General features: G+C 69.3%; 101 protein-coding genes (2 of these 101 running past the window's edge). 46 read left to right on the forward strand and 55 right to left on the reverse strand.

What is annotated here, in order from left to right:
• A protein-coding gene (locus ACWEOI_RS28710) for a transglycosylase family protein (RefSeq protein WP_452361591.1) crosses the window boundary here: on the forward strand, positions 1–223 show its 3' portion. Its footprint begins 44 nt before the window's first position; 223 of the gene's 267 nt are visible here — the last part of the coding sequence; its start codon lies beyond the left edge, outside the window; its stop codon occupies positions 221–223.
• A gap of 4 nt (positions 224–227) precedes the next feature.
• On the opposite strand, the gene ACWEOI_RS28715 is transcribed toward ACWEOI_RS28710, so the two are convergent.
• Positions 228–701: a GtrA family protein gene (locus ACWEOI_RS28715; protein WP_433673261.1), complete on the reverse strand. Its 474-nt coding sequence runs from the start codon at positions 699–701 to the stop codon at positions 228–230.
• 321 nt (positions 702–1022) lie between these two features.
• Here ACWEOI_RS28715 and ACWEOI_RS28720 point away from each other — a divergent pair, with 321 nt between their 5' ends.
• Both ACWEOI_RS28720 and ACWEOI_RS28725 read left to right on the forward strand, forming a co-directional pair.
• The gene (locus tag ACWEOI_RS28720) at positions 1023–3215 is read left to right on the forward strand and encodes a phosphocholine-specific phospholipase C (protein WP_433673260.1); all 2193 of its coding nucleotides are present in this window, start codon (positions 1023–1025) and stop codon (positions 3213–3215) included.
• Positions 3216–3281: 66 nt separating this feature from the next.
• The gene (locus ACWEOI_RS28725; RefSeq protein ID WP_452361592.1) at positions 3282–4172 is read left to right on the forward strand and encodes a hypothetical protein; all 891 of its coding nucleotides are present in this window, start codon (positions 3282–3284) and stop codon (positions 4170–4172) included.
• Here the strand turns inward: ACWEOI_RS28725 and ACWEOI_RS28730 are convergent.
• Positions 4093–5508, reverse strand: a complete 1416-nt coding sequence (locus ACWEOI_RS28730; RefSeq protein ID WP_452361593.1) for a lipase maturation factor family protein — start codon at positions 5506–5508, stop codon at positions 4093–4095. The two genes, ACWEOI_RS28725 and ACWEOI_RS28730, sit on opposite strands and share 80 nt — an antisense overlap.
• A 281-nt stretch (positions 5509–5789) precedes the next feature.
• Between ACWEOI_RS28730 and ACWEOI_RS28735 the strand changes: the two genes are divergently transcribed.
• The gene (locus tag ACWEOI_RS28735) at positions 5790–8063 is read left to right on the forward strand and encodes a sensor histidine kinase (protein WP_452361594.1); all 2274 of its coding nucleotides are present in this window, start codon (positions 5790–5792) and stop codon (positions 8061–8063) included.
• The gene (locus ACWEOI_RS28740; protein ID WP_357090636.1) at positions 8060–8707 is read left to right on the forward strand and encodes a response regulator transcription factor; all 648 of its coding nucleotides are present in this window, start codon (positions 8060–8062) and stop codon (positions 8705–8707) included. Before ACWEOI_RS28735 ends, ACWEOI_RS28740 begins: the two co-directional genes overlap by 4 nt.
• Here ACWEOI_RS28740 and ligD read toward each other — a convergent pair.
• Positions 8704–9669, reverse strand: a complete 966-nt coding sequence (gene ligD / locus ACWEOI_RS28745; RefSeq protein WP_452361595.1) for a non-homologous end-joining DNA ligase — start codon at positions 9667–9669, stop codon at positions 8704–8706. The two genes, ACWEOI_RS28740 and ligD, sit on opposite strands and share 4 nt — an antisense overlap.
• A 112-nt stretch (positions 9670–9781) precedes the next feature.
• On the opposite strand from ligD, the gene ACWEOI_RS28750 reads away from it, so the two are divergent.
• Positions 9782–11398, forward strand: a complete 1617-nt coding sequence (locus ACWEOI_RS28750; RefSeq protein ID WP_433671372.1) for an FAD-binding protein — start codon at positions 9782–9784, stop codon at positions 11396–11398.
• Between the two features lie 59 nt (positions 11399–11457).
• Here ACWEOI_RS28750 and xdhC read toward each other — a convergent pair whose 3' ends face one another.
• From xdhC to ACWEOI_RS28765, 3 genes are read right to left on the reverse strand one after another with little or no spacing between them, the layout of a single operon-like run.
• Positions 11458–12279, reverse strand: a complete 822-nt coding sequence (gene xdhC, locus ACWEOI_RS28755; protein WP_452361596.1) for a xanthine dehydrogenase accessory protein XdhC — start codon at positions 12277–12279, stop codon at positions 11458–11460.
• The gene (gene xdhB, locus ACWEOI_RS28760) at positions 12272–14662 is read right to left on the reverse strand and encodes a xanthine dehydrogenase molybdopterin binding subunit (protein WP_433671368.1); all 2391 of its coding nucleotides are present in this window, start codon (positions 14660–14662) and stop codon (positions 12272–12274) included. Before xdhB ends, xdhC begins: the two co-directional genes overlap by 8 nt.
• Complete coding sequence (locus tag ACWEOI_RS28765; RefSeq protein WP_452361597.1) at positions 14659–16089, reverse strand: xanthine dehydrogenase small subunit; 1431 nt, start codon at positions 16087–16089, stop codon at positions 14659–14661. Before ACWEOI_RS28765 ends, xdhB begins: the two co-directional genes overlap by 4 nt.
• A gap of 408 nt (positions 16090–16497) precedes the next feature.
• Here ACWEOI_RS28765 and ACWEOI_RS28770 point away from each other — a divergent pair, with 408 nt between their 5' ends.
• The 6 genes from ACWEOI_RS28770 to ACWEOI_RS28795 all read left to right on the forward strand — a co-directional run bounded on the left by ACWEOI_RS28770 (position 16498) and on the right by ACWEOI_RS28795 (position 23472).
• Positions 16498–17913, forward strand: coding sequence for a nucleobase:cation symporter-2 family protein (locus tag ACWEOI_RS28770; RefSeq protein WP_452361598.1), 1416 nt, complete (start codon positions 16498–16500; stop codon positions 17911–17913).
• Between the two features lie 126 nt (positions 17914–18039).
• Complete coding sequence (locus tag ACWEOI_RS28775) at positions 18040–19329, forward strand: glycosyltransferase 87 family protein (RefSeq protein WP_452361599.1); 1290 nt, start codon at positions 18040–18042, stop codon at positions 19327–19329.
• Between the two features lie 55 nt (positions 19330–19384).
• A complete protein-coding gene (locus ACWEOI_RS28780; RefSeq protein ID WP_357090651.1) occupies positions 19385–19561 on the forward strand; it encodes a hypothetical protein in 177 nt (58 codons plus the stop codon).
• A 174-nt stretch (positions 19562–19735) separates the two neighbouring features.
• Positions 19736–21226 carry an AIM24 family protein gene (locus ACWEOI_RS28785; protein WP_433673259.1) on the forward strand — a complete coding sequence of 497 codons (1491 nt, stop codon included), beginning with the start codon at positions 19736–19738 and terminating at the stop codon, positions 21224–21226.
• Positions 21227–21259: 33 nt separating this feature from the next.
• Positions 21260–22060, forward strand: coding sequence for a DUF1460 domain-containing protein (locus ACWEOI_RS28790; protein WP_452361600.1), 801 nt, complete (start codon positions 21260–21262; stop codon positions 22058–22060).
• Between the two features lie 230 nt (positions 22061–22290).
• A complete protein-coding gene (locus ACWEOI_RS28795) occupies positions 22291–23472 on the forward strand; it encodes an amidohydrolase family protein (protein WP_433671359.1) in 1182 nt (393 codons plus the stop codon).
• Positions 23473–23478: 6 nt separating this feature from the next.
• Here ACWEOI_RS28795 and ACWEOI_RS28800 read toward each other — a convergent pair whose 3' ends face one another.
• The 5 genes from ACWEOI_RS28800 to ACWEOI_RS28820 form a co-directional block, all read right to left on the reverse strand.
• On the reverse strand, positions 23479–24327 hold the full coding sequence (locus tag ACWEOI_RS28800) for an NAD(P)H-binding protein (protein ID WP_452361601.1): 849 nt from the start codon (positions 24325–24327) through the stop codon (positions 23479–23481).
• Between the two features lie 11 nt (positions 24328–24338).
• Complete coding sequence (locus tag ACWEOI_RS28805) at positions 24339–25343, reverse strand: saccharopine dehydrogenase NADP-binding domain-containing protein (protein WP_452361602.1); 1005 nt, start codon at positions 25341–25343, stop codon at positions 24339–24341.
• Positions 25344–25454: 111 nt separating this feature from the next.
• A complete protein-coding gene (locus tag ACWEOI_RS28810) occupies positions 25455–26648 on the reverse strand; it encodes a cytochrome P450 family protein (protein WP_452361603.1) in 1194 nt (397 codons plus the stop codon).
• Between the two features lie 20 nt (positions 26649–26668).
• Positions 26669–27400, reverse strand: coding sequence for a DJ-1/PfpI family protein (locus ACWEOI_RS28815; RefSeq protein WP_452361604.1), 732 nt, complete (start codon positions 27398–27400; stop codon positions 26669–26671).
• Complete coding sequence (locus tag ACWEOI_RS28820; protein ID WP_452361605.1) at positions 27397–28374, reverse strand: GlxA family transcriptional regulator; 978 nt, start codon at positions 28372–28374, stop codon at positions 27397–27399. The genes ACWEOI_RS28815 and ACWEOI_RS28820 overlap by 4 nt, the downstream gene beginning before the upstream one ends.
• Positions 28375–28488: 114 nt before the next feature.
• Between ACWEOI_RS28820 and ACWEOI_RS28825 the strand changes: the two genes are divergently transcribed.
• From ACWEOI_RS28825 to rplL, 3 genes are read left to right on the forward strand one after another with little or no spacing between them, the layout of a single operon-like run.
• The gene (locus ACWEOI_RS28825; protein WP_357287965.1) at positions 28489–28872 is read left to right on the forward strand and encodes an acyl-CoA thioesterase; all 384 of its coding nucleotides are present in this window, start codon (positions 28489–28491) and stop codon (positions 28870–28872) included.
• Positions 28872–29261, forward strand: coding sequence for a hotdog domain-containing protein (locus ACWEOI_RS28830; RefSeq protein ID WP_433671347.1), 390 nt, complete (start codon positions 28872–28874; stop codon positions 29259–29261). Before ACWEOI_RS28825 ends, ACWEOI_RS28830 begins: the two co-directional genes overlap by 1 nt.
• A 42-nt stretch (positions 29262–29303) precedes the next feature.
• The gene (gene rplL / locus ACWEOI_RS28835; RefSeq protein WP_357287961.1) at positions 29304–29687 is read left to right on the forward strand and encodes a 50S ribosomal protein L7/L12; all 384 of its coding nucleotides are present in this window, start codon (positions 29304–29306) and stop codon (positions 29685–29687) included.
• On the opposite strand, the gene ACWEOI_RS28840 is transcribed toward rplL, so the two are convergent.
• The 7 genes from ACWEOI_RS28840 to ACWEOI_RS28870 all read right to left on the reverse strand — a co-directional run bounded on the left by ACWEOI_RS28840 (position 29688) and on the right by ACWEOI_RS28870 (position 42036).
• Positions 29688–30452, reverse strand: a complete 765-nt coding sequence (locus tag ACWEOI_RS28840; protein ID WP_452361606.1) for a MerR family transcriptional regulator — start codon at positions 30450–30452, stop codon at positions 29688–29690.
• Positions 30453–30523: 71 nt separating this feature from the next.
• A complete protein-coding gene (locus tag ACWEOI_RS28845; protein WP_452361607.1) occupies positions 30524–31990 on the reverse strand; it encodes a flavin-containing monooxygenase in 1467 nt (488 codons plus the stop codon).
• A complete protein-coding gene (locus ACWEOI_RS28850; protein WP_433673258.1) occupies positions 31987–32907 on the reverse strand; it encodes a ferritin-like domain-containing protein in 921 nt (306 codons plus the stop codon). The genes ACWEOI_RS28845 and ACWEOI_RS28850 overlap by 4 nt, the downstream gene beginning before the upstream one ends.
• A gap of 16 nt (positions 32908–32923) precedes the next feature.
• Positions 32924–33823: an SDR family NAD(P)-dependent oxidoreductase gene (locus ACWEOI_RS28855; protein ID WP_433671341.1), complete on the reverse strand. Its 900-nt coding sequence runs from the start codon at positions 33821–33823 to the stop codon at positions 32924–32926.
• Between the two features lies 1 nt (position 33824).
• Entirely contained in the window at positions 33825–34823 is a 999-nt protein-coding gene (locus ACWEOI_RS28860; protein ID WP_452361608.1) for an alpha/beta hydrolase, read from the reverse strand.
• A gap of 155 nt (positions 34824–34978) precedes the next feature.
• Positions 34979–41026: an amino acid adenylation domain-containing protein gene (locus ACWEOI_RS28865; RefSeq protein ID WP_452361609.1), complete on the reverse strand. Its 6048-nt coding sequence runs from the start codon at positions 41024–41026 to the stop codon at positions 34979–34981.
• A 146-nt stretch (positions 41027–41172) separates the two neighbouring features.
• Positions 41173–42036, reverse strand: coding sequence for a class I SAM-dependent methyltransferase (locus ACWEOI_RS28870; protein WP_452361610.1), 864 nt, complete (start codon positions 42034–42036; stop codon positions 41173–41175).
• Between the two features lie 46 nt (positions 42037–42082).
• Between ACWEOI_RS28870 and ACWEOI_RS28875 the strand changes: the two genes are divergently transcribed.
• Positions 42083–42781, forward strand: a complete 699-nt coding sequence (locus ACWEOI_RS28875) for a haloacid dehalogenase type II (protein WP_452361611.1) — start codon at positions 42083–42085, stop codon at positions 42779–42781.
• A gap of 57 nt (positions 42782–42838) precedes the next feature.
• Positions 42839–44092 carry a TerD family protein gene (locus ACWEOI_RS28880; protein ID WP_452361612.1) on the forward strand — a complete coding sequence of 418 codons (1254 nt, stop codon included), beginning with the start codon at positions 42839–42841 and terminating at the stop codon, positions 44090–44092.
• Between the two features lie 6 nt (positions 44093–44098).
• Here ACWEOI_RS28880 and ACWEOI_RS28885 read toward each other — a convergent pair whose 3' ends face one another.
• Positions 44099–45190: a TerD family protein gene (locus tag ACWEOI_RS28885; protein WP_433671331.1), complete on the reverse strand. Its 1092-nt coding sequence runs from the start codon at positions 45188–45190 to the stop codon at positions 44099–44101.
• Positions 45191–45347: 157 nt separating this feature from the next.
• Positions 45348–46583, reverse strand: a complete 1236-nt coding sequence (locus ACWEOI_RS28890) for an MFS transporter (RefSeq protein WP_433671329.1) — start codon at positions 46581–46583, stop codon at positions 45348–45350.
• Between the two features lie 94 nt (positions 46584–46677).
• Between ACWEOI_RS28890 and ACWEOI_RS28895 the strand changes: the two genes are divergently transcribed.
• On the forward strand, positions 46678–47580 hold the full coding sequence (locus ACWEOI_RS28895; RefSeq protein ID WP_433671327.1) for a LysR substrate-binding domain-containing protein: 903 nt from the start codon (positions 46678–46680) through the stop codon (positions 47578–47580).
• Here ACWEOI_RS28895 and ACWEOI_RS28900 read toward each other — a convergent pair.
• Positions 47549–49837 (reverse strand): molybdopterin-dependent oxidoreductase, encoded by a 2289-nt coding sequence (locus tag ACWEOI_RS28900; protein WP_452361613.1) that lies wholly within the window; start codon positions 49835–49837, stop codon positions 47549–47551. The genes ACWEOI_RS28895 and ACWEOI_RS28900 overlap by 32 nt on opposite strands.
• A 109-nt stretch (positions 49838–49946) precedes the next feature.
• Between ACWEOI_RS28900 and ACWEOI_RS28905 the strand changes: the two genes are divergently transcribed.
• From ACWEOI_RS28905 to ACWEOI_RS28930, 6 genes are all read left to right on the forward strand, one after another.
• A complete protein-coding gene (locus ACWEOI_RS28905) occupies positions 49947–50594 on the forward strand; it encodes a TetR family transcriptional regulator (protein ID WP_433671323.1) in 648 nt (215 codons plus the stop codon).
• Positions 50595–50596: 2 nt separating this feature from the next.
• The gene (locus tag ACWEOI_RS28910) at positions 50597–51457 is read left to right on the forward strand and encodes a 3-hydroxyacyl-CoA dehydrogenase (RefSeq protein WP_452361614.1); all 861 of its coding nucleotides are present in this window, start codon (positions 50597–50599) and stop codon (positions 51455–51457) included.
• Positions 51458–51503: 46 nt separating this feature from the next.
• Positions 51504–53267 carry an oleate hydratase gene (locus ACWEOI_RS28915; protein WP_433671321.1) on the forward strand — a complete coding sequence of 588 codons (1764 nt, stop codon included), beginning with the start codon at positions 51504–51506 and terminating at the stop codon, positions 53265–53267.
• Positions 53268–53439: 172 nt separating this feature from the next.
• On the forward strand, positions 53440–53877 hold the full coding sequence (locus ACWEOI_RS28920) for a nuclear transport factor 2 family protein (RefSeq protein ID WP_452361615.1): 438 nt from the start codon (positions 53440–53442) through the stop codon (positions 53875–53877).
• 76 nt (positions 53878–53953) lie between these two features.
• Entirely contained in the window at positions 53954–54748 is a 795-nt protein-coding gene (locus ACWEOI_RS28925) for an SGNH/GDSL hydrolase family protein (RefSeq protein WP_379272376.1), read from the forward strand.
• Positions 54749–54873: 125 nt separating this feature from the next.
• Positions 54874–55695, forward strand: a complete 822-nt coding sequence (locus ACWEOI_RS28930) for a PLP-dependent cysteine synthase family protein (RefSeq protein ID WP_357090701.1) — start codon at positions 54874–54876, stop codon at positions 55693–55695.
• Here ACWEOI_RS28930 and ACWEOI_RS28935 read toward each other — a convergent pair.
• A complete protein-coding gene (locus ACWEOI_RS28935; protein ID WP_433673256.1) occupies positions 55677–56252 on the reverse strand; it encodes a TerD family protein in 576 nt (191 codons plus the stop codon). The two genes, ACWEOI_RS28930 and ACWEOI_RS28935, sit on opposite strands and share 19 nt — an antisense overlap.
• Before the next feature lie 556 nt (positions 56253–56808).
• On the opposite strand from ACWEOI_RS28935, the gene ACWEOI_RS28940 reads away from it, so the two are divergent.
• A complete protein-coding gene (locus tag ACWEOI_RS28940) occupies positions 56809–58023 on the forward strand; it encodes a lipase family protein (protein WP_452361616.1) in 1215 nt (404 codons plus the stop codon).
• 27 nt (positions 58024–58050) lie between these two features.
• On the opposite strand, the gene ACWEOI_RS28945 is transcribed toward ACWEOI_RS28940, so the two are convergent.
• Complete coding sequence (locus ACWEOI_RS28945) at positions 58051–58248, reverse strand: hypothetical protein (RefSeq protein ID WP_452361617.1); 198 nt, start codon at positions 58246–58248, stop codon at positions 58051–58053.
• Between the two features lie 66 nt (positions 58249–58314).
• Complete coding sequence (locus tag ACWEOI_RS28950) at positions 58315–58659, reverse strand: hypothetical protein (protein ID WP_452361618.1); 345 nt, start codon at positions 58657–58659, stop codon at positions 58315–58317.
• A 150-nt stretch (positions 58660–58809) separates the two neighbouring features.
• On the opposite strand from ACWEOI_RS28950, the gene ACWEOI_RS28955 reads away from it, so the two are divergent.
• Positions 58810–59259: a DUF4189 domain-containing protein gene (locus tag ACWEOI_RS28955; RefSeq protein WP_387307915.1), complete on the forward strand. Its 450-nt coding sequence runs from the start codon at positions 58810–58812 to the stop codon at positions 59257–59259.
• 76 nt (positions 59260–59335) lie between these two features.
• Here ACWEOI_RS28955 and ACWEOI_RS28960 read toward each other — a convergent pair whose 3' ends face one another.
• Complete coding sequence (locus ACWEOI_RS28960; protein ID WP_452361619.1) at positions 59336–59791, reverse strand: SRPBCC family protein; 456 nt, start codon at positions 59789–59791, stop codon at positions 59336–59338.
• Positions 59788–60093: a meromycolate extension acyl carrier protein AcpM gene (gene acpM, locus ACWEOI_RS28965; RefSeq protein WP_433671312.1), complete on the reverse strand. Its 306-nt coding sequence runs from the start codon at positions 60091–60093 to the stop codon at positions 59788–59790. The genes ACWEOI_RS28960 and acpM overlap by 4 nt, the downstream gene beginning before the upstream one ends.
• Positions 60094–60180: 87 nt before the next feature.
• Here acpM and ACWEOI_RS28970 point away from each other — a divergent pair, with 87 nt between their 5' ends.
• The gene (locus ACWEOI_RS28970; protein ID WP_452361620.1) at positions 60181–61113 is read left to right on the forward strand and encodes a MerR family transcriptional regulator; all 933 of its coding nucleotides are present in this window, start codon (positions 60181–60183) and stop codon (positions 61111–61113) included.
• 25 nt (positions 61114–61138) lie between these two features.
• Here ACWEOI_RS28970 and ACWEOI_RS28975 read toward each other — a convergent pair whose 3' ends face one another.
• Entirely contained in the window at positions 61139–62716 is a 1578-nt protein-coding gene (locus tag ACWEOI_RS28975; RefSeq protein ID WP_452361621.1) for a carboxylesterase/lipase family protein, read from the reverse strand.
• 209 nt (positions 62717–62925) lie between these two features.
• On the opposite strand from ACWEOI_RS28975, the gene ACWEOI_RS28980 reads away from it, so the two are divergent.
• Both ACWEOI_RS28980 and ACWEOI_RS28985 read left to right on the forward strand, forming a co-directional pair.
• Entirely contained in the window at positions 62926–64158 is a 1233-nt protein-coding gene (locus tag ACWEOI_RS28980) for a cytochrome P450 (RefSeq protein WP_452361622.1), read from the forward strand.
• 124 nt (positions 64159–64282) lie between these two features.
• Complete coding sequence (locus ACWEOI_RS28985; RefSeq protein WP_433671306.1) at positions 64283–64666, forward strand: hypothetical protein; 384 nt, start codon at positions 64283–64285, stop codon at positions 64664–64666.
• Between the two features lie 62 nt (positions 64667–64728).
• Here ACWEOI_RS28985 and ACWEOI_RS28990 read toward each other — a convergent pair whose 3' ends face one another.
• Positions 64729–65190 (reverse strand): PaaI family thioesterase, encoded by a 462-nt coding sequence (locus tag ACWEOI_RS28990; protein ID WP_379278953.1) that lies wholly within the window; start codon positions 65188–65190, stop codon positions 64729–64731.
• Positions 65191–65342: 152 nt separating this feature from the next.
• Between ACWEOI_RS28990 and ACWEOI_RS28995 the strand changes: the two genes are divergently transcribed.
• Positions 65343–65993 (forward strand): FCD domain-containing protein, encoded by a 651-nt coding sequence (locus ACWEOI_RS28995; protein WP_433671304.1) that lies wholly within the window; start codon positions 65343–65345, stop codon positions 65991–65993.
• The gene (locus ACWEOI_RS29000) at positions 65993–67219 is read left to right on the forward strand and encodes an MFS transporter (RefSeq protein WP_452361623.1); all 1227 of its coding nucleotides are present in this window, start codon (positions 65993–65995) and stop codon (positions 67217–67219) included. The genes ACWEOI_RS28995 and ACWEOI_RS29000 overlap by 1 nt, the downstream gene beginning before the upstream one ends.
• 50 nt (positions 67220–67269) lie before the next feature.
• Here the strand turns inward: ACWEOI_RS29000 and ACWEOI_RS29005 are convergent, their stop codons facing one another.
• Together ACWEOI_RS29005 and ACWEOI_RS29010 are read right to left on the reverse strand one after the other, a co-directional pair.
• The gene (locus ACWEOI_RS29005; protein ID WP_452361624.1) at positions 67270–68430 is read right to left on the reverse strand and encodes an acyl-CoA dehydrogenase family protein; all 1161 of its coding nucleotides are present in this window, start codon (positions 68428–68430) and stop codon (positions 67270–67272) included.
• 5 nt (positions 68431–68435) lie between these two features.
• On the reverse strand, positions 68436–69266 hold the full coding sequence (locus ACWEOI_RS29010; protein ID WP_452361703.1) for a CoA transferase: 831 nt from the start codon (positions 69264–69266) through the stop codon (positions 68436–68438).
• 100 nt (positions 69267–69366) lie between these two features.
• Here ACWEOI_RS29010 and ACWEOI_RS29015 point away from each other — a divergent pair, with 100 nt between their 5' ends.
• Entirely contained in the window at positions 69367–69951 is a 585-nt protein-coding gene (locus ACWEOI_RS29015; RefSeq protein WP_387307930.1) for a TetR/AcrR family transcriptional regulator, read from the forward strand.
• Positions 69952–69978: 27 nt separating this feature from the next.
• On the opposite strand, the gene ACWEOI_RS29020 is transcribed toward ACWEOI_RS29015, so the two are convergent.
• Positions 69979–70302, reverse strand: coding sequence for a rhodanese-like domain-containing protein (locus ACWEOI_RS29020; protein ID WP_433671298.1), 324 nt, complete (start codon positions 70300–70302; stop codon positions 69979–69981).
• A gap of 82 nt (positions 70303–70384) precedes the next feature.
• Here ACWEOI_RS29020 and ACWEOI_RS29025 point away from each other — a divergent pair, with 82 nt between their 5' ends.
• Entirely contained in the window at positions 70385–70849 is a 465-nt protein-coding gene (locus ACWEOI_RS29025) for a MarR family transcriptional regulator (RefSeq protein ID WP_433671297.1), read from the forward strand.
• Between the two features lie 104 nt (positions 70850–70953).
• Positions 70954–71946, forward strand: a complete 993-nt coding sequence (locus ACWEOI_RS29030) for an LLM class F420-dependent oxidoreductase (protein WP_452361625.1) — start codon at positions 70954–70956, stop codon at positions 71944–71946.
• A gap of 15 nt (positions 71947–71961) precedes the next feature.
• On the opposite strand, the gene ACWEOI_RS29035 is transcribed toward ACWEOI_RS29030, so the two are convergent.
• Positions 71962–73278 carry a family 1 glycosylhydrolase gene (locus ACWEOI_RS29035; protein ID WP_452361626.1) on the reverse strand — a complete coding sequence of 439 codons (1317 nt, stop codon included), beginning with the start codon at positions 73276–73278 and terminating at the stop codon, positions 71962–71964.
• 67 nt (positions 73279–73345) lie between these two features.
• On the opposite strand from ACWEOI_RS29035, the gene ACWEOI_RS29040 reads away from it, so the two are divergent.
• Positions 73346–73930, forward strand: coding sequence for a TetR family transcriptional regulator (locus tag ACWEOI_RS29040; protein ID WP_433671292.1), 585 nt, complete (start codon positions 73346–73348; stop codon positions 73928–73930).
• Here the strand turns inward: ACWEOI_RS29040 and ACWEOI_RS29045 are convergent.
• The 3 genes from ACWEOI_RS29045 to ACWEOI_RS29055 are packed head-to-tail and all read right to left on the reverse strand — an operon-like array spanning position 73927 to position 78125.
• A complete protein-coding gene (locus tag ACWEOI_RS29045; RefSeq protein ID WP_452361627.1) occupies positions 73927–75450 on the reverse strand; it encodes a YfcC family protein in 1524 nt (507 codons plus the stop codon). The two genes, ACWEOI_RS29040 and ACWEOI_RS29045, sit on opposite strands and share 4 nt — an antisense overlap.
• The gene (locus ACWEOI_RS29050; protein ID WP_452361628.1) at positions 75447–76796 is read right to left on the reverse strand and encodes a M20/M25/M40 family metallo-hydrolase; all 1350 of its coding nucleotides are present in this window, start codon (positions 76794–76796) and stop codon (positions 75447–75449) included. Before ACWEOI_RS29050 ends, ACWEOI_RS29045 begins: the two co-directional genes overlap by 4 nt.
• A 30-nt stretch (positions 76797–76826) precedes the next feature.
• Complete coding sequence (locus ACWEOI_RS29055) at positions 76827–78125, reverse strand: ROK family protein (RefSeq protein ID WP_452361629.1); 1299 nt, start codon at positions 78123–78125, stop codon at positions 76827–76829.
• 67 nt (positions 78126–78192) lie between these two features.
• Between ACWEOI_RS29055 and ACWEOI_RS29060 the strand changes: the two genes are divergently transcribed.
• Together ACWEOI_RS29060 and ACWEOI_RS29065 are read left to right on the forward strand one after the other, a co-directional pair.
• Positions 78193–79752, forward strand: a complete 1560-nt coding sequence (locus ACWEOI_RS29060; RefSeq protein ID WP_452361630.1) for a carboxylesterase/lipase family protein — start codon at positions 78193–78195, stop codon at positions 79750–79752.
• A 61-nt stretch (positions 79753–79813) separates the two neighbouring features.
• A complete protein-coding gene (locus tag ACWEOI_RS29065) occupies positions 79814–80521 on the forward strand; it encodes a hypothetical protein (RefSeq protein WP_433671283.1) in 708 nt (235 codons plus the stop codon).
• A gap of 75 nt (positions 80522–80596) precedes the next feature.
• On the opposite strand, the gene ACWEOI_RS29070 is transcribed toward ACWEOI_RS29065, so the two are convergent.
• The 7 genes from ACWEOI_RS29070 to ACWEOI_RS29100 form a co-directional block, all read right to left on the reverse strand.
• Entirely contained in the window at positions 80597–82099 is a 1503-nt protein-coding gene (locus ACWEOI_RS29070; protein ID WP_452361631.1) for a flavin-containing monooxygenase, read from the reverse strand.
• 91 nt (positions 82100–82190) lie between these two features.
• Positions 82191–83198, reverse strand: a complete 1008-nt coding sequence (locus ACWEOI_RS29075; protein ID WP_433671279.1) for a diiron oxygenase — start codon at positions 83196–83198, stop codon at positions 82191–82193.
• Between the two features lie 93 nt (positions 83199–83291).
• Positions 83292–84644 (reverse strand): hypothetical protein, encoded by a 1353-nt coding sequence (locus tag ACWEOI_RS29080; RefSeq protein WP_452361632.1) that lies wholly within the window; start codon positions 84642–84644, stop codon positions 83292–83294.
• A gap of 13 nt (positions 84645–84657) precedes the next feature.
• Positions 84658–85491: an ABC transporter permease gene (locus tag ACWEOI_RS29085; RefSeq protein WP_452361633.1), complete on the reverse strand. Its 834-nt coding sequence runs from the start codon at positions 85489–85491 to the stop codon at positions 84658–84660.
• The gene (locus tag ACWEOI_RS29090; RefSeq protein ID WP_452361634.1) at positions 85488–86462 is read right to left on the reverse strand and encodes an ATP-binding cassette domain-containing protein; all 975 of its coding nucleotides are present in this window, start codon (positions 86460–86462) and stop codon (positions 85488–85490) included. The genes ACWEOI_RS29085 and ACWEOI_RS29090 overlap by 4 nt, the downstream gene beginning before the upstream one ends.
• On the reverse strand, positions 86459–87802 hold the full coding sequence (locus ACWEOI_RS29095) for a glycosyltransferase (protein WP_452361635.1): 1344 nt from the start codon (positions 87800–87802) through the stop codon (positions 86459–86461). The genes ACWEOI_RS29090 and ACWEOI_RS29095 overlap by 4 nt, the downstream gene beginning before the upstream one ends.
• Before the next feature lie 50 nt (positions 87803–87852).
• Positions 87853–89376, reverse strand: a complete 1524-nt coding sequence (locus ACWEOI_RS29100) for a condensation domain-containing protein (RefSeq protein WP_452361636.1) — start codon at positions 89374–89376, stop codon at positions 87853–87855.
• On the opposite strand from ACWEOI_RS29100, the gene ACWEOI_RS29105 reads away from it, so the two are divergent.
• The 3 genes from ACWEOI_RS29105 (at position 89375) to ACWEOI_RS29115 (ending at position 91500) form a co-directional block, all read left to right on the forward strand.
• Positions 89375–89512, forward strand: a complete 138-nt coding sequence (locus tag ACWEOI_RS29105; protein WP_452361637.1) for a hypothetical protein — start codon at positions 89375–89377, stop codon at positions 89510–89512. The genes ACWEOI_RS29100 and ACWEOI_RS29105 overlap by 2 nt on opposite strands.
• A gap of 444 nt (positions 89513–89956) precedes the next feature.
• Complete coding sequence (locus tag ACWEOI_RS29110; RefSeq protein WP_433671265.1) at positions 89957–90667, forward strand: Mut7-C RNAse domain-containing protein; 711 nt, start codon at positions 89957–89959, stop codon at positions 90665–90667.
• A 101-nt stretch (positions 90668–90768) separates the two neighbouring features.
• On the forward strand, positions 90769–91500 hold the full coding sequence (locus ACWEOI_RS29115) for a hypothetical protein (RefSeq protein ID WP_452361638.1): 732 nt from the start codon (positions 90769–90771) through the stop codon (positions 91498–91500).
• Positions 91501–91506: 6 nt separating this feature from the next.
• Here the strand turns inward: ACWEOI_RS29115 and ACWEOI_RS29120 are convergent, their stop codons facing one another.
• The 6 genes from ACWEOI_RS29120 to ACWEOI_RS29145 all read right to left on the reverse strand — a co-directional run bounded on the left by ACWEOI_RS29120 (position 91507) and on the right by ACWEOI_RS29145 (position 97875).
• Complete coding sequence (locus ACWEOI_RS29120; protein ID WP_379278945.1) at positions 91507–92013, reverse strand: MarR family winged helix-turn-helix transcriptional regulator; 507 nt, start codon at positions 92011–92013, stop codon at positions 91507–91509.
• A complete protein-coding gene (locus ACWEOI_RS29125; protein ID WP_452361639.1) occupies positions 92013–93017 on the reverse strand; it encodes a pyridoxal phosphate-dependent aminotransferase in 1005 nt (334 codons plus the stop codon). The genes ACWEOI_RS29120 and ACWEOI_RS29125 overlap by 1 nt, the downstream gene beginning before the upstream one ends.
• A 12-nt stretch (positions 93018–93029) precedes the next feature.
• The gene (locus ACWEOI_RS29130) at positions 93030–94046 is read right to left on the reverse strand and encodes a 3-oxoacyl-ACP synthase III family protein (RefSeq protein WP_452361640.1); all 1017 of its coding nucleotides are present in this window, start codon (positions 94044–94046) and stop codon (positions 93030–93032) included.
• 2 nt (positions 94047–94048) lie between these two features.
• A complete protein-coding gene (locus ACWEOI_RS29135; protein WP_433671258.1) occupies positions 94049–94708 on the reverse strand; it encodes an SRPBCC family protein in 660 nt (219 codons plus the stop codon).
• Entirely contained in the window at positions 94705–96420 is a 1716-nt protein-coding gene (locus tag ACWEOI_RS29140) for a thiamine pyrophosphate-binding protein (RefSeq protein ID WP_452361641.1), read from the reverse strand. The genes ACWEOI_RS29135 and ACWEOI_RS29140 overlap by 4 nt, the downstream gene beginning before the upstream one ends.
• 234 nt (positions 96421–96654) lie before the next feature.
• Positions 96655–97875 carry a serine hydrolase domain-containing protein gene (locus tag ACWEOI_RS29145; RefSeq protein WP_452361642.1) on the reverse strand — a complete coding sequence of 407 codons (1221 nt, stop codon included), beginning with the start codon at positions 97873–97875 and terminating at the stop codon, positions 96655–96657.
• A gap of 169 nt (positions 97876–98044) precedes the next feature.
• Here ACWEOI_RS29145 and ACWEOI_RS29150 point away from each other — a divergent pair, with 169 nt between their 5' ends.
• Together ACWEOI_RS29150 and ACWEOI_RS29155 are read left to right on the forward strand one after the other, a co-directional pair.
• Entirely contained in the window at positions 98045–99283 is a 1239-nt protein-coding gene (locus tag ACWEOI_RS29150; RefSeq protein WP_452361643.1) for an MFS transporter, read from the forward strand.
• The gene (locus tag ACWEOI_RS29155) at positions 99280–100482 is read left to right on the forward strand and encodes an amidohydrolase (RefSeq protein ID WP_433671251.1); all 1203 of its coding nucleotides are present in this window, start codon (positions 99280–99282) and stop codon (positions 100480–100482) included. The genes ACWEOI_RS29150 and ACWEOI_RS29155 overlap by 4 nt, the downstream gene beginning before the upstream one ends.
• 17 nt (positions 100483–100499) lie before the next feature.
• Here ACWEOI_RS29155 and ACWEOI_RS29160 read toward each other — a convergent pair whose 3' ends face one another.
• From ACWEOI_RS29160 to ACWEOI_RS29185, 6 genes are all read right to left on the reverse strand, one after another.
• Positions 100500–101543, reverse strand: a complete 1044-nt coding sequence (locus tag ACWEOI_RS29160) for a 2Fe-2S iron-sulfur cluster-binding protein (RefSeq protein ID WP_452361644.1) — start codon at positions 101541–101543, stop codon at positions 100500–100502.
• Positions 101540–102430, reverse strand: coding sequence for an SDR family NAD(P)-dependent oxidoreductase (locus ACWEOI_RS29165; RefSeq protein ID WP_452361645.1), 891 nt, complete (start codon positions 102428–102430; stop codon positions 101540–101542). The genes ACWEOI_RS29160 and ACWEOI_RS29165 overlap by 4 nt, the downstream gene beginning before the upstream one ends.
• Positions 102427–103998 carry a flavin-containing monooxygenase gene (locus ACWEOI_RS29170; RefSeq protein ID WP_452361646.1) on the reverse strand — a complete coding sequence of 524 codons (1572 nt, stop codon included), beginning with the start codon at positions 103996–103998 and terminating at the stop codon, positions 102427–102429. The genes ACWEOI_RS29165 and ACWEOI_RS29170 overlap by 4 nt, the downstream gene beginning before the upstream one ends.
• A gap of 16 nt (positions 103999–104014) precedes the next feature.
• A complete protein-coding gene (locus ACWEOI_RS29175; RefSeq protein WP_452361647.1) occupies positions 104015–104896 on the reverse strand; it encodes a metal-dependent hydrolase in 882 nt (293 codons plus the stop codon).
• 31 nt (positions 104897–104927) lie between these two features.
• Positions 104928–105785, reverse strand: a complete 858-nt coding sequence (locus ACWEOI_RS29180) for a metal-dependent hydrolase (RefSeq protein WP_452361648.1) — start codon at positions 105783–105785, stop codon at positions 104928–104930.
• A 104-nt stretch (positions 105786–105889) separates the two neighbouring features.
• Entirely contained in the window at positions 105890–106432 is a 543-nt protein-coding gene (locus ACWEOI_RS29185; protein WP_433671240.1) for a TetR family transcriptional regulator, read from the reverse strand.
• A 219-nt stretch (positions 106433–106651) separates the two neighbouring features.
• Between ACWEOI_RS29185 and ACWEOI_RS29190 the strand changes: the two genes are divergently transcribed.
• Genes ACWEOI_RS29190 through ACWEOI_RS29200 form a run of 3 tightly spaced genes read left to right on the forward strand, consistent with a single transcriptional unit; the run spans position 106652 to position 110820 of the window.
• Positions 106652–108328: a SulP family inorganic anion transporter gene (locus ACWEOI_RS29190; protein WP_452361704.1), complete on the forward strand. Its 1677-nt coding sequence runs from the start codon at positions 106652–106654 to the stop codon at positions 108326–108328.
• A gap of 12 nt (positions 108329–108340) precedes the next feature.
• On the forward strand, positions 108341–110140 hold the full coding sequence (locus tag ACWEOI_RS29195; protein WP_452361649.1) for an alkyl/aryl-sulfatase: 1800 nt from the start codon (positions 108341–108343) through the stop codon (positions 110138–110140).
• On the forward strand, positions 110140–110820 hold the full coding sequence (locus ACWEOI_RS29200; RefSeq protein ID WP_452361650.1) for a hypothetical protein: 681 nt from the start codon (positions 110140–110142) through the stop codon (positions 110818–110820). Before ACWEOI_RS29195 ends, ACWEOI_RS29200 begins: the two co-directional genes overlap by 1 nt.
• A 58-nt stretch (positions 110821–110878) precedes the next feature.
• On the opposite strand, the gene ACWEOI_RS29205 is transcribed toward ACWEOI_RS29200, so the two are convergent.
• Complete coding sequence (locus ACWEOI_RS29205) at positions 110879–112168, reverse strand: cytochrome P450 (protein WP_452361651.1); 1290 nt, start codon at positions 112166–112168, stop codon at positions 110879–110881.
• 144 nt (positions 112169–112312) lie between these two features.
• On the opposite strand from ACWEOI_RS29205, the gene ACWEOI_RS29210 reads away from it, so the two are divergent.
• A protein-coding gene (locus ACWEOI_RS29210) for a GMC oxidoreductase (RefSeq protein ID WP_452361652.1) crosses the window boundary here: on the forward strand, positions 112313–113685 show its 5' portion. Its footprint extends 208 nt past the window's final position; the window shows 1373 of its 1581 coding nt (coding positions 1–1373); the start codon lies at positions 112313–112315; the stop codon falls past the right edge of the window.

The raw sequence follows: 113685 nt of genomic DNA on the forward strand, positions 1-113685 counted from the left end.
CGACTGGGACGCCGTGGTCGAGTGCGAGGCGGACGGAGACTGGACCGCCGACACCGGAAACGGATACTACGGCGGCTTGCAATTCAGCCCCAGCACATGGCGGGCATACGGCGGCAGGGGGAATCCGGCCGATGCCACCCGGGCGGAACAGATCCGCGTCGCCGAACGCGTCCTCGCCCGGCAGGGTCCGGGCGCCTGGCCCACCTGCGGCGCCTTCCTCTGAACCGCTACCCGGCGGCCTTGGTCCGGAAGACGATCCAGCGCATGGACGCGTACATGAACAATCCCTCGCCGAGACTGCCCACGATGCGGGCGATCCGGTAGTCGACGCCCAGCGCCGCGACGCCGCTCGTCACGCCGAGGATGAACGCCAGGTAGTTCACGACCACCACCACGATGTAGCGGGCCAGCTGGGGGCCCACCGCCGCGTGCGATTCGAAGTTCAGGACCCGGTTCAGCAGGTAGCTCAGGCCGAAGGCGGTGCAGTAGGCGACCGTCACCGCGACCGGGAGCGGCGCGACCGAGTGCAGCGCGGTGAGCAGCAGCAGGTCCACGCCGAAGGTGAAGGCGCTCACCAGTAGATAGCCGACGAAGGTGGGGGCCACGAAGCGGCGCAGCCGGGCCGGCAGTAGCGCGACTGCCCCGTCGCACAGCGCGTGGAACCAGCGCACCAGGCGCGCCGGTCGCGGCTGTGTCTGCATACCCACCCGGCCACCCTGACACCCCCGCATGTCCCGAAGATGATCAGTGGACCAACTTCCGCTGGCCGATTCGCCATCGACAACCTGTGCTTGTCAATCGCTCGGAAATCAGTGTTTCCGCGCGATCTCGCTGTGCCATAGCATCCTTCGGCGCGTCCCCGAGACCTCGACGGGACGTGAGTCGGAAGTGTCGACCGGCATGCTGAATGGAGATTCCTGATGGGGCGTGGATTCGGAACCGCGAATCGGCGGAAGGTGCTGGGCGGCATGCTCGCCGCCGGCGCGGCGGGTGCGGCGGGCGTGGCCGGGCTGCCCGAGGGCATGGCGGAGGCGCTGGCGGAACCGGGCCGCTCGGGCAGCCTCGATCAGGTGCAGCACGTGGTGATCCTGATGCAGGAGAACCGGTCCTTCGACCACTACTTCGGAACCATGAGCGGTGTCCGGGGTTTCGGCGACAAGCGCGCCGTGCGGCTGCCCGCGGGCGGCTACAACCCGGTGCTGCAGGCCGCCATGGACGCGGCGCTGGCCGGCGGGCTCGGCACCGACCTGGGCAGTGGGTCGGCGGGCACCGGCAGTGCGAGCGGTTCGGCCAGCGGGAGCGGCAGCGGATCCGGCACCGGGAGCAGCAGCGGGTCGGGCGGCGCCGCGGAACGGAACGCCTTCCAGCAGCCGGACGCGTTCAGCAGCACCGGGTTCCTGCTGCCCTGGCATGTGGACACCACCCGCGTGGACGGCCAGGACATGGGCGATCTCGCGCACGACTGGAACACCACCCATGTGGCGTGGGCCGACGGCGCGTACCACTCGTGGATCGCGGCCAAGTCCAAGATGACGATGGGCTACTTCACCGAGGCCGACATCCCGTTCCATCGCGCGCTGGCGTCCGCGTTCACCATCTGCGACCACTACTTCTGTTCGATCCAGGGCCCGACCACCCCGAACCGGCTCTACCACTGGACCGGCACCATCGACCCGGCCGGGCGCGCGGGCGGGCCCGCGGTGTCCAATCCGCCGGACTACCGGCCCGCCTTCCACTGGACCACCTACCCGGAACGCCTTCAGCAGGCGGGGATCTCGTGGCAGGTGTACGCCGACTCGCACAGCGGCGGCCCGTTCCTCGCGGACTACGGCGACAACCCGCTGTGGCTGTTCCAGAACTACCACAATGCCGCGAAATCCTCCGATCCCGCCGTCCGGCAGCTGGCCGACCGCGCCATGGTGACCGCGGGCGGCATGACGCCCCCGCCGTCCGGGGTCGACGGCAGCGATATCGATTACGTTCTGCAGCGGTTCATCTCGGACTGCGCCGCCGGAAATCTGCCCCAGGTGTCCTGGGTCGTCGCGCCCGCCGGCTACTCCGAGCACCCCGCGTACCGTCCCGCGGACGGCGCGGCCTACATCCAGCGCGTCCTGAAAGCGTTGTGGGACAACCCGAAACTGTGGGAGTCCACCGTCCTGCTCGTCAACTACGACGAGAACGATGGCTTCTTCGACCACATGGTGCCCCCGACCGCGCCGCCCGGCACCCCCGACGAGATCCTGCCCGCGGCGGGCGATATCGGCGGCGACCTGAGTTCCGGGTCGGCGACGCTGGGGTCGAGCTCGGGTTCGGCGAACATCGGCAATCTGATCACCAAGGCGGCCTCGGGGCTGAGCGGCAACGCCCCCATCGGCCTCGGCCCGCGCGTCCCCATGCTGGTCATCTCCCCGTGGAGCCGCGGCGGATACGTGAATTCCCAAGTGTTCGACCACACGTCGGTACTGCGCTTCCTCGAGGCCTGGACCGGTGTCGCCGAACCCAATATCTCGGCCTGGCGGCGCGCCGTCTGCGGCGACCTCACCAGCTGCTTCGATTTCAGCCGCCGCGACACCAGCATCCCCACGCTGCCCGACGCCAATGCCGAGCGCGCCCGGGCCGCCGGGCAGAAGAACCTGCCCAAGCCGGTCCCGCCGTCGCCGGGCGGTCAGCAGATGCCCGCCCAGGAGCCCGGCCGCGCCAAGGCCCGGCCCCTCCCCTATCAGCCGCTGGCCTCGATCGAGGTTTCCGGCTCCTCCGCGACCGTCCGCTTCGGCAATCAGGGCTCAGTTCCCATGCCCTTCCAAACCTATGCCTACCAAAGCAATTCGATCCGGCAGACGGTCGTCGCCCCCGGCGCGACCGCCGAGGAGCGTTTCCCGGTGAGCGGCGCCTACGACTTCGCCGTGCACGCGCCCAACGGCTTCCTCGCCGAGGCCTCGGGCGACGGTGACGCCGCGCTGACCGCCACCGCGGCCATCGGCGGCACGGCCTCGAGTCCCACTTTCGTTGTCACCGTGCGCAATTCCGGTTCCACCGCGGCGACGATCGACGCCGGCGGCTCCCGCACCACGGTCGACGCGGGAGCCACCCGTGACATCACCGCCCCGCTCGATCAGGGCTGGTACGACCTGACCCTGACCGCGTCCGGAAACGGCAACTGGCGCAGGCACTTCGCCGGTCACCTGGAGAACGGCAGCGCCGGCACCACCGCGTGATCGATAGGGGGCGGCTAGCCGAAATCCGGTTGATCCGGGCTCGACCGCTATGGCGTCATAGAACCGATGAAGCAACAGCGCACGGGTACCGCCCGATCCGTCACCGACGGCCTCAAACTGCACCGCCACGTGGTGCGGTCGCCCGGTCGTGCCCACACGGTGATCACCTTGCGACCCGGGACGCATGCGCGGTTCAGCACCAACCGGTTCCACGAGACCTGGCACGTGCTCTCGGACGATCACGGTTCCCGGCTGCTGGGGCGGTTGCTGTGGGGGCTGTCGTATCAGGCGCGTCCGGGGACCGTCGTGCTCATCGATCAGGCCTTCCTCACGCCGAATCCGTTCGATGCCGAACCGCCCGATCCGATCCTGCTGGTGCCGGGCTGGTGCACGCCGTTCGACGACCGGATCGCGGGACAGCTGAAGCGGCGGTTGCCGTTCGCGAAGCCGGAGGGCACCGTGCGCTGGCAGACCTTCGGGCTGGACCGGACCCTGGAACCGGCCGCCCTGGAGGACTGGTGGAACCGGTATCGCCACCGGGAGCATCGCGGCCGGGTCACCCGCAGTCACGGGCTGGTCGTGCTCACCCCGTCCACTCCCGACGAAGCCCGCGCGTGGGCGCTGAGCGCCACGGGTCTGGACGCGTCCGGCCCGTACGGCACCGACTACACCTACCTCGGCCCCTACGACCGGGGCTACGACGGTGAGATCCAGATCTTCCGCCGCTTCCGCCCGATGGTGAGCGTCGCCGGTCGGGCTCGCGCGCAAGTGCTTTCGCGTGCCGATGCGCCGGCGGACCCGGACACCCTGCGCCCGGCCATCTGGCGGGAGGCCGAAATCGTGCGGGGCTCAACCCATCTCAGGGAGCTGGGGGCGGTCACAGCGGCGGCACGTACGAGCCGACCACGTCGCGGACCCACCAGGCCCGGGTTTCGAGCAGTTCCCGTGGGCCGGTGAAGCGGTACTCGTAGAGCAGCGCCCGGACGTGCCGTGGCGGGTCGTCCGGGAACGGGTTGCGGCGCACCAGGCGCAGGGTGTCGCGGTCATTGCGCAGCAGGCGGCGCAGGAAGCCCTCGAACCAGGGTCGCGCGTACGCGGAGGAGTGGGCGGCGAACCACAGCAGCCAGTCCAGGCGCAGGTGGTATGGGGCGAACTGGCGCGGCATGCGGCGCGGATCGCCGGGCTGGCCCTTGAATTCGTATTCGCGCCACCGGGTGTGGCGGGTGAGGACCGCCTCGTCGGTGCCCTCGATGACCACCTCGTAGCGGATGCGGTCGATGACGCCGAACGCGCCGAAGGTATTGATCAGGTGGAAGGGGTTGTAGGACTCGTTCATTCGCTGCCGATGCGACAGCATATTGCGGACCGGCAGGTAGCTGAGCGTCAGCGTGACGCCGGTGAACGCGAACACCAGCACCGTGAACCAGAGCGGAGACTCCGGGAGATCACTCGGCGTCGACACCGGGAACACCCGTGCGGCGGCGGAATTCGAGATCGCCGCCCACGCCAGGATGATGGTCAGCCAGTTGAGCCACGCGAAGTTCCCGGACAGCACCAGCCAGGTCTGGGTGACGATGATGATCGTCGCCGCGATGCTCGCCACCGGCTGCGGAGCGAAGAGTCCGAACGGCACCACCAATTGGGCCACGTGATTGGCCGCCACCTCGACCCGGTGCAACGGCCGGGGCAGATTGTGGAAGAACCAGCTCAGCGGACCGGGCATCGGCTGGGTCTCGTGGTGGTAGTACAGGCAGGTCAGGTCACGCCAGCACCGATCGCCGCGCATCTTGATCAGCCCGGCCCCGAATTCCACCCGGAACACCAGCCAGCGCGCCAGCCACAGCACCAGCACCGGGGGCGCGACCCGGTCGTTGCCGAGGAACACGGCCAGGAATCCGGCCTCCAGCAGCAGTGACTCCCAGCCGAACGAGTACCAGACCTGCCCCACGTTCACGATCGACAGGTAGAGGACCCACAGCAGCAGCCACACCAGCATGGCCGCCCACAGCGGCAGCAGATCCGCGGCCCCGCACACCAGCGCCGCCGCCACCGCCGCGCCACCCCAGGCCACGGCCGCGAAGAACCGGTCGGAGTAATAGAGGTGGAAGATGCTCGGCGTCGCCCGGAACGACCGCCGCGCGACCCAGCGCGGGATCGGCAGCATGCCGTGTTCCCCGAGCAACGCCCGGAACTGCCGGGCCGCCGACACGAAGGCGATCACATAGACGAAGGCCACCCCGCGCGTCACCACCTGTCGCGCGAGCCAGTATTCCGGTGCGCTGAACCACTCCATCCCGCGCCTCCTGCGCCGGTGTGTCGCCTCAGCCGGGCTAGTCCGCTCCTACTCAGAAGCGTAGTCATCCCTCGCGCGCACCGGCCCGGGTGACCCGGCGGCCGTTGACTCCCCGCCCGCCAACGGCCGCGGCCACGGCAGCGGTACGGACCCTCGCACCCCTTGCCGCGCCCTCCACGATTCCGTAGTCGGACGGGTCTGTCTGTCGGGTGTTCGACGGACACCCGTGCCCCCGGAAGGGATGGGATGCTGGGCCGAATCCGGTTCGGTACCGTGACCGGGTGCTGCGCGAAGCCGACCCGACCCACGCCGCGGTCGCGCAGGAGGCGACGTGGCTGGCCGTCCGGTTCCGGCACGCCGCCTGCCTGCTGCTGACGGTGGTGCATCTGGCGAGTGGGGCGGTCGAGCCGGGGCTGGGGCAGGCGGTCACGCTGGGGCTGGCGGTGTGGTCCGCGAGCCGGCTGTGGGGTCGCCGGCTCGGGCCCGGGTGGACCGCGGCCGATGTCGCGGTGGTGGCCATCTACCTTCTGGGGACGACCAGTGTGGCCGCGTCCGGAATCGGGACCGGAGACCTCATCGACGTGAAGGTCGTGGCGGCAACGGTGATCTCGGTCGGAATCGCGGAGCGGGTGCGGGTGTCGGCGGCGGTGACCGGTCTGGTCCTGCTGCTGCTCTACTACGCCAATCGCGCCACGCCGGGGCTCACCCCGTGGAACTTCCTCTCCGATCTGACCGTCGGCTACCTGCTGGTGGAGTGGCTGCTGGCCGTGGGGGTGCGCCGGGTGGTGCTGGGCGCGGCCACCGTGCACGACCAGACCGTGACCGCCGCCGCCGACGCCCGGATCGCGAGCGAGGTGGCGGACGCGCGCCGCCGCTACGAACGCGAGCAGTGGGCCGTCATGCACGACACCGCCGCGGCCACCCTGCTGATGGTCGGGCAGGGCGCGGCCGGGGATCGGGACCGCATCGCCCGGCAGGCCGCCCGCGATCTCGCCGTGCTGGATTCGGGGATTCCGCTGCCCGGCGACGACACCCGGGCCGACCTGTCGGTCCTGCTGCGGGAGGTGAGCAACGGCTGCGCGACGCCGCTCACCCTGCGCACCCCGGGCCCGCTGCCCGTGCGCGGCACCCTCGCGTGGACGGTGACGGCCGCCGTCCGTGAGGCGCTCACCAATGTCGATCGCCACGCCCGCGCCGCGACCGTCGACATCGGCGCCGGGCCGGGCGCGCTGGTGATCACCGATGACGGCGTCGGCTTCGACGGCGTCCCCGGCGAGGACCGATACGGCATCCGCCATTCGATCATCGAGCGCATGCGGGCCGTCGGCGGCGACGCCGAGGTCACCAGCCGCCCCGGCCACGGGACGCGGGTGCGGCTGAGCTGGCCGACCACCGAACCCGGTGCCGCCGAGGAGCACTCGTTCGACGCCCCGGCCGCGGGCATCGAACGGCTGGGCCGCAGTTTCGGGTACGGCATCGTCGGCGTCGCGGTCGCCGACACCCTGTTGCAGTCCACCCTCACCGATGCGGCGGCGACACCCCCGGCGGCGGTCAACGCGGCGTTGGTGGTGGTGAACGTGGGATGCGCGCTGGCCGCGCTGATCCCGCGCCGCCGGGAATCGGTGACGCTCACGCTCATGGCGCTGGCGATCGCGGCCTCGCTGACCCTGATCGCCCTGCTGCCCGCGAATGCCGTACTGGCGGGCGCGAACTGGTCGATCGGCGCGTCCGGCTGGACGGTGGTGGCGCTCGGCTTCCGGCTGTCGCCGCGACTGTCGCTGACCGCGCTGACCGCCTGGTGGGTGCTGGTGTGCGCGCTGGTCCTGGTCCGGGCGCCGGGCCTGGACAGCCTGCGGGTGCTGGGCTATCACACCGCGGCCATCTTCTTCCTGCAGTTCCTCACCGCCCGCTTCGCCGCGACCCTCGACCGCGTGGCCCGCGACGCCGCCGCCCTGCACCGGGAACGCCTGCGCCACCGCACCGCCGACGCGGTCGGCCACATGACCGAGCAGGAATGCCTGCGCCGCTACCGCGAACTGCTGAGCGAATTCACGCCGCTGCTGCGGGGTTTGGCCGACGGCACCCTCGATCCCGCCGAGCCCGCGGTGCAGGTCGCCGCGCGCACCGAGTACGCGCGCCTGCGCCGCCTGTTCACCCAGCAGGACGGCCTGGGCCATCCGCTGCTGGCCGACCTGCGCGGCGGCATCGACGCGGCGGAGCGGCGCGGGGTCGCGGTCACCGTCGAAGCCGAGGCCGACGCCCGTCCCGAACCCGGCCGCGAACTCCCGGACCCGGTGCGCGGGCACCTGGTGGCCGCGACCCGGATCATGCTGGACGCCAGTCGTTCCCGGGCCCGGGTGGTGGTGACCACCGACGCGACCGGCTGCACGGTCAGCGCGCTCGGCGACTGCCCCGCCGACACCGTCGACCGCCTGTCCGCCCTGTCCACCGCGGCCGCCGACCCCACCGGCGCCGTGCACACCGAGGTCGTCACCGCCGGCGAATTGCTGTGGGCGCGACTGCATCACCGCTTCGAGCTGGAGAACGCCCGATGATCCGCATCGCCATCGTCGACGACCACCCGCTGATCCGCGACGGCGTGCGCGGCTGGTGCGCCGCCGCCGAACCCCGGCTCGAGGTGACCGCCGACCACGCCGACCCGGCGGCCTTCCTGGCCGCCACCGGCCCCGATCGCGGCGACTTGGACGCCATCGTCCTGGATCTCCAATTCGACCAGCGCGCACCGGATCTGAACGCGCTGGCCACCATCTGCGCGCGCGGCCACCGCGTGGTCGTCTACTCCCAGCACACCGAACCCCATCTGGTCCGCGACTGCCTGGACCTGGGGGCGGTCACCTATCTGTCGAAAACCGAAGGCCGCGAACACCTGATCGCCGCCCTGCACGCCGCCGCCGAGGTTCGGCCCTACCTCAGCCCGACCATGGCCCGGGCCATGAGCACCGACGGCGACGACCGCCCGAAACTGTCCCAGCGCGAACGCGAGGTCCTGCTCGCCTGGTTCCAGACCGAGTCCAAAGCCCTGGTGGCGCAACAGCTCTACATCACGCCGGGCACGGTCAACACCCACCTCGAACGCATCCGCGCCAAGTACGCCGCGGTGGGCCGCTCCGCCCCGACCAAGGCCGCCCTGGTCGCCCGGGCCATCCGCGACGGGCTGATCAGCACCGACGAGCTCTAGTCGCCGGTGTCCGCGTCGAGGTCGACGTCGATCTTGTCGCGGTCGGCCCGCTCCAGCAGGGGCGCGAGGTCGAAGACCGCCTCGTCGATGCCGGCGTGCAGGTCGCCGAGGTCGGCGTAGCGGGCGGGGACGGTCTTCATGGTGAAGTCGCCGGGGTGGATGTCGGGAATCTCGTTCCAGCGCACCGGAGTCGAGACCGTCGCCTCGGGGACGCCGCGCACCGAGTAGGCGGCGGCGATGGTGTGGTCGCGGGCGTTCTGGTTGTAGTCGACGAACAGGTGCGCGGGATCGCGGTCCTTGCGCCACCACGCGGTGGTGACGTCGGCGGGCGCGCGGCGCTCCACCTCGCGGGCGAAGGCCAGCGCGGCGCGGCGCACGTCCTGGAAGCCGTACTCCGGCGCGATCCGGACGTAGACGTGTAATCCCTTGCCGCCGGAGGTCTTCGGCCAGCCGACCGCGCCGAGCTCGTCGAGCACCTCGTGCACCACCCCGGCCACCCGCCGTACCCGCGACCACGGGCAGTCGGGCATAGGGTCCAGGTCGATGCGCCATTCGTCGGGGAGTTCGGTGTCGAAGCGCCGGGAGTTCCAGGGATGGAATTCGACGGTCGACATCTGCACCGCCCAGATCACGTCGGCGAGCTTCTCCACGCAGAGTTCGTCGGCCGTGCGCCCATAGCGGGGGAAGTAGAGCTGAACGGTGGGGATCCAGTCGGGCGCGCCGCCGGGCAGCCGCTTCTGGTGAACCTTGCCGCCGGGCAGGCCCTTGGGAAAGCGGTGCAGCATGCAGGGCCGGTCGCGCAGCGCGTTGACGATGCCGTCGCCGACGCTGAGGTAGTACCGGACCAGATCCAGTTTGGTGGCTCCGGTCTCGGGGAAGTAGACCCGATCCGGATTGGACACGCGCACCGTGTGTTCGCCGACCGGCAGCTCGATCGCCGGGGCGGCTGACTTGCCGGCCATCTGTCCGACGGTAACCGGCATTTCGGTCAGCCGCGACCGGCTCGCCGCGAACCACCCGCCGAACTAGAACAAGTTATAGTTCTCGGCGCTGGGTATTTCTTCGCTCGGGAAGGTGGTCGCAACGGTGCGGACCTGGGACTCTTCGGCCGATGTGGTGGTCGTCGGATACGGCGGCGCGGGTGTCGCGGCGGCACTGGCCGCGCGGGAGTCCGGAGCGGAGGTGCTCGCGCTGGACCGCTACCTGGGCGGCGGCGCGACCGCGCTCTCCGGCGGCATCGTGTACGCGGGCGGCGGGACCTGGGTGCAGCAGGCCGCGGGCGTCGAGGACGATGTCGAGAACATGCTCGCCTACCTGCGGGCCGAGGTCGGCGACACGGTGAGCGAGCAGACGCTGCGGCGGTTCTGCGAGGAATCGCCCGCGCTCATCGATTGGCTGACCGGACACGGGGTTCCGTTCGAGGCGTCGCTGTGCCCGTTCAAGACCTCCTACCCCACCGACGACTACTACCTGTACTACTCGGGCAGCGAGAACTCCGGCGGCTTCCGGGAATTGGCGAAGCCGCGGCAGCGCGGGCATCGCGCGCACGGGCGCGGGGTGTCGGGCAAGAAGCTGTTCGGACCGCTCGCCACATCGGCCGCGAAGCACGGGGTCCGGGTCCAGACCGGCACCAGGGCAACGAGTCTCGTGATCGAGGACGGCCGGGTGGTCGGCATCGAGGCCACCACGATCGCCGGCGCCCCGCCGGCCGTGCGACGCCGGTTCGCGGCGCTGGCCAAGATCTCGGCGAAACCCGGTGTGTACCACCAGGGTCTGCGCAAGGCGGTGCAGGCGCTGCTGGCCCGGATCGAGCGGCGTTACGGTGTGCCCGTGCGCATTCAGGCGCGCTCGGGTGTCATCCTCACCACCGGCGGCTTCATCGCCAATGGCGAGATGGTCGGGAAGCACGCCCCCGACTACCCCTGGGCCGAGGGCCTGCCGCTGGGCACAGCCGGAGACGACGGCAGCGGTATCGCCATGGCCCAGGCCGCGGGCGCGGCCACCGATCGCATGGACGTGCTGTCGACCTGGCGCTTCATCGCCCCGCCGAGCGCCTTCTTCGGTGCGATCGCCGTGGATGCCAACGGACAGCGCATGATCGACGAATCCCGCTACGGCGCGGCCCTGGGCGCGGCCATCGCGACCAGCCCCGGCAATCGGGCCTGGCTGCTGGCCGATGCCCGGCTGCTCACCGAGGCGCGCCGCCAGCTGCCCGAGCAGTCGGTGTGGTTCCAGCGCATGCAGGCCGAGCGGCTGCTGCGGGTCGGCAGCGTGAGCGGCCGGACCGTGGAGGAGGTCGCCGCCCGCGCCGGGATCGAACCGGCGGCGCTGCGCAAGACCGTGGACGCGCACAATCGCGCCATCGAGCAGTCGCTGCCCGATCCGATGGGCAAGCCCGACGATCTGCGCCGCCCGCTGCACTCGGGACCCTTCACGCTGCTGGACATCTCGTTCAAGGCGCGGCTCACCTACCCGATGCCGATGCTGACCCTCGGCGGCCTGGTGGTGGACGAGGAGACCGGCGCGGTCCGCACCGAATCCGGCGCGGCGATCCCGGGCCTGTTCGCGGCGGGACGGGCGGCGGTGGGCGTGTGCTCGAACTCGTACGTGAGCGGTCTGTCGCTGGCCGACTGTGTCTTCTCCGGCCGTCGCGCGGGCACCCACAGCGTGGAGCTCGCCGCCACGCACTGACGGGTGCGGGCAGGTCCCGGATTTTCGACGAGGCCGCCCGCCGGTGACCGTCTCCGGGCTCAGTCGGTCGTGTCGGATTCGAAGGCGCGCAACAGATCCGCCGCGACGCTGACGGCGATGACCGCGGGCTCCTTGCCGGTGATGTCGGCCAGCCCGATCGGCGTCTTGATGCGCGCCAACGCTTCCGGCGGGTGCCCGCCCTCGGCGGTGAGCCGCTTGGTGAAGCGCGCCCATTTGGCCGGGGACCCGATCAACCCGATGGTGCCCAGCCCGTCGGTGCGCAGGGCGGCGTCGCAGAGCGCGGCGTCCTCGGCGTGATCGTGGGTCATGATCAGGACGTGGGTGCCGGGCGGCAGGTGGCCCAGCACCTCCTCGGGCAGCAGCGCGACGCGGTGGGTGTGGATCACGGCGATGGCGTCGTCCAGGGCCGCGAGCCGATCGGCGGCGAGCATGTCCGGCCGGGTGTCGATCAGGTGCAGGTCCAGTTCGTGGCGGGCCAGGATGCGGGCCAGTTCCAGGCCCACGTGGCCGACCCCGAAGATCGCGACGGCCGGAGGTACCGGCAGCGGTTCCAGCAGGACGGTCACCGTGCCGCCGCAGCACTGCACGCCGTGCCGGTTGACGACCTTGTCGTTGAGGGCGAAATCCATCAGCTCGGGTTCGGCGGGCAGGTGGGCGATCAGTTCACGGGCGCGTTCGACGGCGACGGCCTCGACATTGCCGCCGCCGATCGAACCCCAGGTATCGCTCTGTCCCACCACCATTTTCGCGCCCGCGCGGCGGGGCGCGTGGCCGCGCACCGTCGCCACGGTGACCAGCACACCGGGTTCCCGGCGTTCGCGCAGTCGCGCGACGGCCGTCACCCAGGTCAGGTCAGGCACCGGCGGGCACGCTTTCCCCGGCGGCGAATTCGCCTGTCTCCATCGCGGATTCGCCGGTGCGTCGCGCCGCGTCGAGCGCCCAGTACACGGCCTCCGGGGTGGCGGGCGCGGCGAGTTCCACGCTCACGCCCTCCGGTCCGAAGGCGGCGGCCGCCTGCCGCAGCGCCTCCCGCACCGAGAACGCCAGCATGAGCGGCGGCTCCCCCACCGCCTTGGACCCGTACACCACGCCCTCCTCGTGCGCGTGCGCCAGCAGGCTGACATTGAACTCCTCGGGCATCTCCGAGAAGCTCGGCAGCTTGTAGGTGCTGGCGGCCTGGGTGAGCAGCCGGCCGCGCCCAGGTCCGTCGCCGGTGTCCCAGCGAATGTCCTCGAGGGTCAGCCAGCCCGCGCCCTGCACGAAACCGCCCTCGATCTGGCCGATGTCGACGAGCGGGGACAGGCTGTCGCCGACATCGTGGACGATGTCGACCCGGCGGATCCGGTACGCGCCGGTGAACCCGTCCACCTCCACCTCGGTGGCCGCGGCCCCGTAGGCGAAGTACTTGAACGGCGACCCGTGCATGGTCTCGGCGTCCCAGTGCAGGCCCTCGGTGCGATAGAAACCGGCCGCCGACAACTGGACCCGCTGCAGGTAGGCGGTGCGCACCAGGTCCTCCCACGCGACCCCGTCGGTACCGGCCCCGAGGGCGCGGGCGACGCCGTCGGCGATCCGGATATCGGAGGCGTTGACGCCCAGCCGCGTCGCCGCCACCCGGGTCAGCCGTTCCAGCAGCTGCTCGCAGGCGTTCTTCACCGCCGCGCCGTTGAGGTCGGCCCCGGAACTCGCGGCCGTCGCGGAGGTGTTGGGCACCTTGTCCGTTCGCGTCGGCGCCAGCCGCACCTTGTGCAGCGGGATGCCCAGCGTGGTGGCGGCCACCTGCAGCATCTTGGTGTGCAGGCCCTGCCCCATCTCGGTGCCGCCGTGGTTGATCAGCACCGACCCGTCCTTGTAGATCAGCACCAGCGCCCCGGCCTGGTTGAAGGCCGTCATATTGAATGAGATCCCGAATTTGACGCCGGTGATCGCGAGCCCGCGCTTGACGTGCCGGTGCGACGCGTTGAAGGCGGCGATCTCCCTTGTGCGGGAATCGATCTCACCGTTGGCCAGCACCTGATCCCAGGTCTCGGCGATGCGCTCGGCGTGGCGCACTTCCTGCCCGTAGGGCGTGCGCTCCCCGGGGCGGTAGAAGTTGCGGCGGCGCAGTTCTCGCGGATCCAGGCCGAGCAGCGGCGCGCACCGCCCGAGCAGATCCTCCATCACGAGCATGCCCTGCGGTCCGCCGAATCCGCGGAAGGCCGTGTTGGACGGCTTGTTGGTCTTGGCGATGCGACCGCGGAAGCGCGCGTTCGGAATCGAGTACAGATTGTCGACGTGGCACAGCGCGCGGGCCAGGACCGGCTGCGACAGGTCCAGACTCCAGCCGCCGTCCGAGGTCAGCGTGGCGTCGAGGGCCAGCACGTGCCCGTCGGCGTCGAACCCCGCCCGCCAGCGCGCGTGGAAGCCGTGCCGCTTGCCGGACATGGTCAGATCCTGGGTCCGGTTGAGCCGCAGCCGGACCGGGCGTCCGGTGAGGGTCGCGCCGAGCGCGGCGATCGCCGCGAAGCCGTGCGGCTGCATCTCCTTGCCGCCGAATCCGCCGCCCATGCGCAGGCATTGGACGGTGACCTCGTGATTGTGCAGCCCGAGCACGTGGGCCACGATCTCCTGGGTCTCGGAGGGATGCTGGGTGCTCGACTGCACGAACACCTGCCCGGCCTCGTCGACCTGTGCCAGGGCGGCGTGGGTTTCGAGATAGAAGTGTTCCTGGTCGGCGAACAGGAGTTCCCCGGAGAAGATGTGCGCCGAGGCGGCGAACCCGGCTTCCAGGTCGCCACAGCGGACTTCGGGTTGTACGCCTTGGAAGCTCCCGGCGGCCTCCGCCTCCTCGATGGTGATGATCGACGGCAGTGGTTCGACCTCCACCTCCACCGCGGCGGCCCCCAGCCGCGCGGCTTCCAGGGACTCGCCCAGCACCCAGCACACGGCGTGGCCGTGGAAGCAGACCTCGTCGGGGAACAGCGGTTCGTCGTGTTTGACGCCCGCGTCGTTGAGGCCGGGCACGTCGGCGGCGGTGAGCACCCGCACCACGCCGGGCACCCGCAGCGCGGGCTCGGTGCGCAGGGCGGTGATCCGCGCGTGCGCGTGCGGGACCTGCACCGGGTAGGCGTGCAGCACATCCTTGGTGCGGTACACCAGGTCGTCGGTGTAGAGCGCGGTCCCGGTGACGTGCAGGGCGGCGCTCTCGTGCGGGAGCGCGATCCCCACGACCGGATCGTCGGGTCGTTGCGACAGGTGACTCATGACAGCACCCCCTCGGTCTCGGTGGTGTCGGAGAACAGTTTTCGCAGGCTCTCGCCCAGCATCGCGCTGCGATATCGCGCGCTGGCGCGGTGATCGTCGAGCGGTGTGCCTTCGCCGTGCAGGATGTCCGAGGCCGCGGCGACGGCGGCTTCGGTCCAGGGCCGCCCTTCGAGGGCCGCCTCGGTCGCGTAGGCGCGCACGGGCGTCACGGCCACGCCGCCCAGCCCGATGCGGGCCCGGCGCACCACACCGTCGTCGATATCGAGCGCGAAAGCCACCGCCACACTGGAGATATCGTCGAACCGGCGCTTGGCGATCTTGTGGAAGGCGGCCACGGGCGCGAGCGGCAGCGGGATGCGCACCGAACGGATGAGCTCCCCGGGCCGCCGCACCGAACTCCGGTACCCGGTGAAGTAGTCGGCGAGTGCGACCTCCCGCTCCCCCTCGGCAGCCGCGAGCACCACCGAGGCTTCCAGGGCGAGCAGTACCGGCGGCGCGTCGCCGATGGGCGATCCGGTGCCGAGGTTGCCGCCCAGCGTGGCGGCATTGCGGATGAGCCGAGAAGCGAACTGCGGGAACAACTCCGACAGCAGCGGCACCCGTCCGGCGAGCCCGCGCTCGAGCTCGGTGAGGGTCAGCGCCGCGCCGAGCTCGATCCGGTCCGCGCCGATCACGAGCTCGCGCAATTCGGGGAGCCGGTCGACGGCCAGCGTGTACTCCGCCCGCAGCCCACGGATATTCGCCTCGACGCCCAGGTCGGTATTGCCCGCGAGCACGGTGGCGTCCGGATGGTCGCGCAGCAGCCGCAGCGCCTCGGCCAGCGACGCGGGCCGGACGAATCGCCGTCCCTCGGAACTGAAGTCGGTCGCCGCCGGTTCCGGCGCGCCGGCCTCGCGCCGCCGGGCCAGGGCGTCGTCCTCGGCCGGTGCGCCGACCGCGTAGGCGGCGTCGCGGATCGGCCGGTAGCCGGTGCAGCGGCACAGGTTCCCGCTCAGCGCGTGCAGATCGAAGCCATTGGGCCCGGTCTCGCCGTGCGCGCACACGTCGTCCGTGACCGTCCGATCCGGCCGGTAGTACTCGGCGGCCATGCTGCACACGAATCCCGGTGTGCAGTAACCGCATTGCGAGCCCCCGCGCACCGCCAGCTCCCGCTGCACCGGATGCGGCGCGGCCACGGTGCCGAGCCCCTCCGCGGTGACGACCTCCTGCCCTTCCAGCGCGAGGGCCGGGGTCAGGCAGGCGTTGACCGCCACCCATTCGGTCGGCTCGATCCGGCCCGGCCGGGCCACCAGGACCGAACACGCGCCGCATTCACCCTCCGCACAGCCTTCCTTGCATCCGGTGAGCCCGTGCTCCCGGAGAAAGTCCAGCAGGGTGGTGTGCGTCGCCGCGGGAGAAATCGGTGTCGATTTTCCGTTCACCGTCATGAAAATTGCCATTGCCGGCCGCTTTCGTCGTCGAGTGCACTATCCAGTGTCGGCGGATCAATTCCGCTCGTCGAGAAAGCCGGCTCAGCAGCCGTGGGCGACGCGCCCGGGCACCCACGCGGTGCGGTGAGCCAGGCGACGCAGATCGGAGTTGGTGGACATCCGCTCGCCTCCTGTCTGTGACCACGGGTTATGTGGCCTGAACCTACGTCCGGCGGGATATTCGGTCAACACGGGACGCCGCTGACCGTGTGATTCTGTAGGAAAATACGAAGGCGGCCGGGAGCCACGCCGAACCGGCTGGACAATCGAACAATCCGCTGCGGACCCGGTATTTCCTGCGCCATCATTCGGTTCGTGGTCACGGCCTCCCCCGGCCGGTGATCCACGTGTTCCAGGAGGCTTGTCATGCAAATGCGCTTTCTCGCAAAAGTGCGCCCCTCCCGTAAATCCGAAATCGATGCCGCCACCGGACTCGTCAAGGCCCGTCACCCCGTCGACGAGATACCACCGCCACCCAAGCTCTTCCTGCTGGGCCTGCAACATCTGGCGATCATGTACGCGGGCGCGGTCGCGGTGCCGCTGCTCGTCGGCGGGGCACTGAAGCTTCCCGCCCACACCATCGCCCTGCTGGTCAATGCCGATCTGCTCGTCTCGGGCATCGTCACCATCATCCAGGCGGTCGGTATCGGCCGCATCATGGGTGTGCGGCTGCCGGTGGTCGCCGGCGCGACCTTCACCGTGGTCTCGCCCATGATCCTGATCGCGCAGGAGTTCGGCGGCGGCGAGGCCGGGCTGCCGACCGTGTACGGCGCGATCCTGGTGTCGGGCGTGTTCGGTTTGATCATCGCCCGCTTCTTCGCCATGGTGGTGCGCTTCTTCCCGCCGCTGGTGTCGGGCTGCGTGATCTGCGTGATCGGTTTGTCGCTGATCGGCGCGGACGCCGGGCTGATCGCCGGAGACGACCCGAAAGCCGCCGACTACGGCCAGATCTCGCATATCGCGCTGGCCGGTCTGGTGATCGCGCTGATCGTGGTGATCCACCGGTTCGGCCGCGGTCTGGTCAGCCAGCTGGCCGTGCTGCTCAGCGTCGCGATCGGCACGCTGGTCGCGGTGCCCATGCATCTGGTGGACATGTCCGGGGTGGGGTCGGCGGGCTGGTTCGCCGTGTCCCGGCCGTTCATCTTCGGCGCGCCCGAGTTCCATCTGGGCGCGATCATCTCCATGTGCGTGGTCATGCTGGTGACCTTCACCGAGTCCACCGCCGATATGGTCGCCGTCGCCGAAATGGTGGACAAGCAGCTCGAACCGCCCGATCTGGCGCGCGGTCTGGCCGCCGACGGCTTCTCCGCGGTGCTGGCCGGCTTCATGAACTCCTTTCCCGACACCGCCTTCGCCGAGAATGTCGGCCTGGTCGGCCTGACCGGGGTGCGCAGCCGCTGGGTGGTCGCGGCCTGCGGCGGCATGCTGGTCGCGCTGGGCCTGGTGCCGAAGGTGGGCAGCGTGGTGGCGGCGCTGCCGGGTCCGGTGGTGGGCGGCGCGGCCACCGTCATGTTCGCCATGGTCACCGCGGTCGGCCTGCGCATTCTGCACAAGGTCCAGTTCGAGGGCACCAGCAATATGCTCATCATCGCGGTCACCCTGTCGGTGGCGCTGCTGCCCGCGGTCGCCCCGAACATCTACAAGCAGTTCCCGACCGACTTCCAGATGATCGCGGGCAGCCCGATCACCTCGGCGGTGATCGTGGTCTTCGTGCTGAACCTGGTCTTCAACCACTGGGGCGCGGGGAAACGACCGGTTCCGCCGGGCGGGACCGCAGTGTGACGAAACCATCAAACCCTGCCGGTAGGGTTCAGAACATCCGGGAGGGGGTATCGCACATCTGAGGTGGGTTGGGTGTTGATCGGTGCTAAAACAAAAGACGGTGCGGTCAGATCGAAAGACCAAGCGGTGGCGAGCGATTCCGGTGCGCCACCGCGACCGTGGAATCGGACGACGGCGTGGGTGCTCGCCTGCGGCGCGGCGCTGTCCCTGGCACTGATCTTCACCACCGTCGACCCCTGGCTGGACCAGGTGGGTTTCCTGGCGGGCGGTTTCGATGTGCACGTCTACCGCGACGGCGCCTGGAAGATCTACAACGGGCATCCCCTCTACACCGAGACCACCCATCGCGGGCTGTCGTTCACCTATACCCCGTTCTCCACCCTGAGTTTCCTGCCGATGCTGGCCATCCCGTGGGCGTCCGTCACGAATACCTGGCTGGCACTGAATATTTGCGTGCTCTACGGGTGCGTCCTGTTGTGCTGGCGGGTGCTCGGCTACCGCCTGACCTGGCGGCTGGCCGGGCTGAGCGCGCTGCTCACGGCCACCTGCATGTTCCTGGAGCCGGTGCGCACCACCCTCTACTACGGCCAGATCAACCTGGTGCTGATGGCCTTGATCCTGTGGGACTTCTCGCGCCCGCCGAACAGCCGGATCCGCGGGGTCGGGGTCGGGCTGGCCGCCGGGATCAAGCTGGTGCCGCTGTATTTCGTGGCGCAGTTCGTGGTGTTGCGGCAGTGGGCGGCGGCGGTGATGGCCGCGGCCACCTTCGTGTTCACCATCGGGCTCGCCGGGGCGGTGCTGCCCTCGGATTCCCGGCAGTACTGGACCCGCACGTTCTTCCAGTCGAACCGGATCGCCCCGGATACCCAGCCCGCCAACCAGTCCCTGCGCGGCACGATCGCGCACTTCACGGGCGGCCAAGTGCCGCAATGGCTGTGGCTGCTGCTGGCCGCGCCGGTGGCGATCGGCGGGCTGCTGCTCGCGGCGGAGCTCTATCGGCGCGGCGAGAAGCTGCTGACCGTCACACTCGCGGGCCTGACCTCGTGCGTGGTGTCGCCGTTCTCCTGGAATCACCACTGGGTGTGGTTCCTGCCGCTGTTCGTCTACCTGGTGCATCGCGCGGTGTCGGACCCGCGCTGGTGGGCGGCGGCCGGCGGCGTCTACGTGGCGACCGGCGCGTGGGCCTACCACTGGACCGACACCTGGGTGGTGGTCGGCTGGTTCCTGTTCCCGCCGTCGTGGCCGATCTCCCCGATCCTGTTGAACTGTTACGTCATCGTGTACGTGGTGATCGCGGGATGTCTGATCGCGTCCGTGCGGCGCGCCCGTGACACCGATAAAGCAACCGACCGGTCGGCAAACCGGCCGCATCCGTTACGCAAGAGTGCCCGGACCTATATCCGAAACAGGCCGTGAGTGGGAATCCCTCTCCCGCATACCCTTCGCGGAAGCGATGACAGAGGAGGACGCCATGACCGAGCCGATGTGCATCGATTGCTGGCGGCGTGACAACCTCAGCTTCACCCAGCGGCTGGACCCCGCCTACATCAAGCCGGGCCCGAAATACCGCTGCGCGCTGCACCGCGCCCAGTACGAGGCCGACCTGCCGCGCCCGGACCACACCGAGCGCACGGACCGCGCGGCCTGACGACGCACCGGACGCCACGCGGAGTCCGGGTATCCCCGGATGGCCCTGGCGGCCGAGTTTCGACACACTGGATGCCGTGAATCGTCTATCGCCCGAACGGGTCCGCGCCCACCGCGGAGGACACCGGTGACCGCCCTCGCGCGCGGCGAGAACCGGCCCGCGCCCGCCGACCGGATGACGGTCACCGTCACCTGCTCCGTCGCGGTCGACGTGTCCGCGCTGCTCCTGGGCGCGGACGGGCGGGTCAGGTCCGACGGTGACTTCATCTTCTTCAACCAGCCGGTGGGCCCCGGCGTGGTGTACCGGCACGGCCGCGGCGCGGGCGACATGGTCGACGTGATGACCGCCGCGCTGCCCGCCGACGTGGACAAGATCGCCATCACCGCCAGCCTCGACGGCAGCGGGCCCGCCACCTTCGCCGGGGCGGCGGGCTCGCTGACCGCCACCATCGGATCCGACGCCGGGACACTGACATTCCCGATGAACGGTCTGACCAGCGAGGCCGCCGTGGTGTGCGTCGAGATCTACCGGCGCGGGGACGGCTGGAAGGTGCGCGCCGTCGGCCAGGGGTACGACGACGGGCTCGCGGGTCTGGCCGCGGCGTTCGGGGTGAACATCGACGACGAACCGGAACCCGCGCCGGCGCCCCCGGCGGCCGGCTTCGCGGCGCCGCCCCAGCCCGCGGGTTACCTGCCGACGCAGCCCAACCCGGCGCCGCAGCAGATGCCGCCGCCCACCATGCCCGCTCAGCCCTACCAGCAGCCCGTGCCCGCGCCGTCCTATCAGCAGCCGGTGCCGCCGCAGCCGTACCAGCAGCCGATGCCGCCTCCGCAGCCGATGCCCGCCGCCCCGCAGTCCTTCTCGCCGCCCGCGTATCCGCCCGCGGCCCCCGTTCCGAATCCCCCCGCATCACAAGGAGTTCCGCCCGTGCAGAGCGAGCTGTTCAATCCGCAACACGCCGAGGTCAGCGGTCTCGGCATCCAGAAGCAGGGCGGCAAGATGATTCGCGTCGCGGTGGACGGGGAGACGCTGGCGCGGGCCGGGTCGATGGTGGCCTATCAGGGTGATCTGCGGTTCAAGGCGCTCGGGTCCGGCGGGATCGGGCGGGCCATCCAGCAGCGGCTGACCGGTGAGGGCGTGCCGCTCATGCAGGTGCAGGGGCGCGGGGATCTGTTCCTGGCCAATGCCGCCGCCGATGTGCACGTCGTGGATCTGGACGGCACCGACGGACTGACCATCAACGGCGCGAACGTGCTGGCCTTCGACTCCTCGCTGTCGTACAACATCCAGCGGGTGCAGGGCGCGGCCGGTTATGCCAGCAATGCCGGGTTCTTCAACTGCGTGTTCACCGGTCGCGGCCGGATCGCCATCACCACGCACGGCCAGCCGGTGGTGCTGAACGTCGATCAGCCGACCTACGCCGACCCGCAGGCGGCGGTGGCCTGGTCGTCGAGTCTGCAGACCGGGATCAAGCGCAACGACTCCATGGGTTTCGCCCGCCTGATCGGCCGCAGCACCGGTGAGGGCCTGACGCTCTCGTTCTCGGGTCGCGGTTTCGTGATCGTGCAGCCGTCGGAGCTGCCGCCGGGCGGATTCATCGGCGGGACCGGCGGCGGGCAGGAAGCCGGACAGCAGGGCGGGTTGCTGGGCGGGCTGCTGGGGTAGCGTCGGGGGCAGTCTCGTTCCGAGGGAGGGCTCGTGCGCACACTGACCCGGCTACTGCTGATGCTGGTCACGCTGGTTTCGGCCTTGGCGGTGCCGCAGGCGCTGGCCGCGCCGGCCGAACCAGGGCTGGACGAGTCCACCTCCCGGCAGTTGGACGAGCTGCTCGCGCTGCGCAACTCGATCCCGGGCGCCCGGACCGATGCGATCGCGCAACTGTCCGCCCGCTTCCTCGGCACCCCGTACGGGGCGAACATGCTGATCGGTTCGGCCACCCGGGCCGAGCAGCTGGTGGTCGACTTCCGCCGGGTCGACTGTTTCACCTATCTCGATTACGTGGACGCGCTGAGCCGTTCGGCCGACCGCGCCCAGTTCGTGCGGAACCTGGTGGCCACCCGCTACGCGGATTCCCGGGTGGAATTCACCAGCCGCAAGCACTTCTTCACCGATTGGGCGACGGTGAACCGCACGGCCGCCACCGATATCACGCGCGGCCTCACCCCCGCAGCGGTCACCGTCACCAAGCATCTGAACGCGAAAGCCGATGGCGGCAACTATCTCCCGGGCCTGCCGGTGGTGGACCGCGACATCGCTTTCGTGCCGGCCGCGGCGGTCGACAATACGATGATCGGAAAACTTCGCACCGGCGATTTCCTGGGCGCGTACACCGATGAGGCGGGCCTGGACGTCACCCACGTGGGCATTTTCATCGACACCCCGAACGGGCCGATGTTCCGCAACGCGTCCTCGCTGGCCGCGAACGAGCAGGTCGTCGACACCCCGCTGACCCAGTATCTGACCACGGTCCCGGGCCTGGTGGTGCTGCGACCCATCTGAATCGGGTGGCGCCCGATTCAGCGGGTGCGAGAGCAGGCGACGCCCCTCAATTCGCCGTCTGCTGAATCGAAAGTGTTGCCGAGAGCGGAATTTCGGGCCGAATGATTGGTATCTCTCGAATCTAACGCGGCGACCGCCCGAATGTGATTCGTTTGAACAGGAAATCGACAGGACCGAACACCCGCGCACCGTCCCGCGATCGGTCATTCTGAGCTGATGGGTGTGGCGTGATGGCTGACGCGGCAACGGGTCTGGCGAGCGGTCGGCGGGGCCTGGAATTGCGCGGCCGCGTGGTGACCCGCGCCGGTGTGCTCGAGGACGGTGTGATCACCGTGCGGGGTGAGCGGGTGGCCGCGGTCCGGCCCGCCACCGAATGGGCCACCACACACAGGGAATTGCCGCCGGTGTACGCGGGCACGGTGGTGCCGGGTCTGGTGGACATCCACACGCACGGCGGTTTCGGATATCGCTTCGACACCGAGGACGCGACCGAGGCGAAGGAGGCCGCCGCTTTCCATCATCGGCGCGGCTCGACCAGCGTGCTCGCCAGCATCGTGACCGCGGCCCCCGACACGATGGTGGCGCAGGCGGCCGTGCTGCGCCGGCTCGCCGCGGACGGCGTGATCGCGGGTGTCCACATCGAGGGCCCGTTCCTGTCGCAGACCCGCTGCGGCGCACACGATCTCGGCTATCTGACCGATCCCGACCCGGAGCTCATCGACCGCCTCCTGCATGCCACCGACGGTCAGCTGCGGGTCATGACCCTGGCCCCCGAGCGCCCCGGATTCGATACCGCCGCCAAACAATTGGCCGACAGCGGCGTGGTGGTGGCGGTCGGGCACAGTGATTCGAGTTTCGCCCGCTTCCGGGCGGCGCTGAGCCCGCAGGGCTGCGGCACCCTGGTCACCCATCTCGCCAACGGCATGCCGCCGCTGCATCACCGCGCGCCCGGCCCGGTGGCGGCGGGCCTGGTGGCGGCGGCCCAGCGACAGGCGTTCGTGGAGGTGATCGGCGACGGCGTGCACGTCGACTCCGGTTTCGGCGCACTCGTTTTCGCCACCGCCCCCGACCGGGTGGTGCTGGTCACCGACGCCACCCAGGCGGCGGGCATGCCGGACGGCCAGTACCGGCTGGGGCCGCGCCCGGTCACCGTGACCGACGGGGTGGCGCGGGTGCCGGGCGGCTCGCTGGCGGGCGGCACCGCGACGCTGCTGCACTGCCTGCGCTGGGCGGTGCGCGACTGCGGCATCCCGCTCTACGACGCGGTCGCCGCCGTCACCTCGACCCCCGCGGACGCGGCGGGCCTCGGCGACGTCGGCGACCTGCGTCCCGGCATGTACGCCGACGCCGTGGTGCTCGACGACCAGCTGGGCCTGCGCCGGGTGCTGCGGCGCGGACGCTGGCTGGCCTGACCGGCCTCAGGCCCCGGCGGTGAACTCCCGCAGGGTGATCGGCGGCCGCCCGGTGAAGCGCTCGATGGATTCGGTGACCCGGAACAGCTCGTGCCCGGAACCGATGGCCGCGAACATGGTCCACAGGTGGGTCAGGTGTTCCACGGCGACTTCGTCGCGGTACACCGTCATGGCCCACGCGGACCATTCGGCCGGATCCACGTTCCGGTAAGGGACGCCGAGTATTTCGGCGGCCTCGCCGACGGTCATGGTCTCCCCGGCCAGCCACAGCACCGGATCCACCGGGCCCGCGGTGCGCAGCACCCCGGCCCCGACGCCCGCCACGTCCGCGCCCGCGATGAGCGGCAGCACGGTGTCGGGCGAGCCGAGCGGCAGCGCCAGCTCACCCCGGTCCCCGATGGCCACCCGCAGGTTCTCGAAGAACACCGCGGCCCGCAGGTGCACCGCGCCGATCCCGGCATTGTCGAGGACCTGTTCGGCCACCCAGTGCCGCCGCATGTGCGGGGTGCCCGCCTGCGGATCGGAGCCGAGCTGGGAGGTGGCGACCACCCGCTCCAGCCCGGCCTGCTTGCCGACGGCCGCGAGCACCGCGGTGGCGTCCAGCATTCCGGCGGTCACCGGGTAGGTGAAGTAGGCCCGGCGCACGCCCTGGAGAGCGGGTGTCACGGCGCTGATCTCGCGCAGATCGCCCGTGACCACCTCCGCGCCCAGGTCCTTCAGCTCGGCCGCGCGGCCGTCGTCGCGGTGCACGAAGGCGCGCACCGGCAGGCCCTCCCGCACCAGGATCTCGGCGACGCGACGGCCGGTGCCGCCCTGACTGCCCCCGGCCGCGCCGGTGACGAGAATCGGTTCCATGGTCGTGCTCCTCACGCGTGTTCCGGCAACCGGAGTTCGAAGGCCCCGCGCGCGGCGAGATCCCGCAGGAAGCCGACGGCCTCGAAAGCCTCGGCGGGACTGGCGACTCCGCTCTTGGCGGCGCCCTCGGTGAGCCGCACCGCCGCCTCCACCGAGGCCAGCGCGGCGGCCGACCACAGGTCTCGCCCGGTCAGCGTCCCGGACACCGAGCCGCCGGACGCGAGCACCTGGGCGGCGATCATGAAGCGGCTGTCGGCGCGGGCGGCCGGGTCGACCTGCTCACTGGTGAAGGCCTGGTCCTCGGCGAAGGTATGCGCGGTCAGTTGCGCCTCCACCGCTTTCGTGCGGGTGTGCCGGGGCACGGTGACGGCTTCGGGGAACGGCACCGGCGCGATCATGGGCCGCGGTCCGACCGGCGGCGGGAACGCGAAGATCGCCTGCCGCGGTTCCACGAATCCGTATCGGGGCTGCCCGTCCTCGTAGCCGATGCGGTCGGTGTCGGCGAACAGCAGTCGCGCGGTCTCCACCGCGCCGTGGGTCATCATCCAGTTGGTGACGTGGTAGGCCACGGTGATCCGGTCGATGCCCGATGCTGCGCGCGCGACGGCCCCGGCGAGCAGATCACCCAGTCCCCCATAGAAACTCACGCTCGGCATCATGGTGATCCCGGCCCGCTGGGCGGGTTCGGTGAAGTCGTCGAACAGCCGCTTCACGTGGTGCACCTCCACGGCGTGATCGACATAGTGGCAGCCTCCCTCGACGGCGGCGGTGGCCACGGGCAATCCGGTGGTGGCGAAGGGCCCCGCGCAGTGGATGATCACGTCGGCGGCCTCGGCCAGCGCCCGCAAGGCCGCCGGATCATCGAGCGCGGCGGGCACGACCCGCGCGGGGCCCAGGGCGGCGAGGGCATCCGGATCGCGCCCGGACACAACGACTTCCTTCCCTCGTGCGATGAGGTCGGCGGCGACGAGGCGGCCGGTGTGACCGGTGGCCCCGTAGATGGCGAATACGGTCATGAAAGATCAACTCTTTTGACTCGACGGTGAACTCGAACGTCTGTTCACAGGTATAGACCTCACCGCCGCCCGAAATTCATCGCTCGCGGGCCGGAAATTCCTGCCCCGGATCTACTTCCGCAGCCGCACCGGCAGTCGCTTCAGGCCGCGGATCACCGGATTCGGGTGCCAGCGCAGCTCGGCATCGTCCACGGCCAGCTCGATGTCCGGGAACCGGTCCAGCAGCTGGGTGAACGCGACCCGGGCCTCGAGCCGGGCCAGCGGCGCGCCGACGCAGTAGTGGACGCCGTGGCCGAAGCCCAGGTGCGCGACGTGCTCGGCCAGCGGGTCCAGGCGGTGCGGGTCGGTGAAGTGGCGCGGGTCCCGGTTGCCCGCGGCGAGCGCCACCAGGACCAGTTCGCCCGCGGGAATGACGGTGTCGCCGACCGTGATCGGCTCGGCGGTGAACCGCAGGGTGGCCAGGTCGACGGGCCCGTCGAAGCGCAGGAATTCCTCGACGGCGGGGGGGATCAGTTCCGGGGCCGCGCACAGCCGGTCCAGCCAGGGCCGGTCGCGCAGCAGCGCCAGCATGCCGTTGCCGATCAGGTTCACCGTGGTCTCGTGCCCGGCGACCAGGAGCAGCAGCGCCATCCCGATCAGTTCGCCCTCGTCGAGGCGGGCGTCGGCGTCGGTGACCAGCACCGAGAGCAGGTCCTCGCCCGGCTCTGCCCGTTTGCGCCGCAACAGGTCCCGCAGGAAGGCCACCATCTCGCCGTGCGCCCGGGCCGGGTCCACCCCGGGCTCCAGGGTGCCGACCAGCGCCTTGGTCCATTCCCGGAAGGTGCCCTGGTCCTCGATGTCCACATCCAGCAGGTGGCAGATGACCGCCACGGGCAGCGGTACCGCGAAGGCCCGCAGCAGATCCACCTCGTCGCGATCGGCCATGGCGTCCAGCAGTTCTCGCGCCGTCTGCTCGATGACCGGTTGCAGCGCCGCCACCCGCCGCGCGGTGAACGCCTGCGAGACCGCCCGCCGCAACCGGGTGTGGTCGGGCGGGTCGGCATTGAGCATGTGCCGCAGCCCGTCGTGGGTGCGCGGCCCCTCCCAGGGCCCCGTGTGCTTGCGGGCGATCACCGATTCGAGGAGGTCGATGTCCTTGCGCAGCCGTGGATCCGCGAGCACGGCGCGGGCCTCCTCGTAGCCGATGACGAGCCAGCGCTCCACGCCGTCCCCGAACCGCACCCGCAGCACCGGCCCGTCCTCGCGCCAAAGCCGGTAGTACGCATGCGGATTGGCGAAGAAGTGATCGCCGAGCAGCTCGGTCACCCTTCCGACGGTACGGGAATTCAGCGTTTGGCGGCGGCCCGATCCCGCATGCGGTTGAGGGTCAGCCGCCACACGGCGGTCGCCACCTCCAGCGGCACCCGCGGCTTGGCCGATCGTTTGGTGGCGAGCAGGCGCGTCTTGCGCAGCAGGTCGGGGCTCGCCTTGTCGGGGTGGCCGGTGTCGTAGGGCGGGTGCGGGTCGTACTCGATGTAGAGCTGGGTCATCTGCGCCCGCTCCTCCCCCGCGATCCGGCCGACCAGCCACAGTCCGAGGTCGATGCCCGCGGAAACGCCTGCGGCGGTGACGATCTTGCCGCTGTGCACGATGCGGTCGTGCGGCCGCGACTCGGCGCCGAAGGGCGCGAGCGCGGGCTGCCCGAGCCAGTGGGTGGTGGCGGGCTGACCACGCAGGATGTCGGCGGCGGCCAGGATCAGCGATCCGGTGCAGACCGAGGTGGTCCACTGCGTCGTGGGGTGCACCGCCCGCAGCCAGTCGATGAGCTCGCGGTCGGCCATCGCGCCGGTGGTGCCCTGTTCCCCACCGCCGACGAGCACCAGATCGGGTGCGGGCGTCTCGGCGAAGGTGTGGGTCGCGCCCAGCGCCAGCACGCCGCTGTCGGCCACCACCGGGCCGACTTCCCCGGCGACGAACCGGATCTCGCTGTCGGGGATGCCGCGCAGCACCACGTAGGGTCCGACCACGTCCAGCACGGTCATGCCGGGATAGAGCACGATGGCGATCTGGAATGTCATGAGACACGCTCTCCTTCGGAGTTCTTGAATCGGGCGCGGTACTCGCCCGGGGGGATGCCCAGGTGGCGGTGGAAGATTCGGTACAGGGTCTCGGGGCTGCCCAGTCCGACCGCGGCGGCGACCCGGTCCATGGGCTGGTCGGTGGTCTCGAGCAGGCGCCGGGCGGCGGCGATCCGCACCCGCTCCACATAGCGGGCGGGCGTGGTCCCGGTCTCGCCGGCGAAGACGCGGGAGAAGTGCCGCGTGCTCATGCCGACCCGCAGGGCCAGCGCGGGCAGCGACAGGTCCGCGGCCGGATGCTCCTCCATCCACACCTGGAGTTCGCGCAGCGGATCGCGCCGGGGCGAATTGCCGGTGAGCGGTGCGCTGAACTGACTCTGCCCGCCGGGCCGGTGCAGGTACACCACCATCCAGCGCGCGACCTCGCGGGCCAGCTCGGGTCCGTGGTCGGCGGCCACGATGGCCAGGGCCAGGTCGATGCCCGCGGTCACCCCGGCCGAGGTCCAGATCGGGCCGTCGCGCACGTAGATGCGGTCGGGTTCGGTGGTGATGGCCGGGAACTGCTGGGCCAGCAGCTCGCCGCCCGCCCAGTGGGTGGTGGCGCGACGGCCGTCCAGGAGTCCGGCGCGGGCCAGCAGGAAGGTGCCCGAGCAGACCGAGCCCACCCGGTCGGCCGCCGCGGCCACCCGGCGGATCCCGGCCACCAGTTCGGCGTCGCCGGACGCCGCCCAGAAGGCCAGCCCGCCCACCACCAGCAGCAGGTCCAGCGGTCCGGTCCAGGTGTCGAGCCCGTGCCGCGCGGTCACCTCGATGCCGCACGAGGACCGCACCGGACCGGCCTGCGCCGCGGCCAGTTCGACCCGGTAGCCGCCGCCGTCGCCGAGCAGGGCGGCCGCCCCGGAGAAGACGTCCGCGGGCCCGGCCAGATCGGTCAGCTGGAACCCGTCGAACACCACGATCAGCACCACCCGCATGCCCTCAGCCTGCGGCTCGCGGGCGACGGCGTCAACGACACGACTCTTGCAGATTCGGCCATCGCGGCGATGGCCGCGAGGTTGCGGCCGCCGCCCGCTTGATATGAATGCGGGGTGGCCCGACACCTTTTCCAGTGCCCGCTGCGGTGGTCCGATATGGACGCCGACGGGCACGTGCACAATGCCGCGCATTTGCGCTACCTCGAGGAATCCCGGATCGATCTGTTCTGGAAGAAGGGGTTCGGCGGGGCGAACGTGGTCGCGCAGATGGATATCGACTATCTGACGCCGCTGCGGTACCGGCCCGATCCGGTGCGGATCGAGACCTGGGTGAGCCGGGTCGGCACCTCCTCGTTCGTGTTGGAGCAGGAGATCCGCGACGACGACGTGGTGTATTCGACGGCGGTGTGCACGATGGTCGCCTTCGACCAGGAGACCCAGCGGTCCCGCGCGCTGCCCGAGGACCAGCGCGTGCTCCTGAAGGACCTGGAGGCCTGATGCACACCTACGACATCCAGTTGCGCCGTACCGATATGGACGCGCAGCAGCATCTCAACAATGTGGTCTTCGCCCAGTACCTCGACGAGGCGCGCGCGGATCTGCTGGACCGCTACGACTCCGACGGCGGTCCGTGGCGCGTGGTGGTGGCGGGTCAGCGGCTGAGCTACCGTATGCCGCTGGTCTTCCGGGCCGCGCCGGTGACCGTCACCTCCCAGGTGGAGAAGCTCGGCACCACCTCGTTCACCCTGCGGCACGAGGTGCGCGACGGCGAATTCCTTTATCTTTTCGCGACTTCCACCTTGGTCGCCATCGCCGACGGCGCGCCACGCCCGCTGACACGCGGGGAGCGCGAATATCTGATGACCTTGGCGGTCCCCGGCGCTTAGACTTACTTGTATCGCCTGGTCAGCGTTGCAAGGGGTTACATCATGGCCAAGATGACCGTCGTCGAATTGCTCGACGTGTTCAAAGGTATGACGCTGCTGGAACTTTCGGAGTTCCTCAAGGCGTTCGAGGAGGAGTTCGGCGTCAGCGCCGCGCCCCCGGTGGCCGTCCAGGTCGCCGCGGATTCGGCGCCGGCCGAGGCGGCCGACGAACAGGATGAGTTCGATCTCGTCCTGGAATCCTTCGGAGACAGGAAGATTCAGGTCATCAAGGCCATGCGGGAGATCATCCCGGGGCTGGGTCTCAAGGAGGCCAAGGACCTGGTCGAGGCCGCGCCGAAGGCGGTGCTGGAGAAGGTCGACAAGGACGCCGCCGAGGCCGCGCGGATCAAGCTCGAGGCGGCCGGCGCCCGCGCCGCCCTGCGCTGATCACTCCTGCGCGTGGCGGCGGGCGGCCGCTTCCAGGTACTCGCCGAGTTCGGCCTGCAGCACCTTGTCGAGGGCTTGATCGAGGCTGTCGTGCACCGAGCGGGTCCCGAGTTCCCGGAAATGCTTGAGCATCCCGGCGGTTTCGGCGATCTCGGCATCGGTCTCGGGCAGCCATCCGGGTCCGTGCGCGGCCACGATATGGTCCTTGGCCGCCACCACCATGAGCCGGGCGATCGATTCGAGTCGCTCGGCGATGGCCGCGTGCAGGTCGATGAGCGCGGGCAGCCCGAATCCGTAGGAGCTGAGATCGGCGAAGATGCCGAGCAGTTCGGGCCGGGTGAGCTCGACGGTATCGTCACGCAGCCGCACCATGCCGAGCTGTTCGAGCCGGGCCAGCTGGTCGGAGTCGACCTGATGCTCGTCGGTGTCACCGAAGAAGGTGTCCACCAGTTCGCGCGGAATCGCCACCGGCTCTTCGGCTTTGCCCCAGGTGTCGGTGACCGCGCTCTGCAGCCCGAGGATCTCGGTGAGATCCTTGCCGGTCTCCCAGCTGGTGATGAAGTCGGCGATGTGGGCGATGGTGAACCCACGCTGCAGCAGCGCGTCGATGATGCGCAACCGGGCCAGGTGGGTGTCGTCGTAGATGAGCGCGCGCCCGCTGCGGCGGGTGGGCGTGGGCAGCAGCCCCTTCTCCTGATAGGCGCGCACATTGCGCGTGGTGGTGCCGGCGGCCTGGGCGAGATCGTCGATGCGGTACTCCGCCATTCGTCCTGTTCCCGTCCCTTCCGCCGGCGACCCCCGTCTCCGCCAGAACACTAGCGCAGCTGTTCGGAACACTAGCGCAGGTGGAAATCCGTCAGCTCCACCCTGGCCAGCTGCCGGGCGTATTGGCTGCCGAAGCCCGGGTACATGGTGGCGTTGAACCCGTCCTCGGTGAGATACCAGCTGCTGCACCCGGAGTTCCAGGTGGTGGCGGTCAACCGGCGCTGCAGGCCGCGGTTGTAGCGGTCCTGCCGATCCTGCCGGGCCTCGAGCGTACGCAGCCCGCGATCGAGCACGATCTTGATGGCGTCGGTGAGGTATTCGATCTGCGCCTCCATGTAGACCAGCGCCGAATTGTGCCCCGGCCCCGAGTTCGGTCCGAAGGTGAGGAACAGATTGGGGTATCCGGCGACCGTGACGCTCTTGAACGCGTATGCGCCGCCGCGCCATTCGTCGGCCAGCACCCGGCCGCCGCGCCCGGTCACCGGAATCGGCGCGCCCTGTTTGGACACCTCGAATCCGGTGGCGAACACGATGCAGTCGAAGCGATGCTCGATGCCCTCGGCGGTGCGGATGCCGTGCGGCGATAGTTCCGCGATCGGCCAGGTGATGAGCTTGCAGTTGTCGGCCTGCAGGGCCGGGTAGTACTCGCTGCTCATCAACAGCCGCTTGCAGCCCGCCCGGAAATCGGGGGTGAGCTGCCGCCGCAGCCACGGATCACGCACCTGGGAACGCAGGTGCATCAAGGCGACCGATTCGACGACCCGGGTCAGCGGCGTATTCCACACCACGCCCAGCGCCACCGACTCGTGGCCCCAGAACCAGGCCTCGCGGGCCAGCGACTGGGTGACCGGCAGCTGCCGGTACACCTGTTTGGTGAGACCGTTGGTGCGGCGGTTCACCCGCGGCAGCACCCAGCCGGGCGTGCGCTGGAAGACCTTCACCGAGGCGGCCTGTTTCACCAGCTCCGGGATGATCTGCACGGCGCTCGCGCCGGTGCCGACCACGGCCACCTTCTTGCCGGTGAAGTCGTAGTCGTGATCCCAGCGGGCGCTGTGGATCTTGTGGCCCTCGTAGTCGTCGATGCCCGCGATATCCGGGAACCCGGCGTTGGACAGCGGGCCGGAGGCGAGGATCACGGTGCGCGCCCGCACTTTTCGCCGCCCCGCGCCGAAGGACAGCGTCCACAGCCCGGTCTCGTCGTCGAACACGATGCCGGTCACGGTGTGCCCGAAGCGGATGTGCGGGGCGATGCCCGAATCCGCGACCATGGTGTCGATGTAGCCGAGGATCTCCGCGCTGCCGGAGTAGGTCCGCGACCAGTCCGGGTTCGGGGCGAAGCTGTAGGAGTACAGCCGCGACGGAATGTCGCAGGCCGCGCCCGGATAGGTGTTGTCACGCCAGGTGCCGCCCACCCGGTCGCCGCGCTCGAAGACCGCGAAGTCGCCGATCCCCTTCTGCCGCAGGCGGATGGCCGCGCCGATGCCCGCGAATCCGGCTCCGATGATCGCCACGTCCAGTGGCTTGCTCACGGCGCTCATGCGACGGGCTCGTAGGTGAGTTCCTTGGACCAGGTCGGCTGCGTGGGCAGCAGGCGGTCGGGGATGGCCCCGGTGACCTTGACCATGGCGTCCGCGAACAGGTGATACGGGTTGTCGCGGTTGACGACCCAGTCGGAGTGCATCTTCACGATCCGGTACATGGGCAGCCGGTTGACGATCGGCGCGCGCTCGCCGACCTGCTTGAAGCGGGCCATGGCGGCGTAGAGCTTCTCCTCGCTCACGCCCATCTCGACGATATTGTCGCGCATCTTGTTCAGCAGGGGGATGTAGCTGAGCAGCCCGATGAACAGCGACGGCTTGATCCAGCCGCCCACCAGGTCGATGGCCAGCTTGCGGGCACTGGCGTGGCCGAGCAGCTCCATGACCGCGTAATCGGTGGCCAGGTGCCGGGATTCGTCGTTGTTGATCTTCTTGAAGACCTCCTGGGCGACCGGGTCGGCGATCTCGTCGGTGACGAACTTGATCAGCGCGCCGTCGAGGGCCACCTCGAGCATGGGGATGACGGTGCCCAGGAAGGACAGCGACATGCCGTCGGAGTACTTGTCCAGGAAGTCGATGACCAGCTTGACATTGATATTGGGCTCGGGGATCTCGTCGCCCTCGAGCATGCCCCAGCGACGCATGAGCGCCAGTTCGGCATTGGCGTGCCGCTGTTCCTCGGCGTGGAAGTAGCGGTAGATCTCGGCCAGCGCGGGCGTCGGGGCCTTCTTGGCCATGGCCGCGAAGCCGCGCGCGCCGACGTTCTCGATCCACATGAGATCGGCCATGAACGGCTTCAGCTTGGCGTGCAGGGCCGGGTCGATGAGCTCGGCGCCGGGTGCGTCCCAGTCGATGTCGGCCAGCGCCCACTGCTTGGACTTGATTTTGGCCAGCATGTTGTCGAAGTCGAAGGAGATGGTTTTCGCGGACATGTCAGACACCTGTCTTCTGGAGATTCGTGCCGGTCGCCGCCGCGTCCTGCTGCGGCAGCACGCGATTCAGGACGCCGAGGGCCTGGGTGTAGAGGGCCGGGAAGTGCCGCTTGAGGTGCCAGACCACGCGGGCGTCCAGCTGCGGCAGCACGTACAGCGCGCCCCGGTCGTGGGCGTCGAGGGTGGTGCGGGCCACCGACTCGGGCGAGAACCCGGTCCAGCGCATGAGCCCGTCCGCCAATCGGGAAGAGCCCGAGGTGATCCGGCCGTCGGTCACCACATTGGTGCGCACGAAGGTGGGGCACAGCGCGGTGACCGCGACCCCGCTGCCCGCCAGCTCGGCGGCCATGGTCTCCGACAGCGACACCACCGCCGCCTTGGACACGTTGTAGGCGGCCATGCCGGGCGCGGCGGCGAAGCCCGCGGCCGAGGCCACATTGATGATGCCGCCGCGTCCGGCCGCGCGCAGCTGGGGTGCGAAGATCTCGCACCCGTGCACGACGCCCCACAGGTTGATGCCGAGCGCCCATTCCCAGTCGCCGAATCCGATGTCGCCCACCGGTTTTCCGCCGATGCCGACACCCGCGTTATTGATCACCAAGCTCGGCGCGCCGCCGAACAGCAGTTCCGCGTGCAGGGCCAGGCTCTCCACGTCCTCGCGCCGGGACACATCGCAGAAGACCGCGTGCGCGGGCCGCCCGTGGGTGCTCTCGATGAGTCGCACGGTCTCGTCCGCGCGGTCCTTGTCGATGTCCGCGCACACGACCTCACCGCCGCGCGCGGCGATCTCGAGCGCGAACGCGCGCCCGATCCCGCTGCCCGCGCCGGTCACCACGGCCTCGGCGCGCTGGGAGCGGCGCTTGCCGCCCAGTGCGAACATCACCTCGTCGATCGGCCACATGTCAGCCCACCCGCTTTCCGATAGTCGAATCCGATTGCGCCAGTGCCGAGGTCACGAATCCTGCGGCGCGCCGCAGGGCGGGCCCGGCCTCGGGCACCAGCAGCGGCAGGGCCTGGAAGACGTGGATGCGCCCGGGCCACAGTTCCAGTTCGCACGGCACGCCCGCCGCGGCTGCCATGTCGCGCAGGTGGCGGGCGTCGTCGGCGAGCATCTCCCCCGCGCTGGCCTGCACGAACAGCGGCGGCAACACGGTCCCGGCCGGAATGGTCAGCCGCAGTCGCGGCGAATCGGCGGGCTCGGCGGCGGTGTACAGCTCGATGAGCCGCCGCCCGGTGCGCGCCGGGGCCATGGGATCGGGCAGCACCCGGTCGCGGCGTTCGGCGAGGGTGAGGGTGGGATCCATGAGCGGCGAGAACATGAACGCGCCCGCGGGCTGCGCGGTGCCGTCGATCGCGTTCTGCAACAGCAGGTCCAGGGTCAGATGGCAGCCCGCCGAGTCGCCGCCGATCACCAGATCGCCGGCGCGATACCCGTGTTCGAGCAGCCATCGGTAGCCCGCCGCGGCGTCGTCGGCGGCCGCGGGGAACGGGTGCTCGGGCGCGAGCCGGTAGTCGACCACGAACACCGGCAGCCCGGTGGCCTTGGACAGCCGGGCCGCGAGTCCGCGATGGGTCTTGGCCGAGCACACCACGTAGCCGCTGCCATGCAGGTAGTAGACCGCCCGATCACCGTGCCGCACACCGGCGGCGCGGACCCATTCGCCGCGCACGCCGCCGGAGCGCACCGGCGTGACCGAGGTCCCCGCCGGGGTGGGTCCGCCCACCGCCATGATCGCGGCGATGAGCGCGCGCCCGGCCTCGATCCCGATTCGATTGTTCGGCAACCACCGATTGACCTGGCGTACCCCCACCACCGACGCCGCGGCCGCGAGTCGCGTCCGCGTCGCCGCCCGGGTGGGGACCGCCGCCGGCGGGAAGGTCGCCGTTGACCTCGTCCTCATGGGCACAGCATCGCGATTCAATATGCCAGTTGTCAATGGCACATTAGTAACGGCCTAGTCATCTGTATAGTGAGCCCTGTCACATCAAGGCCCTGCGACCTGGCACTTTTCGGCTACGGCGTTCGAACGGTTGTCGAGCTGCACCCGCTCGCCGACTAGGGCGGGGGCAGGAAACCGGTCTTCACGTAGTAGTCGAGGTAGCGGGCCAGGATGGGGCGATCGACTCCCGGACAGGACGATCGGGGATCGCGCGCGGCCATTCCGGTGACCTCGGCCGAATAATTGACACTGAGGGCGGCCGCGCGCACCAGACGGGCGTCGGCGTCCGGCCGTTCGGCCGCCGTGAGCAGGGCGGCGGCGAACTCCGCCGGAGCCACCGGGGCGAGACGGTAACCGTGATAGAGGATTTCGTCTCGCACGGTGGTGAGGGACACCGTCCGGGCGGGCAGCAGGGTGACGGTTTCGGCGCCACCGGGTTCGGCCGGTTTCCGGGCGGCGGAGACGATCGCGGCGGCGACCTGATCGACGGGCACCATGGCGACCTCGGCATCGGGCAGCTCTGGGGCGAGGCCGAGGACCAGCATGGCGCGCAGCATCGTCCACCAGGCGTCGTCGGCCCCGGCCGCGCCGCACCGGGAATCGCCGGTGATGAGGCCGGGACGGTAGACGCGGGCCGGCACACCGCGCTCGGCGGCGGCTCGAACCAACTGTTCTCCAACCCATTTCGTGGCGATATAACCGGGCACGCCGTCCGGGAGCGGGCCGTTCGAGATCGAGGCCGTGGAGATGTAGTGGACCGGTGTGACGTGGTGTGTGGCGGCCAGCCGGAGTATCTCGGCGGTGCCGGTGACATTGGCGGCGCGCATGCGGGCATACGGTTCGAGGTGGTTGACGAGCGCGCCGTTGTGGTAGATCGCGTCGATCCGCTCGGCCAGGTCGGTGAACTGGTTCGCGCTCAGGCCGAGACCGGGCTGCGCGAGATCGCCTGGGACCGGAACTATTCGATCGATGTGCGGGACGAGGTCGATGCCGAAGCGGTCGGCATTGGCGACGACGCGCCGGCGAGCCTCGGATACGCCGGGTGCACGGGTGAGGCAGTGGATGGTGGCGGAGGTTCGTTCGAGCAGCTCCCGGAGCAGGAAGCTGCCGAGGAAACCCGTTGCGCCGGTGAGCAGTACCGCCGACCGCGAGCCCGGACGGCGTGGCGGAAGACCGGCCGCGGTGATCTCCGGATCCAGCACGGCGTCCGCCACCGGGTCCGGTCCGGCACCGACCATGGGTGTTTCCGCCCGCAAGGCGGCCGCCAGATCCCGGACGCGCGGGTGGGCGAACAGGTACGCGAGTGGCACGTGAAGGCCGAGCCGGCCGGCCAGTGCGGCACGGACCCGGATGGCGGACAAGGAGTTTCCGCCCAGCGTGAAGAAGTCGTCGTCGCGTCCGACCTTCTCGACACACAGTTCGGCGCCGAAGATGTCCGCGACCGCGTGTTCGTCGGCTGTTTCCGGCGCGGTGTACGCCCGCGACGACGGTTCCGGGTCGGGGAGGGCGGCGCGGTCCAGCTTGCCCGTCGAGCCGAGCGGGAAGGCATCCAGGACGAGGAGGTCCGAGGGAATCATGTAGCCGGGCAGCCGCTTTCGGGCCGCAGTCAGAACCTCGTCCGGGCACGGGGTGGCACCGGTGACGGCGCGCAGGTATCCGACGAGCCGCTCCCGGCGGATCGCGACCACGGCTTCGGCCACGTCCGGGTGGGCGCGCAACGCGGCCTCCACCTCCCCCGGCTCCAGCCGTTGACCCCGCAGTTTGAGCTGGAAGTCGGTGCGGCCCAAATATTCCAGTCCACCATCGCGGGTGCGGCGGACCAGGTCGCCGGTGCGGTACATGCGTTCCCCCACCCCGCCGAAGGGGTCGGCGACGAAGCGGTCGGCGGTGCCCGCGGGGCGGCCGAGGTAGCCGCGGGCGAGCTGCGTGCCCGCGACGTACAGTTCCCCGGGTGTACCCGGCGGCACCGCGTGCAGGCGGGCGTCGAGCACGTAGGCGCGGGAATTCCAGTGCGGCGCACCGATGGAGATCGGGCCGCCGTCGTGGTCGGTCACATCGGCTCCGGTGATGGAGATGGTCGCCTCGGTGGGCCCGTAGAGGTTGTGCAACCGGGCCGGGCTCGTGGCCCGGAACCGCGCGATCAGCTCGGCGGGCAGGGGCTCGCCGCCGACGCACACCACCCGCAGGCCGGACAGCGCGCCGTCGGGCGCGAACTCCAGCAGCGCTCGCAGCAGGGACGGGACCGTGAGGAAAGACGTCACTCGATGCCGGATCAGGAGGTCCGCGAGGTGGTCCGGATCGGTGCGACGAGCGGTCGACGGGACCACCAGGTGACCGCCCACGGCGAGCGGGGCGGTGTAGCCGATGAGGGAGGCGTCGAACGTGCTCGGCACCAGCTGGATGTAGGTATCGCTCTGGGACAGACCGTATTCGGCGGTGAGGAAGGCGATGTGGTTGGCCATGGCGGCGTGCGAGATGCCGACGCCTTTCGGGCGGCCCGTGGACCCGGAGGTGAAGAGCAGGTACGCGAGGTCCTGTTCGCGCAGTGGCCGCGACCGGTCGGCGTCCGTGATCGGTGCGGGTGAGAAGCTCTCCAGCTCCGGGGCATTCACGAGATCGGCGGTCACGACGCAGACGGGCTCCGCGGTGGCGAGCATGTCGGCGGTGCGTTCGGCGGGCTGGTCGGGGTCGATCGGCAGATACGTGCCGCCCGCCTGAACGATGGCGTAGAGGCAGATCACGAGATCGGATCCGGGATGCACGGCCGCGCCGACCACCGTGCCGGGTCCGACGCCCGACGCGATCAGCTTGCGCGCCAACCTGTTCGACCGCTCGAAGAGTTCGCCGTACGTCAGCGCGGTGCCGTCATCGGTCACGGCCACCAGTTCGGGAGTGCGCACCGCCCGATCGGTGAAGCCACTGAACAGGAACCTCTGCGGCACCTCGCGCCGCGAACCCGTCGTCGGCAGGGCCGCGAGTTCGGCGGGATCGGTGAAGGGCAGGTCGCCGACGGGTGCGTGCGGATCGGCGGCGATGGCGGCGAGCACGGCGACCACCCGCGCGCCGAGCCGGACGATCGTGCTCTCGTCGAACAGGTCGGTGGCGTACCGCCACGAACAGTGCAGTCCCGCAGGACCTTCGGCATCCTGCTGCGGCACCACGGTCAGCTGGAGATCCATCGGTGACACCGTCTCGCCGAGATCGATTCCGGTGACGGTGAGCCCCGGCAGTCGCAGCACCTGGTCGCCGAAGTTCTGGAACGACAGCGCCACCTGGAACAGCGGGTGATGGGCCTGGGTGCGGGGTGGATCCAGTGCGGCCACCAGCCGTTCGAAGGGCAGCTCGGCATGCGCGAAGGCGGCCAGGTCGGTGTCACGCACCCGGTCCAGCAGGTCGGTGAAGTGCTCGGCCGGGTCGATGCGGGTGCGCAGGACCAGGGTGTTGACGAACATGCCCACGACATCGTCGAGTTCGGGTTCCCCGCGGCCCGCCACCGGCGCGCCCACGGCCACATCGTCCACTCCGGCCAGCCGCGCCAGGACGACAGCGAGCGCGGCGTGCACCACCATGAACAGCGAGACGCCCCGCGAGCGGGCCAGCTCCTCCACCGCCCGATGCAGGATAGCGTCCACCCGGAAGTGCTGTGCCGCACCGCGATGCGAGGCGACCGCCGGGCGCGGTCGGTCGACGGGCAGGTCCAGCAGGGGCGGCAATCCCGCGAGCGCGGTCCGCCAATGACCGAGCTGTTCGGCGTGCAGCGAGCCGGGATCGTCTGCCGCGCCGAGTAATTCGCGCTGCCACACCGCGTAGTCGGCGTAGTGCACCGGCAGCGGTGTCCAGTCCGGGGCGACGCCCCGGGTGCGGGCGGCGTAGGCGGTCATGAGGTCGCGGGTCAAGGGGACCATGGAGAAGCCGTCGGCGGCCAGATGGTGGATGACCACCCCGAGCACGTGATCCCGCTCCGCGATCCGGAACAGCCGCAGCCGCAGCGGAACCTCCGCGGTGACATCGAATCCGGTGCCCGCCAAGGCCATCAGTTCGCTCCGCACTCCGGACTCGGTCACGTCGGCCGCGACCGGGTCGACCGGCACGGCGTCCGCCGGGCGGATGTCCTGATACCCGTCGCCACCGTCCTCGGGATAGACGGTCCGCAGGGCCTCGTGCCGTTCGACCAGGTCCCGCAGGGCCCACGCGAGCGCGGCCACGTCGAGTTCCCCGGTCAATCGCAGCGCGAACGGAATGTTGTAGGCCGCCGACTCCGGATCCAGGCGTGCCAGGAACCACATGCGCTGCTGCGCGAGCGACAGCGGGACCCGCGTCCCCGGCCGTCGGGCCGAGGTCAGCACGGGCCGATCACCGGTGCCGAGCCCGTCGATGGCCGCCGCCAGCGCCGCGACCGTCGGATGCTCGAACACCAGCAGCACGGGCACCCGGACGGCCCGGCCCGCTCCCAGCCGTCCCGCCAATCTCGCAGCGAGCAAGGAGTTTCCGCCGAGGTCGAAGAAGTCGTCGACCGCTCCCACTCGCGGGACACCGAGCAGCTCCGTGAAGGCCGCCGCCACCTCCCACTCGGTCGCGGTCAGGGCCCGCCGGTTCGGCCGGGCGGCGAAGACCGGCTCGGGCAGCGCGTCGCGATCCAGCTTCCCGGACGGGGTCAGCGGAAGGCTGTCGATCACCGTGATGGCGGCCGGCACCGCGTGGCGCGGAAGCTGTTGCCGCGCATAGTCGGTCAGCGCGGCGGCATCGATATCGGTGCCGGGGAGGGGCACCACGTACGACACCGGCCCATCGACTCCACTGGGCAGCCGTCGCACCAGCGTGGTCGCGAAAGCGACGGATTCGTGGGCGAACAGCACCGCGTCGACTTCGTCGAGCTCCACCCGGATGCCACGGATCTGTACCTGGGAGTCGTTGCGCCCCAGATATTGCAGTCCCGGCACCCCGTCCCGACCGAGCACCCACCGCACCATGTCTCCGGTGCGATAGATGCGCTCCCCCTTGCCGTTCGGGTGCGGCACGAAGCGCGCGGCGGTCAGCCCGGCCCGCCGGTGATAGCCGCGCGCGAGCCCCGGCCCGGCCAGGTAGAGCTCGCCGGCCACGGCGGTCGGCACCGGCCGCAGCCGCGCGTCGAGCACAAGGGCGGTCACGCCGGGAATGGGTCCGCCGATGGTGACGGTGTCGGTGCTGGTCAGCGGGTCGCTGATGGTCGCGGCGACGGTGGTCTCGGTGGGTCCGTACAGATTGAAGAACCCGCGCCCCGGTGACCAGCGGGCCACCAGATCGGGCGGGCATTCCTCACCACCCGCGACCACGACCGCGAGGTCCGGCAAATTCGAGGCATCGATCCCGGCCAGCGCGGCCGGGGTGATGAAAGCGTGGGTCACCCGCTCGGCCCGCAGCAGCTCCGCGAGCTCGCCGCCGCCGAAGCAGTCGGCGGGCGCGACGACCATGGTGGCCGCCGAGCCGACGGCCAGCAGGAGTTCCAGGACGGCCGCGTCGAAGCTGGGCGACGCGAAGTGCAGGGTGCGGGAATCCGGGGCGACCCGGAAGCGGCGGGTGAGTTCGCCGCAGAGCCCGGCCAATCCGGTGTGGGTGACCGCGACGCCCTTGGGGAGGCCCGTCGAACCGGAGGTGTAGACGACGTAGGCGATGTCGTCGCCGTGCACGCGGCGGGTGCGGTCGGTGTAGTGCAGTGGTTCGGCCGAGATGTCGGCCAATTCCGCGCGGCAGTCCGGGGCGTCGAGTTCGAGCCAGTCGAGCCCCTCACCGAGCCGCTCGCGGGTGGCGGTGAGGGTGAGTCCGCAGGCCGCGCCCGCGTCGGCGAGCATGTGCGCGACCCGGTCCGGCGGGTAGGCGGGATCGACGGGCACGAAGGCCGCCCCGGATTTGGCGACCGCCCAGACCGCGACGACGGCCTCGGCCGAACGCGGCAGCGCCAGCACCACGCGGTCGCCGGGACCGAGTCCGCGGGCGATGAGCAGCCGGGCCACCCGAGTGGAGTAGGCGTCGAGCCGGGCATAGGTGAGCGAGCGTCCGCCCGCGCGCAGGGCGATGCCGTCCGGTCTGCTCTCGACCGCGGCGGCCAGCAGACGCGGCAGCGTCTGGACCCGTCTTCGGCCGCCGGGACCCGGCGCCCGGCGTGCCGCGGGAAGATCGACGGTCACCGGTTCCTACCTTCAAAGCCTCGACTCGCGTACCCACCCGAGCGAACTGATTACCGGTCCGGAGCTGATCGGGCAATACATCGGTCGAGCGCCCCCGCGCCGAGGCTACCAGCGCAAATGCCGGGCAAACGGGCGAGTGCGGTGGCTCACGCCCCGGCCGCGGCGTGCAGCAGTGGCGCGGGCCCGCGCCGGACCGGCAGGCCCGCGAGCGGCTCGCCGAGGTAGTCGGTGAACAGCTCCGCCAGCGGCCGCGCCTCGACGGTGTCGAAGCCGCAGGACCGCAACAGCGCCTCGATGTCCTCGTGCTCGAAGTAGCTGAGCCAGGGCTCGCTGATGGCGGCGATCCGGGCGGCGCGCTCGCGGACCGACGCGCGTTCCTCGTCGGTGCTGCCGCTGCTCAGGTAGTCCAGCACCAGGTGCACCGGCCGTCCCTGTCCGGCGATGAAACGCAGGGTGTCCTCGATGGCGGGCCGGGTCAGGTACATGACCACGCCGAGCCACACGAACACCGCGGACCGCTCGCGGTCGAAGCCGGCGGCGGCCAAACCCGCTGCCAGCGTGTCGGTTTCGAAATTCACGGGCACGAAGGTGAGCAACTCGGGGATGTCGATCCCGGCCTGCGCGAGCATGTCGCGCTTCCAGTTCTGGGTGTCCGGGTGATCGACCTCGAACACGCGCAGTCCCGGATACGGATGGCGGTATCCGAAGGTGTCGAGCCCCGCGCCGAGGATCACCACCTGCTCGGTTCCCGCCGCGACCGCGTTCGCCACCACGTCCTCGGCGAATCGAGCCCGGGCGGCGAGGAAATAGCGCCGGATCCGCTGCCGGGTGTCCGCACCGCCGGGCCGGTCCAGGGTCGCGGTGTCGAGATCGGCGATCCGCTCGGCGGTGACGCCCACGATCTTCGCCGCCAGCGGATCGGTGAAGACCCGTGGTTCGCCCGAGAGCTGGTGGTAGGCGCGCGCGTACGCGGTCGCCAAGGCGGTTCTGCTGGCCCGACCGATCTCCATGCCCGCCAGCCTAGAACCGATCTCGTAGGCTTTCGCCGTGAACGCGATGAGGCCTAGAGCACTGCTGTTCGATGTCCAGGGAACCGCCACCGACTTCCACTCGACCATCGTGCGGGCCGCCGTCGCGGCCGCCGGGGAGCTGAGCCCGGACCAGGACTGGGGGAAGTTCGTGAACGACTGGCGCGCGGCCTATTTCGCGGAGACCTCCCGGCAGCCCGCGGACAGCGGGTGGGTGAGCGTGGCGTCGATCTACCGGAAGACCCTCGACCCGCTGCTCGAGTCCGAGGGCATCGATCTGAAGCTCGCCGCCCGCGACGACCTGGCCCGCGCCTGGGCGCGGCTGGATCCCTGGCCCGACACCGTCCCCGGCCTGCGCCGCCTGCGCGCGAACTTCACCCTCGCGACCCTGTCCAATGCCGATGTCAGTGCGGTGGTGGAGATTACGCGCCACGGCGACCTCCCCTGGCACGCGGTCTTCGCCGCCGAGATGGTGGGCGCGTTCAAGCCGGATCCGCGCACCTACGGCCTGGCCGCCCGCTACCTGGGCCTGGAGCCGTCGGAGATCATGATGGTGGCCAGCCACAAGTACGACATCCGGGCCGCGCGCGAGCTCGGTTTCCGGACCGCGTTCGTGGCCCGGCCGCTCGAATACGGCGACCCCGCGCTCGCCGATGCCGAGTTCTCCGCCGAGTTCGATATCAATGCCGTGGATTTCCTGGATCTGGCCGACCAGCTCGCCTGCTGAGCGCCGATCGGTCTCCTAGAGTGGCAGGTGGGCGTTTTCGATACGGGAGGATCGGCCTTGTCCACAACACTGGTGAAGGGTCAGAACGGCGCACTGGCCGCGGCGGAGGTGGTGGTCTCCGTCCGGGTGGCGGCCACCGCCGAATTGTCGGCGCTGCTGGTGACCGAGCAGGGGAAAGTGCGCTCGGACAATGACTTCGTGTTCTACAACCAACCGACCGGTCCGGGAGTGCGGCTACGCAATGGCGTGGCCGGGCAGCCCGCCGACCTGGCGGTCTCACTGGCGCAGGTGCCCGCCGAGATCACCCAGATCCGGGCGGTCATCACCCTCGACGGGACCGGGGCCACCTTCGGGCGGATCGCCCCGCCGATCGCGGTGGTGTCCGACCCGGGCGGAAACGCGCTCTACGAGTACAAGATCGAGGACCTGCAGAGCGAGTCCATCGTCATCGCGATCGAGCTGTACCGGCGCTACGGCGCCTGGAAGGTGCGGGCGGTCGGACAGGGGTACGCGGGCGGATTCGCGGCCCTGGTCAGCGATCACGGCGTAACGGTCGAGGACGCGCCGCGGCCCGCGCCGACGCCAGTCGCTCCCCCACCGCCGCCGTCGGCCTACCCGCCGCCGATCGCTCCGCCACCGGTCCCGCCGACACCGGCCGACCGCACCCAGCCGCCGCCTCCGCCGCCTTATCCGCCGCAGCCCACGGAGGGCGGGCTCTCGGGCGCCAAGCCGGTGAATCTGTCCAAGGGCCAACGCGTCACGCTGCGCAAGGAGGGCGGGGTCGCGCTCACCCGTATCCGCATGGGCCTGGGCTGGGACCCCGCCAAACAGGGCGGACTGTTCGGCCGCCGCGCCGCGAACATCGACCTGGACGCCTGGGTGGCCATGTTCGCCGACCGGCACCTGGTGGACGTCGCCTACTACGGCCAGCTGATCTCGAAGGACGGGTCCATCCGGCACTCCGGGGACAATCTCACCGGCGAGGGCGCGGCCGGGGACGACGAGGTGATCCTGGTCGACCTGAGTCGCATTCCGCGCCATGTGAATACGCTGCTCTTCATCGTCACCTCCTACCAGGGCCACACCTTCGAGCAGGTGAGCAATGCCTACTGCCGGCTGGTGGACGACACCACGCAGGCCGAGCTGGCCCGCTACGCGCTGGCGGGCGGCATGCCGTTCACGGCCATCGCCATGGCGAAGGTTTTCCGCTCGGGCGGCGAATGGAAGCTGCAGGCCATCGGCGAGGGCTTCCAGGCCAAGCACCCCGGCGAGGCGGTGCCGCAGCTGGGCCGGTTCATCACCGTGGACTGAACCGGCTCACAGCAATCCGACCACCTGGGAGGCCGCTTCGACCGGGTGCCCGGCCTCGATCGGGTGGCCCAGCGCCGACACCTTCCAGATGCCGTCCTCGCGATGCACCTTGGCCACCACCATGCCGGTGTGCGCGCCGCCCGAGCTCAGGTTGGAGCGGGTGAGCTCGGTGCTGGTGGTGCCGTCGGTCAAGCGCCAGAACGCGTTCCGGACCCGTTCGAAGGTGTGGCCCGCGTAGGAGGTGATCACGAAGACGATGGCGGTGACCTGCGGGCCGATCCGGGTCAGGTCCACGGTGATGGTCTCGTCGTCGCCCTTGCCCTCACCGGTGAGGTTGTCACCGGAGTGCCGGATGGCGCCGTCCTTGGTGACGAGCTGGCCGTAGTAGGCGGCGTCGATCAGATCGTGCCCCGCATAGACCAGGGCCGAGGCGTCCAGGTCGATCTCGACCGGCCGCGAACCCCATTTGTGCTGGACGTGCACCGGATCCCAGCCCAGGCCCATCTTGACGAAGCTCAGGTCCTGCCCCTGCCGGCGCAGGGCCACGGTGTCGCCGGACTTCATGACCGGCGCGATCACCGCGGCGGGCCGGGCCGCGTTCGGCGAATTGCTGATGGACACACCGTGATCGGCGACCAGCGCCGCGAAGCCGCGGGGGTGGCCGAAGCCGACCGCACGGGCGTACCAGCCGTCCTCGCCGCGGTCCAGGTCCACCGCCGCCACCGTGGTCTCGTTGCCGAGGCCGTCGATCACGTACTCGTACAGCGGGTTTCCGCGATCGTCGGCAATGCCGATGTGCGGGGCGGGATGGTCGCCGAAGCGGCTGTCGCGGTCGTCGAGGCTGGCCACGATGCGAATATGGGCCACGCCCGGCGGCACGGCGCTCAGATTCACCGCGACGGCGTGCTGCCCGGGCACCAACTGGATGCCGGGGCCGGTGGGCTGGTTGTAGAAGATCAGGTCGGTATCGTCGCGTACCGCACCGCGATCGGTCAGGAGCAGCGCGGCGAGATCGACTCCCGCGCTGAAGTGCACCGTCACGGTGATGTCCGAGACGCCCAGTTCACCGGTCTGCCCTTGGGTGAGAAGTGCGGCCACGCTCACCACTCTATGGGTTCGGCCGGTCACCCGGATGAAACGAACCCATATCTGTTTCGCGCGTGGCACTCTGTGCGCGCGAACCCTGGGGCATATATGGACATTTGGCCATCTTCCGGCGAATCGTTGTATGCCACAGGGTGAATCGGTCGCATGGTCAGTGGGCGAGCCGCGGACGGAGCGCGAACACCGCCCACAGCACCAGGCCGACCACGGTCGCGGCCACACCGATCTCGCACACCCGCGTCCAGCCGCCCGCCTCGAACGCGGCCCCGGCCGTCACCGATCCGGTCACGCCGCCGAGGAAGTAGGTGACCATGTAGGCCGTGGTCAGGCGGCTGCGCGCGGCCGGATCCAGGGTGTATATGGCCGACTGGTTGGTCAGATGCGCGCCCTGGATACCGAAGTCGAAGACCACCAGCGCCGCGATCAACGCCACCACGTTGTGCCCGCCCCAGATCACCAGCGCCCAACTGGCCAGCAACACCAGCCAGGTCAGTGTGGTGACGCGGCGCAGGTGCCCGCGGTCGGCCAGCCGGCCCACCACCGGCGCGCCCAACGCCCCGACCACGCCCGCCAGGCCGAACAGGCCGATCACGAATTCGCCGTAGTGGTACGAACTTCCGCCCGAGCCGGACAGCTGGAACGCCAGCGCGGTCCACACCAGCGAGAAGCTCCCCATCAGGATGAAGCCGAGCAGCATGCGCTGCCGCAACACCGCGTGGCGGCGGATCAGACCCAGGATCGACACCAGCACCCGCGGATAGCTCTCCCCGGTCGCCGCGCGCGGGGTGGCGGGCGCGAGCAGGTACACGCTGATCGCCATCACCACCTGCAATCCGGCCGCCACCAGCAGCACCGCGCGCCAGCCGCCCAGCTGCGCCACCGCTCCGGCCAGCACGCGCGACAACAGGATGCCCAGCAGCAGGCCGCTCATGACGGTGCCGACCACCTGCCCGCGGCGCGCCGGATCGGCCAGCGCCGAGGCCCACGGCACGACCACCTGCGCCGCCGAGGCCGCGACCCCGGTGGCCACCACACCGGCGACCAGCACCGCGTAGTTCGGCGCGAACGCCGACACCAGCAGGGCCGCCACCGAGGCGAGCAGCAGCACCGGCACCATACGGTGGCGGCGCAGGAAGTCGCCGAGCGGGACCAGGAACGCCAGGCCGCACAGGTAGCCGATCTGGGCCGCACTCACCAGCAGGGCCGCGCTCGCGGTGGACACCTTCAGGTCACCGGCGACCTGGTGCAGCAGGGGTTGCAGGTAGTAGTTGCCCGCGGCCGAGGAGCCCGCGGTCACCGCGAACACCAGCACCGTCGTCCGGGTCAGCGTCGCGGACGTCTCGGGCGCGATCGGTGCGGGCATCTGGGCGCGGAGCGTGGAAACCATCACCGATTCATCGTGAGGCGGGATTCCGATCTATAAAAGCGATGGTTTTCGATACTGCCATCTATCGAATAGATGACAGGGCTAGGCTCGACCCATGGAACTGCGTCAGATCGAGTGCTTCCTGGCCTGCTGCGACCACCGGTCCTTCACCGCCGCGGCCCGCCACCTCAACCTGGTGCAGTCGGCGGTCTCCACCAGCGTCGCCAAACTCGAGCACGAACTCGGGGTGCGCCTGTTCGACCGCACCCCGCGCACCCTCGAGCTGACCGTCGCGGGCCGGGCCATGGTCGCGCCCGCCCGCACCCTGCTGCGCGCCCGCGGCGACATCGTGGATGCCATCGACGCCGCGCGCGGGGAGATCCGCGGCGAGGTGGTCGTCGGCAATCTGATGAACATCCACAACATCGACCTGGCGGGCATCATCGCCGAACTGCACCGGCGGTATCCGGAGGTGACCCTGCGGATGCGCCAGAGCATCTCCGGCATGGCCGGCAATGTGGCCGGGCTGCTGGACAATTCGCTCGAACTGGCGCTACTCGCGGGCATGAGCGACGAATTCCCCGGCCTCACCACCCATCTCATCGCCGAGGAGACGCTGGTGCTGTGCACCGCGCCCGGGCATCCGCTGGCGGGCCGTCCCTTCCACGCCGCCGACCTGCACGGGGTGCGGTTCATCGACTTCCCGCCGGGCTGGGGCATCCGCACCATCGCCGACGAGCTGTTCCCGGGCCGCTACCCGGTCATCGAGGTGGCCGATCAGGCGTTCGCACTGGAGTTGGCGGCCAAGGATTTCGGGGTCGCGCTGATCCCGCTGTCGGTCGCGCGGCTCTCCCCCGGCGTCCCGTTCGCCGATTACCGGCCGTATCCGCTGCCCTGGCGACTGTGCGTCGGGCACGCGGCCGCGCGCACGCCGTCCAACGCGGCGCGCACCGTCATCGGCGCGCTGACCGGCACCGGCGACGCGCTCAGGGCCGGGCGATCGAGGGCGGGCCGGTGACCGTCAACGGCGGGAGCGGCTGCGTGTAGCGCTCGATCTCCACCAGCGACAACTGGCCGGTGCACCCCTGGCTCAGGCGCGAGGCGCCGCGATCCCGGGTGACGGCGTTGGGGTTTCCGTGGCGGCAGAAGGTGGCGTCGTCCGGGTCGGGGTCGTACCAGGCGCCGGTGGACAACTGCGCGACGCCGGGGCGCACCGAATCGCTGATCTCCAGCCCGGCCAGGCAGCTGCCGCGATCGTTGAAGATCCGGACGATGTCGCCCGCGGCGAGACCGCGCGCGGCCGCGTCGTCCGGGTGCAGCCGGACCGGCTCGCGACCCTGGATCTTCGAGGACTGGCTGTGCGCGCCGATATCGAGCTGACTGTGCAGTTTGGTCCGAGGCTGGTTGGCCACCAACTGGATCGGGAACCGGGCCGCCAGCGGGCCGCCCAGCCATTCGTCCGGTTCGAGCCACACCGGGTGGCCGGGGCAGTCGTCGTAGCCGAAGCCCGCGATGGTCTCGGAGAAGATCTCGATCCGCCCGCTCGGGGTGTGCAGCGGGTGGGCGTCCGGGTCGGCGCGGAAGTCGGCGAAGGCCACGTGCTCCTCGGCTTCGATCGGCAGGTCCAGGGCTTCCCCGGCCCAGAAGGTGTCGTAGTCGGGCATCTGGTGACCGCGGGCGCTCAATCGGTCGCGCCACTCGTCGTAGAGGTGGCGCAGCCATTCCCCGGCCGTCCGGCCCTCGGTGAATTCCTTACCGACGCCGAGCCTTTCGGCCAGTTCGCCGAACATCCAGTAGTCATCGCGGGCCTGCGCGTGCGGCCGGGTCAGGGCGGGCATCGGGAACAGGTAGCGGTCACCCTCGCCCGAGCCGTAGTCGTCGCGTTCGATGGTCATGGTCGAGGGCAGCACGATGTCGGCGTGCCGGGCCGTGGCCGACCAGAACGGATCGTGCACCACCACGGTGTCCGGGCGGCCGAACGCGGTGCGCAGCCGGGCCAGGTCCTGATGGTGATGGAAGGGGTTGCCGCCGGCCCAATAGACCAGGCGGATGGCGGGATACGTGCGATGCTCGCCGTTGTACTCGTACGGCTCACCCGGGTTCAGCAGCATGTCCGCGATGCGCGCGACGGGGATGAAGTCGTGGATCGCGTTGCGCCCCTGCGGCAGTTTCGGCGGCGAGGTGACCCGCACGGCCAGGCCGACATTCCCGGCCGACCCGTAGCCGTGGCCGAATCCGCCTCCGGGCATACCGATCTGACCGAGCATGGCGGCCAGCACCACGCCCAGCCACAGGGGCTGCTCCCCGTAGCGGGCCCGCTGTAGCGACCAGCTCACCGTGACGAGGGTTCGGGCGGCGGCCATCTCGCGGGCCAGGGTGCGAATCCGGTCCGCGGGAACACCGGTGATGGGCTCGGCCCACTCCGGGTCCTTCACGATGCCGTCCTCCGCGCCGCGCACATAGTCGCGGAAGCGGTCGTAACCGACGGTGTAACGGTCCAGGAAAGCGTTGTCCGCCAACCCTTCCGCGTCCAGCACTTGCGCCAGCGCGAGCATCAGCGCGGCATCGCTGCCGGGCCGGGACGCGATCCATTCGGCGTGCGCCTCGGCCGGGCTGTCGTCGCGCAGCGGGCCGATGGTGACGAAGCGGCAGCCGTTGGTGTGCGCGGTCTCGATCCAGCCGCGGCCATTGTGCTTGGATACCCCGCCGGGCGAGACCACCACGTTCTTCGGCGACAGTCCGCCGAAGGAGACGATCAGCTCGGCCTCCCTGGCCAGCACCGACTTGGTGGTGGCCCGGGACATGATGGTGCCCATATCGGCGAGGATGTGCGGCAGCAACACCGTCGACGCGCCCAGGCTGTAGCTGTTGCGGTGCGAGACGTAGCCGCCGAGGCAGTTCAGGAATCGGTGAACCTGGCTCTGCGCGTGATGGAATCGGCCCGCACTGGCCCAGCCGTAGGAGCCGCCGTAGACCGCGCCCGCACCGAATTCCCGGTACACCCTGGACAATTCACCGGCCAGCAGATCCAGCGCGGTCTCCCACGAGACCGGCACGAACTCCTCCGCACCGCGCGGCCCGGGCCCGGGGCCGTGTTCCAGCCAGCCGCGCCGCACATAGGGCTGGTCGATGCGAGCCGGATGATGCTGGGCCGAGGCGACATTCTCGATGAGCGGAGTGGGTTCGGGGTCCGCGCGCCACGGGCGGACCGCGGTCAGCCGTTCGCCGTCACTGTCCGCTTCGAGAACGCCCCAGTGGGTGAGGTGCGTGGCCATGCCCCTCAACATACGCCCGGCCGGTCAGGGCGGGGTTGCGCAATCGGTAGCTCGGAGTACGCTCATTTTTGAGTCCACTCAGTTACGCAGGTAGGGTTGGAGGTGTCGGATGGCCACGACGGCCACATCGGCGCATGTCGGACGACGGCAACGCGAGATGCACGACAAACAGTCCAGGATCTTCGAGGCGGCCGCGACCCTTTTTGCCGAACAGGGCTTCGACCGGGTCACCACCCAGCAGATCTCCGATCGCGCCGATATCGCGGCGGGCACGCTGTTCCGCTACGCGGCCACCAAAGGCGAACTGCTGCTGATGGTTTACAACGAGGAGCTGCGCACCGCGCTGGAGGTCGGCGCGGATCAGGCTCGCGCGCAGGCCGATACCGTCGCGGCGGTGTGCGAGATGCTGGGCCCGCTGCTGCGGACCGCCGCGCAACGGCCCGAGAACACCATCGTCTACCAGCGTGAACTGCTTTTCGGCTCACCCACCGACAAGTACCGCTCCGAGGGCCTGGCCCTGGTGGCCCGGCTGGAGTCCATGATCGCCGAACGGCTCGTCGCCGACTCCGGCGCGACGGGGTCGCAGCAGGTCGAGGAGCAGGCGCGAGTAGCCGGTCGCAGCGTCTTCGCGGTGCTGCATCTGGCCCTGGCCCGGCCGTCCACCGGCGCGCACCCCGGGCACGACGCCATGGCGGATCTGCGGGCGCAGATCACACAGATAATCACCGGATTCTTCACATCCACAGGGAGGCAATGACAATGGGCATCGAGATCCGCAAGGTCACCGTGCTCGGCACCGGAGTGCTGGGTTCCCAGATCGCGTTCCAGACCGCGTTCCGCGGCTTCGACGTCACCGGCTACGACATCGACGACGCGGCGCTGACCGCGGCCCGCGGACGCTTCGACAAACTGGCCGCCACCTACCGCGAGCAGGTGCCGGGCGCGGGCGACGGCAAGGCCGAGGCGACCGCGGCGGGCATCGCGCTCAGTTCCGATCTGGGCGCGGCGGTTTCGGAGGCCGACCTGGTGATCGAGGCGGTGCCGGAGGTGCTCTCGCTCAAGCAGGAGATCTACGAGAAGCTGGGCAAGCTCGCCCCCGAGCGCACCATCTTCGCCACCAACTCCTCCACCCTGCTGCCCAGCGCCATCAAGGATTTCACCGGCCGGCCCGACCGGTTCCTGGCACTGCACTTCGCGAATCAGGTGTGGCACTTCAACACCGCCGAGATCATGGGCACCGACGACACCGATCCGGCCGTCTATCAGGCGGTGGTGGGCTTCGCCTCCGCCATCGGCATGGTGCCCATCGAACTGCACAAGGAGAAGGCGGGCTACGTCCTCAACTCGCTGCTGGTGCCGCTGCTCAACGCGGCCATGAACCTCGCCGAGGGCGGCTACGCCGAGCCCGAGGCGGTGGACAAGACCTGGCGCATCGGCACCGGAGCTCCGGCCGGGCCGTTCCAGATCCTCGACATCATCGGGCTCACCACGCCCTACAACATCCTGATGAGCGGCGACGCCACCGGGCAGCGAATCGCGCAGTGGCTCAAGGACAACTACATCGACAAGGGCAAACTCGGCATCGCCACCGGAGAGGGTTTCTACAAGTACACGGCCTAGGCGCACACCGTTTTTCCGGACCGATCCCCAAGGGACAGGAGTTCTGATGGAGTACACCAGCGGCAACTACGAAGCCTTCGCGCGACCCCGCAAGCCCGCGGGCGTGGACGGCAAGACGGCCTGGTTCGTCGGGTCGGGTCTGGCCTCGTTGTCCGGCGCGGCCTTCCTCATCCGCGACGGCCGGATGCCCGGTGACAAGATCACCATTCTGGAAGAGCTGAAGATCCCCGGCGGCGCGCTCGACGGCATCAAGGAACCGAAGAAGGGCTTCGTCATTCGCGGTGGCCGCGAGATGGAGAACCACTTCGAATGCCTGTGGGACCTGTTCCGGTCCATCCCGTCCCTGGAGGTCGAGGACGCCAGCGTGCTCGACGAGTTCTACTGGCTCAACAAGGACGACCCGAACTTCTCGCTGGAGCGCGCCACCGTCGATCGCGGGCAGAGTGCGCAGACCAAGAACCTCTTCACGCTGAACGACAAGGCGCAGAAGGACGTCACCAAGATCTTCCTCGCCACCCGGGAGGAGATGGAGGGCAAGCGCATCAACGAGGTGTTCTCGAAGGACTTCTTCGAGAGCAACTTCTGGATGTACTGGCGCACCATGTTCGCCTTCGAGGACTGGCACAGCGCGCTGGAGATGAAGCTGTACCTGCACCGGTTCGTGCACCACATCGGTGGGCTGCCGGACTTCTCGGCGCTGAAGTTCACCAAGTACAACCAGTACGAGTCGCTGGTGCTGCCGCTGTACCGGTGGCTGCTGGACCAGGGCGTGACGTTCAAGTTCGACACCACCGTCACCGACGTCGACTTCGAGATCAGCGGGGATCGCAAGCAGGCCACCCGGATTCACTGGACCTCCGAAGGCGTCGACGGCGGGGTGGATCTGGGTCCGGACGATCTGCTGCTGATGACCATCGGGTCGCTGACCGAGAACTCCGACGAGGGCGACCAGCACACGCCGGCCAAGCTGAACGAGGGCCCGGCCCCGGCGTGGGATCTGTGGCGGCGCATCGCGGCCAAGGACGAGGCTTTCGGGCGGCCGGATGTGTTCGGGTCGCATATCCCCGAGACCAAGTGGGAGTCGGCCACCGTCACCACGCTGGATCAGCGCATCCCCGAATACATTCAGAAGATCTGTAAGCGAGATCCCTTCAGCGGCAAGGTCGTCACCGGCGGCATCGTCACCGTGAAGGACTCCAGCTGGCTGATGAGCTGGACGGTGAACCGGCAGCCGCACTTCAAGCAGCAGCCCAAGGATCAGATCGTGGTCTGGGTGTACGCGCTGTTCGCCGACAAGCCCGGCGACTACGTGAAGAAGACCATGCAGGAGTGCACCGGCGAGGAGATCACCCAGGAATGGCTGTACCACCTGGGCGTGCCCGAGTCCGACATCCCCGAACTGGCGGCGGAGGCGGCGCGCTGCGTGCCGGTGATGATGCCGTACGTGACCGCCTTCTTCATGCCGCGCAAGGCCGGTGACCGGCCCGACGTGGTGCCCGCGGGTTCGGTGAACTTCGCGTTCATCGGCCAGTTCGCGGAGACCAGCCGGGACTGCATCTTCACCACCGAATACTCGGTGCGCACCGGGATGGAGGCGGCGTATCAGCTGCTCGACATCGAGCGGGGTGTGCCGGAGGTGTTCAACTCCACCTACGACATCCGCACGCTGCTGACCGCCATGACCCGGCTGCGCGACGGCGATCCGATCGACCTGCCCGGGCCGGAGCTGCTGTGGCGCGGGGTGGCGAAGCGGCTCGGCAACAACGAGATCGGCGAACTGCTGACCCGGTACGGGGTCATCGGCACATAGCGCCCGCCGCGACGGCCCGGTTCCGCAGGGGATCGGGCCGTCGTCGTCTCCACACCCGGCCGCGAGCTGGATAGTGAACTAATTGTCTATATGAACCCTGGACAGTTCATGCGGCCACGAGCTACCGTTCGAATCAATAGACAATGATTTGACTACCAGGATGTGAGGGATCATGCACGCGTTCCGTCAGGCCGTCGAGGCCCGCGATGCCGCGGCCATCGAAGCGATGCTCGCCGACAATGTCGTGTTCACCAGCCCGGTCGCCTTCAAGCCGTACCCGGGTAAGGCCATCACCGCGGCCATCCTGCGCGGGGTGCTGCGGGTGTTCGAGGACTTCCGGTACGTGAAGGAGATCGGCGCGCCCGACGCCGCCGATCACGCGCTGGTGTTCGAGACCACGGTCTCGGGCAAGCGCATCACCGGGTGCGACTTCCTGCACCTCGACGCCGACGGGAAGATCGACGAGTTCACCGTCATGGTTCGCCCGCTCTCCGGTGCGCAGGCGCTGGCCGAGGCCATGGCCGCCCAGTTCGCGCAGATCCAGGCCGAGGCCGTCGCGCAAATCGAACGGGAGGCGGCGGCGGCCGAACGCCAGGCGGCGGGTGCGTGAACGTGTTCGCGGCGGCCGCCGTAGCCGCCGGTTTCCTGGGATGATCCACGGACAGTCACCGAAAGGCCGATCCGCCATGACCGATGGCACCTACACCCGTTACGTCGCGCTCGGCGACAGCCAGACCGAGGGCGTCGGCGACGGCGACGACCGGACCGGCCTGCGGGGCTGGGCGGACCGGCTGGCCGAGCGAGTGGCCGCCTCCAATCCGGGCCTGTCGTACGCCAATCTGGCGGTGCGCGGGAAGCTGGCCGGGCAGATCCGGGCCGACCAGTTGGACGCGGCGCTGTCGCTGCGGCCCGATCTGGCGACCGTGCTCGCGGGCATGAACGACCTGCTGCGCCCCAACTTCGATCCGGACGCCATCGTCGCGGACGTCGAGGCGATGTTCGCCGCGCTCACCGCGACCGGCGCGGTGGTGGCCACCCTGACCTTTCCCGATGTCGCCGAGACGATTCCGCTGGCCCGGCCGCTGCGCGGGCGGGTGTCGATCCTCAACGAGCGGTTGCGGGCGGCGGCACGGCGGCACGGGGTCCTGATCGCGGAGACCGGGCATCACGCCGTCGTCACCGATCCGCGGCTGTGGAGTCCCGACCGGTTGCACGCCAGTCCGCTCGGGCATCAGCGCATCGCCGAGGCCATGGCCGAGGCGTTGCGGCTGCCCGGCTCCGACGACACCTGGACCCGTCCGCTCATTCCCGCACTGCCCCAGCAGGGGCTGCTGCGGTCGATGGCGGCCGAACTCGAGTGGGCGGCAACCGCGCTGGGGCCGTGGGCCATGCGCCGGCTGCGCGGAATCTCCTCCGGTGACCAGCGGGTCGCCAAGCGGCCGCAGCCGCTGCCGGTGATCGGCGCGCCGCTCGCGCACTGAACCTCCAGCGCACGCCGAATCCTCGTCGCGGGCCGAACCTGCGCCGATCCGGCCCGCGGGCCTGCCCCGCTGCCGGACAATCGAACCTGAGCCCAGTCGGGGCCCGGGAAGGGTCGGCGCGGATCATGTTCATCGGCGACAACGTCTTGGCGGCGATCGGCAATACTCCGCTGGTGCGATTGCACCGGGTGACGCCCGAGGGGTGCGCGGAGATCCTGGTGAAACTCGAGGGACAGAATCCGTCCGGCAGCATGAAGGATCGGGCCGCCCAGGCCATGATCGCGGTGGCCGAGCGGGACGGGCGGCTGCGACCCGGTGACACGGTGGTCGAATACGCGCGCGGCAGTAGTGGTTCCGCGCTCGGGCTGGTGTGCGCGGCCAAGGGGTATCGGCTGCGACTGGTCGACTCCACCGCCGCGGCCGAGCGAGTGAGCCGGGAGCCCGGCACCTTCTGGCCCGATCACCTGAACAACACCGACGCCATCACCGGCTATCACGGTCTGGGGCAGGAGATCTGGGCGCAGACCGAGTGCCGGGTGGACGCCTTCGTTCAGGCGGTCGGCAGTGCCGCCGCGCTCCGCGGCAGCGCCGCGCTGCTCCGCTATCACAAGCAGCGGCGGATCCACGTCGTGGCGGTGGAGCCCGCCGAGTCGCCCGTGCTGTCCGGCGGCCCGCCCGGTGAGCACCGGATCGAGGGCATCGGCCTGGGTTATCCACCGCCCCTGTGGGATCCGACCCTGGTCGACGAGGTGGTGCCGGTCTCCAGTCCCGAGGCCGAGGCCATGGCGCATCGGCTGGCCCGCGAGGAGGGCCTGCGCGCCGGAAACTCCTCCGGCGCGAATGTGGTCGCGGCCATCCGCGTGGGGCTTCGCCTGGGTCCGCGAGCCCGCGTGGTCACGCTGCTACCGGACTCCGGCCTGAAGCAGGGTCAGACATTGACGCCGTAATCCCGTGCGATTCCGCCCAATCCGGACGCGTACCCCTGCCCGATCGCCCGGAACTTCCATTCCGCGCCGTGCCGGTACAACTCCCCGAACACCATGGCCGTCTCGGTGGAGGCATCCTCGGTCAGATCGAACCGGGCCAGTTCCGTCCCCGTGACCGCGTCCACCACCCGGATGTACGCGTTCCGGACCTGCCCGAACGCCTGCCGCCGCGCCTCGGCCTCGTAAATCGATACGGGGAAGAAGATATTCGTGATCGAGGGCGGCATGGCCGCCAAGTCCACATTGATCACCTCGTCGTCGCCCTCCCCCGCGCCGGTCAGGTTGTCGCCCGTGTGCTCGATCGTCCCCTCCGGCGAGCGCAGGTTGTTGTAGAACACGAAGTGCTTGTCCGACACCACCCGCTGATTCGGCCCGCACGCCATGGCGCTGGCGTCCAAGTCGAAATCGGCCCCGGTGGTGCTGCGCACATCCCACCCCAGCCCCACCGAAACCTTCGTCAGATTCGGCGCCTGCTTCGACAGCGAGACATTCCCACCCTTGGCCAGACTGACACTCATCGAACTACCTTCCCTCCGAAGTCGATCCCATCCCCAATCGTCCTCGCGTCGCACCCGCAGAGCCACCGATTCGGCGTCCAACTGCTCGGCGATCACGGCCACCCGCCGCTGCAACGCCAGTAACTCGATCAGATCCCGGGGCACCGCGGGCTCCCCCGGCTCCGCCGCCGCCACCGCCCGCATCGCCTCGGCATGCGCTTCCCGGATCGCGGCCCGCAATCGCGCGCCCGCCAACGGCTCCCCCATACCGAGCGTCACTCCTCGAATGTACTCGTCCGGCAGTCCTTCGAAACGCTCGCGAACAGCAACCCGGTTCGAATTGAAACCTGTTACAGTTCGAGCGCCGAAGGGGAGGTGGCCGATGTCGTCGAGCCGTAAATATCATTACCGGACAACATTTTTCACGCGATTCGCGCGAGTGGCGATACCGATCGCAGCCTTGATGGGGGCCACGAGCGTCATGGCGGCACCGGCGTCGGCGGTACCCAATACCGCAGACTCCTTCTACACGCCGCCCGAAGATTATGCGACGCAACAGCCCGGGACGATCCTCCGCGTGCGACCGATCCAAGCCAGCTATTCACAGTTGGTCCCGTGGCCGGTCCAGGCGTGGCAGTTGCTGTATCGGACCACCGCGGCGAACGGTCAGCCCTATGCCGCGGTGACGACGGTCCTGAAGACCGCGAACACGACTCGGCCGACGGCACTGCTGTCGTTCCAGAACATGACCGACGCGATCGCGCCGCAGTGCCAGCCGTCCCAGGCGTTGTTCCAGGGCCATGTCCCCTGGATCGATCCGTCGAAATCCGGTCCGCTGCAATTGACCACGATGTCCGGTGAGACCGCGTTTATCGCCGCCGGGCTGGCTCGCGGCTGGGCGGTCTCGGTGCCGGACTTCGGTGGCGTCGACAACCACTACTCGACGCCGAAGGAGCCCGGTTACACCGTGCTGGACGGTATTCGGGCTGTCGAGGCGTTCGAACCGGCCGCCCTGTCGGGACCCGGCACCCCCGCGCTCCTGTGGGGCTACTCCGGTGGCGGCATCGCGAGCACCTGGGCCGCACAGGAACAGCCGCGGTACGCGCCCGAACTGAATCTGGTCGGGACGGCAGCCGGCGCACCGGTCGCCGACCCTCGTGTCGCGATGCTCGCCATGAACGGCACGCCCGTCGGCGGCGGCCTCCGCGATCTTCTGTTTCCTGTCGCGCTGATGGGCGTCATGCAGGATTCCCCCGCGTTCACCGCCGCCATGAACCGCTACCTCACTCCCGCTGGGAAACAGAAGATCGCGGAGGCCGCCGACAACTGCACACCCCAGAACATGGTGTCCAGCCTCGGTCTCGACGCCGACCAGTTCCTCACCGAACCCATCGAGCAGATCCTCACCGACCCCGCCATCAACGCCGCCCTCGAGGAACGCGCCCTGGGCGCCACCGCCCCCACCACCCCCCTCTACATCTACAACGCCATAGACGACGAGGGCAGCCTCATCACCAGCATGGACACCCTGGTCGCCACCTACTGCGCCGCCGGCACCCCCGTCACCTACCGCCGAGAACAACTCGCCATGCCCGCCTCCGCCCACACCGGCGAATGGTTCCTGGGCGCCCCCGCCGCCCTCGCCTGGCTCCAACAACAAGCCGAAACCCCCACCGCCCACCCCACCTGCGACACCCGAACCGTCCCCACCACCGCCACCGACCCCGCCGCCCTGGACGCCCTCACCACCGGCATCCTCACCGGCCCCGTCCGCACCTTCCTGGGCATCTGACCCCTCGACGGCGGAGTCACGCCGCCCTCATTCCGCGGCGGACTCCACCTCGATATCAATCTGGAAGGTCGAACTCGTCCCGTCTTCCGCGGTAAGAGTGACCGGACCGAACGTGATGAACGGTATTGCGGCACTTCCCGTCCCCCGATAGAAGCCGGGAGCCGCGGTCACCCGCACGGCAATGGCGGCCAACATGGCAGCCATCTGATCGTCGGCATCGATCATCGGCTCCGCCAGCCCCGAATACCCCTGCGCCAGCAGGCGGTCGAGCCAGGCGTCCAGGCGGGCTGGTCAACCGGGGCCGGACCAGCCGTCGCTTGTCCAGTTGTGGAGGTCTTCGACGTACCAGTCGTGTTGCTGACTTTCCCAGGCGCGCGTGTTCGGGTAGCGGTCGCCACAGTAGCGGCGCTCCATGTAGGCGGCCAGGGCCTCCCGCTCGGCGTCGTCGGCCAGGACTATCGATGTTCGACCTGCGCGGATCTCATAACCACCGTCGGGGAGTCGTCGGCTCGAGGACTCGACGCCTTGGGACTCGAAGCCGCTCGAGGCCTTCAGATAGGCGGAATAGATTACGCGGTACGAGAATTCGTCGCTGTCATCACGGATTTCGTCGAGCCATGCGTCGAACTTCTCCATGAGGCGATCAGATCATCCCGTGCCGGGCGGCGGCGAGGATCGCCGGTGGAGGTATGGGCGTTATGTCCGATATGCATTGGGCGAATTCGGGGCGATCGGACATGATTCGTCAAGTTTGTGTTGGTGCTTGTTCGAAGAGGGAAGAGTTAGATGAAGTTCATGGGTAAGGCCGTTGTCGCGGTCGCGGCGGTTGGTCTTGCGGCGGGGTCGGCGATCGGTGCGGGTACCGCTGATGCGGCCGGACTGTATGGGTCGATCGCGTTCAGCGGTGACAACTGGATCTATGGCAGCAGCGTGAATGCGCCGAGCGCGGACGCGGCGATGGCCGAGGCGTTGGATCAGTGCGGGTGGGAAGGGGCCACCGACTGCCAGGTGATGATCACCTGGGCGAACGGGTGTGGCGCGCTGGTGTATCGCAATGACGACACCGACAATCTCGCGGTGGGCACCGGCACGGGGCGCGATCGCGCGACCGCATTGCGCAGCGCTTACGAGAGCCTCTCCCAGTACTACCCGCCCGCGATGCTGGCGAATGTCGGGTCGGCGGATCTGTCGGCGACGGGGATCAGCAAGGTGGTTTGCACCGCTAACGCCGGTTAGGGGTTCGAGTCCTCGGGACAGTTCGGTGTCGCAGGCGGCGCGATCGCCTGCGACACCGGATGTCAGCCGGTCGAGGTCAGTGGAGGATCACCTGGCCGAGGCGGGGCAGCAGGAGTCGTTTCCAGCTGCGTTCGACGGCGTTGCGGGCCATCTTCTGGCGGCGGTCCTCGATGTCGAAACCTGTCTGCGTCAGCAGGAGTCGGGTGCCATGGCCCTGCGGGTGTAGCGCCCAGTCGACAATCCATCGGGTGGGGTAGTCGGCCCGTGGATATGTCCAGGTGTAGGACAGTCGCTCGCAGGGACGAGCGGTCAGTACCTCGCAGAGGATCTCGTCTATCGACGAATCCGGGGTGGTGAATCGGAAATGGGTTCCGGCGGATGCCGCGAAGCCGGTCGGCCGGAGCAGCCACTTCTCGAGTAGATCCGGGTCGGTCAGGGCCCGCCATACCGCGTCCGGCGGCTGCCGGAAGAAGCTGCCGAGCTCGACGGCGGCGGGATTCAACCGCGTATCGGCGATCACCGTATCGCTCAATTCGCCTGACCTTCCTTGTATTTCGCCTCCATTTCCGCAGCGAGCTGCGGCTTCTCGGCCTCCATCTTCTGGACGTACGCGACCGCGTCACCGACGGTCCGCAGGCCGGCGAGGTCTTCGTCGGGGACCTTCACGTCGTACCTGTCCTCCAACTGGACCGCGATCTCCACCTGCGACAGCGAATCGATTTCCAGGTCTTCGACAAAGGACTTCTCGATCGTCACCTCGGACGCATCGATTCCCGTCACCTCTTCGACGATCTCCGCGATCCCGCTGACAATTTCTTCCTGCGTGCTGGCCACGAAACACTCTCCTCGCTGTGACGACACATACCTGAACGGCAGTGCCAGTACGCTAAAAGCTCCAGTGGGGTGGAGGTTCAAGAACTTGTGACGGACGACACAAAGCCCGCTGCGCTCATGAGCATCGGGGAATTGGCGCGCAACTCGGGGCTGTCGGTGCGCACAATCCGGTTCTACTGCGACGAAGGCATTCTCGAATCCCAGCGCAGCGGCGGCGGACATCGAATGTTCGACGCCGACAGCGCGACCGAACGACTGCTGCTGGTGCGGCGGTTACGGGCACTCGGACTCGGGTTGGACTCGATCACCGGCGTGCTGCGCGGAGAACAGTCGATGGAAGAGGCCATCGCCGCCGAAAGCGCCAAGCTCGATATCGAATTCAGCTCACTGACCTGGCGTCGCGCATCGGTACGGGCCATGGAGGCGGCCGCCCCGGCACAACGCGCCGAACGGCTCGCATTATTGGCCGCAGCCCAGGACGGTAATGCGTTGCACGAGAGCCTCATTCGCTTCTGGCATCGAATTCTCACACCGATTCCGCGGTCCGACAGCGACGGCTGGGTGTGCTGGAACGTCCCCGAACCGCCCACCGACCCATCAGTCGACGAGGTCGTCACCTACGCCGAACTGGCCGCCCTCGCCTCCAGCCCCGACCTGAACAACGCAGTCCGACACCAATATTGGCGAGATCGACCCGACCTGATCCGCGACCCGCGAGCCCTCTACCACGAGATGGGCGAGATAATGATCGACGTCGTGCCCCTCGTAGCCGACGGCATCCCCCCGCACTCCGGCAACGAACTCGACCGATTCGTCACCGCCCACGCCACCGCCCGCGGCGAACGCGACACCCGACAATTCCGCGAACACCTCTTACGCGACGCAACCGACTCCGACCCCCGAATCCACCGCTATTGGTCCCTGACAGACCAACTCCTCGGCCCCCGAGTCACGATCGGCCGCGCCCACGACTGGCTGTACACCGCACTGGCCGAGACGTCAGCGGCAAGGGCCGAATAGGACTGAAAGAGCCCGTACGCATGGCCTATTGGAACAGGGTGTTCCAGAAGGGGCAGCGGTGGTCGGTGGTGAAGGTGGTGGAGAACTGGTTTCCGGTGGGGCGGAAGGAAAGGAAGGTGGGGGTGGTGGGGGTGTATTGGGGGATGGCGGGGAGGGTGGCGGGGTCGGGGGTGCCGGTGTTGATGAAGCGGGTCCAGTAGCGGCGGATGTCGGATTGGAGGCGGCGTTGGGGTGGGGTCATGACGCCGTCGAGGGCGAAGCCGGCTTGGACCAGGTCGAAGAGGGAGGGGAGTTCGGCGGCGTGGTAGGCGCCCATGGGGAAGGTGCTGGGTGGGGCCAAGGCGCCGCGGTCGTCGAATTCGTAGACGTAGGTGGGGTTGTGGCGGGAGAGGTCGGAGACCTGGGAGATGAGTTTGCAGACGAGTTGGTCTGTCCAGGCTCGGGTGAGAGCCAGGGCCGGTTGGGGGTAGTCGGTGAGGGGGTATTCGCCGATGACCTGGTCGGTTTGGGCTGGGGTCAGGTCGGGGATCTTGGCGGCGAGGAGGCGGGGGTAGTCGGCGGCGGTCATGACGGGGCCGAGGGGGATGCCGTATTTGATCCAGACCCAGAGGGCCACCTCGTCGTGATTGGAGCCGACGAAGGTGGGAATGCGGGACATGCCACCGGATTTCAGCAGGGTCAGCGGGCTTTCGGGGAGGTAGGCGTTGCCGTGGACGATATTGGTGTCGTCGGGGCCGCGGTCCACCAGGATGTCGGGTGAGAGGGTGCGGAGGCAGGTCGCGTCGTCGGTGGCGGGGCAACCCGCGGCGGCGGCCCAGGCGTCGCCTTCGGCCTCCGCGTCCGGGAGGGATTGGCTCGCACACGGACCGCTCTGGAGGATGGCGGCCTGGAAGAGGGGCTTGGAGGACGGGGTGGCCATGTGGGCGCAGATCGAGACGCCGCCGGCCGATTCGCCGTCCAGGGTGACGCGATCGGGGTCGCCGCCGAACGCGGCGATATTGCGGTGAACCCAGCGCAGGGCGGCCTGCTGGTCCATGAGGCCGTAGTCGCCGGAGCCGGAACCGTCGTCCAGGGCAGAGGCGGCCAGGAAGCCGAACAGCCCGAGGCGATAGTTGATGGTGACGACGATGACGTCACCGTCGGGTTGGGACACCAAAGGGGCTGCGCCGTACATGCTTCCGGTGCCGGTCTGCAGGCTGCCACCGTGGATCCACACCATGACGGGCAGGGCGCGGCCGTCGGCGGGGAGCGTCGGCGGCGTCCAGACATTGAGGTACAGGCAGTCTTCGACGGTGGTGCGCAGGCCGCCCAACCCGGTCGGCTGGGCGCAGTTCGGGCCCGCATCGCGAGCCTCGCGAACTCCGGGCCACGGCGCGACCGGCTCGGGCGGCCGCCAGCGCAGCGCACCGACCGGCGGTGCGGCGTAAGGGATTCCATTGAACAGGCGATACGACGGGGTCGAGACACCGTGCAACGCACCACTATCGATGGTGACAGTATCGGGAGCGGGCCCCGAATACGCCCGCGCCACCGGGCCGTTCACCGCGAAGATCACCACCAAGAGCGCCACCGCCGCGAACACCGCGCCGGATCCCCGCCTCATCCACCCCTGTGCACGCACGATCACCCGAGCCTCCTGGGCCAGCAAGCGCTATCGCGTAGTCGTTCGATACTAGTCGGCCGGTCCGGACGGGGGTCCGAAGTCTCACGAAACCGGGAAAACTCCTGCGTACGGACGGGTCCGAACCGCGGATCCGTCTCACGGCGAGACGCTTGTTGACACTCGATTCAGGTCGGGACGACGGTGGCCCCATGACCCGCACCTCCCCCGATGCGCTCGACGTGTTCGATCCCGCGCACATCGACGACCCCTACCCGCTGTACCGGCGGCTGCGCGAGCAATCCCCTGTCTACCGCATCCCGAGCACCGACTTCTACCTGGTGACGTCGTGGGATCTGGTGACCGAAGCCGTGAATCGCGGTGACGAGTTCTCCTCGAACCTCACCGGCGCACTCCTGCGACAGGAGGGGCAGCCGCCCGTCACCTTCGACATGGACGGCGGCGGCCAGGCCGTCCATGTGCTCGCCACCGCCGACGACCCGAGCCACCAGGCACAGCGCAAACTGGTGCAACCCTTGCTGGCCAAGCGGATTCGCGGCCTCGGACCGACCGCCGAAGAACTGGTGGACCGCCTGTGGACCGAGGAACTGCACGGCGATCGCACCGACTGGGCGACCGGCATGGCCGACCGCCTCCCCCTGGCACTCGTCGCCGACATCATCGGACTCCCCGACGCCGCTGTGCCGCAACTGCTCACCTGGGCCTACGACAGCACCGAGATGCTGGGCGGCGTGGTCGACTCGGACCGTTTCGTGCACCTGGTCACCGCCGCCACCGAACTCACCGGCTACCTGCACACCGAATTCGCGGCCGCCCAGCGCGACCCGGGCGACGACCTGCTCGGCGTGCTGGCCCGCGCCTGCGCGGCCGGGGAGATCACCGACGTTGTGGCCGTGCTGATCCTGGTCCAACTCGTCGGCGCGGGCGGCGAATCCACGGCGGGCCTCATCGCCAATGCCGCCCGCCTGCTGGCCACCCGTCCCGACCTCCAGGACGAGCTGCGCGCCGAACCCGCCCTGCTGCCCGCCTTCCTGGACGAGGCGCTGCGCCTGGAATCGCCGTTCCGAGGCCATCATCGGCACGTCACCACCGATACCGTGCTGGGCGGCATCGAGATTCCCGCGGGCAGCCACCTGCTGTTGCAGTGGGGCGCCGCCAATCGCGACCCGGCCCGCTTCGACGATCCGGACACCCTCGACCTGGACCGCCGCAGCGGCGCCAACAATCTCGCCTTCGGGCGCGGCATACACTTCTGCGTCGGCTCGGCGCTGGCCAAGCTGGAGGCCACCGCCGCGCTCACCGCCCTGCTGGAACGCACCACCGCGTTCGCCCTCGTCGAAGACGCCCCGCCGCAGTGGTTTCCGAGCATCTTCGTGCGCCGCCATCGCACCCTGCCGCTGCGCCTCCACATCCGAAACACGTGAGCCCGCGGACTCGCCCGGATTCTTCCGCGCGTCCGCCGCGTGCCGGGGGCGCGGTCACGGCATGATCGTCGTCGATCGATCAGGGGGGATCCACAGCTGTGACCACAGGAAAGGGGTTTTGTTCGTGAAGACCGTCTACGTCCGCCGCATCACCCTGGCGGCAACCGCGTGTGCCCTGTCCGGTGCGCTGGCCGCACCGGCCGCCGCCGACGTCGCGCCGCAGAAGATCACGCTCGACTACGCCAAGGGCCTGTGCGGCCAGACCACGCTGCTGGCGCACTCGTTCACGCCCACCACGCTGGAGATCACCACCTCCAGCAACTTCACCGACGACGCCAAGATCGATATGGCCGGGAAGCGCACCCCGCTGCCCGACACCTACGGCGCGGTCACCACGACCGTCGACCTGGGCACCCCGATGCCGGGCGCCATCCCGTTCGAGGTGTCGGGCTCGGACTGGCCGGGCAGCATGGGTACCGGCTGCAAGGGCTGGATCATCGTCGCCTGATCGGCGGCCGACAACGATCGAGCCCCGGGAGCGATTCCCGGGGCTCGATCGTTTTTCGCGGCCTACTTGCCGTGGGCGCGCAGCTGGTACAGCCCCTCGGTCTCGGCGACGACCACGCCATTGGCGTCGGTCACCTTCGCCGTCAGGGTGAAGTCGGCCTTGCCCTTGGCGTCGGCCTCCTCGGTGATCCGCGCGATCTCCTCCTCCGACAGCGACGCCTCGGCGCGCACATCGGTGGCGGCGGGCTTGCGGAAGAACACGTGCAGGTCCTTCACCAACGGGAAGTACTTGGCGGTGTCGAAGCTGGAGATGGCGATCGCGCCGCCCAGGATCTCCGCGACCGTGAACAGCACACCGGCGTACATGACGCCGAAGTGATTGCCGTTGCCCTCGATGGGGACCGTGGTGGCCGCGAACCCGGGGCGCACCTCCTCGGCCCGCACCCCCATCTTGTGCGCGATCGGAATCGTGAACTCCAGACCGCCGTTCACGACCTCGTTCAGCGCGGGGGCATCGTTCGCCATGCGGACCTCCTCGTCCCAGAAGTTAATGGCAACTTACTGACGTGCTGCCAACAAGGTGAATCATTCCGCGTGAGAGGGTTGCCGCGCAACTCTTTCATCACAGTCCGTGAAACCCGCCACATCCAGGCAAATCATCCCACGACACCTCTAGTATGCAAGTCGTGTCCAAGACTTTCTCCGCCGCCGAGCGGGCCTACCGCGAAATCAAGGAACGCATCCTCAGTGGCGACCTCCCCGGCGGGGAGCTGGTCAGCGAGAACGAGATGGCCGGCGAGCTGGGCACCTCCCGCACCCCCGTCCGCGAGGCCTTCCTGCGGCTCGAGACCGAGGGCTGGATGCGGCTCTACCCCAAGCGCGGCGCCCTCGTGGTGCCCGTCCCCTCGCACGAAGCCGACCACGTGATCCACGCCCGCTACATCGTGGAAACCGGTGCGGTGGACGCGCTCACCCGCATCGCCCGCGCGGGCCTCATCCCCCGGCTGCGCGAATCCCTGGACCGCCAGCGCGAACTCGCCGACGCCGGCGACCTCGAGGAATTCGCCATCGCCGACGCCGACTTCCACCGCGAATACGTGGTGTCCGCGGACAACCCGCTGCTCATCGGCTTCTACGACTCGCTGCGCGAACGGCAGCGCCGGATGAACAGCGTCGCGCTGCAACGCGGCGAGACCAACCCGCACCGCATCATCGAGCAGCACACCCGCCTCACGGATCTGATCGACGCCGCCGACGGCGCCGGATTCGCCGAGGCCCTCGCCGAACACCTCACCGACGTGCACGGCGTCACCCCCAGGGGCCTGTGATGGCGACCCTGACCACCCTCGAAACCCGCCCCACCCGACTTGGGACGCACCCCAAGGCGTGGCTCGCCGTCGCGACGGCCATCTTCGCGATCGCGTGGGGCGGCAACGAATTCACGCCGCTGCTGGTCATGTACAAGCGCGACGGGCTGCCCGTCACCACCGTCGACCTGCTGCTGTTCGAATACGTGCTGGGCATCGTGCCCGCCCTGCTCATCGGCGGCCCGCTGTCGGACCGCTACGGCCGCCGTCCGCTCATGCGGCCCGCGCCGTTCATCGCGGCCACCGGCTCGACGCTGCTGGCCTTCGGATCCCATTCGGTCCCCATGCTTTCCGCGGGCCGGGTGCTGTGCGGCATCGCGCTGGGCCTGGCCATGGCGGTGGGCAGCAGCTGGCTCAAGGAGCTGTCGCAGCCGCCGTTCACCGCCGGCACCGCCTCCGGCACCGGGGCGCGCCGCTCGGCCATGAGCCTCACCGGCGGCTTCGGCGTCGGCGCGGGCGTGGCGGGCGTGCTGGCGCAGTGGGGTCCGTGGCCGGACTCGCTCGCCTATCTGATCAATGTGACGCTGTGCGCGGCGGCCGCGGTGTTGCTGTTCCGCGCGCCGGAAACCATAGTGCCGCAGGTGAATCCGGGACGACTCCTCGACGATCTGAAGGTCCCCGTCGGTGCGCATCACCGCTTCCGGACCATCGCGCTGCCGGTGTGCCTGTGGCTGTTCACCTCGTCGGCGGCGGCGTACGCCATCATGCCGACGCTCATGATGCCCAAGGTGCACGACGCCCCGATCGCGTTCTCCGCCTTGATCACCGTGATCACCCTCGGCTGCGGTTTCGGCATCCAGTCGGTGGCACGCAAGATCGATCGTCCGGGCTCGGTGCGGCTGCCGCTGCTGGCGCTGAGCCTGGTCATCCTCGGAATGCTGCTCGCCGCAGCCGCTTCCGCCACCCTCACCCTGTGGCTGACCGTGCTGACCGCGATCGCCCTGGGCATGGGATTCGGCAGCGGCCTGGTCGCGGGCCTGCTGGAGATCGAGCGCATGGCCCGCCCCGACGACCTGGCCGGGCTGACCGCGGTGTTCTACGCGGTCAGCTACCTCGGCTTCGGCGTCCCGGCCCTGATGGCGGTGTGCCACAACGGCCTCGGTGTCGGCTACCCCGCCATGTTCGGCGTCCTCGCCGCCGCCTGCGCGGTGTGCCTGGCCATTGTGAGCCGGTCCCGGCCGGCCTGAACTCGGATGTCCCGGCGGCGGCCCCCAACCGCCCGCCGCCGGGCCCCGCCTCACAGCGAGCGGGAGATGATCTCCTTCATGATCTCGCTGGTGCCGCCGTAGATGCGGTTCACGCGAGAACCCGTGTACATGTTCGCGATCGGGTACTCCATCATGTAGCCGTAGCCGCCGAACAGCTGCAGGCAGCGATCGACCACCTTGTCGCAGGTCTCCGCGGCGAACAGCTTGGCCATGGACGCGGTCGACGGGTCGTTCTTGCCGTCGATGTACTGCTGGATCGCGTAGTCCACCAGCGTCTTGATGGCCAGCGCCTCGGTCTTGACCTCGGCCAGGGTGAAGGCGTTGTGCTGGAACTTGCCGATCGGGCGGCCGAACGCCTCGCGCTCCTTGGAGTAGCGCAGCGCTTCGAGCACCGCGGCCTCGGCCAGCGCCGAGCACAGGCTGGCGATGATCAGCCGCTCCCGGGCCAGCTGCTCCATGAGCTGGTAGAAGCCCAGACCCTCCTGCGCGCCCAGCAGATTCGCCACCGGGACGCGCATGTCGGAGAAGAACAGCTCGCGGGTGTCCTGCGCGTGCTGGCCCATCTTCTCCAGCACCCGGCCGCGCTCGAAGCCCGGCAGATCCTTGGTCTCGGCCACGATGAGCGAGACGCCCGCCGCGCCCTTGGACGGGTCGGTCTTGGCGACGATCACCAGCAGGTCGCAGTGGGTGGCGTTGGAGATGAACGTCTTCGAGCCGTTGATGACGTAGTGGTCGCCCTCGCGGATCGCGGTGGTGCGCACCGACTGCAGATCCGATCCGGTGCCCGGCTCGGTCATGGCGATGGCCAGCACCAGGTCGCCGCTGATGATGCCCGGCAGCCACTTCGCGCGCTGCTCGTCATTGCCGTAGTTGTAGACGTAGTGCGACACGATCGGCGAGTGTACGGAGAAGCCGAAGCCGTTGTCGTGGGCGTAGACCAGCTCTTCCTGGACGATGGCCTGCATGCCGTAATCGCCGCCCGCGCCGCCGAATTCCTCCGGCAGGTCCAGGCCGAGCAGGCCCGCGGCGCCGGCCTTGTTCCAGAACTCGCGGTCGACCATGTGCTGGGCGGTCCAGCGCTCGCGATTGGGCACGGCCTCCTTGCGGAAGAACTCCGCGGCGTGCTTGCGCAGCTCGCGATGCTGATCGGTCTCCCAGGTGGGCCGATAGTCGGGGAACAGTTCGGACATCGGTGTCACTCTCCGTTGTTGCGTCGGATGCCGTTGAGCGGCAGGTCTTCCCGAGCGGCGATGGCTTCGAGCTCGGCGATGGTCTTGTCGGCGAAGGCTTTCCGGAAGGCCTCGTGGGTCCCGTCGGCGCCGAAGGTGGCCAGCGCGCCCAGGAAGAAGTGCGGCTCCACCGCGCCCAGCGCGACGTGGCCGTCGGCGCATTCGTAGATGCCGTAGCCGGGGAACGCGCCGCCCAGTACCGCGTCGTCGCCCATGAGGCGGTAGCGCACGGCGTCGCCCGCGCGGGCCGCGGCTTCCTCCAGGGCGACCCGATACGGCTGCCCCGCACCGGTCGTCGCGCGGCGTACCAGGGCGGCCAGGGCGGTGGACACCGCGCGCTCCGCGCCGAGCATGTCGGCGATCGGGACCTTCGGCATGTGCGGCGGGGTCAGGGTGCCGTGCACGGCTTGGTAATTCAGGTCGTGGCCCGGGACCTCGGGTTCGTCGGCGTGGCCGATGATCTCGATGAGCGAGAGCTCGGGGAAGCGCTGCTGCGGCTGCGCCAGGCCGAGGCGGGCCAGGGCGGAGGGCCGCATGGAGGTGATGAGCAGGTCGGCGGTGGCCAGCAGCTCGTCGAGCTTGGCGCGGTCGGCGTCCTGCTTCACGTCGAGGGTGACGACCTGCTGGCTCGCGACCAGGTGCTCGTACCACTGCGGCGCGGCGGCGGCCAGCGGGTCACCGGTCGGCGGCTCCACCTTGACCACCTGCGCGCCCAGCTCGGCCAGCCGCGCGGCGGCCAGGGGGCCGGGCAGATTGACGGCCAGGGACACGACTTCGACTCCGGCGAGAGGCCGCAGCGTTGGTTCCTCCATATCGCGAACGATACAGTTGTATTGTGAACCGGTCAATCGCATCAATTGCCGGGTACACGGCCCGGAACCGCTAAATTGAGGGGCGATGCTGAACCCACGAGCCACCAATGAGGACCTGACCGCCAAGGCCCGAATCCGCAATGCCGCCATGGACCTGTTCGCCCAGTACGGCGACTCCCGGGTGTCGTTGCGCGCGGTCGCGGCCGAGGCCGGCGTCACCCTCGGACTGGTTCAGCACCACTTCAAGACCAAGGACGGCCTGCGCGACGCGGTCGACAAACTGGTCGTCGAATACTTCGCACAGGCCGTCGCCTCGATCCCGCCGACCGGCACCCACGCCGAGGTCGCCTCCGCCCGCGACGAGGCGGTGCGGAACATGCTGCACGCCAACCCCGCCGTGGTGAATTACATCCGCCGGTCGCTGCTCGAACCCTCCGAGACCCGCATCCACCTGCTGGACGCGGTGGTCGAACTGACCCGCAGCGAGGTCGCCGGACTCCGCGCCGCGGGTCTGGCCTCGACCGACAAGCCGGAGTCGGACCAGATCGTCGCCGTGCTGCTGCGCCAGTTCGGCGAACTGCTGCTGGCCCCGATGCTGGACGCCGTCTGGGAGCGGGTCTCCCCCGACAACCCCACCCGGCCCCGGCTGTCGATCACCGTCAAGGACTGAGCTCCCGGCGGATTCCCCGAGGGCCGATCAGCTTTCGACGGGCAGGCCCGCGTCGGTCCAGTCCTGGATGCCGTCACGGTACTTGCGGATATTGGTGTAGCCGAGCCGTTCCAGCTTGGTCGCCACGTTCTGACTGTTGGGGCAGGCCGCGTTCGAGCAGTAGGTGACGATGGCGGCGGCGCGGTCCGGAAGCAGGCGCGGCGCTTCGGTTTCCACGTCGGCCTCGATCAGCGCGAGCGCGCCGGGCAGATGCGCCTTCTCGTAGTACACGCCGCCGAGGGCGTCGAGCACGGTGACGGTTCCGGCGGCGATCTCCTGAGCGAGTTCCTCGCGGGTGATGAGTGCGGTCATGGGAGTTCCTTTCACGGAATTTTATGTGCGTGTGCACGCTACTACTTAGGTGTGCGCGCACGCAACCGGTTAAGATGGGGCGGTGTCCTCCCGATCCCATCCGGCCGTGCACGCCTGGGCCGCCCTGCTCCAGGTCCACGCCCTGCTCGTGCCCGAGCTCGACGCCGAACTGCGCCACGCCACCGGTCTACCGCTGAGCTGGTACGACGTCCTGCTGGAACTCGATGCGCCGCACCGGCTCCGGATGAGCGATCTCGGTGAGCGGGTGGTGCTCAGCCGCACCCGGGTGAGCCGGCTGGTGACCGAGATGGAGATGCAAGGGCTGGTCCGGCGCGAAGCCAATCCCGACGACGGACGGTCGGCGTTCGTGGCCATCACCGACGAGGGCCGGCGGAGATTCCGGGCGTCCGCGCCGCACTATCTCGCGGGCATCGAACGGCGCTTCGGGGAGAAGCTGGACGCGAAGGAGCTCGAGACCGTCGCGTCCGCGCTACGGAAAGTGCTGGCCCCGGCCGATATCGCCGGACCAGAGGGCGGCACGCGGTAGTTCGGCGCGGGCTGTACAGAACGGTTGCCGCCGGGCGGGGTGACGGGAACAGTGGATGCCGGAATCGATTCGATCGGACCGGATTCGAACAGAGGAGACATCTCGTGCGCTTCGGCATCTTCATCCCGCAGGGTTGGCGGCTCGACCTGGTCGGCATCGACCCGGCCGCGCAGTGGGGAGTGATGCGGGACCTGGCCACGCGCGCGGATTCCGCGGACGCCTGGGAATCGCTGTGGGTCTACGACCACTTCCACACCGTCCCGGTGCCCACCGAGGAGGCCACGCACGAGGCGTGGACGCTGATGTCGGCGCTGGCCGCGAGCACCTCGCGAATCCGGCTGGGGCAGATGTGCACCGCCATCAGCTACCGCGACCCGGCCTACCTGGCCAAGGTCGCCGCCACCGTGGACCTCATCTCCGGCGGACGCGTGGAGATGGGCATCGGCGGCGGCTGGTACGAGCACGAATGGCGCGCCTACGGGTACGGATTCCCCTCCGCCGGTGAGCGATTGGGCCGGCTCGACGAAGGCGTGCAGATCTTCAAGCAGGCCTGGACGACGGGTACGGCGACCCTCGAGGGCAAGCACTACCAGGTGGACGGCGCGATCGTGCGGCCGCTGCCCCTGCAGGAGGGCGGGATTCCGATCTGGGTCGCGGGCGGCGGCGAGAAGGTGACGCTGCGGATCGCCGCGAAGTACGCGCAGTACACCAACTTCGCGGGCGACCCGGAGACCTTCGCGCAGAAATCGGAGCTGCTGCGCGGCCACTGTGCCGCGGTCGGAACGGATTTCGACGCCATCACCCGCAGCTCCAACTTCAATACGCTGGTCGGCGCGACCGAGGCCGAGGTCGAGGAGCGGCTGACGCAGCTGGAGTCCCGGCTCACCCCGTTCGTCGGCGCGGAGGGCGCGGCCCAGCACGTCAAGGATCTGTTCCGCAACTCCCCCGCCGTCGGCACGCCCGAGCAGATCGTCGAACGGCTCTCGCAGGTCAAGGATCTGGGGTTGGGGTATTCCATCCACTACTTCCCCGAGACCGCCTATGACACCTCGGGTGCGGAGTTGTTCGAGCGCGAGGTGATTCCCGCGCTGCGCTGACGCACGGCGAGCGGGTCAGCGCGGCAACACGACCGGGTCGGTGCAGCTCGACGGCGCGTCCAGCAGCGAGCAGGTCTCGGGTTCGCGGGTCGGGCGGTAGTCGGCGGGAACGCCGCCCGCGCCGGTGATCGCGGTGTACGCCGGAACCGCGTCGGTGGGACGGCGGGTGAGCGTCGGATCGGTCTCGACATCGACCGTGTAGAGGCCGAATCGCGGCGTGTAGGAACCCCACTCGTAGTTGTCGGCGAGGCTCCAGTAGTTGTAGCCGATCACGTTCATGCCGTCGGCCTTGGCGCGCTGGACCCAGTAGATGGTGTCGCGCAGGTCGTCGGCGCGGGCGTAGCCGTCGGCGCGGGGCGCGCCGTTCTCGGTGGGCATGCCGTTCTCGACGATGTAGAGCGGCTTGCCGGGGAAGGCGCGCGCGTAGTGGTCCAGCGCGTAGTAGATGCCCTCGGGCTGGAGCGGGTTCTTCCACATCGAGGCGATGTCGGGTGAGTACAGGGCGTCCGGGGACATGCCGTAGTAATAGTCGATCCCGATGTAGTCGAGCTTGGCCGCGATCCGGCTCATCAGCGGCCCGTCCACCGCGTCTTCGACGCTCGGCAGGTAGGCGACATTGCTGGTGACCATCGCGCCCGGCTGTACCTGGTGGATGTAGTCGTAGACGGCGTTGTGCGCCTGCGCGATTCGATCCTGCATGACCGGCATGGCGGCCGCGGACACATTGCCCATCCGGAGTTCGTTGAGCATGTACATGGCCGGTTCGTTGAACGTCACCCACAGCGGGTCGGCGGTGGCGTAGCGATCCACCACGGTGCGGGCGTTGGCGAGCCAGTCCGACACGATGTCCGGGTTGTTCCAGCCGCCGCGATCGGCCTCCCAGCCGGGGTACACCCAGTGGTCGAGGGTGAGCATGGGCCGCATTCCGGCGGCCCGGATGGCGCCGATCACCTTGTCGTAGAAGCGAAGTCCGTTCTCGTCCCACACCCCCGGCTGGGGCTGCACCCGCGCCCATTCGACGCTGATCCGGTACACCTTCACGCCGAGCTGCCGCGCCAGCTCGATATCGGACTCGTAGTGGTCGTAGAAGTCGATCGAGTCGCGGTAGGCGTCCTCGGTCCGCCCGGAGGCGGCGTAGCGCGACCAGTTGCTGTCCGGCGCGTGCCCTTCGGACTGGAACCCGGAATTGGCGACGCCCCACAGGAAATCCGGGCCCAGCGGCGCGATCCGCGCGGGCGGCTCGGGCCGGGCGAACGCGGGCGCGGCGGTCACGGTCATTCCAGCGGAGGCGGCCATGACCAGCAGGGCGAGGGTGGGGCGGCGGAATCGCATGTCGAAAACCGTACACTGCTCGGTTTTGACGAACAAGGATCTCTCACAATCCCCTTAGACTCGAGCGATGGCGAAACGCGGACCCTACGGAAAGGGCATCGAACGGCGGGAGCAGATCCTCGAAGCCGCCCTGAAGACCATCGCGGAACGCGGCTTCCTCGCGACCTCGGTGGCCGAACTGGCCGAGGCCGTCGGGCTGAGCCAGAGCGGGCTGCTGCACTACTTCGGTTCCAAGGAGGAACTGTTCGTCGCGGTGCTCCTCAAACGGGATCAGGTCGACGCCGCCGCCCATCTGAACGAGGCCACGCCCGAGGCCCTGATCCGGCTCATCCGCCACAACACCCAGGTCCCCGGACTCATCGAACTCTTCACCCACATGCAGGCCGCGGCCGCCGACCCCAATCATCCCGCCCACGAATACATGCGGGTGCACTACGAACTCGGCACCGCCGCCTTCGCCGAACTGATCCGCGGGCTGCAGCGCGCCGGGGAGGTCCCGTCCACCGTCGACCCCGACGTGATGGCGACGTCGTTCATGGCCCTCACCGACGGTCTGCAGGCGCGATGGCTCATCGACCCGACCATCGACATGGAGTTCTACCTGCGGCAGTGCTGGACCCAGTTCACCGGCGTCGAGCCCGACGTCGGCTAGCCGAGCCAGGCCGCGATCGCCAGGAACACGCAGATCAGCACGAACAGGATGCCCATCAGCGGAACGATGAACTTCGCATATCGGTCGTACCGCACCTTGGCCAGCGCGATACCGCCGGTGACCACCGCGGTCGTGGGCGTCACCAGATTCGCCCAGCCCGACGCCGACTGCCAGGCCGTCACCACCAGCGACCGCGGCACGTGCGCGAAGTCGGCCAGCGGGGCCATGATCGGCATGGCCAGCGTGGCGTGCCCGGAGGTGGACGGGATCAGGAACGCCAGCGGCACGTTCACCAGGAACACCGCCACCGCGAACGCCGCGGACGAGGTGCCCGACACCACGCCCTCCAGCGCGTGCAGCACCGTGCTGGTGATCTGGGTGTTGTTCATGATCACCGTGACGCCGCGGGCCAGCACGATGACGAAGCCCGCGCCCACGAAATCGCTGAAGCCCTTGCCGATGTTCTCCGACATCTTGGCCTCGCCCAGGCCGCCCACCAGGCCCACCACAATCGCGCCGAGCAGGAACAGGGCGGTCAGTTCCGGGAAGTACCAACCCAGTTCCCAGCTGTAGGGTTTCGCGTCCGGGCCCTTGATGACGGTGCCCCACGGGATGATCGAGAAGATCATGAACGCGAAGGTGACGCCTACCAGCCACAGCACCGCCACCTGACGTCGGGTCATCGGATCCGGTTCGTGCTCATCGGCTTTCACCTCGCTGTCGCCGGGCTGCCAGCCGGACCACGACTTGCTCGGATCCGCCTTGACGCGGCGCGCGTACCAGATCACGTAGGCGACGGTGACCGTCGTCAGCACCACCAGCATGGCCAGGCGCAGCACGATGCCGTCACCGATGGCGATGCCCGCCGCCGAGGACGCGGTGCCGGTGGCGAACGGGTTCACCGTCGAACACAGCACGCCGATGCCCGCGCCCGAGATGATCGCGCCGACCGCGGTCATGCGGTCATAGCCCAGGGCCAGGGTCAACGGAACCAGCAGGGCGTAGAAGCCCAGGGTCTCCTCGGCGAATCCCTCGACCGTGCCGGCGATCGCGAACACCACCATGATGCCGACGATCAGCAGGATCGACCGGTTGCGCAGCTTGAACGCCAAGCGTCCGATCCCGCTGTCCAGTGCGCCGGTGGCGAAGGCGACGGTGATGAACGCGCCCACCGCCAGCACGAACAGGAACACCGCGGCCGCACCGTAGAGCGAGCCGCTCAGATCCGGGGCGACCTGCGAGGTCTTCGGGTCCTGAATGCCGTAGAGGCCGTTCACCGGAGCCAGGAACAGGTCCCGGATGCGCGCCGAGAACTCCTTGGCCTCCGCGATGCGGTGATAGGAGCCCGCGATCGGGCGGCCCTGCGCGTCCAGGTCGTAGGCGCCCGGCGGAATCACGAAGGCCGCGAGCCACACCGCGAGGGTGACCCCGGCCAGGATCGTGTACGTGGAGGGGAACCCGCGCTTCTTCTTGTGCCGCACGGGCTTCGGAGTGTCCTCGATCGTCGCGGTCTCGCTCATTCGCGCATCCGGTCCGCGAAGAGCTGGAAGAACTCGGCCTCGGCCAGCGCCACATTCCGCAACTCGCTCAGCAGCACCCGCTCGTTGAAGCCGTGCATATTGCATTCGGAATCCTCGACACCGAGCATGAGCACCTCGGAACCGGGATTGGCGGCGGCCATGGAATTGGTCAGCGGAATGGAACCGCCCATGGCCGAATCGATGGCATCGACACCCCACGCCTTGGTCATGGCCTCCCCCATGGCCGCGTACGCGGGACCGTCGGTGCGCGCGGCGAATCCGGTGCCGATATCGCCGCCGGTCACCTCCAGTTCGACTCCGAACGGCTTGGCCTTCCTCAGATGCTCGATGACGGCCCGCTGCCCCTCGGCCGGGTCCTGTTCGGGGTGCACGCGCACGTTCAGGTACGCCTTGGCGTACGGAACCACCGCGGACGCAGCGGTTTTCGTCGGCGGGGCGTCCAACCCGATGACGGTGATCGCGGGGCCGTACCAGATCCGCTCGCCGATCGGACCGGTCCCGAGCAACGGCATCCCCGGCTGCATCCCCGTCACCCGAGCGAATTCGGCGTCGGTGTAGTTCACGCCCGACCAGTGATCGCGACGCAGCCCCGGCACCGCGACATTCCCATCCGCGTCGTGCAGGGTGGCCAACGCGGCGATCAACGAGAGCAGCGCATCCGGCGCCGCACCGCCGAACTGCCCCGAGTGCACCGGCGCGGCCAGCGTGCGCACCTCCACGAACACATCCGCGACCCCACGCAGAGCGGTCACCAATGTCGGCTGCCCCGCGCGAATATTGCCCGCATCGCAGATCAACAACGCGTCGGCTGCGAACAACTCCGGATGCTCGGCCGGATAGTCGTCGAAGACCGACCCGTACTCCTCCTGCCCCTCGATCACCACCGTCACCCCCACCGGCGGCCTACCTCCGAACGCCCGCAACGCCCCGATATGCGCCACCACATTGGCCTTGCAGTCCGCCGCGCCCCGCCCGTAGATCGCCCCGTCCTTTTCGGTAGGCGTGAACGGCGGTGTGTGCCACAGACTTTCATCCCCCGAGGGCTGCACGTCGTAATGCCCGTACAACAGCACGGTCGGCGCCCCCTCCGGAGCCGGAATCCGCCCGTAGACCACCGGCGAGGTGTCGGGCAGATCCAACACCCGAATCTCCCCCACCCCGGACTTCCGCAACTCCTCGGCGACCAGATCGTGCGCCCGCTGGACATTCTCCTTCGGATAGTCCGGGAACGCGATGGACGGGATCTCGACCAGCTGCCCGAGCAGTATTTTCAACTCCGGCATGAGTCCGTCGACAGTACCGCTCAGATCCTGGCGCAGGTCCATTCCGTCATCGAACCACCACCCGGCGTCAGTTCACCGCGAATCTTCAGCGACACGCAGGATCGGCAGCGGCGGGACCACGGCGGGGTCGGCCAGGACCGCGCGGCGGGCGTAGCCGAGGGCGCCGACGAGGATGGCATCGTCGCCGAGCACCGCCGGTGCGATCCGAAGTCCGAGCGTGGGAGCCAGAGCCCGGCGGCCACGGAGATGATTCTCGATGGTCGGCGCGATCCAAGGGAACCAGTCCGCCAGCAGGCCGCCGAGGACGACTTCGTCGGTGTCGAGGAGGGCGGTGATCGAGAGAATCGCCGTGCTGATGGCAGCGGCGGCGGCGTCCATTGCCGAGAGTGCTTGGGGTTCGGACTGTCTCAGCATCGACAGGAGTTCGGATTGGGCGGCTTGCAGACCCTGGCCGTGGAGTAGAGCGGCGAGGCCGGCGGACTCGAGGACGGCCTCGGGGCCCGCGAACGTGACCAGGCAGCCGCGGGCACCGCAGACACAGTCGGGGCCGTTCATGGCTACCGGGACGTGGCCTGGCTCGCCGGCGATGCCGTGGCTGCCGGTGTGGATGCGGCCGTCGAGGACAACGCCGCCGCCGATGCCGGTGCCGGCCTCGATGAGGACCAGGCCGCGGGAATCGCGAGGGCGGGCGTGGAATTCGGCGAGGGCGGCGGCATTGGCGTCGTTGATCACGTCGACCGCCACGGCGGGGGGCGGGAGGTGGGCGGCGATCAAGTCGCGCAGGGGGACCGATTCGAGCCAGCCGAAATTCGGTGCCACCACCACGGTTTGGCCGGGGTCGTCGAGGACCGGGCCGGCCATGGCGATCACCGCGCGGGCGAGGACGGGGACAGGGGCCGATTCGGGGAGCGTGGCGGCGGCGCGGGCGATGATGGACGCGATGGCGGCGGCCATGGCGTCGGGTGCGCCGGGGGCCAGGTCGTGCGCGACGGTGTCGCGCCGGATGATGCTTCCGGCGAGGTCGCAGACGGCCACGCGGAGCTGCTCGGAGGTGACCTGGACGGCGGCCACGGCGGCGCGACCGGCTTCCAGTCGCAGCGGGCGGCCGGGGCGGCCGCGGGTGCCGGAACGCTGGGCGTCGTCCTCGGCGACGAGGCCGCGGTCGGCGAGATCGGCGACGAGGGCGGTGACCGATCCGTGCGCCAGTCCGGTGGCGGCGGCCACCTCGGTGCGCGGGCAGGGGCCGTGGTCGGCGAGGTGACGCAACACCAGCCCCAGATTGCGACGGCGAATGGCGGCCGCGTCGGTCGGGGACGACACGGTCGGGCCGCCGGGGGTAGCGGGCCGTCGGGTGGGCGGTGTGGGATCCACGGGATCGAGATTATGGTGTCAGATAATTATTTCAAGTGTTGACGTTAATTCGGGATCAGAGGTTGGCATGGGCGTGGAACGGATCGGACGACGAACTCTGCTGCTCGGAGCGGGGGCGCTGGCCTTCACGGCGGCGTGCGCGCGCGGGACGTCGGAGTCCGAGAAGTCGACGGAGACGGTGGTCGTGACCACCGCGGCGGGAGCGGTGCGCGGGGTGCGGCGGGAGACCGGCGCCGCCTTCCTCGGCATCCCGTTCGCGCAGCCGCCGGTGGGCGCGCTGCGGTTCGCCGCGCCGGTGCCCGCCGCCGCGTGGGCCGAGACCCGGGACTGCACCAGGTACGGTCCGACCGCTCAGGTCAAGCAGTTGTCCGAGGTGACCGCGATTCCGGAGCCGTCGATTCCCGGAGATGACATCCTCACGGTGAACGTGTTCACCCCGAAGCCGGATCCGGACGCGAAACTGCCTGTGCTGGTGTGGATTCACGGCGGCGGGTTCGTGGCGGGCAGCCCGGCCAGCCCCTGGTACGACGGCGCGGCGTTCAATCGCGACGGCGTGGTGCTGGTGTCGGTCGGGTACCGCCTGGGTATCGAAGGCTTCCTGCATCTCGACGATGCCCCCGACAATCGCGGCGTGCTGGATTGGATCGCCGCGCTGGCCTGGGTGCGCGACAATATCGCCGCGTTCGGCGGGGATCCGGCGAAGGTGACGATCGCGGGCCAGTCGGCCGGCGGCGGCGCGGTGTGGGCGCTCATGAACACCCCGTCCGCGAAAGGCCTTTTCCGCGCGGGTATTTCGGAGTCCGGCGCGGTCACCCAGCCCAATGATCGCGCCACCGCGCTGGCCATGTCGGCCCTGTTCACCAAGCGCACCGGCCTGCCCGCCACCGCCGCGGCGCTGCGGGACCTGAGCAAGTCCGGGTTGCAGGACCTCGAGGACAAGCTGCGCATGCCCGGACCCGACAGCAGCGCCGCCACCCTGCTCGGCCTGGCCCCGTGGGCCGACGGCACGCTCATCCCAGCCACCAGCGCCGAGGTGCTGAAATCCGGTGCGGACCAAGATGTTCCACTCATGCTGGGCTTCACCGCCCACGAGTTCAATGCCGCGCCGCTGACCGGCGAACGACCGCCGGTCACCGAGACCACGCTGCCCGCCGCGCTGGGCGCGCTCGGTTTCGACGCCTCCCATGCCGCCGACTGGCACCTCGCCTACCCGGGACTGTCGGCGAATCAGCTTGCGGGACAGGCTCAGAGCGATGCCGTGATCCGGATGCCGTCCTACCGGGTGGCCGAGATGCGGGCCGGCCACGGGCAGCCGACCTGGCTCTACGAATTCACCTGGACCTCGAACGCCTCCCAGTTCCAGGGCATGTCCTTCCACTGCCTCGACGTCCCGTTCGCCTTCGACCTGCTGCAGGCCCAGGGCGTGACCACGGTGACCGGCGAGCATCCGCCACAGGCGCTGGCCGACGCGATCCACCGGGCGTGGGTCGCGTTCATCAGCAACGCCGACCCGGGCGCCGGCTGGCCCCGCTACACTCTCGACCGGCGCGAAACCATGATCTGGTCGAATTCGCCGCACGTCCAGTCCGATCCCTTCGCCGCACAGCGCCCGATCTGGCTGCGCTGAACCCGCGGGCTACCGTGGAGCAATACGCGTCTAGTCGAATCGTTGATAGGTGGGTCGGTCAATGCAGGTGAAGCGCTGGATCGCACCGGCCGCGGTGGCCGTGGCCTGCGGGCTGCCGACCGTCCCTGCCGCACAGGCCGCGCCGGGTGACACGCAGGCCGCGCTGGGCGGCGGTTCGGGTCTGGTGCTGGGCAAGGGCGGCCACACCGCCAAGTGCAGTCTGACCACCATCGGCTACGACGCCGCCGGGCGACTGGTCGGCTTCACCGCCGGGCACTGTGCCGAGGCCGGCACGCCGGTGCAGGGCGAGCAGTTCCCCGACGCCGGGGTGGTCGGGGTGGTCCGCGCCGCGGACGCGCAACTCGACTACGCGGTCATCGAATTCGATCCGGCCGCGGTCACCCCGCTGCGCTCGTTCGACGGCACCACCATCGCCGGGTTCGCGCCGACGCCGCCCGCCTGGAGCGTGGTGTGCCAGAACGGCCGGACCAGCGGGCACGCCTGCGGCGTGGTGTGGACGTCGAGCCCGGTGGGGCTGCTGGAGCAGGCCTGCTCCAGCTACGGCGATTCGGGCGCGCCGGTCACCAGCGGCGACAGGCTGGTCGGCATGATCTCCGCGCCGCTGATCAGCGACACCCGCAATCTCCGATTCAGCTGCACCGACGCCAACAATCCGCTGCACTCCCCCGTCATCGCCGTCGCGTTCGACACCGTGCGCGCCGCGGTCGACGCCGGCAAGGGCGTGGGCAGCGGCTTCCAGCCGGTCTAGGGCCACCCACCCGGTCCCGGAAAATGACGAACCCGGCCGCACCCTGCACGGCCGGGTTCGAGATCCGGAATCCGATCAGGCCGAACGGGTTTCGGCCGCGACCGGAGCCGCCTTGCGGGCGCCGCGGCGGAACCGCAGCACACCGTCCTCCAGCGGAGCCTTGCGCAGCATGGCGCGGTCGCGGAAGTAGTTGTTGATCACCAGCCACGGCCCCCGGGTGCCCTGACGCGGCATGACGCCGTCACCGCGCTGGATGTAGCCGGAGGTCAGCGCGCCGCCCATGAGCGACGCCTCGGACCGGTCGCCCTCCTCGGGCACCGCGACCACTTCGCTGAAACCGTTGTCGCGCATGTGATTCAGCAGGCGGCAGAAGTACTCCGCGGCCAGGTCGGCCTTGAGGGTCCAGGAGGCGTTGGTGTAGCCGAGGATCACCATCATGTTCGGGACGGTGCCGAGCAGCGCGCCCTTGTAGGCCACCAGATCCCGGGTGGCCAGGGTCTGCCCGTCCACCTCGAGCGCCGCGCCGCCGAGCATCTGCACGGTGAGACCCGTCGCGCTGACCACGATGTCGGCCTCGAGCTCCTCGCCCGAGGACAGGCGGATGCCCTTCTCGGTGAAGGTCTCGATGGTGCCGGTGGCGATCGACGCCTCGCCCCGCTTCAGCACCTTGAACAGGTCGCCGTTGGGCACCACGCACAGGCGCTGGTCCCACGGGTTGTAGCTGGGGGTGAAGTGCTTCATGTCGATCTTGGGACCGACCTGCGCGCGCACCGCGGCCAGCATCAGCTTGGCCGACAGCTTCGGGTTGGTGCGCGAGAGCTGGTAGCTGGCCCGCTGCAGTCCGATATTGCGCGCCCGGCCCGCCTTGTAGGCGATGGCCGCGGGGATCTTGGCCAGCTTGAAGCCGACCGCGACCGGGTCGTCGGCGGGCAGCGCGGCGATGTAGGTGGGCGAACGCTGCAGCATGGTGACGTGCGCGGCGTCCTTGCTCATGGCCGGGATCAGGGTGATGGCGGTGGCGCCACTGCCGATCACGACCACCTTCTTGCCCTTGTAGTCGAGATCCTCGGGCCAGTGCTGCGGGTGCACGATCCGGCCGCCGAAGCTCTCCTCGCCGGGGAACGTGGGCCGGTAGCCGGTGTCGTAGTCGTAGTAGCCGGTGCAGCCGATGAAGAAGTCGCTGGTGTAGGTCTCGGTCTCGCCGGTGCGCTCGTCGAGCACCTCGACGGTCCAGATGCTGTCGTCGCTGGACCAGGACGCCTTGGTGACCTTGCGACCGAAGCGAATGTGGTCGGTGACGCCGTATTCGGCGGCGGTGTCCTCGATGTACTGGCGGATGTGCGGTCCGTCGGCGAGCACCTTGGTGCCGTGCCAGGGCCGGAAGCCGTAGCCGAAGGTGTACATGTCCGAGTCGGATCGGATACCGGGGTACTTGAACAGGTCCCAGGTGCCGCCGATAGCGGTCCGGCGCTCCAGGATCAAGTAGCTGCGCCCGGTCTTCTCCCTGGTCAGGTGGCAGGCCATGCCGATACCGGACAGGCCCGCGCCGATGATCAGTACGTCGACATGCCGCGTCATGGGGAACTCGCTTCTGGTCGCGCCCGGACACCGGCGTCCGGGCGTACCGAGTATTACATGTTATTTCCGGTAACGTCTACAACCGGTCGGGCTAGGCTGCGCGGACCTGGCCCGGCCGATCCGGCTCCGACCGGTAGCGAGTGCTCGGGCCGCCGATGCCGAGGGCGTTCCAGACCCGCTTGGACACCGGGTTCATCAGCCCGATCTTCTTGGCCAGCGACCGCACGTCACCGAAGAAGCCCGCGAACGCCTCCTTCGAGTCGGCGGAGCCGAAGAACACCTCCTTGCGGACCTCGCGCGGGATGCCGAACTCCTCGAAGAACGCGCGCGGCGGCACCAGGATCGCCCGCCCGCCGATCCACATGACGATCGGGAAGGCCAGCGACAGCACGAACTTGTCGAACGGGTTCGCCTGCGGCACATGGTGTTCCAGGAACTCGTGCGCGAAGGAGATGTGGCGGGCCTCCTCGGCGATGTGAATCGCCATGACGCCGCGCATGATCGGGTGGATGTCCTCGCCGGCGCGCAGGATCGCCTTCTGGATGTGGTCGATCGGCTCCTCGCCCGACAGCACCGCCATGAAGAACAGGTTCGGGAAGACCGAGGCCAGCGGCGGCACCAGGTAGGTGAGCTGCTTGAGGATCGTGCTCATGCCGGGCACGTCGATCCCGATGCGGTTCACCATCTCCTGGAACATCAGGGTGTGGTTGCACTCCTCGATGACCTCGTGGGTGCAGTACCGGAACTCCGGCGAGCCATTGGGCAGCTTGAAGGTGTGCTGCACCATGCCGCCGATGAGCAGGGTCTCGAACTGCAGGCCGACCTTGGCGATATTGGCCTGCCGCCACAGGCCGATGGCGATCTTGCGCGCCTCGGACTGGGCCTGATACCAGGGATGCCGGGCGAACATGTCACCGGAGACGGGCAGGATCCAGCGCTTGTCGTCGGCCTTGACCTCGAAATCGGGGTGGTCCCAATCGATATCGGTGAAGGGATCGAAATTCTTGTCGACGGACCCCTGCGAGAGCAGCATGAGCTTGTCGGCGTACTGCCGGGCAAGCGCGACCGTGGGGTCGTCCGTCGCGTGTGCTGACGTCATTGTCAGAGCCTCTTTCGGAAATGGACCTAAGTATCTGTAATCCATGGTTACGCGTACATTGGCGCCGCGTCAACAGGTACCGACCAGTAGGGTTCAGTTCCAGCAGCGAGGACGCAGTCCCCAGACCTCGAATTCGTCTCCGACCAGGTCGCGAAGGGCTTCCCGGGTCGGGAAGCGATCCGGATCCGCACCCGTGATCGCGAGGGTGACGGTGTCGCCGTCGCTCGACCAGGACAGGTTCAGGCCGACCTCCACGCGACGGAACAGATCGGTGTCGGCGGTGCAGACCACCGGGCGCATGAGCACCGAGCGGGCGCGCACCCCCGCGATGGTCGCCACGCCCTGACCGGTCTCGCCGAGATTCGTGCACAGGCATTCCGGGGCCTTGGCCGTGCGGGAGAAGAAGCCCAGGACGAACTTCGGCAGCATCATCTGGACCGGCTGGAGGTGTTGCAGCGCGGGGGTGGTGGCCGGATCGGAGTAGGCGCGGGCCGCCTGTTTGACGGCGGTCCGGACCTGACGCAGGTCGGTGCGCTCGCCCTTGCGGTAGGAGACGGCGATGGGCAGGCCGGTGGTGGCATTGCCGCGGGGATCGTCGAGGCCGCGCAGGGACTGCGGAATGTCGACCCGGACCGCGGCGCCGTCCTCGATGCGGCCGCTGCGGCCGAGCAGGCCGACGGCGACGCCGACCATGAGGCCGTTGTCGGTGCCGTCGTGGGCGGCGGCGACGGCATTCCATTCGGCCGCATCGACTTCCACGACGAGGTCGGCGGCGGAGTGGCGTTCCGGGAGCGGCAGCCGCGGTTCGGCGGGGCGCGGGTTGCGGTCGGGCTCGCGGACGTCGCGGGCTTTGATCGCCGCGCGGATACCGCGGGCGGCGGCGCGCACCTGGCCGACGGCGTCGGCGAGGTGCGCGCGGAACAGGCCACCGGTGGGGATCGAACCCACCAGACGACCCGAACTCGTGGCGATATCCGGTGTGTCCCCGGCGTCCAGGCGGCGCAGCGCGTCACCCAGCGCGTAGAGCACCGCGCCGCCGTCCGCGCCCACGTGCGAGGTGACCAGGGACAGCAGGGTGCCCCCGGAGGTGGTGGGCGCGGCCGACAGTCGCCACACCCGGCCCGTCACCGGGTCGAACTCCACCTGGCTCTGTTCGAAAAGCCAATCCAGGACGCCTGTTTCGGGTACCGGCTGTTGTCGCACGGCGAGCGGTTCCGCCGTCGCGGCCGAAACCCACCACGGCCGGGCGAAGGGCACCGACGTGGTCATCACCCGCCGCGCCAGGAAGCCGTGGGCGAGGTGCGCGTGCAGGCCTTCCAGCGCACCGGGATCCAGCGGTTCGTCGAAGCGCCAGGCCAGCTGGTTGACCAACGCGTTGCCGTACAGGTCGTGCAGTTTCAGGAACAGGTCGTCGTCGGCGGTGAGCCGGTTCAGGACTGCGGGCATGACGGTCTCCGGATCACTGGGCACGCAGGGTGCGAACGGTCAAGGGCGCGAACACGATCGCGACGACGAGCGCGGAACCCACCGACCAGGCGAAGTCGGAGCCGACCGAACCGGACTCGGCCAGGGTGCGCACCGCCGCCACCAGATGCGAGACGGGGTTGTAGTCGGAGACATGGCGCAGCCAGGTGGGCATGGCCGCCTCCGGGACCAGGGCATTGGAGGCGAAGCTGGCGAAGGTGAGCACCAGCATCGACATGCCCTGCACGGCGGCGGGTTTGGCCACGGTCACGCCGATGAAGGCGAACAGCCAGCTCATGGCGGTGGTCGCGAACACCACCAGGGCCGCGCCAGCCACCAGGCCCAGCGGGTGGTCCGGCCGGTAGCCCATGCCGAAGCCGACCAGCAGCACTATGAGCGCGGCGATCACGTAGCGGGTCGCCCCCGCCAGCAGGCCGCCGGCCACCGGCGCGAAGCGGGCGATCGGCATGGAGACGAAGCGGTCGAAGACGCCCGAGCGGATGTCCTCGGAGAGCTGGACGCCCATGGCGACCGAGGAGGTGAGCACGATCTGCACCAGCACACCGGGAATCAGCGTGGGCAGGTACGCGTCCAGGCTGCCCGCGATGGCCTTGCCGAAGACGCTGCCGAACAGCAGCGGGCCCACGATCGGCAGCAGCACGGCGTCGTAGAGCAGCTGCGGGCTGTGCCGGAAGGTCAGCAGGCCGCGCTGGGCCATGAACAGCGACTGCGCCAGACCCGCGCGCAGGCCGACCCGGGTGAGGCGCGGCTGCCGGGCGATGCGGGCGGTGGGGTGCAGTAGCACCGGGGTGTCGGACAGGACGGTCATGCGGTCCGCCTTTCGGCCGGAGGCGTGGTGCGGGCCGGGCGCCGGGTGAGCGCCAGGAACACCGAATTCAGGTCGGGGCGTTCGACCCCGAAGCCGCGCAGGCGGATCCCGGTGTCGCGGCAGGCGGCGACGATGTCGGCGGCGGCGCCGATATCGGTGAGCGGCACCGTCACGGTGGCGGGGTTGTCGCCGCGCAGAGGCGTTGTGCCGGTGAGTCTTTCGACGACCGAGTCGGCGAGTGGGCGCTGGGCGGGATCGGCCAGGTCGAGGCGCAGCATCTCCTCGCCGATGGAGGACTTCAACTCCCCCGCCGTGCCCTCGGCGACCACGGTGCCGTGGTCGATGACGGCGATCCGGTCCGCGAGGGCGTCCGCCTCCTCGAGGTATTGCGTGGTGAGCAGGATGGTCGCGCCGCGGCCGACCAGGCCGCGAACCACCGACCACATGCGCTCGCGAGTGTGCGGGTCCAGGCCGGTGGTGGGCTCGTCCAGGAAGATCAAGGGCGGCACCGTGATCAGCGTCGCCGCCAGATCCAGTCGGCGCCGCATGCCGCCCGAGAACGATCCCACCCGGCGGTTGGCGGCGGCGGTCAGCTCGAACTCGTCGAGGAGTTCCGCGGCCCGGTCCTGCGCTCCGCGCCGGCCGAGGCCGAGCAGCCGCCCGAACAGGCGCAGGTTCTCCCACGCGGTCAGGTTCTCGTCCACGGCCGCGTACTGGCCGGTGAGGCCGATCATCGACCGCACCGCGGTGGCCTGCGACACGACATCGTACCCGAAAACCGTTGCGGTGCCGCGTGACGGCCGCAGCAGGGTGGCCAGCATCCGCACGGTGGTCGTCTTCCCCGCGCCATTGGGCCCGAGCAGCGCGAACACCGTGCCCGCCCGGACCTTCAGGTCGACGGCGTCCACCGCGGTCATGGATCCGAAGCTCTTTCCGAGTCCCCGTGTCTCGATGGCGATCTCACCGCTCATCGCGCACCTCCGATCATGGTCGAAGCCGATAGTTCCCCTGTATCGAGCACTGGCCGTGGCCTCTCCGGCGACAGCGATTCGACGACATCCGCCGCCCGCTGCACGCCGTCGTCCCGGAACCGCGCACCGTAGGCGGCGGCCCGCAAGCGAACCTCCGGCGTGGTCGCGCGAATCAGCAACCGCTCCAGTCGATTCGCGGTCAGTCCCGCGAACGGCGCGGTCGCGCCCAGCCCGAGCGCCTCCAGCTGCCTGCCCCAGTACGGCTGATCCGCCTGCACCGAACAGATCACCGACGGCACCCCGGCCCGCAGCACGGCTGCCGTGGTCCCCGCTCCCCCGTGGTGGACAGCGGCGTCGCACAGCGGCAACACCGCCCGGTGGTCGACCTGATCCACCACTGCCAGCTGGTCACCGATCCGGCCCCGGAACATGGGTCCCACCAGCAATATCCGCCGTCCGAGCCGCCGTCCGACCTCTCGGACCAGCGACTCCAACGCCACCGGTTCGGCCACCGGCATGGACCCGAAACCCGCGTATACCGGGGCGGGACCCGCGATCAGCCACTCGAACAGCTCGGCTCCCAGGCCGGTGCTTCGTTCCTCGACCGCGCTCGTTCCCGGCGCGGGCCACTGCGGACCATGCTGCGCAGCACCGTTGTCGGCAGGCACCGGGAACCCGGTGAACGGCACGCCACACAGTTCGTCCGCGAGCCCTGGGAACAGCGCGGCGTCGTAGGCCTGAATCGCCGTATACGCCGGTGCGCCGAGCCCGGGCCGCCGCGCCACGAGCGCCGACTCGCGGAACGCTCCGGCACAGGGAGCCAGCGCGCGAGCACGAGCCGCGGTCAGGGCCCGCCAGCCCGCACGGTTGGCGGTGGGCGGCATCCGCTTACCCCACCCCGACGGCACCACCGGGACGCTGCCGTTGGGAATGATCGGAAAGAAATGCACGGCCGCGAGCGGAACACCCTGGTGGCGGGCGACTTCGGCGGCAGCCTCCTCACCCGCCATGCCGGTCACCAGCAAGTCGTGCCCACCCGCGACGGCGAGCAGATCCGCCGCGGCCTCGACGAATCCGCGACGTTGCAGATCCAGCACGGCGCGCACGCGCTGGACCGGGTTCGGGTGCCGGAAGCGCCGATCATCCCGCTGGGTGCGCAGCAGTACGTCGCTGTCGAGACCGAACGGCACGGCCGGAACACCGTGGCGCTCGGCGAATTCGACCAGGTTCGGCGATACCGCCATGGTCACGTCATGACCGCGGCCCAGCAGTTCCCGGCCGAGCAGCACGCCGGGCTGGGCATCGCCCCTGCTACCGGCGAAGGCGAGCAGAATCCTCATGACGCCCTCCTCGTCCGGTTGCTCGAAATGTCACCAGGCGCACGCATGCGTCACACCTGCGCCGGAGCCGGGACCAGCAAGGATGCGGGGGCGGGCGCGCGGTCGTGCACGGCCGGCGGGAACGCGAAAGGCGCTCGTGCGGTGGCCGTTCGGTCACCGGTACCGGCGAATTCGCGCATGGCGCGGGTGAATTCGGCGAGGAAGCGGTCCATCTCGACCTCCGGGAAGGTGGCCGGGAAGCGGGTGGAGAGGCGGAGGCCGTCGGTGGCTCGGACGATCCAGAAGAAGACCTCGTCGGGCGAGTAGGACTCGGCGCGGAGGGTGTGGCCGCGCAGGGATTCGACGAGCTCGTGGTCGGGGAGGGCCCGGATGTCGAGGAACGAGATGCCGAAGCGGGGTTGGTCGGCGCAGTTCAGGAGTTCCAGGACGCGGGTCCAGGTGGCGTCGTTGGCGGTGCGGGAGCGGCGCAGGACCGTGCGGGTGGACTCCAGGGCGCTGTCGAGGTCCAGGTCGGGGGCGAGGGTGAGGTCGAGGGGGACGACGTTCACGAACCAGCCCATGGATTCGAGCCAGCGCAGGTCGGGCCGGGTGGCGATCGGCATGACGGCGCGCAGCGAGATGTAGCCGAACGCGCGGCGGTAGGCGATGGCGAGCGCGGTGAAGACCGCCACCGACAGGCGGTGGCCGCGCTCGGTCACCGCGCGCTCGACGTGTTCGAGTTCACTGAGCGACAACAGCTTTCGCGACACGGATGTCTGAGGGAGCGCCGCGAGCCCGCCGACGACCGTCCCCGTCCCCCCGACGGCGATCGCACTCGCCCGGCCCTGGGCGGTAATCGCCGGTTCGAAGCGAGGCAGCATGCCGCCGGAGCCGTCGAGGAAGCGCTGCCAGTAGCGGACCGCTTCGCAATCGGGGGTGAGGGCGGCGGCGGTGTCGCGTTCCCATTGGGCGAAGTCCGCGGCGCTGCCGAAGGTCGGCGATTCGCGGGGCGGCTCACCGCGGGTGACCTCGGCGTACAGGGCGCGGAGTTCGAGGATGACGATGGCCTGCGAGTAGGCGTCCAGGACGGAGTGGTCGGCGGCCACCAGGACGGTGAAGTCGCCGGTGTCGGCGTGCTCCACGGTGGCGAGCAGGCAGTGCGGCCACTGGAGCGGCGAGAGTCTCGATTCCAGTGTGGCGGTGAGGTATTCGTTGATCGCGCCCGAGCCGGTGATGCCGGGGATCGGCTCGGCGGTGACGTCGACGTCGGCGGCCGCGCAGACCAGCCGCTCGGGTTCGGGGACGTCGTGACGGGCCAGGGTGGTGCGCAGGCCCTCGTGGCGGGCGTGCCAGCGGCGCGCGGTCTCGCGCCAGTGCGCGGTGTGGAACGGGGCGTCCATTTCGAAGATGGTTCCGATCCAGCGACCCCGGCCCGGCCGCGGGTCCGCGGCGTCCGTCGCCCGGCAGTGGTGGACGTGCACGCTGGTCAGGGGCCGGACGTCGGCGGTCCACGCCGCGCCGGGGGCCAGTTCGGCCCGCCACAGGGTGAGCGCGCCCGGGCGCACCGCGAATTCGGATAGGTGGGTGTAATCCATGACCGTCTCCCTCATCGAGACTTCGCCGGTGCCGGTGCGGCCGTTCGATTTCCGTAGAGAATTCACGGTGCGCCAAAACGGCGCTATCGAACCCGTTTATGAGCTATCCGGCGAATTGGAAGCTATTGAATGGTGATATGCCGCTCGACGGTGATGCGGCACATCGGAATCCCCCCGCCCACTGTGCTGTCGAGCACTATTCCCGCCAGCAGGACTGCGGCCGCACGAGCGGATCGGAATGCAGACATGGCCCGATTTCCTTTCACCTTCATCAGGACAAGCGCGCCGAGAGCGGCGACTTGGGCAGGCAGGTCCGAATTGTGATTGGCGACGCTGCCGAGGATTTTCACCCGATGGGTAGATGACCTGCGAACCCAAGAAAATCATCAACCGACCAACTTCGCAACCAGCCTGATCGCAAACAATTGGTTAACGGACTGTTCTCACACCCTTCCCCTGTGCTTCAGGCCACTGCACCGGTGAAATTCGCCTCCACTTCACATTCGGCCGCCGACCGCTGCCACGGACCGGGCGGAAAACGAGTTGCTCGCGGGTACCCGATTTCTGGGATCCTGGGCTGGTGAACGCAGGGGAAATCACCGTCGAGTTCGCGCCGGAGCTGCGCGTGTTCGTCGGTCAGCGGGACCGCACGCCGGTCCGAGTGGACGGCACCTCGACGCTGGGGCACGTGGTGGAGTCGCTGGGCGTGCCGCTCACCGAGGTGGGGACGGTCCTGGTGGACGGCGAATCCGTTGCCACCGGCCACATTCCGCGCGGCGGCGAGAAGATCACCGTATCGGCCGTAGCCCGCCCGCAAGTGTGCGCCGAGCCGCTGCGCTTCCTGCTCGACATCCACCTGGGCACCCTGGCGCGCCGCCTGCGCCTGCTGGGAATCGATGCGGCCTACGAGAATCCGGATATCGGCGACGCCGCGCTGGCCTCCCGGTCCGCCGCCGAGCAGCGGGTCCTGCTCTCCCGTGACCGCGGCCTGCTGCGCCGCCGCGAAATCTATTCCGGCGCCTACGTTTACAGCCATCACCCCGCCGAGCAGCTGGACGACATCCTGTCCCGCTTCGCCCCGCGGCTGGCCCCATGGACCCGGTGCACCTCCTGCAACGGCGCGCTCCGCCCCGCCGACCCGGCCACGGTCCGCGACCGCCTGCCCGACAACACCGGCCAGAGCTACGACACCTTCGCCGAGTGCGTCGACTGCGGCCAGACCTACTGGAAGGGCGCGCACCACGCGCGCCTGGACGCCATCGTGGCGGACGCATTGGCCAAATTCGCCTGATCGATCCAGGACTGTTGTGTCCTGCGCCACACTCGCTTACGCTCCTCTGACACTGACCGGTCTCACACAGCTCGGATGGTGCAGGGAACGGAGGGACCTCGATGCGGAGGATTCGGGTGGGTCGGCGCGCGCTCGCAGCAGCACTCACGGCGGTCGTGCTGGCGGCCGGATCATGGACGGCCGCAACGGCTTCGGCCGAGGAGCCGCCCGGTCCGGAACCGACGGCCCAGGCCCGCTACGGCGGCACCGGACCGCATCCCGTCGCGACGAACGCGCAGGTCGGTCCGTGCCAGGCGTCGATCGTCGGCTTCGTCCAGAACGTGGCCGTCCACATCTTCGGCAATACCGACGACCTGACCTGCACCTCGGCCTTCCCCAACGGCCTCGACTCCCCCGCCGGCGTGAACACCTACTTCCCCGCCGATATCGCCGAGCTGCCGAGTGCCCCGCTGATCGTGCTGACCGGCGGCATCGACGCCAATCCCGGCATGTACGACCGGCTCGCGCGGCAATGGGCGAGCCAGGGTTTCGTCGTCACCATCCCCTACGAGTGGTTCAACTCGCTGGCCTATGTCCCCGCCGCCGGTTTGGCCCTGGGGATCTGCTGGAACGCCCCGGCCTGGATCGCGAATGCCCGTGGCGTGAGCCACTTCTCGCCGGTCGACGGGACGGACGCCTATCGCTCGTCCGGCACCGCCGTGGCATGGCTGCGCTACCTGGGCTTCGGCGATCCGGACGCCGCCCGCTACTTCGTCGGCCCGGACTGGCTGCTGCGCCAGGACAAGACCTACTTCAGCGTGGAACGCAATCCGCTCGCCGACTCCGTGCGGTGACGGGAGTCAGCGGGCGCGGGCGGCGGCCGCGGCGGCGTCCAGGCGCGCGCCGAGGGCCTTGACCTGGTCGCGCAGGACTTCGATGTCCTCCACCGGAACTCCCACCAGATCCAGCACGGTGCGGATCATCTGCTGCGCGCCCTGCTGGAGTTCGCGGCTGGACTCGGTGGCGTGCAGGACCACGGCCCGGCCGTCGGTGGCGCTGCGCACGCTCTCCACCAGGCCGCGCGCCTGCAGTCGCTGGACCAGCGGGGAGAGCGTGCCGTAGTCGAGGTGTACCTGTTCGCCCAGGTCCTTCATGGCGATACCGGGACGCTCCCAGAGCGCCAGCAGCACCAGGTATTGCGGGTAGGTCAGGTTCATATCGTCCAGGAACGGCCGGTAGGCGGCGGTCATGGATCGCGACGTGGAGTACAGCGCGAAGCACAGCTGGGCATTGAGCGAGAGCAGCGCGTAATCGATCTCCTCGTCCGCTCCGGCCCCAGCGGGTGCGGAAGGCGGATGTTCTTGCATTACTGCACTGTACTGCGCACAGTCGCGAGCACGGCGTCCGTGGCCGCCCGATCGCCGACGGTGATGCGGATACCGGTGGGATAGGACTTGACGTGGATGTCCGCGCCCGCCAGCGCGGTCGCGACCCGATCGGCCTCGGGACCGGGCAGGGTCAGATAGGAGAAATTGGCGTAGCTGTCGGGCACCGAGAGGCCGAGCGCGCGAAGTCCGGTGGTGAGCCAGTCGCGGTGCGCGGCCAGGGTCGCGACCCGCGCCTCGATCTCGGATTCGGCCTCGTAGCAGGCTCGCACCGCCACCTCGGCCAGCGCGGTCATGCCGAAAGGCAACTGCCAGCGGGCGATTCGCGCGATCAGCCGCGGGGCCCCGAGCGCGTAGCCGACCCGTAGCGCGGCCAGACCGTACGCCTTCGAGAAGGTGCGCAGGACGAGCAGGTTCGGATGTCGATCCAACAGATCGAACACATCGATGCGATCGGCGCCCGACACGAAGTCCACGTACGCCTCGTCGAGTACCACGGTGACGGTGTCAGGAACTTCCCTCAGGAGATCCTCGAATTCCCTTGCCGGAACCAGGGTTCCGGTGGGGTTGTGCGGACTGCAGACCACCAGCAGCCGGGTTCTCTCCGTCACCGCGGCGGCCAGCGCCGGGAGATCCTGGCACCCGGAATCGGTGAGCGGCACCGCGATCGGCCGCCCGCCCGCCATGCTGGTCAGAATGGGGAATCCGTCGAAGGTGGGCGTCGCCATCACCACCTCGGCGCCCCCCGCCCCGAATTCCTGGACGATGTGCATGATCACGCCGGTCGCGCCCGCGCCCACCACGATCCGATCCGGCGGGCAGCCGAGCCGTTCGGCGATCAGCCCGGGCAGACGGCGCGGCAGGAATTCCGGATACCGGTTGGCCGAGGCCAGCGCCGCGCTGAGCGCCTCCTGCACCGAGGGCGGCGGGCCGTAGGGAATCTCGTTGAGCTGCAGCCGATGTCCGGCCGTCACCAGGGGGCTCACGGCGCCGCCCCCTCAGCGTCCGCCCCAGCGGAGGGCGACGGCCCCCGCGAAATCGCCCGCGTGCGCGAAGCCCGCGAACATGACCAGCGATCCGGCCGGCACCCGGCCCTCGTCGACCGCGCGGTCGAAGGTGACGGGAATGCCCGCGCCGAACAGGTTTCCGCAGTCGTCGAAGGTGTCGGGATGCCGTTCCTGCGGCAGTTGCAGGGCGTCTCGCCAATTGCGCAGGAAGGCTCTGTTGGGTTGATTGGTGACCAATAAGTCCAGGTCCTGGGTGGGCACGCCGATCCGGCCGCACACGGCCGACGCGACCTCGGGGACCAGCCGGTTGCCGCGCTGCAGCACCTTGGCGATCTTGGATTCGGTGAAGCCGACGTGCATCTCGCCGCTGCCGGCCTCCCAGTAGCGGCGCGGCGGGTCGGCGATCACGGTCATCTGCCCGGCGAATTCGGGCAGGTGGCGGGTCTCGATATCGAGGATCGGCGAATCACCGGATTTCACCAGCAGTCCCGCGCCCGCGCCGTCGCCCGGAATGGCGGCCTGCGCCTTGCCGCGCACCTGCTCCTGGGTGAAGACCTGACCGGCCACGTTCTGGATGGTGACCACCAGCGCCGAGCGGGCGTCCGAGGACAGCAGGATCTGTCGGGCCAGCTTCATGCCGTATACGAACGACGCGCAGCCGCCGTTGTGCAGATCGATCAGCCACTCCGGCGCGATGCCGAGCCGCGCCGCAACCTCCCCGCCGCTGCCGACGATGCCGATATCGGGCAGCTGGGTGTGCACGATCAGAATGTCGATGCCGCGCAACACGTCCCGGCCGTGCCGTTCCAGGATCGGGGCGACCGCGCGCTCGGCCATATCGGCGGGGGTCTCGCCCGCCGCGACGTGGCGGCGGAACTTGGGGGCCTTGAACATGAGGTTCGAGGTGACCTCGTCCGGGTCGGCGTACTGGGCGAAATAGTCGGCGGAGACGATGGTCTCGGGCAGATACCCGGCGACGTCGAGCAGGCTCACGGTGTCGGCGCTCATGATCAGTCCATCCATTCCGGCTTGATCGGCTGCCCGGCGGCATGCCGGTGTTCGCAGATCGCTTTGAGATTGCGCAGTTCCAGCAGGTGCCCGGCGGCGAAGAGGTGCCAGAAGTCGCCGACCCACACCGGGCGGCCCTCGGGCGCGGACTCGGGGTAGGCGTTGTCCTCGTAGAAGGGGTGGTGGCAATTGGTCCAGGTGACGACCGAACCCGGCTTGTTCAGCACCACCCGCGCGTCCACCACGCGCATCAGATAGACCATCCACAGGTGGTCGGCCTGGTCCCAGGCGCAGTGGTAGTCGACGGTGCGGGCCTCGGGGTTGGCGACGGTGCGGGTGAAGATGCGGGTGTGCGAGCCGATGCGGTCGTCGGACACCCACACCTCGGGATCGGCGGTGCGCTCGAAACCGCGCATGCTGTACGTCCATTCGCACAGGCTGCGGGTGTCGGCCAGGTAGGCGTACACCTCGTCCGGCGGCGCGGCCACGTATTCGGTGACGGTGCAGTACTGGCCGTAGATCTCGTCGTGCGGATACACGGCGCGGGTCATGTCCAGGACCAGCGGCATGCCCTCCTTGAGGGCCGTGGTCTCGATGCGGTACACGCCCGGCACGTCCAGCTCCGGGACTTCGATCGGCTCGTCGGCGACGGTCTCGGTCATGCGAAAGACTCCTTCAGGAACGGTGCGAAAGGTGGGATCTCGTCCGGGTCACACTGCAGTTCGATGAACGCGGGTCCCGGTATTGCCCGCGACTTGTCCAGGGCCTGCTCGAATTCGGGGAGGGTGCGCGCGGTCCAGGCCGGGAGCTCCGGGAACAGGGCGGCGACGCCCGCGCCGATCTCCGACGTGCGGAATCTGTTGAAGCTGTACTCGCCGGAGTAGAAGACCTGCTCGCGGGTCACGCACATGGCGTGGGCATTGTTGTTGAACACGATGAAAGTGACCGGCGCCTGGTACTCGACCGCGGTGTGCACCTCGTGGCCGTGCATGAAATACGCTCCGTCCCCGGCGATCACCACAGTGCGGCGGCCCCGGCCCAGCGCGCAGCCGATCCCGGCGCCGAACGCATAGCCCATGCCGCCCATGCCCAGCGCGATGAGAAACCGTCCGCCCTCCGGGATTCCGAGGTGGTGCACGACGGCCGCGCCGGTGTTCCCGGCGTCGGCGACCACATCGGTGCCGGGATCCAGTGCCGCTTCGATGGCCGCCACGGCGGGGCGGTACCGGACGCCGGGTCCGGACGCGGGCGGCACGGGTAACTCGGGTAGAGGCAGGCGATCGGGTTGTGCGCCAGCGGATCCCGGCACGAGGTGCGCGCCCTCGGGCCCGTGGATCGAGTTCGCGACACCGCGCAGCGCGGCGACCAGCGGACCACGCGCCTCGGCGTGCACCGGGACGAAAGGCTGCTCGATGCCCAGGTATACGACCCGTGGACAGACGGCGAGGGCGGCGTCCAGTCCGGCGCGGGCGGTGAGCGAGAGCGGGGCTCCCACCAGCAGACAGAGTTCCGCCTCGGACACCAGGCGGGCGGCGTTCGGATGACCCATCACGCCGACCACACCGGCGAAGCGGGGATCCGCGTTCGAGTACGCGTCCTTCGCGTCCGGGGTGACCAGGACCGTCGCTTCGAGGGCCCGCACCACGGTCGCCAGTTCGGCACGCGCGTCGGCCGCGGCGACCTCGGGTCCGGCGATGACTACCGCGGAACTCCCCTGCGGCAGTGATGCCAGCAGGTCCACGACGTCATCGGGCAGCGGCGCTCGATCATCGGATTGCGCTGCGGCAGTGTCGCTTCCCCGATCCTGCGGTTCGGCAGTCACCTCGTCGCCCTCGACGAGCGGAGTCGCCTGAACGTCCTTGGGCAGCAGCAGGACAGCCGGGCCACCGGCCAGCGCCGCGGCGATCGCCCGGTCGAGCTCCAGCAAGATGTCCTGCGGTCGCCGAACTTTCACGCAGTAGCGGGCGACCTGGGCGAAGAGCTGCTCGGCGTCGATGCGGCCGGGAACCCCACTGGTGTCCTGGAAGGCGCCCCGGCCCTCCAGCCCCAGCGGTGGCTGACCCACCAGAGCCAGGACCGGGACCCGCGAGTCGAACGATTCCGCCAGGGCCGCAAGCAGGTTCATGGCCCCGCCGCCGGAGGTCGCCACCACGACACCGAGCCGGTTGGTGGCGCGGGCGTACCCGTCGGCCATGGTGGCCGCGCCGAACTCGTGTTTGGCGATGACGCCGGTGAGTTCCGGATGCCGGTGCAGGGCGTCGTAGACGTCCTCGATATTGGCCCCGCCGACGCCGAAGACGTGGTCGGCGTGGATCGCGAGCCGTTCGACGATGAGGTCGGCGACGGTTCGGGCCGCGTGTTCGCTCTGGGTCACGATCCCCCGTTCGTATTGCCTTGTCCGCGATACATCGCACACAAGGTATCCGGCCGGAACGAACTCGATCAATGTGTCTCAGGTCACACACTTGCCCGAAAGATGCTGCTGTACAGGCGTTTTGGCCATGCGAAGGCCCCACCAGGGATGTCCCGGCGGGGCCCCGGTCCGGGCACAGGGGGAAATCCGGACCGCATCTGGACGGCTACCGGCTCGGAGGCCGGTTCATCCGGATCAACGATCGGCGGTCCGCCGCGGTTCAGTGCGCGTGCCCGTTCGGCGTGTCGAGGAGTCGAACACCGCGCGGGCCAGGCGTAGGCAGCGCCGGTCGCCATTGAGGGTCAGGCCCAGCCGATTGGGGACGTAGGCGAAGGAGAGTCCGGTCGCCGGATCGGCGAAACCGAGCGAACCACCCAGACCGGGCGTGCCGTAAGCGCGGTGGTCGGGAGAGCCGAAGGGGAAGGCGGGACACGACTTCCGGAAGCCGAGGTGGAATCGGGTCGGGGTGCGCAGCACCGCGTCCGACGCGGGCACCGGACCCGGGTCCGCGATGCGGGCCCGCACCTCCGGCGCGATCGGAAGTTCGCCGGTCAGGCCCGCGGCGTAGATGCGGGCCAGGCCGCGCGCCGAGCCGACGCCATTGCTGCCGGGCAGCTCGACCGACATGACCTCGGGGCGCACGAAATCCTCGGGCATCCCCAGTTCCGGCACCGACAGGGCGCGGAAGAGCTGACCGCGGCGCAGTAGTGCCGGAATCGCCTGATTCCAGGGCAGGTTCCGCTCGTGCCGCAGATCCAGGCCGGTGGTGCGGGTCAGGTGGGCGATCCGGTCGCCGCCCAGGTCCGCGTCCAGGCCGAGGGTGAAATCGACGTCCAGCGGACCGGAGATCTCCTCGGCGAGGAACGTCCGGATGCTGCGCCCGGCCGGGTCCGCGCGACGCACCAGTTCATTGAGATACAGCCCGATGCTGACCGGGTGATAGCCCTGCCGCGTGCCCGGCGTCCACCCGGGACGCTGGGCCGCCAGCACCGCGGCCACGCCGTCCAGATCGTGCAGGTCGTCGAGGGTCATCCGGGTGTCGCGCAGGATGTGCAGGCCCACCTGATGATCGATGAGCTGGCGGACGGTCACCTCGTCCTTGCCGTGGGCCGCGAATTCCGGCCAGTACCGCGCCACGGGCTCGTCGTAGTCCAGCTGTCCCCGCGAGGCGAGCATGGCCAGGATCAGCGCCGCGACGCCTTTCGTGCACGAGAAGACGGGCGCGATGGTGTCGCGCTCCCACGGGAGTCCGCGCACCGGGTCGCGCGAGCCGCCCCACAGGTCCACCACGGGAGTGTCGCCGTCGAAGACCGCGACCGCCGCGCCGATCTCGCCGTGCCGGAAATTGCGCCGGAAGGCGTCGGCGACCCGGCCGTAGCCCTCGGCCACGTACCCGTGCGTCATCGTCTCGCTCATCGTCGGCGAGCCTACGGGGACCGGCTTCGGGGCCGGTAGCGGCATCGGCGGGTCAGCCGCCGGGCCGGTCGCGGGGCCCGGTTCTTATGGCAATATCGGGCAAATCGCCCCTATTCTCGGATTCGGGGGCCACTGTGGCATGCAGCCACTCCCGTTGTGAAGGGGCCTGATGCCGCGCACCACACGGATAACCGTCATGCTGCTGTTCGCGGCCTGGGTTGTCGACTACATCGATCGGACCGTGATCAATTTCGCGTTGCCGGCGATCGGTGCGGACCTGGGGCTGGACCACACGCAGCAGGGGTTGTTGGTGTCGGTGTTCTTCGTCGCGTACGCGATCATCCAGGTGCCCGGGGGTCTGCTCGCGGATCGGTACGGGGCCTTGCGGGTGGGGATCATCGGATTGACCGCTTGGTCGATCTTCACCGGGTTGACCGCGCTCGCCTGGTCGTTCAGCGTGCTGCTCGCCATTCGCTTCCTGTTCGGTCTGGTGCAGGGCGTGTTCCCGGCGGCGGCCATCAAGGCGCTCGCCGAACGCAGCCATCCCGATCAGCGCACCACGGCCGCCGGCTGGACCAACTCCTCCAACGCGGCGGGCCTGCTGCTGGCGGCGGTGATCGCGGGCGTACTGCTGCCCACGGTGGGCTGGCGGGTGATGTTCGCGGTCATCTCGGTGCTCGGGGTGGCGGTCATCCTGGCCTGGCGGCGGTGGATGCCGGAACCGCTGACCCAGGACGAGATTCCGGTCGCGCCCGCCGTCACCGCGACCGAACGCCGCTCGGTGCTGTTCTCCCCCGCGCTGCTCGGCTTCGCGGTCATGTTCTTCGGCTACGACGTGCTGGTGTGGGGTGTGACCGCGTGGACGCCGACCTTCCTGGAAGAGCAGCGCGGAATCTCCATGGCGGGCATCGCTTTCGCGGCGGTGCCGACCACGCTGGCCGCGGCGGCCGGGGTGGTGCTGGGGGCGCGGCTCTCGGATCGGCTCGGCGGACGGCCGCGGGTGATCGTGGTGCCCGCCATGGCGTTCACCGCCGCCATGCTGTTCGCGCTGCCGCGGGCGGAATCGTTCCCGCTGTTCGTGGTGCTCGGCGTGCTGATGAGCCTGGTCGCGGGGCTGGCGTACATGCCGGCGTTCTCGGTGCCGCTGCGGGCGCTGCCCAGCGTCTACATCGGCGCGGCCACCGGCGTGATCATCTTCGGCGGGCAGCTGGCGGGCGTGGCGAGCCCGCTCGCCTTCGGGGTCATCACCGATCATGTTTCGTACACAACGGCTTTCGAATCCATGGCCATCGGGCCGCTGCTGGCACTGCTGGCGGCGCTGGTGGTTCCGCAAACCGCCGACGCGTTCCGGACGATGGTGTCCCGGCGCGCCGCGGCGGCCGTCCCGTCGAAGGAGCGTCTCCCATGATCGAGCACTGGCAGCAGGTCTACCGGCATCTGCACGCCCACCCCGAGCTGTCGGGTGAGGAGCGGGCCACGGCGCGACTGGTGGCCGACGAGCTGCGCGCGCTGCCCGGCTGGGAGGTGACCGAGAACGTCGGCGGCACCGGCGTCGTCGGGGTGCTGCACAGCGGGCCCGGACCGGTGGTGTGGCTGCGCGCGGACATGGACGGTCTGCCGGTGCAGGAGGAGACCGGCCTCGACTACGCCTCCACCGTGCCCGGGGTGATGCATGCCTGCGGCCACGACGTGCATGTGACCGCTCTGCTGGGCGCGTGCGCGGAACTGTCCGCGAATCCGTTGCCCGGCACCGTGGTCGCGCTGTTCCAGCCCGCCGAGGAGACCGGCGCGGGTGCGCAGGGCATGCTCAACGACGGTCTGCTGGACCGGTTTCCGAAGCCGCGCATCGTGCTCGGCCAGCATGTCGGCCCGCTCCCCGCGGGCCTGATCCTGAGCCGCCCGGGCACCCTGATGGCCGCCTCGGATTCGGTGCGCATCACCTTCCTCGGCAAGGGCGGTCACGCCTCCCAGCCGCACACCGCCATCGACCCGCTGCTCATGGCGGCCACCTTCGTGGTGCGCATGCAGGCGCTGACCGCACGCCAGACCGCCACCGCCGCAACCCCGGTCCTCACCGCCGGGGCGCTGCACGCGGGCACCCGCCCCAATATCATCGCCGACAGCTCCGAGGTCCTGCTCAGCCTGCGTACCTTCACCGACGGTTCCCGCGCCCGCCTGATCGAGGGCATCCAGCGCCTCGCCGAGGCCGAGGCCGCCGCCGCGGGCGCGCCCCAGGAACCGAAAGTCGAGTTCTACGACCACTTCCCGGTCACCGAGAACACCCCCGGCGACACCGAACGCGTGCTGGCCGCCCTCACCGCCGCCGACCTCCCCGTCATGCCCATGCAGAACCCCATCACCGGCAGCGAGGATTTCGGCGCCTTCGGCACCGCCGCCCAGGTCCCCTCCGTCTTCTGGCACATCGGCGGCATGGACCCCGCCCGCTTCACCCAGGACGACCTCCACTACATGCTCACCGAATCCGCCCTCCCACCCCACTACCCCTCCAACCACTCTCCCCACTTCGCCCCCGACCCCGCCCAAGCCCTCCCCGCCGCCATCACCACCATGCTGACGGCGGCCCGCGCCGAACTCACCCGCCCGTAACGGGTACCGCGGCCGGTCTACTCGTCGAAGGAGATGTGGAGGTCGTCGGATTCGGGGAGGGTTTGGCAGGCGAGGGTTTGGCCCTGGGCCAGTTCCTCCTCGATGAGGGATTCGTTCTGGAGCATGCGGGTGCGGCCTTGTCTGACGGTGCAGACGCAGGTGGCGCAGGCGGATTCGCGGCAGACGTAGGGGGCGTCTATGCCGTGGGCGAGGAGGACGTCGAGGAGTTTCTCGGTGCGAGGCCAAGGGAGGGTGTGGGATTCGCCGTCGATGTCGACTCGGACGGTGGCGGCCGTCGGGTCGGCGGATTGTGGGGTGGTCGTGAGTGGCGTGTGGTGTTCGAAGGGGTTGTCGGTCAGGGAGCGGTAGTCCTCGCGGTGGATGACTCGGTCGGGGATGCGGAGTTGCCCCAGGCCCTGACGGACCGTCGCGGCGAATCCGGCTGGGCCGCAGAGGTATACGTCGTGGCGACGGTAGGGGCGGGCCCAGTTCGCGAGGGCGCGGGGGGTCGGGAGGCCGCGGTCGGATTCGAGCCAGTGGGTGACCGTGAGGCGGCGCGGGTGGCGGCGGGTCAGGTCCTGTAACCGGGAGCCGAAGATGACGGAGCCGCGGTCGCGGTTGGCGTACAGGAGCACGACGTCGCCGCGGCCCAGGGCGAGGGCGGATTTCAGGATGGAGATGATCGGGGTGATGCCGCTGCCGGCGGCGCAGAGCAGGAGGTCGTGGGTCCAGGCGCGGGGGACGAAGGCGCCGGCGGGTTCGAGGACGGTGAGGATGTCCCCGGGAGAGACGTTGTCGCACAGCCAGTTCGAGGCGTAGCCGCTCGGCGTGCGTTTGACGGTGACGGTGGGCCGCTCGTCGCAGTGGGGGCTGCTGGACAGGGAGTAGCAGCGGGCCACGGACCCGGTGCGGTCACTGGGGACGCGCAGGGTCAAGTACTGGCCGGGGGAATAGGCGAAGCGGGGGGTGAGGTCGGTGGGGATATCGAAGATCAGCGAGACCGCGTCGGCGGTCTCGCTGATGACTTCACGCACCTTCAGCTGGTGGGCGCGAGCGGTCACGGCGCTCTCCTGCCGAAGACCAGCTCACCGGCCGCCTGGATGCGGTCCATCGACAGCGCCTGGGTCATGCGACGATTCACGCCCGGCGCCAACCGCAGCATGAAGTAGCCCAGCCACGCCTCGGTGCGGACCGGGACCACCGCCAGGTCGTAGCGGATCGAACGGACCACGGCGCGCGCCACCAGATCGGGACTCATCGGCGAGAACGGCAGGCGTTCGGCCAGCTCCTGGATCTGTGCGGTGAGCTGCTGTCCGCGTTCCACCAGCCGTGGATCCACCCCCACCGCGGTGGCATGCCGGGCGATATCGGTGTTGATCACGCCCGGGCAGATCGCGCTCACCCCCACGCCTTTCGGCGCGAACTCCAGCCGCAGGCATTCGGTGAGCATCTTGACCCCGGCCTTGGACACCGAGTACGCCGACATGACCGGCGTCGGCGTGAACGCGGCCGCGGAGGCGATGTTCACGATGTGCCCGCGCTTGCCCTCGTCGATCATGAGCCGCCCGAACGACCGGCAGCCGTGCACCACCCCGAGCAGGTTCACGTCCAGCTGCAGTTCCCAGTCGTCGGGTTCCAGATCCAGGAACGCCCCGCTGACCAGGATTCCGGCATTGTTGACCAGCACGTCCGGCACCCCGTGATCGGCGTGCACGTCCCGGGCGAAGGCCGCCCACGCGTGCGGATCGGTCACATCGAGCTGGGCGGCGATCGCCCGCCGACCCTCGGCCTGGATCAGCGCCACCGTCGAGAGCGCCGCGTCCTTGTCGATATCGGAGACGATCACCTGGGATCCCATGCGCGCGAACCGCAGTGCCGTCGCCCGCCCGATCCCGCTGCCCGCGCCGGTGACCACCACCAGCTTCGGATCGATGGCATTGAGTTTCACGAGACCTCCTCCGAGAGCGCGACCGTCTCGGCCGCGACCGGCGCACCCACCGTGTAGCGGTAGACGTCCAGATCGAAATGCCGGTTCTGCCAGTACATCTCGCCGTGCGTGGACGGCCGGAACGGCGAATCGCCGTGATTGTCGAGGTAGTAGGTGTTGGAGCCCTCGCACACCGGCGTGAACAGGAAGTTCTTCCGCTGCCTCCGCAGGCACTGCCGGAAGTACTCGTCGTGCACCTCCTGCCGGATCTCGACCTCGGTGGTGCCGCGCGCCTTGGACTCGGCGATGACCCGCGCCAGATGCGCCGAGGTGGCCTCGATCATCCAGATGTAGGAACCCAGCACGAACCCGTACGGCCCGGTGATGGTGAACGAGTTCGGGTATCCGGGCACCGAAACACCCTGGTAGGACTGGTACCGGTGCTCGTCCCAGAACTTCTCGAGATCCTGCCCGCCACGCCCGCGCACCGGGAACGGCGGAATCGAGCCCTTCTCCCACAGCTTGAAGCCGGTGGCGCAGACGAGCACGTCGACCTCGTGCTCGGTGCCGTCCACGGTGACCACCCCACGCTCGGTGATCCGTGCGATGGAGTCGGTGACCAGGCTGACGTCGGGCCGGTTGAAGGTCCGCAGGTAGTCATTGGACATGGACGGCCGCTTGCAGCCCAATCCGTAACGCGGCGTGAGCTTTTCCCGCAGGTCCGCATCGTGGACCTGGGACCGCATCCAGCGCCGGATCGGCGCCTCGGCGGCCCGGCGCACGGTCGAGGTCAGCCAGGCCGGTCCGGCCACCATGCCGCTCATGGCGACCTCGGTGCCGAGATTTCCGGCCAGCCGCAAGGCGGTGCGAATCCGGGTATTGCCCAACACCATCCGCCCGAACGGTCCGACCTCGGCGTCGTTCTTCGGGAACACCCAGATGGGCGTCCGCTGGAACACGGTCAGATGCTCGGTCTCGTCCACGATCGCCGGAATCAGTTGCAGCGCGGTGGCTCCGGTGCCGATGACCGCCACCCGCTTCCCTGCCAGGGAGACATCGTGATCCCACAGCGCCGTGTGCACCAGCGTCCCGCCGAAGTCGTCGAGTCCGGGAATGTCGGGCATCTTGGGCCGTTCCAGCCCGCCGATGGCCAGCACGATGTAGCGCGCGGTGAGCTGCTCACCGCCATCGGTGTGCAAGCGCCACAAGCTGTTCCGGTCGTCGAAGTCGGCCGCCATGATGGTGGTGTTCAGCCGCAGCTTCTCCCGCAGCCCGTACTTGTCGACCACGCCTTCGGCGTAGTCCCGCAGCTCGGTGCCGGGCGCGAAGATCCGCGACCAGTCCCCGCGCTGCTCGTAGGAGAAGCTGTAGATGAACGACGGAATATCCACCGCCACACCGGGATAGGTATTGGCGTGCCAGGTGCCGCCGACCCGATCCCATTTATCCACGATCACGAAATCGTGGATTCCCCTCCGTTGCAGTGCGATCCCGCTGCCGATGCCCCCGAATCCGGCGCCGACCACGATGACCTCGTGGTCGGGCCGGACGGCGGACGGCGCACCCGTGCCACCGCGCTGTGTTGCCATGTCGGTCTCCTCCGGCTCAGCCGATGCGGTCGGACAGTTCGCCGTCCGCGCCGAAAAGCTCTCGCTGCCACTGCGCGAGCAGCGCGTCGGTGTCGATGTCGTCGGGATGGAAGCCCGGCCGCATATAGGGCCGCATCTCCTTCAGCAGGCCCTTCACGATGGGCCCGCGCGCCAGCCGCACCGTCTGCCGCGCCACCTGCCACGGCCGCCAGCTGCGCGGATCGCTGAGGATCGAGGCGAGCACACCGAGCGACACCACCGGGATGGTGAACACGTACATCCCCGCCATCACCCCGATCCGCACGACCTCGGTCCCGCCGGTGGCCCGGAAGACGTCGAACGCCACGGACTTGTGCTCGAGTTCCTCGAAGGCGTGCCAGTTCAGCAGATGCCACACCTCCGGATCCCCCGGAATGTCTTGGATCTCCTGGCTGCTCAGAATCCGTTTGGCCAGTGTGGCCGTGTAATGCTCGGCCGCGGCCGTGAACGCCAGATGCACCTCCGGCGGCACCGCGTTCTCGATCGCCATCACCCCGCGTTCGCGCAGCGCGCCCGGCGTGAAGGTGAACAGCCGCACGATCGGGAAGCCGTTCTCGACCAGCTGCTCGTTCAACCGCCGATGCTGCTGTCCGTGCACCGCTTCCTGTCCGATGAACCCGGCCACCCGCTTCTTGAGCACCGGATCGGTGACCTGCCCGGAGAATTTGCGCACCGAGCGGATGAACGATTCCTCGCCCGGCGGGAACGCGCCGGAGAGCACCGCGATCAGATGCGTCAAGGGGATGTCGCCCCGGACGAATTGGTGCGCCATCGGCTCGGGGTCGCCGAACCGGAAACGCATGCGCCGCACCTTCGGGTAGGGCATGAGGGACGTGGAGTCCTGCCGACCGATCGTCATTGGCCGGTCCTTTCTGGCAATGGAGTTGTGACTACTTCAGGTGGTCGACGAGCTGGCCGCCGTCGCCGAAAAGCTCTGACTGCCACCGGGACAGCAGGGCGGAGGTGTCGATGTCGTCTGGGTTGAAGCCGGGGCGCAGATACTTGCCCAGCTCCGGCATGAGCCGATGGAAGACCGGACCGGTGAACAGCCGATACGCCTCGCGCGCCACGCGGATCGGCTGCTGCCGCGCGACCGGATCGCGCCCGACGGCCAGCGCCAGCGTCACATAGGTCAGCGGCAGCGTGAGCGAGTACATGGCGAGCATGACCGCGATGCGGGTGCGCTCGCTGCCGCCGACCGCACGGAAGACGTCGAAGGCCACCGACTTGTGCTCGAGTTCTTCCAGCGCATGCCAATTCAGCAGATTCCAGACTTCCGGATCGCCGGGAATCGCCTGGATCTCATCGCTGGACAGGATGCGCTGCGCCAGCACCGCCGTGTAGTGCTCGGCCGCCGCCGTCATGGCCAGGTGCACCTCGGGCGACACCCGCTCCTCGATCCACCGCATGCGCTCGACCGCCCGTGGCGAGTCCAGCCAGGCGATGGGATAGCCCAGCTCGACCAGCTTTTCGTTGAGTTTGCGGTGCTCGAGGCCGTGCATGGCCTCCTGTCCGACGAAGCCGGTCACCCGCTTCTTCAGCACCGGATCGGTGACCCGGTCGGCCACCCGGCGAACCGAGCGGATGAAGGACTCCTCCCCCGCCGGGAAGCCGCCGGACATGCCGGCCACGAAATGGCTGTAGACCATGTCGTTCTCGATGAAGTACTTGTCGCTGGAAGCGCGATCGAATCGGAATCTGATGCGGCGGGCCCGGGGATAGGTCTGCGCCGGAAGGGTATTCGCCATCTGGACCATCCTTGGTGCGACACGAAGTACCTAGTACCGCGTGTTCGATATACCAAGTGTAGAACTGTCCCAGACAGTAGACAAGGGCCCGTCCGGGCCCGGTTTCAGCGAATGAAGCGCTCCACCATCCGCCGCTCGCTCGCGGCATCGGCCAGCGGCCAGGTCAGCAGCGAGAGCACGATGCGCACAATCCATTGCACCGCTTCGTCATCCGGCGCCACGCCGGTGAGCAGGGTCGCGATCCGCCCGAGTTCCGGCGAGCTGGCGAACGCGCCGTCACTGCCGCCCGCCCGGGTGCCGGCGAATCCCTTGGCCAGCACCGGATCCGAGCGCACCGCCGCCACCGAGGCCAGGATCGCCTCGACGATCCGGCGCGAACCCTCGTAGCGCCGCACGGTCGCGGCCACCCGCTCGGCGACCCCCACCGCCGACTTGGCCATGACCGCGTCGAACAGTGCCGCCTTGCCGGGGAAGTGCCGATAGAGCGTTGCCCGCGAACAGCCGACGGCCCCCGCGACATCATCCATGCCCACCCGGTCGAAGCCCCGCGTCTGGAACAGTTCCGAGGCGACCACGACGATCCGATCCGAGGCGACCGATCGCCGCACCCCACCCGTCAGCCAGTCCACGCGCTGCTCGGCCACCATGCCCACTCCTCACCGGTGAAGATCAGGTCTCATCCTGAGATGTACGTCCGGATTCGTCCAGGGGTCAATCTGAGCAACAGACCGGTATCAATTTGCCGGAAGTTCGCCCGGTCTATGTAAGGCTGTTTCCGAACGCGGTGCGCCGCGTTCTACTTGATCTGGGTTCAAGCTTGTCGACGGCTGATCGGGCAGCAAGGAGACACACGCGTGGGCGCAAGCGTGACACGTATTCGGCAACGCATTGGCAAACCAACAACCAAAGATGTCACCGCCGGTATGGCAACCGGTCTGTTCAGCATCCCCGAGGGGATGGCCTACGCCTCCATCGCCGGATTCAATCCGGTGGCCGGACTCTACGCGGGCGTGGTGCCACCCATCCTGGGCTCGCTGACCGCCTCCACCGTCCTCATGGTCACCACCCTGACCAGCGCCATCGCCCTCACCGGCCAATCCGCCATCGCCACCGCCGGACTCGATCCGCACGACGCGGGCAATCTGGCCGCGCTGACCCTGCTGGTCGGCGTGGTCATGGTGCTCATGGGCGTGCTGCGCCTGGGCGTGGTCATGAGCTTCGTGTCCAACGCCGTCATGGTCGGCTTCTCCACCGGCATCGCCCTGCAGATCATGACCGGCGTGTTCAAGGACGCGACCGGCTACAAGCCGCCCGGGCACAACAAGCTTGTGCAGGTATGGAATTGGCTCACCGGCATCGGGCACTGGCAGTCCTCGGCCACCTGGGTCGCCGTCGGCACCATCCTGGTCTGGGCGGTCGCCCGGCTGATACCCAGGATCGAGGCCCTCGCGCTGCTGGTCGCCATGGTGGTGGTCAGCGTGGTCGTCGCGATCCTGGGCACCGACGTCGAACTCGTCTCCGACATCGCGAGCATCCCCGGCGCGCTGCCCGGGCTGTCGCTACCGAACTGGGACGCCGTGCCGCACTTGGCCGCCGGCGCGCTGTCGGTGGCGCTGGTCGCGCTGGCCCAGGCCGCCAGTGTCGCGCCGTCCATGCCCAACCCGGACGGCAGCCGCTCGAGCGTCAACGCCGACTTCACCGCCCAGGGCATCGCCAATCTGGGCGGCGGCCTGTTCTCCTCGCTGCCGTCGGGCGGCTCGCTGTCCCGGACCGGCGTCGCGGCCGGGGTCGGAGCCCGAACCCGCTGGGCCGGCATCATTTCCGGCGTCTTCCTGGCGCTGGTGGTGGTCGTCTGCGGCAGCCTGGCCGAGCGCATCCCGATGCCGGTCATCGGCGGGCTCATCCTGGTCGTCGGCGGCGAGCTGATCTGGGGCAAGGTCAAGGACATCAAGCTGGTGGCCCGCACCTCGAAGCTGTCCACCGCCGCCATGATCGCCACCTTCGCCGCCACCACCCAGCTGCCATTGCAGCAGGCCATCGTGATCGGCGCGATGCTGTCGCTGCTGCTGTACTGCGTGCAGGCGGCGGGCCAGATCCAACTGGTCGGACTGACCCGCGACGAGGCGGGCAAATGGTTCACCGCGCCGGTGCCGCAAGCCCTTCCGCCCGGCGAGGTCACCGTCCTCGACTACCGCGGCAGCAGCTTCTTCGCCGAACTCCCCCGCCTCGAAGCCGCCCTGCCGGACGTCTCCGGGGCGCGCAACGCGGTCCTGGTGCTGGTCCTGCGCGCCATGCCCGACATCCCCTCCTCCGCCATCCTGCGCTTGCTCGAACGCTACAACCGCGAATTGCACAGCGCCGGAGGGCGACTCGTGCTCGCGGGCGTACAACCCGAGCTCGCGCAGGTCCTGAAACACACCGGGCTCACCGACGAGCTCGGCGTCGACGGCATCGTCGAATCCGAGCCCGAGGTCTTCGGGCCGGTCGCGAAAGCCGTCGACCTCGGAAACACCTGGATCGAAAGCCGGAAGTCCCAACAGTGAGGTGGCAGCACGATGACAGCAGCACCCGTTGACCGCACCGATTTCGAGAACGCCGAGCGGGGCTTCATCGCCCGGCTCGAACCCGGCCTGATCCCCGGCAGGAACGGCGGCGTCGCCTACGACGCGGACTCTTTCGACTTCCTGAAGGCGCAGGGCGCGGACACCGTCCTGCCGAGCCTGTGGCGGCAGTCCCAGCTCACCGCCATCCACGGCCTGTACGAGGTGTGCGAGGGCGTCTATCAGGTTCGAGGACTGGATATCTCGAACATGACCCTGATCGAATCCGACAACGGCGTCATCGTGGTCGACCCGCTGGTCAGCGCGGAGACCGCGGCCGCCTCCCTGAAGCTGTACCGCGACAACCGCGGCGAGCGCACGGTGACCGCGGTGATCTACACCCACCCGCACGCCGACCACTTCGGCGGCGTGCTCGGCGTGGTCGACCAGGACACCACCGTGCCGATCATCGCGCCCGAGCACTTCATGGAACACGCCATCTCCGAGAACGTGTACGCGGGCACCGCCATGCTGCGCCGCGGCATGTACTACGCCGGCGCGAATCTCCCCCGCGGCCCGAAGGGTCTGGTCGGCATGGGGCTCGGACCGGTTGCTTCGGCGGGTGAATTCGGCCTGCTGGCACCGACTCTCGACATCACCGCGACGGGGCAGGAAGAGGTGGTCGACGGGGTCCGGTTCATCTTCCAGATGACGCCGGGCACCGAGGCCCCCGCCGAGATGAACTTCCTGCTCCCGGACCGCAACGCGCTGTGCATGGCCGAGAACGCCTGCCACACCCTGCACAACATCCTCACCCTGCGCGGCGCGCAGGTGCGTGACGCCCGCATGTGGTCGCGCTACATCGCCGAGGCGATGGAGATGTTCGTCGACCGCGCCGATGTCGTGTTCGCCTCGCATCACTGGCCGACCTGGGGACGCGAGAACATCGAGAAGTTCCTGACCGAGCAGCGCGACACCTACGCCTACCTGCACGACCAGACGCTGCGGCGGATGAACCAGGGCGAGATCGGCACCGAGATCGCCGAGGACTTCCCGCTCGCACCGGAACTGGCCGCGCAGTGGAACAACCGGGGCTACTACGGGTCCATCAGTCATGACGTCAAAGCCGTCTACCAGCGGTATGTCGGCTGGTACGACGCCAACCCGGCGCACCTGTGGCAGCACCCGCCGCAGGAGCAGGCGACCCGCTACGTGCGACTGCTGGGCGGCGTCGACGCGACCGTGGCCAAGGTGAACGAGTTCGCGGACCAGGGCGATCTGCGCTTCGCGGCCGAACTCGGCAGCCACGCGGTCTTCGCCGATCCCTCCCACGCCGGAGCCAAGGAAGCGCTGGCGGCGGTGTACGACCGAATGGGGTACGGCTCCGAGAACGCCACCTGGCGCAACTGTTTCCTCACCGGCGCACAGGAACTCCGCCAGGGTGTCGATGCCACCAAGATGGAGGCGAGCCAGGCCGTGGCCCTGGCGATGAGCGTCACCCAACTCTTCGACACCCTGTCCCTGAACATCGTCGGGTCCAAGGCGTGGGACGAAAAGTTCAGCATCGCCTGGCATTTCACCGACCGCCGTGAGGACTACCGGATGGAGCTCAGCCACGGCGCGCTCATCCACCACCCGGCCACCCGCAAACGCGACGCCGATCTCGACATCACGCTCACCAAAATGGGCCTGCTGCAACTGATGGCCACCGGCAAGTTCGACGGCCTCGAGACCAAGGGCGACACCGGGGTCTGGCAGCGGCTCACCGGCCTGCTCGACAAGTCGGACCCGAACTTCGCGATCGTCACGCCGTGATGAGCGCCGATCCGACAGCACAGGCGGAGCGGCCGCCGAGCCGCTTGGCCTCGATCGAGACCATGGGCCTGACCGGCATCGTGTTCGCGGTGCTCGCCGCGATCGCGATCGAGTTGCTGCGTGAGATGCCCGGCTGGGGCGCCGATCACGCGGTCGTGCAGCAGTGGTTCTCGCAGTCCGGCAATCGCACCCGGATGACGGTGGTCGTGCTGATCATGCTGGTGGCCTCGGTGGCGCTGCTGTGGTTCATCGGCACCATCCGCCGTCGCCTCGGCGCCGGTGAGGATCAGCTGTTCGCCACCGTGTTCCTCGGGAGCGGGCTGCTGCTGATCGCCACCCTGCTCATCTCGATCAGCGCCTTCGCGGTACCGGCCACCCTGGCCGACCAGGTGAGCCCGGACGCGGCGGCGGACGCGTACCCGGTCAGCCACGGACTGGGCATGATCCTGGTGACCGTCATCGCGCCCCGGCTCGGGGCGGTCCTGATGCTCTCGCTGGCCAATCTCGCCCGCATCACCGGCGCGTTCCCGCGCTGGCTGACGCTGTTGTCCACGGCGGCAGCGGTTTTCATGCTGATCGCGGTCACCACCTCGATCCACATCGCGTGGATCCTGCCCGCCTGGGCGCTGGTGGTCGGCGTGTTCATCATGTCGCGCCGAAAGCAATTGGCCGCGGTCTGATCAGCGGGACGACACATTCGGACAGCCGGTCCTCGGAGTCGAGGACCGGCTGTCCGGGTCAGGTCGCTCTCACACCCAGCTCGACGGGCATGGAGCGGTAGGCGTGCAGATTGCGCAGGGGATGCGGGATCGGTGGGCCGTCCAGGCGCAGACGCGGGTAGCGATCGAAGAGGGCGGGCAGCGCTATGCTGCCTTCCAGCCGGGCGAGCCGGGATCCCAGACACCCGTGGATCCCGCTGCCGAACGCAAGATGTTCCGCGGCATTGTCCCTGGTCACATCGAATCGATGCGGGTCGGGGAAGACCACTGGGTCATGGTTGGCCCCGGCCAGCGACAGCAGGACGAGGGAACCCCCCGGTATCCGCTGATGATCGACGTCCACGTCATGGTTCGCGACCCGGCCGGTCATCCGGACCGGACCGTCGTAGCGCAGGATCTCCTCGACCGCGTTGCGCCACCGCCACGGCTCGGCGATCAGCAGCTCCAGCTGCTCGGGATGGCTTGCGAGCAGGGCGATTCCATTGCCGAGCATGTTCACGGTGGTCAGGAAGCCGGCGTCCAGCAGCAGGGCCGCATTGGACACCTGCTCGCGGCGGGTGAGGGCGTCATCGGCCGCCAGCATGCCGAGCACGTCGTCGCGCGGTTCGTCGTCGAGTCCGTCGAACTGCCGGTCGAAGTACTCTTTGACCTCCGCCAGGTCCTCGACGGCGTCGCGGTAGGTGGACCAGGCGACCCCGCGCTCGAGCAGCGGCGCGCCGGAGTCGCCCCACTTCAGCAGGGTCGAATGCATCTCGGCGGGCAGCCCGAGCATTTCGGCGATGATGGTGACGGGCATCCGCGCGGAGAAATCGCCGATCAGATCGGGCCGCGGCTTGGATTCCAGGTGATCGATCAGATCGTCGGCCACTTCGGCGATGCGCTGCTCCAGGGTCGCGATCGCCTTCGGTCCGAAGGCCTGCCCGACGACGCGTCGATATCGCGTGTGATCCGGCGGATCGGTCACCAGCATCGAGGGCGGTTCGCCGAGGTTCGGAAGCCCCAGATCCGTTTTCGCCAGCAGCCAGCGGACCGGCTTGGGCAGGCTCGGATGATTGGGCGAGACCACACCGAAGCTCCGGTCTCGGAGAATCGTCCGGCACACCTCGTAATCGGTGGTGATGTACACACCCGACATCTTGGGAATCGAGCCCAGCCGCCGGATCTCCTCGATGTACGGCGATGAGCCGAGCAGGCCGTCCGGTCCGCGGGCCAGCTTGCCGAGTGGTTCACCTCGACGCGCCGACCACCGGCCGAAGGCCCGCAGGAAGCCGTGCATGAGCAGCCATCGAGTCCATGTGCGAGTCAACATCAATCACCTCACCGCCCCGTGACCTGTGCCTTTATGATAGTGATTCGCTATGAGATTGCCAGGGGCGTTGGGATGACGGACGGATCGGGCGAGCGGACCACCATGGACAGGCGCCGTTTCCTCGCGGGCGTAGGGTCGGCCGCGATGTTGCTGGGCCTCGCGGGACCGGGCGCGGCCAGGTCCGTCGCGCGGGCGGACATCGCCGGCCAGAGCCCGAATACGCCGATCTACCGCGCGCTGGTCCCGGAGATCTTCGCCCCCCTGCCGGACCCGCCCGATCACGTCCCCGCGATCGTCGTCGGATCAGGATTCGGGGCCGCGGTCACCGCACTTCGCCTGGCCCAGGCCGGGATCGACGTCGCGCTGCTCGAGCGCGGATCACGGTGGCTTAACGATCCGTGGCGCCCCATCTTCGCCGTGGACACGATCCCGGACGGACGCGGCTTCTGGCATCGGACCACCTTCACCGGGGCGAACCGGATCCCGCTGGCGGTCGATTCGTTCGGCGGAGTCCTCGACGTCGGCAACTACCCGGGCATCGACGTGTGGCGGGCGGCATGCGTCGGCGGCGGCTCGGTGGTGTTCACCGGGGTGATGATCGAGCCGGAAGAGCGGTTCTTCGAGCAGGTTTTCCGCGGCGTGGTCGACTACCGCGAGATGCACGACGTCTACTACCCCAGGGTTCGAGAGATGTTGCGGCCCAGCACGATACCGGACGACATCTACCGCTCCCCCGCGTTCGCGCACTCCCGCGCCTGGGACGCGCAGGTCCGCGCGGCCGGATACGCCCCGCAGCCCATCGACGGCACCTGGCGGTGGGACGTGATTCGCGACGAGCTGGCCGGGCGCTCGCTGCCGTCGGCGACGGTGGGCTGTTCCGACCTCGGCAACTCCAACGGCGCGAAATTCGATCTGAACCAGAACTACCTGCGCTGGGCCGAGGACACCGGCCGCGCCCGGATCTACCCGGGTCATCGCGTGGACGCCATCGCCGCGGAACCCGGCCGCCATGCCGTCACCGTAACCAAGCTGGCCCCGACCGGTGAAGTCCTCCGCACCCGCACGTTGACCTGCGACATGCTGTTCCTGGCCGCCGGCTCGGTCGGCACCTCCGAACTCCTGGTGCGGGCGCGGGACACCGGCGCGCTGCCCGACCTGAACGAGCACATCGGGGAGGGCTGGGGTAGCAATGGCGATGTCGCCCTGGCTCGGCCGCTCACCACGTTCGAAGTGGGCACCCAGGGCACGCCTTCCGCGAGCCGGATCCTGGACGAGGCGGGCGCGCCCGTCTCGCTGGAGAGCTGGTTCATTCCCGGCACCACGCCCTTCGACACCGGCGTGGTCGGATCACTGGGGATGGTGCTCGACGACACCCGCGGCCGGTTCGTCCACGCGGACGACGGGCGCGTGGACCTGCTGTGGCCACCCGACGGCGCCGCCGGGTATCTCGCCCGGGCCCGCGAGGTCAACGACACCATCAGCTGCCACTGCGAGCTCATCCAACGACCCGACCTGGA

This window comes from Nocardia sp. NPDC004340, assembly GCF_053602575.1.

Excerpts from the sequence above, each read along its gene's own strand:
- ACWEOI_RS28715 (WP_433673261.1), bottom strand. The coding sequence starts at position 701 with ATGCAGACACAGCCGCGACCGGCGCGCCTGGTGCGCTGGTTCCACGCG.
- ACWEOI_RS28720 (WP_433673260.1), top strand. The coding sequence starts at position 1,023 with ATGGCGGAGGCGCTGGCGGAACCGGGCCGCTCGGGCAGCCTCGATCAG.
- ACWEOI_RS28725 (WP_452361592.1), top strand. The coding sequence starts at position 3,282 with ATGAAGCAACAGCGCACGGGTACCGCCCGATCCGTCACCGACGGCCTC.
- ACWEOI_RS28730 (WP_452361593.1), bottom strand. The coding sequence starts at position 5,508 with ATGGAGTGGTTCAGCGCACCGGAATACTGGCTCGCGCGACAGGTGGTG.
- ACWEOI_RS28740 (WP_357090636.1), top strand. The coding sequence starts at position 8,060 with ATGATCCGCATCGCCATCGTCGACGACCACCCGCTGATCCGCGACGGC.
- ligD (WP_452361595.1), bottom strand. The coding sequence starts at position 9,669 with ATGGCCGGCAAGTCAGCCGCCCCGGCGATCGAGCTGCCGGTCGGCGAA.
- xdhB (WP_433671368.1), bottom strand. The coding sequence starts at position 14,662 with ATGAGTCACCTGTCGCAACGACCCGACGATCCGGTCGTGGGGATCGCG.
- ACWEOI_RS28765 (WP_452361597.1), bottom strand. The coding sequence starts at position 16,089 with ATGACGGTGAACGGAAAATCGACACCGATTTCTCCCGCGGCGACGCAC.
- ACWEOI_RS28770 (WP_452361598.1), top strand. The coding sequence starts at position 16,498 with ATGCAAATGCGCTTTCTCGCAAAAGTGCGCCCCTCCCGTAAATCCGAA.
- ACWEOI_RS28780 (WP_357090651.1), top strand. The coding sequence starts at position 19,385 with ATGACCGAGCCGATGTGCATCGATTGCTGGCGGCGTGACAACCTCAGC.
- ACWEOI_RS28785 (WP_433673259.1), top strand. The coding sequence starts at position 19,736 with ATGACGGTCACCGTCACCTGCTCCGTCGCGGTCGACGTGTCCGCGCTG.
- ACWEOI_RS28795 (WP_433671359.1), top strand. The coding sequence starts at position 22,291 with ATGGCTGACGCGGCAACGGGTCTGGCGAGCGGTCGGCGGGGCCTGGAA.
- ACWEOI_RS28800 (WP_452361601.1), bottom strand. The coding sequence starts at position 24,327 with ATGGAACCGATTCTCGTCACCGGCGCGGCCGGGGGCAGTCAGGGCGGC.
- ACWEOI_RS28805 (WP_452361602.1), bottom strand. The coding sequence starts at position 25,343 with ATGACCGTATTCGCCATCTACGGGGCCACCGGTCACACCGGCCGCCTC.
- ACWEOI_RS28815 (WP_452361604.1), bottom strand. The coding sequence starts at position 27,400 with ATGACATTCCAGATCGCCATCGTGCTCTATCCCGGCATGACCGTGCTG.
- ACWEOI_RS28820 (WP_452361605.1), bottom strand. The coding sequence starts at position 28,374 with ATGCGGGTGGTGCTGATCGTGGTGTTCGACGGGTTCCAGCTGACCGAT.
- ACWEOI_RS28830 (WP_433671347.1), top strand. The coding sequence starts at position 28,872 with ATGCACACCTACGACATCCAGTTGCGCCGTACCGATATGGACGCGCAG.
- rplL (WP_357287961.1), top strand. The coding sequence starts at position 29,304 with ATGGCCAAGATGACCGTCGTCGAATTGCTCGACGTGTTCAAAGGTATG.
- ACWEOI_RS28840 (WP_452361606.1), bottom strand. The coding sequence starts at position 30,452 with ATGGCGGAGTACCGCATCGACGATCTCGCCCAGGCCGCCGGCACCACC.
- ACWEOI_RS28845 (WP_452361607.1), bottom strand. The coding sequence starts at position 31,990 with ATGAGCGCCGTGAGCAAGCCACTGGACGTGGCGATCATCGGAGCCGGA.
- ACWEOI_RS28855 (WP_433671341.1), bottom strand. The coding sequence starts at position 33,823 with ATGTGGCCGATCGACGAGGTGATGTTCGCACTGGGCGGCAAGCGCCGC.
- ACWEOI_RS28860 (WP_452361608.1), bottom strand. The coding sequence starts at position 34,823 with ATGAGGACGAGGTCAACGGCGACCTTCCCGCCGGCGGCGGTCCCCACC.
- ACWEOI_RS28870 (WP_452361610.1), bottom strand. The coding sequence starts at position 42,036 with ATGGAGATCGGTCGGGCCAGCAGAACCGCCTTGGCGACCGCGTACGCG.
- ACWEOI_RS28875 (WP_452361611.1), top strand. The coding sequence starts at position 42,083 with ATGAGGCCTAGAGCACTGCTGTTCGATGTCCAGGGAACCGCCACCGAC.
- ACWEOI_RS28890 (WP_433671329.1), bottom strand. The coding sequence starts at position 46,583 with ATGGTTTCCACGCTCCGCGCCCAGATGCCCGCACCGATCGCGCCCGAG.
- ACWEOI_RS28895 (WP_433671327.1), top strand. The coding sequence starts at position 46,678 with ATGGAACTGCGTCAGATCGAGTGCTTCCTGGCCTGCTGCGACCACCGG.
- ACWEOI_RS28900 (WP_452361613.1), bottom strand. The coding sequence starts at position 49,837 with ATGGCCACGCACCTCACCCACTGGGGCGTTCTCGAAGCGGACAGTGAC.
- ACWEOI_RS28905 (WP_433671323.1), top strand. The coding sequence starts at position 49,947 with ATGGCCACGACGGCCACATCGGCGCATGTCGGACGACGGCAACGCGAG.
- ACWEOI_RS28910 (WP_452361614.1), top strand. The coding sequence starts at position 50,597 with ATGGGCATCGAGATCCGCAAGGTCACCGTGCTCGGCACCGGAGTGCTG.
- ACWEOI_RS28915 (WP_433671321.1), top strand. The coding sequence starts at position 51,504 with ATGGAGTACACCAGCGGCAACTACGAAGCCTTCGCGCGACCCCGCAAG.
- ACWEOI_RS28920 (WP_452361615.1), top strand. The coding sequence starts at position 53,440 with ATGCACGCGTTCCGTCAGGCCGTCGAGGCCCGCGATGCCGCGGCCATC.
- ACWEOI_RS28925 (WP_379272376.1), top strand. The coding sequence starts at position 53,954 with ATGACCGATGGCACCTACACCCGTTACGTCGCGCTCGGCGACAGCCAG.
- ACWEOI_RS28930 (WP_357090701.1), top strand. The coding sequence starts at position 54,874 with ATGTTCATCGGCGACAACGTCTTGGCGGCGATCGGCAATACTCCGCTG.
- ACWEOI_RS28935 (WP_433673256.1), bottom strand. The coding sequence starts at position 56,252 with ATGAGTGTCAGTCTGGCCAAGGGTGGGAATGTCTCGCTGTCGAAGCAG.
- ACWEOI_RS28945 (WP_452361617.1), bottom strand. The coding sequence starts at position 58,248 with ATGATCGATGCCGACGATCAGATGGCTGCCATGTTGGCCGCCATTGCC.
- ACWEOI_RS28950 (WP_452361618.1), bottom strand. The coding sequence starts at position 58,659 with ATGGAGAAGTTCGACGCATGGCTCGACGAAATCCGTGATGACAGCGAC.
- ACWEOI_RS28955 (WP_387307915.1), top strand. The coding sequence starts at position 58,810 with ATGAAGTTCATGGGTAAGGCCGTTGTCGCGGTCGCGGCGGTTGGTCTT.
- ACWEOI_RS28975 (WP_452361621.1), bottom strand. The coding sequence starts at position 62,716 with ATGAGGCGGGGATCCGGCGCGGTGTTCGCGGCGGTGGCGCTCTTGGTG.
- ACWEOI_RS28980 (WP_452361622.1), top strand. The coding sequence starts at position 62,926 with ATGACCCGCACCTCCCCCGATGCGCTCGACGTGTTCGATCCCGCGCAC.
- ACWEOI_RS28990 (WP_379278953.1), bottom strand. The coding sequence starts at position 65,190 with ATGGCGAACGATGCCCCCGCGCTGAACGAGGTCGTGAACGGCGGTCTG.
- ACWEOI_RS28995 (WP_433671304.1), top strand. The coding sequence starts at position 65,343 with ATGCAAGTCGTGTCCAAGACTTTCTCCGCCGCCGAGCGGGCCTACCGC.
- ACWEOI_RS29000 (WP_452361623.1), top strand. The coding sequence starts at position 65,993 with ATGGCGACCCTGACCACCCTCGAAACCCGCCCCACCCGACTTGGGACG.
- ACWEOI_RS29005 (WP_452361624.1), bottom strand. The coding sequence starts at position 68,430 with ATGTCCGAACTGTTCCCCGACTATCGGCCCACCTGGGAGACCGATCAG.
- ACWEOI_RS29015 (WP_387307930.1), top strand. The coding sequence starts at position 69,367 with ATGCTGAACCCACGAGCCACCAATGAGGACCTGACCGCCAAGGCCCGA.
- ACWEOI_RS29020 (WP_433671298.1), bottom strand. The coding sequence starts at position 70,302 with ATGACCGCACTCATCACCCGCGAGGAACTCGCTCAGGAGATCGCCGCC.
- ACWEOI_RS29035 (WP_452361626.1), bottom strand. The coding sequence starts at position 73,278 with ATGCGATTCCGCCGCCCCACCCTCGCCCTGCTGGTCATGGCCGCCTCC.
- ACWEOI_RS29040 (WP_433671292.1), top strand. The coding sequence starts at position 73,346 with ATGGCGAAACGCGGACCCTACGGAAAGGGCATCGAACGGCGGGAGCAG.
- ACWEOI_RS29045 (WP_452361627.1), bottom strand. The coding sequence starts at position 75,450 with ATGAGCGAGACCGCGACGATCGAGGACACTCCGAAGCCCGTGCGGCAC.
- ACWEOI_RS29050 (WP_452361628.1), bottom strand. The coding sequence starts at position 76,796 with ATGGACCTGCGCCAGGATCTGAGCGGTACTGTCGACGGACTCATGCCG.
- ACWEOI_RS29060 (WP_452361630.1), top strand. The coding sequence starts at position 78,193 with ATGGGCGTGGAACGGATCGGACGACGAACTCTGCTGCTCGGAGCGGGG.
- ACWEOI_RS29065 (WP_433671283.1), top strand. The coding sequence starts at position 79,814 with ATGCAGGTGAAGCGCTGGATCGCACCGGCCGCGGTGGCCGTGGCCTGC.
- ACWEOI_RS29070 (WP_452361631.1), bottom strand. The coding sequence starts at position 82,099 with ATGACGCGGCATGTCGACGTACTGATCATCGGCGCGGGCCTGTCCGGT.
- ACWEOI_RS29075 (WP_433671279.1), bottom strand. The coding sequence starts at position 83,198 with ATGACGTCAGCACACGCGACGGACGACCCCACGGTCGCGCTTGCCCGG.
- ACWEOI_RS29080 (WP_452361632.1), bottom strand. The coding sequence starts at position 84,644 with ATGCCCGCAGTCCTGAACCGGCTCACCGCCGACGACGACCTGTTCCTG.
- ACWEOI_RS29085 (WP_452361633.1), bottom strand. The coding sequence starts at position 85,491 with ATGACCGTCCTGTCCGACACCCCGGTGCTACTGCACCCCACCGCCCGC.
- ACWEOI_RS29090 (WP_452361634.1), bottom strand. The coding sequence starts at position 86,462 with ATGAGCGGTGAGATCGCCATCGAGACACGGGGACTCGGAAAGAGCTTC.
- ACWEOI_RS29095 (WP_452361635.1), bottom strand. The coding sequence starts at position 87,802 with ATGAGGATTCTGCTCGCCTTCGCCGGTAGCAGGGGCGATGCCCAGCCC.
- ACWEOI_RS29105 (WP_452361637.1), top strand. The coding sequence starts at position 89,375 with ATGACCGTCTCCCTCATCGAGACTTCGCCGGTGCCGGTGCGGCCGTTC.
- ACWEOI_RS29100 (WP_452361636.1), bottom strand. The coding sequence starts at position 89,376 with ATGGATTACACCCACCTATCCGAATTCGCGGTGCGCCCGGGCGCGCTC.
- ACWEOI_RS29115 (WP_452361638.1), top strand. The coding sequence starts at position 90,769 with ATGCGGAGGATTCGGGTGGGTCGGCGCGCGCTCGCAGCAGCACTCACG.
- ACWEOI_RS29120 (WP_379278945.1), bottom strand. The coding sequence starts at position 92,013 with ATGCAAGAACATCCGCCTTCCGCACCCGCTGGGGCCGGAGCGGACGAG.
- ACWEOI_RS29130 (WP_452361640.1), bottom strand. The coding sequence starts at position 94,046 with ATGAGCGCCGACACCGTGAGCCTGCTCGACGTCGCCGGGTATCTGCCC.
- ACWEOI_RS29135 (WP_433671258.1), bottom strand. The coding sequence starts at position 94,708 with ATGACCGAGACCGTCGCCGACGAGCCGATCGAAGTCCCGGAGCTGGAC.
- ACWEOI_RS29145 (WP_452361642.1), bottom strand. The coding sequence starts at position 97,875 with ATGAGCGAGACGATGACGCACGGGTACGTGGCCGAGGGCTACGGCCGG.
- ACWEOI_RS29150 (WP_452361643.1), top strand. The coding sequence starts at position 98,045 with ATGCCGCGCACCACACGGATAACCGTCATGCTGCTGTTCGCGGCCTGG.
- ACWEOI_RS29155 (WP_433671251.1), top strand. The coding sequence starts at position 99,280 with ATGATCGAGCACTGGCAGCAGGTCTACCGGCATCTGCACGCCCACCCC.
- ACWEOI_RS29170 (WP_452361646.1), bottom strand. The coding sequence starts at position 103,998 with ATGGCAACACAGCGCGGTGGCACGGGTGCGCCGTCCGCCGTCCGGCCC.
- ACWEOI_RS29175 (WP_452361647.1), bottom strand. The coding sequence starts at position 104,896 with ATGACGATCGGTCGGCAGGACTCCACGTCCCTCATGCCCTACCCGAAG.
- ACWEOI_RS29180 (WP_452361648.1), bottom strand. The coding sequence starts at position 105,785 with ATGGCGAATACCCTTCCGGCGCAGACCTATCCCCGGGCCCGCCGCATC.
- ACWEOI_RS29185 (WP_433671240.1), bottom strand. The coding sequence starts at position 106,432 with ATGGTGGCCGAGCAGCGCGTGGACTGGCTGACGGGTGGGGTGCGGCGA.
- ACWEOI_RS29195 (WP_452361649.1), top strand. The coding sequence starts at position 108,341 with ATGACAGCAGCACCCGTTGACCGCACCGATTTCGAGAACGCCGAGCGG.
- ACWEOI_RS29200 (WP_452361650.1), top strand. The coding sequence starts at position 110,140 with ATGAGCGCCGATCCGACAGCACAGGCGGAGCGGCCGCCGAGCCGCTTG.
- ACWEOI_RS29205 (WP_452361651.1), bottom strand. The coding sequence starts at position 112,168 with ATGTTGACTCGCACATGGACTCGATGGCTGCTCATGCACGGCTTCCTG.